Source organism: Streptomyces sp. AC550_RSS872 (assembly GCF_019049285.1).
In the GTDB taxonomy this organism is placed as follows: domain Bacteria; phylum Actinomycetota; class Actinomycetes; order Streptomycetales; family Streptomycetaceae; genus Streptomyces.
Genome location: NZ_JAGMUL010000196.1, coordinates 58,906 through 157,348, shown reverse-complemented (window position 1 = coordinate 157,348; position 98,443 = coordinate 58,906). Strand labels below are relative to the sequence as shown.

Annotated in this window: 81 protein-coding genes and 20 pseudogenes; 47 read left to right on the top strand and 54 right to left on the bottom strand. The window is 69.2% G+C overall.

What is annotated here, in order from left to right; translation table 11 throughout:
* The 10 genes and pseudogenes from KUM44_RS41715 to KUM44_RS41675 all read left to right on the top strand — a co-directional run.
* On the top strand, positions 1-4,092 hold a 4,092-nt coding region (locus KUM44_RS41715; protein ID WP_217214966.1), incomplete at its 5' end, for an amino acid adenylation domain-containing protein.
* Positions 4,093-4,168: 76 nt separating this feature from the next.
* A complete protein-coding gene (locus tag KUM44_RS41710; protein WP_217214965.1) occupies positions 4,169-4,894 on the top strand; it encodes a tryptophan 2,3-dioxygenase family protein in 726 nt (241 codons plus the stop codon).
* 48 nt (positions 4,895-4,942) lie between these two features.
* Positions 4,943-5,899, top strand: coding sequence for a TauD/TfdA family dioxygenase (locus KUM44_RS41705; protein WP_217214964.1), 957 nt, complete (start codon positions 4,943-4,945; stop codon positions 5,897-5,899).
* Positions 5,900-5,952: 53 nt separating this feature from the next.
* Positions 5,953-6,831: a prephenate dehydrogenase gene (locus tag KUM44_RS41700; protein ID WP_217214963.1), complete on the top strand. Its 879-nt coding sequence runs from the start codon at positions 5,953-5,955 to the stop codon at positions 6,829-6,831.
* A 64-nt stretch (positions 6,832-6,895) separates the two neighbouring features.
* Positions 6,896-7,066 (top strand): hypothetical protein, encoded by a 171-nt coding sequence (locus tag KUM44_RS41695; protein ID WP_217214962.1) that lies wholly within the window; start codon positions 6,896-6,898, stop codon positions 7,064-7,066.
* Positions 7,063-7,770 (top strand): annotated as a pseudogene (locus tag KUM44_RS46505) (cytochrome P450); the annotation flags it as partial. The gene KUM44_RS41695 and the pseudogene KUM44_RS46505, both read left to right, overlap by 4 nt.
* Positions 7,771-7,904: 134 nt before the next feature.
* Positions 7,905-7,955, top strand: a pseudogene (locus tag KUM44_RS47860) (hypothetical protein); the annotation flags it as partial.
* A gap of 186 nt (positions 7,956-8,141) precedes the next feature.
* Positions 8,142-8,432 (top strand): acyl carrier protein, encoded by a 291-nt coding sequence (locus tag KUM44_RS41685; protein ID WP_302186118.1) that lies wholly within the window; start codon positions 8,142-8,144, stop codon positions 8,430-8,432.
* Positions 8,433-8,609: 177 nt separating this feature from the next.
* Positions 8,610-8,879: pseudogene (locus tag KUM44_RS41680) on the top strand (ArsR/SmtB family transcription factor); the annotation flags it as partial.
* Positions 8,880-9,419: 540 nt separating this feature from the next.
* Positions 9,420-10,145: a DUF4241 domain-containing protein gene (locus tag KUM44_RS41675; RefSeq protein WP_217214959.1), complete on the top strand. Its 726-nt coding sequence runs from the start codon at positions 9,420-9,422 to the stop codon at positions 10,143-10,145.
* Positions 10,146-10,266: 121 nt separating this feature from the next.
* On the opposite strand, the pseudogene KUM44_RS41670 reads toward KUM44_RS41675, so the two are convergent.
* The 9 genes and pseudogenes from KUM44_RS41670 to KUM44_RS41630 all read right to left on the bottom strand — a co-directional run.
* Positions 10,267-10,882: pseudogene (locus tag KUM44_RS41670) on the bottom strand (IS110 family transposase); the annotation flags it as partial.
* A gap of 13 nt (positions 10,883-10,895) precedes the next feature.
* Positions 10,896-11,435, bottom strand: a pseudogene (locus KUM44_RS41665) (transposase).
* Positions 11,432-11,971 (bottom strand): winged helix-turn-helix domain-containing protein, encoded by a 540-nt coding sequence (locus tag KUM44_RS41660; RefSeq protein ID WP_217214958.1) that lies wholly within the window; start codon positions 11,969-11,971, stop codon positions 11,432-11,434. The pseudogene KUM44_RS41665 and the gene KUM44_RS41660 overlap by 4 nt, the downstream one beginning before the upstream one ends.
* A 21-nt stretch (positions 11,972-11,992) precedes the next feature.
* Positions 11,993-12,834: pseudogene (locus tag KUM44_RS46500) on the bottom strand (TSUP family transporter).
* Positions 12,835-12,910: 76 nt separating this feature from the next.
* Positions 12,911-13,612, bottom strand: coding sequence for a cation transporter (locus tag KUM44_RS41650; RefSeq protein WP_217214957.1), 702 nt, complete (start codon positions 13,610-13,612; stop codon positions 12,911-12,913).
* Entirely contained in the window at positions 13,612-13,947 is a 336-nt protein-coding gene (locus tag KUM44_RS41645; RefSeq protein ID WP_217214980.1) for a helix-turn-helix transcriptional regulator, read from the bottom strand. Before KUM44_RS41645 ends, KUM44_RS41650 begins: the two co-directional genes overlap by 1 nt.
* A gap of 111 nt (positions 13,948-14,058) precedes the next feature.
* A complete protein-coding gene (locus KUM44_RS41640) occupies positions 14,059-14,520 on the bottom strand; it encodes a GNAT family N-acetyltransferase (RefSeq protein WP_217214956.1) in 462 nt (153 codons plus the stop codon).
* Between the two features lie 52 nt (positions 14,521-14,572).
* Positions 14,573-15,100 carry an aspartate carbamoyltransferase gene (locus KUM44_RS41635; protein ID WP_217214955.1) on the bottom strand — a complete coding sequence of 176 codons (528 nt, stop codon included), beginning with the start codon at positions 15,098-15,100 and terminating at the stop codon, positions 14,573-14,575.
* 135 nt (positions 15,101-15,235) lie between these two features.
* Entirely contained in the window at positions 15,236-16,633 is a 1,398-nt protein-coding gene (locus tag KUM44_RS41630; RefSeq protein ID WP_217214954.1) for an MFS transporter, read from the bottom strand.
* 105 nt (positions 16,634-16,738) lie between these two features.
* On the opposite strand from KUM44_RS41630, the gene KUM44_RS41625 reads away from it, so the two are divergent.
* From KUM44_RS41625 to KUM44_RS41610, 4 genes are all read left to right on the top strand, one after another.
* Positions 16,739-17,353, top strand: a complete 615-nt coding sequence (locus tag KUM44_RS41625; protein WP_217214953.1) for a TetR/AcrR family transcriptional regulator — start codon at positions 16,739-16,741, stop codon at positions 17,351-17,353.
* A gap of 190 nt (positions 17,354-17,543) precedes the next feature.
* Positions 17,544-17,930, top strand: coding sequence for a DUF6153 family protein (locus KUM44_RS41620; protein WP_217214952.1), 387 nt, complete (start codon positions 17,544-17,546; stop codon positions 17,928-17,930).
* A gap of 117 nt (positions 17,931-18,047) precedes the next feature.
* On the top strand, positions 18,048-18,674 hold the full coding sequence (locus KUM44_RS41615) for a DUF305 domain-containing protein (RefSeq protein WP_217214951.1): 627 nt from the start codon (positions 18,048-18,050) through the stop codon (positions 18,672-18,674).
* Positions 18,675-18,833: 159 nt separating this feature from the next.
* A complete protein-coding gene (locus KUM44_RS41610) occupies positions 18,834-19,337 on the top strand; it encodes a DUF4396 domain-containing protein (protein ID WP_217214950.1) in 504 nt (167 codons plus the stop codon).
* Positions 19,338-19,437: 100 nt separating this feature from the next.
* On the opposite strand, the gene KUM44_RS41605 is transcribed toward KUM44_RS41610, so the two are convergent.
* Together KUM44_RS41605 and KUM44_RS41600 are read right to left on the bottom strand one after the other, a co-directional pair.
* Positions 19,438-19,965, bottom strand: a complete 528-nt coding sequence (locus tag KUM44_RS41605) for a hypothetical protein (protein WP_217214949.1) — start codon at positions 19,963-19,965, stop codon at positions 19,438-19,440.
* Entirely contained in the window at positions 19,962-20,111 is a 150-nt protein-coding gene (locus KUM44_RS41600; protein WP_217214948.1) for a hypothetical protein, read from the bottom strand. The genes KUM44_RS41605 and KUM44_RS41600 overlap by 4 nt, the downstream gene beginning before the upstream one ends.
* Positions 20,112-20,232: 121 nt before the next feature.
* Here KUM44_RS41600 and KUM44_RS41595 point away from each other — a divergent pair, with 121 nt between their 5' ends.
* A complete protein-coding gene (locus KUM44_RS41595) occupies positions 20,233-20,802 on the top strand; it encodes a TetR/AcrR family transcriptional regulator (RefSeq protein ID WP_217214947.1) in 570 nt (189 codons plus the stop codon).
* A 289-nt stretch (positions 20,803-21,091) separates the two neighbouring features.
* The gene (locus KUM44_RS41590; RefSeq protein WP_217214946.1) at positions 21,092-21,526 is read left to right on the top strand and encodes a hypothetical protein; all 435 of its coding nucleotides are present in this window, start codon (positions 21,092-21,094) and stop codon (positions 21,524-21,526) included.
* Positions 21,527-21,634: 108 nt separating this feature from the next.
* On the opposite strand, the gene KUM44_RS47415 is transcribed toward KUM44_RS41590, so the two are convergent.
* Both KUM44_RS47415 and KUM44_RS41580 read right to left on the bottom strand, forming a co-directional pair.
* Positions 21,635-22,342 carry a hypothetical protein gene (locus KUM44_RS47415; protein WP_308402846.1) on the bottom strand — a complete coding sequence of 236 codons (708 nt, stop codon included), beginning with the start codon at positions 22,340-22,342 and terminating at the stop codon, positions 21,635-21,637.
* Between the two features lie 59 nt (positions 22,343-22,401).
* Positions 22,402-22,650 (bottom strand): annotated as a pseudogene (locus KUM44_RS41580) (hypothetical protein); the annotation flags it as partial.
* A gap of 152 nt (positions 22,651-22,802) precedes the next feature.
* On the opposite strand from KUM44_RS41580, the gene KUM44_RS46490 reads away from it, so the two are divergent.
* Positions 22,803-23,096, top strand: a complete 294-nt coding sequence (locus KUM44_RS46490) for a hypothetical protein (RefSeq protein WP_254390864.1) — start codon at positions 22,803-22,805, stop codon at positions 23,094-23,096.
* Between the two features lie 197 nt (positions 23,097-23,293).
* Entirely contained in the window at positions 23,294-23,596 is a 303-nt protein-coding gene (locus KUM44_RS46485) for a hypothetical protein (RefSeq protein ID WP_254390863.1), read from the top strand.
* A 133-nt stretch (positions 23,597-23,729) separates the two neighbouring features.
* Here KUM44_RS46485 and KUM44_RS41570 read toward each other — a convergent pair whose 3' ends face one another.
* Together KUM44_RS41570 and KUM44_RS47855 are read right to left on the bottom strand one after the other, a co-directional pair.
* Positions 23,730-24,392, bottom strand: coding sequence for a hypothetical protein (locus KUM44_RS41570; protein ID WP_217214945.1), 663 nt, complete (start codon positions 24,390-24,392; stop codon positions 23,730-23,732).
* Between the two features lie 17 nt (positions 24,393-24,409).
* Positions 24,410-24,544 carry a sigma factor-like helix-turn-helix DNA-binding protein gene (locus KUM44_RS47855; protein WP_217214944.1) on the bottom strand — a complete coding sequence of 45 codons (135 nt, stop codon included), beginning with the start codon at positions 24,542-24,544 and terminating at the stop codon, positions 24,410-24,412.
* On the opposite strand from KUM44_RS47855, the gene KUM44_RS41560 reads away from it, so the two are divergent.
* Together KUM44_RS41560 and KUM44_RS41555 are read left to right on the top strand one after the other, a co-directional pair.
* Positions 24,534-24,674: a hypothetical protein gene (locus KUM44_RS41560; protein WP_217214943.1), complete on the top strand. Its 141-nt coding sequence runs from the start codon at positions 24,534-24,536 to the stop codon at positions 24,672-24,674. The two genes, KUM44_RS47855 and KUM44_RS41560, sit on opposite strands and share 11 nt — an antisense overlap.
* 9 nt (positions 24,675-24,683) lie before the next feature.
* The gene (locus tag KUM44_RS41555; protein ID WP_217214942.1) at positions 24,684-25,178 is read left to right on the top strand and encodes an NUDIX hydrolase; all 495 of its coding nucleotides are present in this window, start codon (positions 24,684-24,686) and stop codon (positions 25,176-25,178) included.
* A 13-nt stretch (positions 25,179-25,191) separates the two neighbouring features.
* Here KUM44_RS41555 and KUM44_RS46480 read toward each other — a convergent pair whose 3' ends face one another.
* The 4 genes from KUM44_RS46480 to KUM44_RS41540 form a co-directional block, all read right to left on the bottom strand.
* The gene (locus KUM44_RS46480) at positions 25,192-25,539 is read right to left on the bottom strand and encodes a transposase (protein ID WP_254390885.1); all 348 of its coding nucleotides are present in this window, start codon (positions 25,537-25,539) and stop codon (positions 25,192-25,194) included.
* Complete coding sequence (locus KUM44_RS46475; RefSeq protein ID WP_308402845.1) at positions 25,536-26,567, bottom strand: ISL3 family transposase; 1,032 nt, start codon at positions 26,565-26,567, stop codon at positions 25,536-25,538. The genes KUM44_RS46480 and KUM44_RS46475 overlap by 4 nt, the downstream gene beginning before the upstream one ends.
* Before the next feature lie 528 nt (positions 26,568-27,095).
* On the bottom strand, positions 27,096-28,922 hold the full coding sequence (locus KUM44_RS41545; RefSeq protein ID WP_308402843.1) for a HAMP domain-containing sensor histidine kinase: 1,827 nt from the start codon (positions 28,920-28,922) through the stop codon (positions 27,096-27,098).
* Entirely contained in the window at positions 28,919-29,596 is a 678-nt protein-coding gene (locus tag KUM44_RS41540; protein ID WP_217214977.1) for a response regulator transcription factor, read from the bottom strand. The genes KUM44_RS41545 and KUM44_RS41540 overlap by 4 nt, the downstream gene beginning before the upstream one ends.
* Positions 29,597-29,765: 169 nt before the next feature.
* Between KUM44_RS41540 and KUM44_RS41535 the strand changes: the two genes are divergently transcribed.
* Positions 29,766-30,566: a hypothetical protein gene (locus KUM44_RS41535; protein WP_217214941.1), complete on the top strand. Its 801-nt coding sequence runs from the start codon at positions 29,766-29,768 to the stop codon at positions 30,564-30,566.
* 78 nt (positions 30,567-30,644) lie between these two features.
* Complete coding sequence (locus KUM44_RS41530; RefSeq protein WP_217214940.1) at positions 30,645-33,416, top strand: S9 family peptidase; 2,772 nt, start codon at positions 30,645-30,647, stop codon at positions 33,414-33,416.
* A gap of 361 nt (positions 33,417-33,777) precedes the next feature.
* Here KUM44_RS41530 and KUM44_RS41525 read toward each other — a convergent pair whose 3' ends face one another.
* From KUM44_RS41525 to KUM44_RS41470, 11 genes and pseudogenes are all read right to left on the bottom strand, one after another.
* Positions 33,778-34,773, bottom strand: coding sequence for a hypothetical protein (locus tag KUM44_RS41525; RefSeq protein WP_217214939.1), 996 nt, complete (start codon positions 34,771-34,773; stop codon positions 33,778-33,780).
* Between the two features lie 220 nt (positions 34,774-34,993).
* Positions 34,994-35,826, bottom strand: a pseudogene (locus tag KUM44_RS46470) (protein-arginine deiminase family protein).
* Positions 35,827-36,125: 299 nt separating this feature from the next.
* Positions 36,126-38,183 carry an alpha-L-fucosidase gene (locus KUM44_RS41510; RefSeq protein ID WP_217214936.1) on the bottom strand — a complete coding sequence of 686 codons (2,058 nt, stop codon included), beginning with the start codon at positions 38,181-38,183 and terminating at the stop codon, positions 36,126-36,128.
* 525 nt (positions 38,184-38,708) lie between these two features.
* Positions 38,709-39,935, bottom strand: a pseudogene (locus KUM44_RS41505) (family 43 glycosylhydrolase); the annotation flags it as partial.
* A gap of 358 nt (positions 39,936-40,293) precedes the next feature.
* Entirely contained in the window at positions 40,294-40,542 is a 249-nt protein-coding gene (locus tag KUM44_RS41500; protein ID WP_217214935.1) for an alpha/beta fold hydrolase, read from the bottom strand.
* 36 nt (positions 40,543-40,578) lie between these two features.
* Entirely contained in the window at positions 40,579-41,292 is a 714-nt protein-coding gene (locus KUM44_RS41495; protein WP_217214934.1) for a maleylpyruvate isomerase family mycothiol-dependent enzyme, read from the bottom strand.
* On the bottom strand, positions 41,289-42,122 hold the full coding sequence (locus KUM44_RS41490; RefSeq protein ID WP_217214933.1) for a fumarylacetoacetate hydrolase family protein: 834 nt from the start codon (positions 42,120-42,122) through the stop codon (positions 41,289-41,291). The genes KUM44_RS41495 and KUM44_RS41490 overlap by 4 nt, the downstream gene beginning before the upstream one ends.
* Before the next feature lie 31 nt (positions 42,123-42,153).
* Positions 42,154-43,236 (bottom strand): cupin domain-containing protein, encoded by a 1,083-nt coding sequence (locus tag KUM44_RS41485; RefSeq protein WP_217214932.1) that lies wholly within the window; start codon positions 43,234-43,236, stop codon positions 42,154-42,156.
* Complete coding sequence (locus KUM44_RS41480; protein WP_217214931.1) at positions 43,233-44,906, bottom strand: (2,3-dihydroxybenzoyl)adenylate synthase; 1,674 nt, start codon at positions 44,904-44,906, stop codon at positions 43,233-43,235. The genes KUM44_RS41485 and KUM44_RS41480 overlap by 4 nt, the downstream gene beginning before the upstream one ends.
* A complete protein-coding gene (locus tag KUM44_RS41475; protein ID WP_217214930.1) occupies positions 44,893-46,956 on the bottom strand; it encodes an acetate--CoA ligase family protein in 2,064 nt (687 codons plus the stop codon). Before KUM44_RS41475 ends, KUM44_RS41480 begins: the two co-directional genes overlap by 14 nt.
* The gene (locus KUM44_RS41470; protein WP_217214929.1) at positions 46,953-48,485 is read right to left on the bottom strand and encodes an FAD-dependent monooxygenase; all 1,533 of its coding nucleotides are present in this window, start codon (positions 48,483-48,485) and stop codon (positions 46,953-46,955) included. The genes KUM44_RS41475 and KUM44_RS41470 overlap by 4 nt, the downstream gene beginning before the upstream one ends.
* Before the next feature lie 203 nt (positions 48,486-48,688).
* Here KUM44_RS41470 and KUM44_RS47410 point away from each other — a divergent pair, with 203 nt between their 5' ends.
* A complete protein-coding gene (locus KUM44_RS47410; RefSeq protein WP_217214928.1) occupies positions 48,689-49,504 on the top strand; it encodes a PaaX family transcriptional regulator C-terminal domain-containing protein in 816 nt (271 codons plus the stop codon).
* 163 nt (positions 49,505-49,667) lie between these two features.
* Here the strand turns inward: KUM44_RS47410 and KUM44_RS41460 are convergent, their stop codons facing one another.
* The 11 genes and pseudogenes from KUM44_RS41460 to KUM44_RS41410 form a co-directional block, all read right to left on the bottom strand.
* The gene (locus KUM44_RS41460; RefSeq protein WP_217214927.1) at positions 49,668-50,051 is read right to left on the bottom strand and encodes a hypothetical protein; all 384 of its coding nucleotides are present in this window, start codon (positions 50,049-50,051) and stop codon (positions 49,668-49,670) included.
* A 258-nt stretch (positions 50,052-50,309) separates the two neighbouring features.
* Positions 50,310-50,747: a hypothetical protein gene (locus KUM44_RS41455; protein WP_217214926.1), complete on the bottom strand. Its 438-nt coding sequence runs from the start codon at positions 50,745-50,747 to the stop codon at positions 50,310-50,312.
* Between the two features lie 132 nt (positions 50,748-50,879).
* Entirely contained in the window at positions 50,880-52,193 is a 1,314-nt protein-coding gene (locus KUM44_RS41450; protein WP_217214925.1) for an aromatic acid/H+ symport family MFS transporter, read from the bottom strand.
* A gap of 337 nt (positions 52,194-52,530) precedes the next feature.
* Positions 52,531-53,574, bottom strand: a pseudogene (locus tag KUM44_RS41445) (IS110 family transposase); the annotation flags it as partial.
* A gap of 202 nt (positions 53,575-53,776) precedes the next feature.
* On the bottom strand, positions 53,777-54,322 hold the full coding sequence (locus KUM44_RS41440) for a hypothetical protein (RefSeq protein ID WP_217214924.1): 546 nt from the start codon (positions 54,320-54,322) through the stop codon (positions 53,777-53,779).
* A 590-nt stretch (positions 54,323-54,912) separates the two neighbouring features.
* On the bottom strand, positions 54,913-57,705 hold the full coding sequence (locus KUM44_RS41435; protein WP_217214923.1) for a ricin-type beta-trefoil lectin domain protein: 2,793 nt from the start codon (positions 57,703-57,705) through the stop codon (positions 54,913-54,915).
* A gap of 354 nt (positions 57,706-58,059) precedes the next feature.
* The gene (locus KUM44_RS41430; protein ID WP_254390879.1) at positions 58,060-60,276 is read right to left on the bottom strand and encodes a glycoside hydrolase family 3 N-terminal domain-containing protein; all 2,217 of its coding nucleotides are present in this window, start codon (positions 60,274-60,276) and stop codon (positions 58,060-58,062) included.
* A gap of 356 nt (positions 60,277-60,632) precedes the next feature.
* Positions 60,633-62,942 carry a glycosyl hydrolase family 65 protein gene (locus KUM44_RS41425; RefSeq protein WP_217214921.1) on the bottom strand — a complete coding sequence of 770 codons (2,310 nt, stop codon included), beginning with the start codon at positions 62,940-62,942 and terminating at the stop codon, positions 60,633-60,635.
* A 114-nt stretch (positions 62,943-63,056) separates the two neighbouring features.
* Complete coding sequence (locus KUM44_RS41420; RefSeq protein ID WP_217214920.1) at positions 63,057-63,944, bottom strand: carbohydrate ABC transporter permease; 888 nt, start codon at positions 63,942-63,944, stop codon at positions 63,057-63,059.
* Positions 63,941-64,900: a carbohydrate ABC transporter permease gene (locus KUM44_RS41415; RefSeq protein ID WP_217214919.1), complete on the bottom strand. Its 960-nt coding sequence runs from the start codon at positions 64,898-64,900 to the stop codon at positions 63,941-63,943. Before KUM44_RS41415 ends, KUM44_RS41420 begins: the two co-directional genes overlap by 4 nt.
* Entirely contained in the window at positions 64,900-66,240 is a 1,341-nt protein-coding gene (locus KUM44_RS41410) for an extracellular solute-binding protein (RefSeq protein WP_217214918.1), read from the bottom strand. The genes KUM44_RS41415 and KUM44_RS41410 overlap by 1 nt, the downstream gene beginning before the upstream one ends.
* A gap of 408 nt (positions 66,241-66,648) precedes the next feature.
* On the opposite strand from KUM44_RS41410, the gene KUM44_RS41405 reads away from it, so the two are divergent.
* From KUM44_RS41405 to KUM44_RS41390, 4 genes are all read left to right on the top strand, one after another.
* On the top strand, positions 66,649-67,767 hold the full coding sequence (locus KUM44_RS41405) for a LacI family DNA-binding transcriptional regulator (protein ID WP_308402844.1): 1,119 nt from the start codon (positions 66,649-66,651) through the stop codon (positions 67,765-67,767).
* A gap of 103 nt (positions 67,768-67,870) precedes the next feature.
* A complete protein-coding gene (locus KUM44_RS46455; protein WP_254390862.1) occupies positions 67,871-68,011 on the top strand; it encodes a transposase in 141 nt (46 codons plus the stop codon).
* Positions 68,012-68,092: 81 nt separating this feature from the next.
* A complete protein-coding gene (locus tag KUM44_RS41395) occupies positions 68,093-69,013 on the top strand; it encodes an aminoglycoside phosphotransferase family protein (protein WP_217214916.1) in 921 nt (306 codons plus the stop codon).
* Positions 69,014-69,616: 603 nt separating this feature from the next.
* The gene (locus tag KUM44_RS41390; RefSeq protein WP_302186117.1) at positions 69,617-69,949 is read left to right on the top strand and encodes a transposase; all 333 of its coding nucleotides are present in this window, start codon (positions 69,617-69,619) and stop codon (positions 69,947-69,949) included.
* Here the strand turns inward: KUM44_RS41390 and KUM44_RS41385 are convergent.
* The 3 genes and pseudogenes from KUM44_RS41385 to KUM44_RS41375 form a co-directional block, all read right to left on the bottom strand.
* Positions 69,934-70,716 carry a PIG-L deacetylase family protein gene (locus KUM44_RS41385; RefSeq protein ID WP_217214915.1) on the bottom strand — a complete coding sequence of 261 codons (783 nt, stop codon included), beginning with the start codon at positions 70,714-70,716 and terminating at the stop codon, positions 69,934-69,936. The two genes, KUM44_RS41390 and KUM44_RS41385, sit on opposite strands and share 16 nt — an antisense overlap.
* Before the next feature lie 994 nt (positions 70,717-71,710).
* Positions 71,711-72,664, bottom strand: a pseudogene (locus KUM44_RS41380) (IS481 family transposase); the annotation flags it as partial.
* 470 nt (positions 72,665-73,134) lie between these two features.
* Positions 73,135-74,015, bottom strand: a protein-coding gene (locus KUM44_RS41375; RefSeq protein WP_217214914.1) for an IS5 family transposase whose coding sequence is annotated in 2 segments (ribosomal slippage) — positions 73,135-73,310 and positions 73,310-74,015 — 882 coding nt in all. Because the reading frame shifts where the segments join, the coding sequence is not laid out codon by codon here.
* An 813-nt stretch (positions 74,016-74,828) separates the two neighbouring features.
* Between KUM44_RS41375 and KUM44_RS47030 the strand changes: the two genes are divergently transcribed.
* The 9 genes and pseudogenes from KUM44_RS47030 to KUM44_RS41340 all read left to right on the top strand — a co-directional run bounded on the left by KUM44_RS47030 (position 74,829) and on the right by KUM44_RS41340 (position 83,629).
* Positions 74,829-78,416, top strand: a complete 3,588-nt coding sequence (locus tag KUM44_RS47030; RefSeq protein WP_217214913.1) for a SpoIIE family protein phosphatase — start codon at positions 74,829-74,831, stop codon at positions 78,414-78,416.
* 748 nt (positions 78,417-79,164) lie between these two features.
* Entirely contained in the window at positions 79,165-79,749 is a 585-nt protein-coding gene (locus tag KUM44_RS46435) for a transposase (protein WP_308402841.1), read from the top strand.
* A complete protein-coding gene (locus tag KUM44_RS46430; protein WP_308402840.1) occupies positions 79,680-79,910 on the top strand; it encodes a transposase in 231 nt (76 codons plus the stop codon). The genes KUM44_RS46435 and KUM44_RS46430 overlap by 70 nt, the downstream gene beginning before the upstream one ends.
* Positions 79,907-80,548 carry a hypothetical protein gene (locus KUM44_RS41360; RefSeq protein ID WP_217214912.1) on the top strand — a complete coding sequence of 214 codons (642 nt, stop codon included), beginning with the start codon at positions 79,907-79,909 and terminating at the stop codon, positions 80,546-80,548. The genes KUM44_RS46430 and KUM44_RS41360 overlap by 4 nt, the downstream gene beginning before the upstream one ends.
* Before the next feature lie 154 nt (positions 80,549-80,702).
* Positions 80,703-80,908 (top strand): annotated as a pseudogene (locus KUM44_RS46425) (HNH endonuclease); the annotation flags it as partial.
* Positions 80,909-81,219: 311 nt separating this feature from the next.
* On the top strand, positions 81,220-81,951 hold the full coding sequence (locus KUM44_RS41355; RefSeq protein ID WP_217214911.1) for an HAD family hydrolase: 732 nt from the start codon (positions 81,220-81,222) through the stop codon (positions 81,949-81,951).
* Positions 81,948-82,430 (top strand): GNAT family N-acetyltransferase, encoded by a 483-nt coding sequence (locus KUM44_RS41350; protein ID WP_217214910.1) that lies wholly within the window; start codon positions 81,948-81,950, stop codon positions 82,428-82,430. The genes KUM44_RS41355 and KUM44_RS41350 overlap by 4 nt, the downstream gene beginning before the upstream one ends.
* A 534-nt stretch (positions 82,431-82,964) precedes the next feature.
* On the top strand, positions 82,965-83,396 hold the full coding sequence (locus KUM44_RS41345; RefSeq protein ID WP_217214909.1) for a GNAT family N-acetyltransferase: 432 nt from the start codon (positions 82,965-82,967) through the stop codon (positions 83,394-83,396).
* Between the two features lie 83 nt (positions 83,397-83,479).
* A complete protein-coding gene (locus KUM44_RS41340) occupies positions 83,480-83,629 on the top strand; it encodes a hypothetical protein (RefSeq protein ID WP_217214908.1) in 150 nt (49 codons plus the stop codon).
* Between the two features lie 61 nt (positions 83,630-83,690).
* Here the strand turns inward: KUM44_RS41340 and KUM44_RS41335 are convergent, their stop codons facing one another.
* Positions 83,691-83,999, bottom strand: coding sequence for a hypothetical protein (locus tag KUM44_RS41335; protein ID WP_308402839.1), 309 nt, complete (start codon positions 83,997-83,999; stop codon positions 83,691-83,693).
* A gap of 171 nt (positions 84,000-84,170) precedes the next feature.
* Here KUM44_RS41335 and KUM44_RS41330 point away from each other — a divergent pair.
* From KUM44_RS41330 to KUM44_RS47840, 4 genes and pseudogenes are all read left to right on the top strand, one after another.
* Positions 84,171-85,605: pseudogene (locus tag KUM44_RS41330) on the top strand (NF041680 family putative transposase).
* A gap of 71 nt (positions 85,606-85,676) precedes the next feature.
* Positions 85,677-86,030: pseudogene (locus tag KUM44_RS47850) on the top strand (transposase); the annotation flags it as partial.
* 16 nt (positions 86,031-86,046) lie between these two features.
* Entirely contained in the window at positions 86,047-86,223 is a 177-nt protein-coding gene (locus tag KUM44_RS47845; protein ID WP_374202124.1) for a hypothetical protein, read from the top strand.
* On the top strand, positions 86,193-86,795 hold the full coding sequence (locus KUM44_RS47840) for a transposase (protein WP_374202125.1): 603 nt from the start codon (positions 86,193-86,195) through the stop codon (positions 86,793-86,795). Before KUM44_RS47845 ends, KUM44_RS47840 begins: the two co-directional genes overlap by 31 nt.
* On the opposite strand, the gene KUM44_RS41320 is transcribed toward KUM44_RS47840, so the two are convergent.
* The 4 genes and pseudogenes from KUM44_RS41320 to KUM44_RS47835 form a co-directional block, all read right to left on the bottom strand.
* A complete protein-coding gene (locus KUM44_RS41320; RefSeq protein ID WP_217214906.1) occupies positions 86,677-87,555 on the bottom strand; it encodes a metallophosphoesterase in 879 nt (292 codons plus the stop codon). The two genes, KUM44_RS47840 and KUM44_RS41320, sit on opposite strands and share 119 nt — an antisense overlap.
* A gap of 288 nt (positions 87,556-87,843) precedes the next feature.
* Entirely contained in the window at positions 87,844-88,944 is a 1,101-nt protein-coding gene (locus KUM44_RS46420) for an alanine racemase (RefSeq protein WP_254390860.1), read from the bottom strand.
* A 77-nt stretch (positions 88,945-89,021) separates the two neighbouring features.
* A complete protein-coding gene (locus tag KUM44_RS46415; RefSeq protein WP_308402838.1) occupies positions 89,022-89,531 on the bottom strand; it encodes a pyridoxal-dependent decarboxylase in 510 nt (169 codons plus the stop codon).
* Between the two features lie 37 nt (positions 89,532-89,568).
* Positions 89,569-90,258 (bottom strand): annotated as a pseudogene (locus KUM44_RS47835) (aspartate aminotransferase family protein); the annotation flags it as partial.
* Here KUM44_RS47835 and KUM44_RS46405 point away from each other — a divergent pair.
* Positions 90,229-90,414: a hypothetical protein gene (locus tag KUM44_RS46405; protein WP_254390858.1), complete on the top strand. Its 186-nt coding sequence runs from the start codon at positions 90,229-90,231 to the stop codon at positions 90,412-90,414. The pseudogene KUM44_RS47835 and the gene KUM44_RS46405 overlap by 30 nt on opposite strands.
* Positions 90,415-90,433: 19 nt before the next feature.
* Here KUM44_RS46405 and KUM44_RS41310 read toward each other — a convergent pair whose 3' ends face one another.
* Complete coding sequence (locus tag KUM44_RS41310) at positions 90,434-91,060, bottom strand: helix-turn-helix domain-containing protein (RefSeq protein WP_217214904.1); 627 nt, start codon at positions 91,058-91,060, stop codon at positions 90,434-90,436.
* Between the two features lie 238 nt (positions 91,061-91,298).
* Between KUM44_RS41310 and KUM44_RS41305 the strand changes: the two are divergent.
* Both KUM44_RS41305 and KUM44_RS41300 read left to right on the top strand, forming a co-directional pair.
* Positions 91,299-91,769 (top strand): annotated as a pseudogene (locus KUM44_RS41305) (transposase family protein); the annotation flags it as partial.
* Between the two features lie 287 nt (positions 91,770-92,056).
* A complete protein-coding gene (locus tag KUM44_RS41300) occupies positions 92,057-93,028 on the top strand; it encodes an aldo/keto reductase (protein ID WP_217214903.1) in 972 nt (323 codons plus the stop codon).
* 36 nt (positions 93,029-93,064) lie between these two features.
* Here the strand turns inward: KUM44_RS41300 and KUM44_RS41295 are convergent, their stop codons facing one another.
* Positions 93,065-94,147 (bottom strand): IS110 family transposase, encoded by a 1,083-nt coding sequence (locus KUM44_RS41295; protein WP_217214902.1) that lies wholly within the window; start codon positions 94,145-94,147, stop codon positions 93,065-93,067.
* Positions 94,148-94,666: 519 nt separating this feature from the next.
* Between KUM44_RS41295 and KUM44_RS41290 the strand changes: the two are divergent.
* The 4 genes and pseudogenes from KUM44_RS41290 to KUM44_RS41275 all read left to right on the top strand — a co-directional run.
* Positions 94,667-94,922: pseudogene (locus KUM44_RS41290) on the top strand (transposase); the annotation flags it as partial.
* 34 nt (positions 94,923-94,956) lie between these two features.
* Positions 94,957-95,397: a hypothetical protein gene (locus tag KUM44_RS41285; RefSeq protein WP_254390856.1), complete on the top strand. Its 441-nt coding sequence runs from the start codon at positions 94,957-94,959 to the stop codon at positions 95,395-95,397.
* A 66-nt stretch (positions 95,398-95,463) separates the two neighbouring features.
* Positions 95,464-96,269 (top strand): annotated as a pseudogene (locus KUM44_RS41280) (IS5 family transposase).
* Positions 96,270-96,358: 89 nt separating this feature from the next.
* Positions 96,359-96,832, top strand: coding sequence for a hypothetical protein (locus tag KUM44_RS41275; protein ID WP_217214900.1), 474 nt, complete (start codon positions 96,359-96,361; stop codon positions 96,830-96,832).
* Positions 96,833-96,847: 15 nt separating this feature from the next.
* On the opposite strand, the pseudogene KUM44_RS41270 reads toward KUM44_RS41275, so the two are convergent.
* From KUM44_RS41270 to KUM44_RS41260, 3 genes and pseudogenes are all read right to left on the bottom strand, one after another.
* Positions 96,848-96,994 (bottom strand): annotated as a pseudogene (locus KUM44_RS41270) (ATP-binding protein); the annotation flags it as partial.
* Positions 96,995-97,698: 704 nt separating this feature from the next.
* Positions 97,699-98,226: a transposase gene (locus KUM44_RS41265; protein ID WP_254390871.1), complete on the bottom strand. Its 528-nt coding sequence runs from the start codon at positions 98,224-98,226 to the stop codon at positions 97,699-97,701.
* Positions 98,223-98,443: pseudogene (locus KUM44_RS41260) on the bottom strand (winged helix-turn-helix domain-containing protein); the annotation flags it as partial. The pseudogene KUM44_RS41260 and the gene KUM44_RS41265, both read right to left, overlap by 4 nt.

Below are 98,443 nucleotides of genomic sequence, written 5' to 3'. Positions count from 1 at the left end.
CAGACCCCCACCATCGCCGCCCTCACCACCGCCCTGGACAGCGCCCAGAGCGCTCGTGCGCCCCTCACCCCCCGTAAGCGGCCCGAGCGCATCCCCCTCTCCTACGCCCAACAACGCCTGTGGTTCCTCCACCAACTCGAAGGACCCACCCCCACCTACAACATCCCCACCGCACTCCGCCTCACCGGCACCCTCAACCACCACGCCCTCACCCACGCACTCCACGACCTCACCACCCGCCACGAAACCCTCCGCACCCTCTACACCGAGGACGAAAACGGACCCCACCAGATTGTGCTCAGCCCGCAGGACGCGGTCCTGGAGTTGGTCACTGTTCCGTGCACGGCCGAAGAGCTCCCGGACCACCTCGCGCAGGCGGCCCGGCACGCGTTCGACCTGACCACCGAAATCCCCATCCGCGCTTGGCTGTTCCAGACCGCGCCGGACGAATACGTACTCCTCACCGTCATCCACCACATCGCCACCGACGGCTGGTCGACGATCCCGCTCAGCCGGGATCTGTCCACCGCGTACCGCCAGCGGGCCGAGGGCGTGGACACCGGACTTCCGGCGCCTGACGTGCAGTACGCCGACTACACCCTCTGGCAGCGGGAGGTCATGGGCTCGGAAGGGGACCCGGACAGTGTGGTCTCGGCGCAGTTGGACTACTGGAAGTCGACTCTCGCGGGTCTTCCGGACGAGCTGGAGCTGCCGACCGATCGCCCCCGTTCGGCGGTGGACACCAGGCGGGGCGACGAGGTGCGGTTCGACGTGCCGCCAGAGCTGCACGAGCAGGTGATTGCGCTGGCTCGGGAAGCCGGAGCCACGCCCTTCATGGTGGTACAGGCGGCGGTTGCCGCGTTGTTGACGCGGATCGGGGCGGGTACGGACATCCCCATCGGCGCGCCCGTTGCGGGCCGCACGGACGCCGCCACCGAGGACCTGGTCGGCTTCTTCGTCAACACGCTCGTGCTGCGCACTGACACCGACGGTGACCCGTCGTTCCGGGAACTCGTCCGGCGGGTGCGGAAGGCGGATCTGGCGGCCTACGCGCACCAGGACATACCGTTCGAGCGCCTTGTGGAGGTCGTCAATCCGCCCCGTTCGCTCTCCCGGCATCCCCTCTTCCAGGTTCTGCTGGCGTTCCAGAACGCCGAGGACCGGGCAGATGACGCGCTGACCGGTGCGTTGCCCGGGCTGCGGGTTGCCCGGGAACACGTGACGACATCGGTCGCCAAGTTCGATCTCGCGTTCCGGTTCGCCGAGTGGTACGACGACGATGGCCGTGCGGCGGGAATGAGCGGCTCCCTCCACTACTGCGCTGACCTGTTCGACGCGGATACGGTGCGCACCCTCGCAGAGTCTCTCCAGCAGCTCCTTCGGTCTGCCGCCGCTTCCCCGGAGCTGCACCTGAGCCGCCTGGAACTGCTCGGCGAGGAGAAGTACCGAGGTACTGTCGCTCGGGCCTACGGGGAACCCTGCGTTCTGCCCGAGCTGTCGCTGCCGGAGATGTTCGAGCGGCAGGCCGCTCGTACCCCGCAGGCAACGGCGGTCATCGCTGACGGTGGGCGGGGGAAGGCACATACCTACGCTGAGATCAATGCCGCAGCCAATCGGCTCGCGCGGTTACTCATACGTCGCGGTATCGGCCCTGAGCAGCGGGTGGCGCTGGCGATTCCCAACTCCGAACAGTCGGTCGTGGCCTGGCTCGCCGTCCTCAAGGCCGGTGCGGCATATGTGCCGATCGATCCGGAGTATCCCTCGGACCGCATCTCGTTCATGCTGCGGGACGCCGCGCCGCGGCTGATCCTGACGACTCTTGCAACCGGTGCGCGGCTGTCGGTCGGCGAGGACGGACCCGAACTTCTGCGCGTCGACGACGACGCCACCCGGACGGCTCTGGAGGGGCTGCCGGACACGGACTGCACGGTTACCGACCGGATCGCGCCACTGCTGGTCGGTCACGCCGCGTACGTCGTCTACACCTCCGGCTCCACCGGCCGCCCCAAGGGCGTGGTCGTGCCGCACCAGGGCATCGCGAGCCTGGTGGCGTGTGAGCAGTCCGAGCTGCGGGCGGGGCCCGGCGACCGGGTGCTGCAGGTCGTGTCCGCCAGCTTCGACGCCGCCGTGTGGGATCTGACCACCGCCCTGCTGTCCGGAGCCGCGCTGGTCTTCGCGCCCGAAGAGCGGGTGCTGGGACAGGAGTTGGCGGAGCTGGTGACGGAGTGCGGTATCACGCATGTGACCATGCCGCCCGCGGCGCTGGCCACCATTCCGGAGGGGAGTATCCCGGCTCACGTGACCCTGACGGTCACCGGGGAGGTGTGCCCGCCGGATCTGTTGGCCCGCTGGTTGCCTGGCGGGCGGCGGATGTTCAACGGCTACGGCCCGACCGAGGCGACGGTGGGCGCCACGCTCTCGCTGTGCCGTCAGGACAGCGGCCCGGGGCCGGTGCCGATCGGCAGGCCCATGCCGGGCAAGCGCATCCACGTGCTGGACGACCGGCTGCGGCCGGTGCCGCAGGGTGTCACCGGGGAGATCTATGTGGCCGGTGCCGGCGTGACGCGTGGCTACCTGGACCGTCCGGACATCACGGCCGGACGTTTCGTCGCCGAACCCTTCGGCGGCACCGGCGACCGCATGTACCGCACGGGAGACCTGGCCCGCTGGCGGGCCGACGGGCAGCTGCAGTTCGTCGGCCGTACGGACGACCAGGTGAAGATCCGCGGTTTCCGTATCGAGCCGGGCGAGGTCGAGGCGGTGCTCGGCACCCATCCGGCGGTGGCCCAGGGAGTGGTGACCGTGCGGGAGGAGGAGCCGGGCGGCAAGTTCCTCGCGGCCTATGCCACCGCGCTGGCTGGCGCCACGCTGGATCCCGCCTCACTGCGTGAGCATGTCGCCGACCGACTGCCGCACTACATGCTGCCGTCCTCGTTCACCGTGCTGGACAGCCTGCCGGTCAGTGCCAACGGGAAGGTCGACCACAAGGCGCTGCCCGCGCCCGTGCGGCAGTCGCGAACGGGCGGCCGTCCGCCGCGTACGCCCCGGGAACGGATGCTGTGCGAGCTCTTCGCCGAGGTGCTCGGGCTGGACGAAGTGCCGGTCGACGACGGCTTCTTCGACCTCGGCGGGTACTCGCTGCTGGCCAGTCGGCTGATCACCCGAATCCGTGCCGTGCTGGGCGCGGAGGTGTCCATCCGCGACCTGTTCGAGGCACCCTCACCGGCCGCGCTGGCACGGCGGCTGGACGCCGGAGGTGGCGGTGGCAGCCCGTATGACGTGCTCCTGCCGCTGCGGCCGCACGGCGCCGGGACGCCGCTGTTCTGCGTGCACGCCGGTGGTGGGCTCAGCTGGGCGTACGCAGGTCTGATGAAGCACGTCGACACGCAGATCCCGGTGTACGGCATCCAGGCGCGCGGGATCGCTGAGCGGGTCCCGCTGCCCGGCAGCATGGCCGAGATGGCCGAGGACTACCTCGCCGAGCTGCGCAAGGTCCAGCCGAACGGCCCGTACCGGCTGCTGGGCTGGTCGTTCGGAGGACGCGTGGCGCAGGCCATGGCGGTCCGGCTCCGCGAGGAGGACGAGGACGTCGAACTCCTCGCGCTGCTCGACGCCTCCCCGAGCACGGGTGCGGACCAGGGTGAGGAGGTGGACGAACAGTCGGTGATCGCCCACCAGCTGAAGGGCATCGACCTGGAAGCCCCCACGGGACCGCTCACCGAGGGCCCCTGGCTGGACCGGCTGCGGGAACTGCTGCGGGAGCGGGGGGCTCCGATCGCGAACCTCGACCCCCAGTCGCTGCTCGCGGTCAAGGACATCTTCGTCAACAACGTGCGGCTCACCCGCTCCTCCGTCTCCGGACGTTTCGACGGGGACATGGTCTTCTTCGCCTCCACCCCGCGGTCGCCACAGGAGACCCCGGGTGCCCGGAGCGCGCTGTGGCAGCCGTATGTGACGGGCCGCATCGACACCCACGTCCTGCCGTGCGCGCACCAGGACCTGACACGTCCCGACATGCTCGTCGAGATCGGCCGTGTGCTCTGCGAGCACTTCCGGCCGGAGTCGGCTCCGCCGCGAGCTGATGCGGACTGAGGCGGCCGGGACCGCCGTACACCGAGTACTGGCCGGATCGGTCTGCCCAACCAGCATGACGCGGAAAGCGAGAGACATGGAAGACATGGAGCCCTCGGGCGATGGCCAGCCCGCATACGGAGACCTTCTACGGCTGCGTGAGCTGCTGGACGCGGCCTGCGTCCACGACGAGAACGTGGACCAAGTGCTGTTCCTGACCACACATCAGGTATGTGAGCTGTGGTTCGCCGTGCTGCTGCGGCACCTGGACGCGGCGCGAGCCGCGCTGGGCTCCGGAGACGGGGAGACGGCGGCACGGCGGTTGGAGCAGCTGCCGCCGGTGATCAGGGTGCTGATCGACCAGTTCGACGTACTGGCCACCCTGGAGCCCCAGGCGTTCGAGGAGATCCGCGTGGAGGTGGGAGACGCCAGCGGTTTCCAGTCGGTGCAATACCGCGAGCTGGAGTTTCTGTGCGGACAGAAGGACACCAGGCTGCTCGCCACCAAAGGTTTCACCGAGGAGGACCGCGCCCGGCTGCGCCGGCGGCTCGAAGAGCCCTCAGTGGCCGACGCCTTCGCCGAGTTCGCGCGGGGCGGTGCTGAGGAGCCCGCCACACCGCGGCGGTCACCGGCGGTGGCCGAGCGGGTCCGACGCGCGCTGCTCGCTCTCGACGAAGCCGTCGTCATCTGGCGCGCGCGGCATGCCGTGCTGGCCGAGCGGTTCCTCGGCGGCAGACCCGGAACGGCGGGGTCCGCGGGGGCTCGCTACCTGTGGCGGGTGACGGAGCGACGGCTGTTTCCCGACGCATGGCCACAGAGCTGACGCACCCAAGAGCACGACACACCCACACCACAGAGAGGCACGGGCAACATGGCTACGCACGGCGACAGCGGCGCGCACTGGACCCCCTTGGAGATCACCGCGGAGAACGGCGGCGGCACGGCGGCGCTGCTGGCCACGCTGGAAGAACTCGGCGACGGACTGGCGCCACTGCTCTGCCACGCGAAGGCGATCGTCTTCCGGAACTTCCGGATCACCGCCGACCGGCTGGACCCGGCGCTCGACCGACTGCTCCCCAACCGCCTGGCGTACGTCCACGGCAACTCGCCCAGGACCAAGGTGAGCGGCGTCGGGGACAACGTGTACACCTCCACCGAGTACCCGCCGGAATACACCATCTCCATGCACAACGAGCTGAGTTACGCCCACACCTGGCCGTCCCGGTTGGCGTTCTTCTGCGAGGTCCAGCCGGGTGGCGGCGGGGCGACACCGGTCCTGGACGGCGCCCTGTGGCTGCGGAACCTGGACTCCGAGATCCGCGACGCCTTCGCCGACGGCGTGTGCTACGTGCAGAACCTGCACGACGGCATGGGGTTCGGCAAGAGCTGGCAGGACACCTTCGAGACGGACGACCGGGCGGCGGTCGAGGAGTTCCTGGACGCCAGCGGAGCCGAGTGGACCTGGAAGGCGGACGGCGGCATCCGGGTCACATCACGCCGCCCGGCCATCGCACAGCACCCGGTGACCGGCACCGAGGTGTGGTTCAACCAGGCCGACCAGTGGCACCCCGCCGGTCTGGGCGACGAGACCGCGGCCGAACTCGCCACGCTCCTGCCCGAGGACGAGATCCCGCAGAACGTGACCTTTCCCGACGGCAGCCCCATTCGCGCGGAGTACGTGCGGCACATCCAGGAGGTGGGCCTTGCGGGCGCCGTGGACGTCGACTGGCGCCGCGGTGACCTGCTGCTCATCGACAACATGCTTGTGGCCCACGGCCGACGGCCCTTCACCGGCAGCCGCCGGGTGCTGGTCGCGATGTCCGGCTGACCGGCTTCCGACTGACCGACCGAAGCGACCCAGCCACGTCAGGAGTGTGACGCATGCGCACAGCGGCCATCGTCGGAACCGGCCGCATCGGCCGCTCCATCGGTACCGCGCTGCGGGCGCGGGGAGTGGCCACCTATCTGCTGGACACCGACGCGGACGCGGTACGCCTCGCCCAGGAACTGGGCGCCGGGACCGCCCAGCCGCCCCCGCGGCCGGTGGACATAGCCGTGCTCGCGGTGCCGCCGGAGCAGGTCGCCCCCGTGCTCGCCGAACAGCAGAAGCAGGGCCTGGCCCGCTGCTATACCGACACCGCGGGTGTCAAAGTACGTCCGCAGCGGCAGATCGAGGCCAGTGGCTGCGACCTCACCAGCCTGGTCGGTGGCCATCCGCTGGTCACCGACGACCACGACGGGCCGCCCGCCGCCCGTGCCGAGCTCTTCGAGGGCCGCCCGTGGGTGCTCACGCCGACGGGCCTCACTAGCGGTGCGGCACTCAACGCGAGTCTGGAACTGGTCTCGCTGTGCGGCGCGGTGCCGGTCCTGGCGGACCACGCGGCACACGACCGCGCGATGGCGCTGGTCTCGCACACGCCTCGGCTGATCGCGACGCTCCTGGCCTCCCGGCTGCGGCACGCCGACAACGCCACCCTGCGGCTCGCCGGGCAGGGAGTACGGGACATGACCCGTGCGGCCGGGGGCAACCCCGCGCTGTGGACGGACATCCTGACGGCCAACGCGCATCCAGTGGCGGAGGTCCTCGACGCCCTGGCCGCCGACATCTCCTCGGCAGCCGCGGTTCTGCGCCGCCGGGCTGCTCACGCCTCGGGGCCTTCGGAGGATGGCGAAGCGGCCGGGGAACAGCCCGGCGAGGCCCTGGCCCGGCTGCTGGAGCTGGGGATCAAGGGGCGGAACCGGCTGCCGAGCGGCACATGAACCGGATAGCGAAGGGGCAACGCATGCATAGCAAGGCACCGCAGAGTTTCGCGGGGGTGACCAGATGACAGCCGATAACCCGGACATCACCCGGCTCGTCGACCCGGCGAGCCGCTTCGATCCCTATCCGATGCTCGCCCAGTTCAGGGCGGCTTCCCCGTACGTGGTCTCCGACGGGCTGCTGGTGGCCGCCGGCACGCCGACTGCTCCGCGGTGCTGCGTGATCCGCGGATGAGCAGTGAGCGGGACCGCTCCCGGCTGTCCCCCGGAGTGAAGGGGCCGCGTACCCGCAACTTCCTGCATTTGGACCCGCCGGACCACACGAGGCCGCGCCGCCTGGTGGTCAAGGCGTTCACCCCGAGGGTCGTCGCGAAGCTCGAACCGCGGATCCGGGAACTGACCGAAGGTCTCTTCCAGGAAGCGGCGCGGTGGGACCGCTTCGAGATCGTCTCCGAGCTCGCCCACCCGCTGCCGTGGCGGGTGATCTGCGAGCTGCTTGGCGTGCCGTTCGGGGATCGTGACCTGCTCGAATACTGGTCGGGAAGGCTTTCGGAGGCCCTGGAACCTCCGTTCCCCGGGCTGGTCGCCCCCCGTGCGAGCACCGACGCCGCCCGTGCCCGGGCGGAGATCATCACCTACTTCCGTGAGCTGATCGCCGAGCGTCGGCGCTCGCCGCGAGACGATCTCGTCTCCCATCTGGTCAAGGCCGAGGAGAGCGGGGACCGGCTCAGCGAGAACGAAACCCTCGCCACTTGCGTTCTCCTCATCAACGCCGGTCACGAGACCACCGTCAACCTCATCAGCAACGGGATTCTCGCTCTGTTGAACCACCCCGACCAGCTCAAACTGCTGCGCGAGAGCCCCGCACTGGCCGCCGCCGCGGTCGAGGAGGTGCTGCGCTACGACGCGCCGGTCCAGATGACGTCACGAGTGGCCCGCGGAGACGGGCACATCGGGTCCCTTCCGGTCCGGGACGGCGACAGCGTGGTGCTGGTGCTGGTGCTGGTGCTGGTGCTGATGCTGGCGCGGGCAACCGCGACCCCGATGTCTTCGACACGCCCGACACGTTCGACATCACGCGCCCGCAGGGAGCCCAGCATCTCTCCTTCTCAGCCGGGCCGCACTTCTGCCTCGGCGCAGGCCTGGCCCGGCTGGAGGCGCGCATCGCCTTCGAGCTGTTCGTGACCCGGGTGGCCGCGCCGTCCCTGGCCAAGGACGGGCTCACGTACAAGCCGAACCTGACCCTGCGCGGCCCCGACCGCCTGACCGTACTTTTCGACGACATCCAAGGCCCGTTCTAAGGAGCTGTTTTGCCCTCCTCCAGCACCACACCCACCCCGGACACTCTCACGGCATGGCTGACTGAGCGGCTGGCGGTCCATGCCCGAATGAACCCGGAAGACATCCAGCCGGATGTCCCCATGGCCTCCTACGGTCTGGACTCCGTGACCACGGTGACCATGCTGGTGGAGATCGAGGACCAACTGGGTTTCCCCCTCGACCCGAACGTGCCTTGGGAGTACCCGACCGTCGATGCGCTCACCGGCTATCTGACGGGTGAAGCCCGGCGGCGGGACAAGTCCGATGCCCAGGACGGCTGATATGGGCGTCGCAGGCAAGCTCAGGGGTGAAGGCCATGAGCATCTCGCGCGGATCGTCGACCATGTGACCGATGTCTGGCCTCAGCACGCGGATTTTCTCGCTCGAGTTGCGCGGCGACAGTCGTCATCCGGCGCCAGCGGCGCTCTGGCCCACCACGACTTCATATCTATGTGGGCATGCGACCGAAGCGCGAGCCTGAGGCAGATCACCGGCCTGTCACGGTTGAGGGCGTTCATGAACCCTCTGCGGATGCAGCTGTACCGGCTTCTGTATGCCACCGGGCACCGCGAACCGCCTCTCAGCTCGCCGAGCATGTCGACGAGACGCCGTCGTTGGTCAGCTACCACCTGCGCAAGCTGGCTGAGCACGGCTTCGTGACGCAGGCGAGCGGCCAGGGCGCCGACGGCCGCGAGCGGTGGTGGCAGGTGGCGTCCGAGGAGGGCTGGGCTTCCACGACCCAGAATGCGATCGGCCGGAGCCATATCGAGGATGTCCCGAGATCGGGAACTGAGCATGCTCAGTATTTCTGGATGGGGAAGCTGTGACGGGCGGAAGGATGGGCGCGTGCTGTCCCGGGTCCTGGGGTCTGACTCCTGATTTCTCTGACCGAAGTGTCCTGGTGTCACAGTGTCGGCCTTTGGCCGGGGATGGTGCGGTGCCGGTGCCGGGCTGGCGCGGTGTGTCCCGATAGACATCTCGGGATCTGAAGGAGTCAAGCAGTGATGGGGACATTTGGATCTCCCCACTCTCTGCTCGGTGGCCTCAGAGCCGCTCAGCTTGATTCCCCAGGCCGACTCACGCTGACCTGCGGTCTGGCTGCCTACCTCCCCGACCTGCCAGGCGGCATCCGACGCACTAGCGGCACCACGGCGAGCTGACCTGATCACGGTCACCTTCCGTGGTCCGATGTGCGAACTGCCGATGTCACTGGGCCCACGTACCTTTTCGGTTGACCGCCCGGCCGGGTGGCGACGGAAGGATGAGACATGGAGTGGATCGGGGACGCTCGGCTGGCGGCCGGGCCGGAGGCCACTTGGTACCTCGAGACGGCGTTCACGCCCGGGAAGCACCTGGGGACGGTGTACGACGATCCGACAACGCCCGTCGTGGTCACGGGGATTGAAGAGGTGACCACCATTCGCATACCCAGCGGCCGCCTTGTCGTGGACGCACCGTGGCATGACGACGAAACTTGGGAGTACGAGCGAGGACTGCCGACGAGGCCCCCACGGGAGCTGGCGGTGCGAATTCCCCCGGGCACCTACCGGGTGGAGATCGCGTGGACGGCGGGGCCGTACGAATTCTTCGGGGAGCACTTCGACGGCGTTGCGTGCGCCGCGACCCGCTTGTCCATCAGTGACGACCCCGTGGTCGGGTGGGAGATGGGCCTGGGTGTCGACGACAACATCGACCGGCTTCAGCCGGGCGAGCAGATCCGCTTTTACTCCGACGCCAATGTGGGCTGCTTCGCCGACGCTGGCGCGTGGACGGCCTTGGCCGCGCCGTTTCGCGCGTATGTGGACGGCGGGCCGGTGCCGCGCGACTCCGAACAGCTGCCCGGCTGGTGTGAGCGGGTAACCGACGAGTCGCAACAAGCCGATCTGGTCACGTTCACCGCAGAGTCGGGCGGCGTCGTCTGGCTGGGCCGCACCAAGACCGGCGACGTGGCCGCGATCGTCGTAACCAGCGGCATGCCTGGTGCCAAGGCCTGACGCGGCGCCACCGAATCCGCCGGTCGCCGAACTTCCCCAGGCGCTTGAGGACTTGATCAAGTGGGGCGAGAAGTATTCCCGATCGTTTTCAAGAACCCCGGTCAGCAGCCGCCATTGGCAGGCGATTGAACAGGTGCCGCTGAGCTTGTGCGTGCCAGTCACCGACATCGCGCCGGTGGCGGTAGTGAGCCTGCACCCCGGGCGATGAGCGCAAGGAGGAGAAGGCCCAGAGATAGCCGGCGTGGTGGAGCCGGTTGTTCTTGGCCATGCGGCGTCCGACGTAGTGTTTCTTGCCGGAGGCGCGGGTGATCGGTGCGGATCCGGCATAGGCCTTCAGCCCGCGGGCGTCGGAGAAGCGGTTGCGGTCGTCGCCTGTCTCGGCGAGAACACGTGCCGCGAGCTGGACGCCGAGGCCCGGGAAGCTCAGGAGTATCTCGGCATCGGGATGGTTGCGAAAGCTCACATCAACCGCTTCGGCGAGATCTTCACTGGCCTGGCAGGCTGCTTCGAACTGCTTCAGCAAAGCAAGAAGTTGTTTGCCGAAGGCGTCCTCCACAGCCGCGGGCTGGTGAGCGTACTCGGCGCGCAGGACGCCGCGCAGGCGGTCAGCCTCCTCCTCAATGCCGGACACGGCCGGCGCGCTTGAGTGCGGAACGCAGCTGGCTCAGCGACAGTCGTGCCGCCTCGGTCGGCGTCGGCGCCTTGGCCAGGATGATGCGGGCTTCCTCGCGGGTTACTGACCTTGTCGGTTTAGCTTCGGGTGCCGGGGTTGAGGGTCAGGCCGGTTTCGGTGAGGCAGCCGTCGATTGAGTTCCGGGTGGCGCTGGATGTGAGTGAGGCCGCGGCGGAGGGTGCGGGTGAGGTGGTCAGGGTCGGTGAATGCGGTGTTGGCCATCGGGCCTCGCCGTAACAGGGACCAGACTCCTTCCACCGGGTTCAAGTCCGGGCTGTAGGAGGGGAGCTGGACGATCGTGAGCCAGTCGTGGTCTGCGGCGTAGTCACGCAGGCCAGCGGTGCGATGGGTGTTGAGATTGTCCCAGACGACGATGATCGGGGCGCCGAGCTGCACGTGCGCGCGGCCAGGAGGTCGCGGTAGTCCTGCCAGGCGAAGCTCTTGCGTGCACCCTTCAGTAAGGAGTGGAAACGGGGCCGGTAGATCATCCGGGACCTCTCGCCGGGCCGGTAGCAGCACATCACGGCGACCGAGATCCGCCGCCGGGACCGGCCCCTCACTCTCACCACGGGACTCTGTCCGACCCGGCCCCAGGTGCGGGCACGTGGCGGCGTCATCGCGAATCCGGCCTCGTCCTCGAAGACGATCCATGCCCCGAGCGCCGCCGCGGTGCTTCCACCTGCGGCCACACGCCCTTCTTCCAGAGCTCGACCGCGTGCTCGTCACGTTCCAGCGCACGGCGGGCCGGGCTCTGCCAGGACCAGCCGTGGCGGTGCAGGAGCCGCCACACTCCCGCGATCGAGCAACTGACCTCGAACTGGCGGCCGATCAGCGTTCTGACACGTTCCAGAGTCCACCGCTGGTCTTCCCAGCCATGCGCGGCCGGGCCTTTGGCCAGCTCCATTTCCAGCACGGCGAACCGCTCGTCCGACAGCTTCGGCAGTTTCGCGGGCCCCTTCGACTTCAGACCCTCCATGCCGCCTTCACGCCAGTTGCGGCGCCATTGCTCCACCGAACGCTCGCTCACCCGCAGGTCCTTGGCGATGACCGTATTCCTGTCACCTCGAGCGGACCTCCGCCCGGCCTCCAGCCGGATCCCTTCACGCGCAGCCCGCCGCTCAGCAGTCAGGCCCCCACCATCCGCGTACCGCATAACACCGGCATACCGCAGCAATCACCCAACGTCACCACCCGAAGGCAACCCGAAAAGGTCAGTAACCGGAGTGGCTCTGTGTAGGGTCTGGGCCGCGTACAGGGCCCCAAGTGCTGAGGCGAGGACGCTGAGCAGCAGGCGTAGGGCTCGTTCGGGCAGGTGGGGTTGGAGACGGGCGCCGAGGTAGCCGCCGATGAGTCCGCCGGTGCCGCAGGCGAGTCCGAGCGACCAGTCGGGGGCGACGTCTGCGGAGCTGGCGAGCGACAGCGGTGCGTAGGCGGCGGCGCCGACGACGGAGGTGGTGAACGTGGCGGCGAGTGCGGCTGGGGCGACGCGTGCGACGGGCAGGCCGCGTCCGGCGAGGATCGGGCCGAGGAGGGAGCCGCCGCCGATGCCGTAGATGCCGCCGATCACACCGACCGCGAGGGCGAGACCGGTCAGCGTGCGCGGTGGCAACTCGCCCGATGTAGGCGGCCGGTGGTGTGACGGGGCGAGGGTGCGCAGGCACAGCCACAGCCCGAGCGGCAGCAGCAGGACGGCGATCAGGAGCCGGAAGACGTCGAGTCCGGGGAGGGCGAAGACACGGATGACGGCGCTGCCCCAGCGCCCTGTGGCGCTACCGCCACCACCGCGCCCAGCACGGTGACCTCACCCGGCGCCTGGTGCTGGGCACGCTGCCCGGCGTCGTACTCGCCGGCCACGACGTTGAACAGCAGGTTGGTCGGCGTGATGGCTGGGTTAGGCACGCCGAAGGCGCTCAGCTGAACCGGCAGGAGGAACACCGCGCCGGACACACCAACGGGGGCGGTTACGGTCGCGATCAGCAGGCCGGCGGCCAGTCCTGCCGCCAATATCCAGTCCACCCTTGCCCCTGCCCGTCGACCGTCCAGCCAGTATCAGCGGGTCAGGCGGCGGTGGAGGCATCCTGCAACGAGATGTTCACGAGCAGCAGGCGCAGCCGGGTCGACAGCCGCACGCAGCCTCGGCAGAGGCTGCCGGGGCGGCCACGGGGGCACAACAGCCCTTGCCCTGCCAGGCGTCGCGACCTTCCTTGACCGCGATCGCGGCGATGGCCAGGGCGGCGATGGGGTCGGCCCAGGACCAGCCGAGCGTGGCGTTGAGGACCAGGCCGACAAGGAGGGCCGCGGAGAGGTAGGTGCACAGGAGGGTCTGTTTGGAGTCGGCTACGGCGCTTGCCGAGCCGAGTTCGCGTCCGGCGCGGCGCTGGGCGGCGGACAGGAATGGCATCACCGCGAGGGAGAGGGCGGCGAGCACGATGCCCGGGAGGGAGCGGTCTGCTTCGCCGGTGCCGGCCAGGGCGCGGACGGCGTCGGTGCTCACGTACGCGGCGAGCGCGAAGAACGAGACCGAGATGATCCGTAGTGTCCTGCGCTCCCGTGCTTCGCGGACCGCGTGGTCGCGTGCGGAGAACTGCCAGGCGACCGCGGTGGCGGAGGAGACTTCGATGACGGAGTCCAGGCCGAAGCCGATCAGTGCGGTGGACGAGGCGAGCGTGCCCGCGGTCAGGGCCGCGGCGGCCTCGATGGCGTTGTAGGAGATGGTCGCGATGATCAGCAGCCGTATCCGTCGGGCGAGGGCCTCGCGGCGGGCCGGGGAGGGACCGAGGGATATCGCGGTCATCAGCAGCAGCCCTTCGTGTCCGCGTCGGGGCAGGTCTTGTCGGCCTCCACCGCGACCACCGCGGCGCGCAGGTCGTCGAGGGCGTGGCCAAGGCGTTCGTCGGCCAGTTCGTAGCGGGTACGGCGTCCGTCGGGCACGGTGATGACCAGGCCGCAGTCGCGCAGGCAGGCCAGATGGTTGGACAGTCGGGTGCGGGAGATGCCGAGTTGGTCGGCGAGGTCGGCCGGGTAGGCGGGGGCCTGGCGCAGGGCGAGCAGGATCCGGCAGCGGATGGGATCGGCGAGCGCGCGGCCGAAGCGGGCCAGCACGTCGATGTCAGAGGCGACAGTCGTCAACACACCCCTGACAGTACAGAGAATCCTGAATTCAGGAAAGTGTGGACTATGGGCGCACTGGTTCTGCCGGACGCCTCGGTGGGCGCGGTGTTCGCCCACATCGCGTCCCGCCTATCGGCCCCCTCGTGATCCGCCGAGCCCAGATCTTGCGCCCAGCACGCGGTACATGCCGATCGAGTCGTGCTCGGCGGTGTCGGCGAAGCCGTACTTCTCGTAGAGGGAGCGGGCGGGGCCGTCGGCGATCAGGGAGACGTAGGCGGTGGCGGGTGCCCGGCGCTCCAGTTCCTCGGTGAGGGCGGCCATGATGCGCTTGCCGAGGCCGCGTCCTTGGTGTGCGGGGTGGACGCAGATGTCGACGATCTGGAACGCCGTACCGCCGTCCCCGATGACCCGCCCCATGCCGACGGGCTCGCCCCCGTGGTGGACGACCACCGCGTGCCAGGTGTTGGGCAGGGCGAGCGCGACCGCTTCCGGGCTTTTGTCCGAGAGGCCGGCATCGGTGCGCAGGCGGCGGAAGACCTCGGCGGAGGGTACGCCCACGCTCAGTTCGTACGGGTCGTTCAAGTCATCCACTCCGATCGAGAGATGTGCGCCTGATGGTCTTCCGCGGTGCTCGTACCGTTGGTCAGTGGCCGGATTCGGCGTGGTCGCCGTGGTCGCTGAGCTGTGCTTCGAACCAGGCGTGCAGGGCGTCGACCAGGGCGGGTTCTTCGGTGGCGTAGGTGAGGGTGGCGCCGTCGGCACGTTCCCGGTAGCGCACCTCGATGCGTTTGTAGCCGGCTTCCAGTTCCGCCAGGCCCGGCATGCTGTCGCCGTGTATCTGGGTGGGGTCGCCGAAGTCTCCCTGGCTGAACGCCTTGGCCTCCTGCTGGAGGTGGGTGCGTATGAGGTTGACCTGCGTGGCGTCGTCGGGCTGGTCGGCGACCACGTCCTGGACGCCGCCCGCCTTGGTCGGGGTGAAGTGATGGGTGGTCTCTTCGAGGTCGAAGGGCATCACGGTCCGGCCGCGCTCGGCGACCGCTTCCTGCCGACCGGTCTTCCCGTTGCCACCCTCTTGCTGCGTGCTGCTGATCAGGAGGGCTATGCCCAGTGCCGCGCCGACGCTTGCCGCGGCGATTCCGGCTGTCAGCAGTCGGCGCTTGCCTTGCTTCATCGAGTGCCTCCGTGAGCACTTTGAGGGCGTGCGGTACGCCCGTTCCGTTGTGGGTGGGATCGCTGCGGTGCCGTGGCCGGCAGGGGTGCATGGGGCGGGTCTTCGGCTGCGGCTGTGCCGGCCTTGGGCGTGGGCTTACTGCTGCTTGGCGGGGATCAGCCACAGGACGATGACGGCGGAGACCGCGGCTATGCCGGTGGCGACGAGGAATGCGTCGTCGAAGCCGGAGGCACTCTGTGCACTGGTGTGGGCGGCGATGCTCGTGGCGGCGGCGCTGGAGACGGCCGCGGCGCCGGCCGAGGCGCCGAACTCGTGGAAGGTGCTGACGATGCCCGACGTCACCCCGGCCTCGTGGGGAGCGACGCTGGCGAGTGCGGTGGCGGAGGCGACGACGAACAAGGCGCCCAGTCCCGCCGCGGCGACGCTCACACCGGTTACCATCGCGGTCGTTCCGGACCACAGGACCGGAACCAGGAACCCGGCGGCCGCGATCGCCAGGGAGACCACAGCCAGCAGCTGTGCTCCCAGCTGGCCGATCACCCGGCCGGCGGCTGCGGCGGCGGCCATGGTCAGCAGCGCCACCGGCAGGAACAGCACACCAGTCATCAGGGCGCCATGGCCCTGGAGGTTCTGAAGGTAGAAGGAACCGAGGAAGAAGGCCCCCACCATCAGCGCCGTCGTCACAGCGATCACGAAGATGCCCGCCACCACCGGGCGCCTGCCCAGCAGACGCAGATCCATCAGCGGTGCCGCCGCCCGGCGCTGCCAGAGGGCGAAAGCCGCGTAGCCGACTGCCGACGCGGCGACCAGAGCCACGGTGACGATGTTCAACCAGCCGTGGTCGCCTGCACGGATCAGAGCGTAGATGAGGGCGCCCGTCGCGGCGGCGACCAGGGCGGCGCCGGGTACGTCGAGGGAACCGCCGGCCGCGCGGGGCAGGCCCGGCAGGATCCGGGCGAGCGAGACGAGGACGACCAGGCCGACGGGGACGTTGACGAAGAACACCCATGCCCAGCCCGGACCTGCCGTGATCAGTCCGCCCAGCAGTACGCCGAGTGCGGCGCCCCCGCCGCCGAGCGCCGACCAGATGCCCAGCGCGCGGTTGCGCTCGTCGCCCTCGAACAGCCGCACCACCACGGACAGAGCGGCGGGTGAGAGCAGTGCGGCGCCCACCCCCTGGGCGATGCGTGCGGTGAGCAGCAGCGGGGCGCCGGTGGCGAGTCCGGCGGCCAGGGACGCGGCGGTGAACACGGCGAGCCCGGCCAGGACGACTCGCTTCGGGCCGAAAAGGTCTGCGGCCCGGCCGCCGAGCAGCATCAGGCTTCCGAACGTGAGGGCGTATCCGCTAATCACCCAGGTCAAGGCCGCGCGGCCCAGGTTCAGTTCCACGCCCATGTCAGGCAGGGCGATCGCGACGACGGTGATGTCGAGGATCAGCATCAGCTGGGCCAGCCCCAGCAGCCCCAAGGCTGTCCAGCGCAGCGGATGTGGTGCATCCGGTGCGCGGGTGGTGGTGGTTTCCGTGTCGCTCATGACGCTCACCCCTCGCTCGCTAAGTCGTACAACGGTGTTCACGTTATACGGCCGGGGGGTATAAGCCAAACAGGGTTGTACGATTTGCTGGGGTACTGTGGGCGCATGGGCAGCAAGAACTCCACGGCGACCAAGCGCGCTGACGCACTGCGCAGCATTGACGCGATCGTGCAGGCAGCGGTCGAATGCCTCGGACGTAACCCGGAGGCGAGCCTGAGCGAGATCGCGCGGGCCGCGGGCGTGGGCCGGGTGACGCTGTACGCGCACTTCTCCTCCCGGGCGGAGGTCGTCGACGCGGCGATGAGCCGCGCCATCGACCGGGGCAACGAAGTACTGGAGGCGGTCGACCTGACCGGTGATCCGCTGCTCGCCCTGGCCCGGTACATCGAGGCCGGCTGGCACCTGGTGGACCAGGCACGCGCCCTGCTCGCCGCCGCTCAACGCGAACTTCCCGCAGGGCGCATTCGTGAGCTGCATGCCGGGCCCGCCGCCCGGGTCGAGACGCTGGTCGCCCGAGGCCGCGCTGAGGGAGCCTTTCGTACGGACCTGCCGATCGCGTGGATGGTCAATGTCCTGCACACGGTCATGCACAGCGCGGCGGAGGAGATCCGCGCCGGCCGCCTCACCTCCGAGCGTGCCGCCGGCCACATCACCGCCACGGTGCTCGCCGCCTTCACCCCCCCGGGCACACCGGTACCCGAGGCCGGCGGCGGGGCGTAACACCGACAGCCCACGATGAAGAGCCTCGCCACGGGAGGGGCCGCAGGCGGCCGAGGCAGGGCGGCGCGGGCGCGTGGGCCTGCTCAAGCACGGGATGCCTCACGCGATGAATCCGTGCCCGCCAGCAGCCAGGCGCGCAAGGGCCCCGTCAACGTCACGCCGTTGCATGTGTATCCGTACGATGGCGAGCATGACCAGCAGCCGATCGAGCCGCCGCCCCGCTGGGGCGCTGTTCGCGCTGCTGGTGCTCACGGTGCTGGCCGGGATCCTGGGCATGCACGCACTGGCTCCCGGCGGAGCGCCGGCACCCGAACACACCATGACCATGGCCCATGCTCCTGCCACGGAGCAGGCCGGCGCGGCATGCTCGCACACCGACGGCAACTCCGGGCACCTCGCACACGCCGACGGTACGTGCGCGGCGACCGGTATCGGCTCCGCATACACGCCGCCCGCGCTGGCCAGCGCCCTGCCCGACGCCCCGGCCGCTGCCGGTGTCCCGATCAGCGCGCCGACGTCGGCCGTGCAGAGCCGGGCGCCGCCTGACCTTTCCGAACTGCAACTCCTGCGGATCTAGAACGGCCCGCACGGCGCCCCCGCACGCCCTGTCCGGGGCGGGCGCCGTGTTTTCGCCCTGTCTCATCCCCTGATTCCGCGCGCCCGAGACGGGCGCGCGTCAAGGAGTTGCACCACCATGATCCGCAAGCGTTCCCTGATCCGCCGCGGCACCGCCGTGGCCACCGCCGGCGCGGCCGCTCTCGTCCTGGCCGCATGCGGCGGCAGCGGCGACAGCGCGGCCGGGCACAACAGCCACACCGCGACCTCGGCATCCGCTTCGGTCTCCGCCTCGCAGGGCCGGCACAACGCCGCCGACACCGTCTTCGCCCAGGGGATGATCCCCCACCACCGCCAGGCCGTTCAGATGGCCGACCTCGCCCCGTCCCGCGCCGAGTCGGCCGAGGTGAAGAAGCTCGCCGAACAGATCAAGAAGGCCCAGGACCCGGAGATCAAAACCCTCTCCGGGTGGCTGACCTCATGGGACGAGGAAGTGCCCGCCGAGGGCGCCATGGGCCACTCCGCTCACGGCACGGGCGGAATGATGACGGCCAAGGAGATGGACCAGCTGGAGAAGGCATCCGGCAAGGCGTTCGACACCGCCTTCATGGAAATGATGATCAAGCATCACGAAGGCGCGGTGGCGATGGCCAAGTCCGAAAAGACCGACGGCTCCTTCCCCGACGCCAAGAAGATGGCCGACGCCATCATCACCTCGCAGACCGCTGAGATCACCCAGATGAACGACCTCCTCGGCAAGAGCTGACCCACTCCAGCAGTGGGGGTGTCGACCGCCGACGCGGGCCCGCACACCCCCACTGCTCGTCACGTCCCACCACTTCACAGGAATACCCCCTAGGGGTATATCGTTGAGGGGGTGGGACAAGGGGACGGGCCACACTGGACGTGAATGGGGATGACGGTCATGGATCACACCGCACACCACACCAGCACCGCTCACGACCACGCCGCACACCAGGCGCACGATGGGCATGGCGGCGCGTCCTGGGGAACGGCGGCGAAGGCGACGCTGCACTGCCTGACCGGATGCGCGATCGGCGAGATCCTCGGCATGGTCATCGGCACGGCCCTGCTGTGGGGCAACGTGCCCACCATGGTCCTGGCGATCACCCTGGCGTTCGTCTTCGGCTACTCCTTCACCCTGTTCGCCCTCCGCAGGGCGGGCCTGGACTTCAAGAGCGCCGTCAAGGTGGCGCTGGCCGCGGACACCGTCTCCATCGCGATCATGGAACTCGTCGACAACGGCGTCATCGCCCTCAGTGGCGCGATGGACGCCCACCTGTCCGACACCCTGTTCTGGACCGCGCTGCTCGGAGGCTTCGCCGTCGCCTTCGTGATCACGACCCCGGTCAACAAGTGGATGATCAGCCGCGGCAAGGGCCACGCCGTCGTCCACGCCTACCACTGACCTCTCACGCTCAAGCGCGCGCCCGGGTGTACCCGGGCGCCTTTGCGCTGCACCGGTTCATCTGGCAATGTCCAGCGACCGACCGGCTCGGGAGAGAGGTTCAGTGCGGCAGGAGGTTCTGCTCGCGCTGGCGGCGGCGACCGTAGCGGGTCACGCCTCGCGGCTTGAAGACCGACAGGGCGGCCGCGGCGAGCAGTACCAGCAGGGCGGCGGCCGCGTCGGCGACCAGCTGGATGCGCATGCCTTCCAGCTCGCCGCCCGCCAGTGTGGCCCGAGCCGCCGCGTCGGCGAGGTGTCCGACCGGCTGCATGTGCACCAGCAGAAGCAGCGTGGCCAGCACCGTGATCAGCAGTTTCGCGATGACCCAGTAGTAGCGCAGCAGCCCCCAGACGGTTCCCAGCGACTGGAGAACGCCAGTCAGCAGCGAGGCGATGCTGAGGGGAACGATCACGGACCACCCCACCAGTTCCATCGCCACATAGGAGCTCTGCACCGTCTGGGGCGAGCTGCTGGACAGCCCGGCGACGGCCAGCGCCAGGAAGGCGGCGACCGCCCCCAGCCAGCCGACCGAGGAGGCGACATGGAGGGTGAGTGTCAGCTTGCGCAGCCGCGGCGGGAACGGTCTCACGGCGTGTGCCCGTGCATCCCGCCGCCGGCCACGTGCACGATCACGAACACCACGACCAGGACGACCGCGACCGCCGCGGACACCTTCACCCACCGCGGTGCCCCGTTGTCGTCATCGGCATCCGAACGAGGCGGTGAGCCGGCCATGGCGTCCTCCACACAATTCAATCCGGAGCGTCACCCGCCCCAGCCCGTAACCAGTTTGCGAGACACGGTGTCTCTCTCGCGGCGGAGTGTATCCACTCCTGGACATCCGTATCCTTGGGGGGTGCCCAAGCTGTGGAACGAGACGATCGACGCCCACCGTCACGCCGTGCGCGAGGCCATCCTGGACGCCACCGCCCAGCTGGTAGAGGCGGGCGGCCTGCGATCGGTGACCATGTCACAGGTCGCCGAACGGACCGGCATCGGGCGCGCGACGCTCTACAAGTACTTCTCCGACCTCGACGCGGTCCTCCTCGCCTGGCACGAACGCCAGATCACCGGACACCTCCAGCACCTGGCGCAAGTCCGCGACCGCGCAGGGACAGCCGTCGAGCGCCTCGAAGCCGTCCTGCGCTCGTACGCGGCCATCGCCCGGCAACGCCACGGCGGCGAACTCGCCGCCCTTCTCCACCAGGGCGAGCACATCACCCACGCCGAACGGCACCTGACGGGCATCGTGGAAGACCTCATCGCCGAGGGCGCACAAGCAGGCGACCTACGGGCCGACGTGCCACCCGCCGAGCTCGCGCCATACTGCCTCCACGCACTGACCGCCGCCGCCGGCCTGACCTCCAAAGCCGCCGTGACCCGCCTCGTCGGCGTCACCCTGGACGCACTGCGCCCAATGCCCTGACCCACGCAAGACGCTGCGGGGTACGTGGCGGTGTCCGCGGTGCAGCGCCTGGGCGAGGAAGTCCTCGCCCAGGCAGGCCGCGATGGACACATTCGTCATCGCGTCGGGTCCCCGATCGGTCAGCTGTTGCCGTCGCTCTTGCCGGTGCACCGCCGTCCGAGGGGATGGCGGTGCGGCCCCGGGCGGCGACGATCGCCCGGCGGGACCGGACCACGCCCTGGCGCGCACGCTGAGCCTTGCCCTCGCATGCCGGTTCAGGAGGGGGCTGCGAGGTGCGCCGGTTCCGGGCTTGGAGTGGGATGACGGTGGCGCCGGCGCGCAGGGCCTCGTTTTCCAGGGCGAGTTGACGGATGGCTTCCTCGTAGAGGGTGAGGGCGCGGCGCAGCTCGGTGTTCTCCTTTCGCAGCCGGGCCAGATTCGCCTCCCGCCGCTCGTCGGCCTCGGAGGGCTCTGCTTGGGCCATAGTTGGGGCGGTCTCAGGGATGTGGGGCCGGAAGTGGGTGTCGATCAGGTCGGCGTAGTGGCGGTGGAAGGTGGCGTGGGGGATGCCGAGGCGCCGCTCGATGGCGGTGACGGTGGGGCGGTGTCCTTTGGTGGCTGCCTCTTCGAGGACGGTGTCGATGGCGGCCTTGACGGTGTCGGCGTCGGGCAGGGCACGTTTCACTCGGCGGGCTCCGGGGCGTGGCGAGCGAGGAACGCGGCCGTTTCACGGTGCTGTTCCTGAAGGCGATGGCGGACATAGGGGGCGAGGCGGTCGCGGTTGGTCAGGGCCTCGTCCAGCTTGGTCAGGTGGCCGTTCAGTGCCTGGCGGTTGGCAGGTGTGAGGGCGGTGTTACGGCAGGCCAGGGGCTGGCAGTCGGTCAGGACGGGCTGGCCGTTGCCGGGGTCGTTGGGCGTGCGACCAGCGGATGGTGCACGTCAAGCCGCTTGCGATCTGGCCGGCGCTGCGCAGGCGGGCGCCGAGTTCGTCAGCGAGGGCGAGCAGGGCGCGCCGGTGCTGGGCCGGGTCGAGTTCGTTGCGGGCGAAGTTGTGGTCGGTGCTGATACTCGCCGGGGTCTGCGTGGAGTCGGCGACCTGGGTGTCACGGCCCTGGGCATGCCCGTGTAGGGCGCGCCCGGCCCGGGCACCGAGCAGGCGTTGTAGCGTGAGTTGGGGGACATCGACGACGTCGCCGATGGTGTGCAGACCGTACTCGCCGAGCGTCGTGGCCATCTTCGCGCCGACGCCGGGCAACTCCCGGACCGGGCGAGGGCGCAGGAAGCTGGCGATCGCCTCGGGGGAGTCGTCGACGACGGTGCGCTGCCCGGGCGGGGGCAGGGCGCAGGGCATCGCGGCGAGCATCCGGTTGGGCGCGCAACCCGCCGAGCTGCGCAGGCCGAAGTGTGCGAGTACCCGCAACTGGACCAACTCGGTAATCCCGCGAGCGTCCCGCTTCCAGTAGGGAATCGCCCCGGTGAGGTCAAGGGCAGCCGAATCCGGTTCGATCATCTGTACGCGCGGCGTGATGTCCTTCAGCAGGCGGCGTAGCCGCGCGGGGATTTCGGCGTCACGGTCGGCCGGAGCGTCGAAGCGGAGGTGGAGGATGTGGCGAGGGTGATCTACCCTGCGCTTCCCTGGCTGCGGTGGCCGAGCCGACGCAGGTCTGCCGAACGGGTGCCGGCAGGCTGGAGGTCGGCGTACGGGTGGAGGCGGGCGCCGGCCGTGCCGTCAGCGAGAGTGCGCTGCGGTGCGTGCGGCTGGGCCGGAGTGGGGGAGGGGATGGCTCGGCCGAGGAGGTCGAGTGCGGCCTGGGGGCCGTGGTCGCGGCGGGCGGCCGCGATCTCGTCCAGGTCCCAGGCGAGACCACCCCGAATACCGCCGAACCGTCGACAACGCCGACCGTGACGACGAGCCACAGACCTGAGTCACGACGGAACACGATGGCCCAGCGGATCGCCCGAGCCGCTGGGGAGCGTCTCCCGCGTCGACGCGTCACCAGGAGGAAGGCAGCACGGTCACCGTGGACCTGGACGACGTGACGGAATGGGATCACTGGCTCGAGTACCTGGTCGACGACACACCCGTACAACTCGTACGCCCCGGTGACACCGACCGGCCGACCTGGGCCGCCTACGAAGAAGATCGATACCTGGGCACCGTCCACAATCGGTTCGACCTCGACGGACGCTGGCACGTCCAGTCTCTGAACGAGCGACACCTCAGCGCCTCGACGATGCCCTCCGCGCCCTGCGCCGCCCTCACGGCTGGGCAGCCGACCGAGAACATGTCCGCCGGTGGGCTCGCGGCATCCTGAGTGACCCGCACCTGCGCGTCCTCGACGTCCAGACCACCGGGCTCGACACGGCCTGGGCCGTACAGGTCGGCGTCACCGACCGCGACGGCAACGCCCTCTTCGACGAACTCGTCAACCCGCTCGCCGACATCACGCCCCAGGCCACAGCCCTCCACGGCCTCGCACCGAACCAACAATCCGCCGCACCCACCTTCACCATGCTCCTGCCCGACCTCGCTCACCTCTTGGCGGACCGCTCCTGCCTGGCCTACAACGCGGCCTTCGCCCGAGCGGTCTTGGAACGCGAAATCCACCGCCTGCCGCAACCCGCCCGCTCCGCTTGGGCGACGTTGCGACCTCGCAGGTGGGTGGACGCCATGGCCCCCTACGCGGCCTGGAAGGGATTGTGGTCTGCCCGCTATCGCTCCTACCGCTACCAGCCTCTCGGCGGCACCTACGACGCCGTCACCAACTGCCAACTCCTGCTGATCACCATGCATCGCATGTGCCAAACCGGCTGACGGCGCTCGATGTGGTGAAGATCAGCTGAGGACGACGGGCGATAGTCCAGCCGTCGCGCTTGGGGAAACGGCCACGACGGTTATGCGGCTGGTGCTGGCGGGCCGCCTCCGCTGCCCGGGCGAGACTTGCCGGTCACGGTCGTCCCCAGGCACCACTGGTGGGGATCTGCACGCTCACGGCGGGGTGTGCAGTTGAGGTGCGTTGCCCTGGTGCTGTCGGCTGGGAGCTGATCAGGACAGGGTTCTGCCGGGCCTCGGCGGTAAGGATGCCGCGGGCGACTGCTGCCCGCCAGATCACGCCGGGGGTGATGATGTCGGAGGCGAGCTTGGCGTACTCTGCGAGGGCCTCGGCGCTGCACCCTGGGCGTGTGGGGCAGTGGGGCAGTGGGGCCGGGCTGCGGGGTAGCGCTCTTGCCACTTGTACAGCTGATTGATGCTGTTCTTGGACGTGTTCCAGCATGCGGCGCGGACGGTAGGACGAGTCGGCCGGCAGGTCGACGGTCAGCTTCTCGGGCCATGCGCGCTCCGCGATTTCCCTGACGAGGCCGCCGGTGACCAAGGCGATGAGGGTGTCGGTGAGCTCGTCGGCGCGGCGCAGTCGCTGCTTCTCCTGCTTCCAGCGCGACCGGCGGGAGGAGGCCACCTGCCGGTTCGTGCCCTTGATGGGGGCAAGGGCATTGGCTCGTGCGGCTTCGGCCGTGAAAAACGGGCGCAGTTGCTCCAGTTGGACCTTGGTCCCGTAGGGCAGGCACGCGGTGATCCTGCCGGTGCCGATGATCTTGGGGCTTGTGACCATGACTTCTTCACCCGAGATCAGAGACAACGCTGGGCGTCGTACATCGCGCGCAGCCTTTTCACGGCCCGGCGTCGGGTCTGCTCGACGGCTTTGGATGTCATTCCCAGGGCTTGGGCGATCCCGCTGGTCGGGACACCCTCGATGGAGGACATCACCAGCACGGTCCGCATCCGCGGGGGAAGGCTCCTGATCTTCAGCCAGAGCGCACATCTCGGCCCGGCGATCGCGCAGCGCGCCGAGTTCCTCTCCAGCGCCTGGGGCAGGGGTATCGTGGGCCGCTAGCGTGTCCGGATGCCGTCTGTGAACCTGCGTCATTCCGTCCGCGCGATCATCCTCGACGAGGACGACTGCATCCTGCTCTGCCGGTTCGCCATTCCAAAGCCAGCGGGAACCGTGGTGTGGGCAGCTCCAGGCGGAGGAATCGAGCACGGCGAGACGCCACTTGCCGCCCTCCGCCGTGAACTGCGTGAAGAGGTTGGTCTTGTCGTCAATGCCGATCCGCCGCACGTCTGGCACCAGGAAGTCGTGGCGCCCGATCATGCCGAAGGCTACGACGGTGTCATCAACGACTACTTCCTCGTACGCACTGCCAATTTCAGTCCGCGCGGGACTCTGAACGACGACCAGCTTGCCGCGGAGAACATCAGCGGTCTGAAGTGGTGGCACCCGAACGAGGTCGATTCTTATGGCGGTCCCGACCTGTTCTCCCCGCGGGACCTTGCAACTCCTTTGACGGCATTGATCACTTCTGGTGTTCCAGCCAGACCAGTGCAGCTCGGCCTATGAACAGACAGCCCCGTCACGGTGCGAGCAGGACTCGCTTTCGCAGGAGGGCGAAGCCTGCGCGACCAAGTATCTGACGCTTGAGCATCTTGATGCGATTGACATGGCCCTCGACGACGCCGGAGTTCCAGGGCGTTGAGAGGCCGGCGATGACGGCGTCGAGGTCGCGTTCGAGGTGCTGGGCGAACCTGCTGAGACTGGGCAGGTCGGTGGCGGCCGTGGCAGATTCGATCCACGCCGGTAGCTGGTCGCCTTGCAGGCGAGTGAGCATGTGGGCAAAGGCCCGCACGAGTCTGGCGAGGGTTTCCAGCTCGGGGCAGTTGGCCAGTGCGGCCTTGAGTTGGAGCTGGTCGCTCTCGGTCAGAGCATCCGGGTGCGTGAGGATCCAGCGGGTGACGTTATGGGCCGATGGCGGCCGGGGCCCGACCCGCTGCGGCTTGAAGGCATCGAGCTTGGTCGCACGGCTCTGCCACTGGCCGGTGAACAACTCCTCCGGAGTGGTGGCGCGGGAGAAGCGCAGGATGGTGTTGAGGCCCATGCCGAGTTGCCGGGCAACGGACCGCTTGCTGTGCCCGGCAGCCAGGAGCGCGTGGATGGTCGCGTGCTTTGCCCGGGTGCGTTCGGCGAACCGGTGACCCGTCGGCCAGGGCGATAACCCAGCCGGCTCCACTTCCTCTTGCGGTTCGTCCGACGGCGCCGGAATGGGACGCAGGCGGCCGCGGTGCCGGTAGCGCACTTCTCGGCGGCTTCGCCCAGGTTGTGCCACAGGTGCCACCGATCGGCGACCTGGAGGGCCTGCGGGGACCCGCGGGTGGCACCTTCGGCGAAGAAGGGAGCGCGGTCGCGGCAGACGACCTCGATGCCGGGCCGCTCGGCGAGCCAGGCCGCCAGCGTGTCCGCCTCCCGGTCAGGCAGAAGGTCCACCGGGCGACGTGTTTCGACGTCGACGAGCACAGTTCCGTAGATCCGACCCTTGCGCTGGGCGTATTCGTCCACGCCGACCACGCGGGGTGTCGCGACCAGAGGATCCGGCAGCGAGGCGATCAGCCTCAGCAGGGTGTTCCGGCTGACCGGTGCCCCGAAGATGTCCGCCATCCGGGCACCGGCGCGGCCCGCGAGCGCGCGACCGACCGCGACCAGAGCCGATCGCAGGCGCTCGGTCCGCCGGCCGAACCGGCGGGTAAGCCCGGACACTTGCTCGGCAAAGGTCTTCCGCAGGCAGGACGTCTCCGCACAGACGAACCGACGCACCCGCAACGACACCACGACGAACTTGCCGACCGCTGGCAGATCACGGGGAAACCGCAGGTAGGAGCCGTGTATTCGGCTCGACCAGCCCCCGCATCCCGGGCACGCTGCCCGGCTGGCGGTGGTCCGGGCCTCGACCCGCACGTGGGTATCGGTCACCTCTACCGATTCCACGGACACGCCCTCACCGAGGAGAACAGCAGTTCACCGAGCTGCGGCCGTACATCGTTCACGGCGCAGCACCGTCGACCGCACCTCGATCCGGGTGAGCGATTTTCGGGCGACCTCCACCTTTATCGCACGAAGATCGGCAGTCACGCTGCGTACGCGACCACAGGAAGTGGACCAGAGCCGAAACTCACCGGCACACCCACCACGTGGCTCGCCGCCGCAGATCGTGAGGGACTGTGAGACGGCGCTCGGCGCACACGCCCGCACGGGGCGTTGACCGGCCTCGGGAAAACTCTCGGAAGCAGTCTCGTGGGCCCGTACCGCCGCTGAACGCGGCGTTTCCGCACGGAAGGGCACGTCGAGGGCACGCGGCCTCGGACCGGCGAGGGCCTCCGGCGAGGGCCTCCGGCGGGGGCCGGTACAGACCGCGTCGGTATCTCCGGCATCTCGGTCGTAGATCCGTTGCGCGCGCACGACGGCCGTGCCTCACACGGCAGCAATTCACGGGATCCGGCGGTTTGTGTGCCGGACCTGCGGGAGCCTGATCGTGAACACGCAGCCCTTGCCGGGCTCGCTGTCGACGGTGACAGTTCCCCCGTGCGCCTCGACGAACTGGCGGACGATGGACAGGCCCAGGCCGCTGCCGCCGGTACGTCTGCTGCGGGACTTCTCGGCCCGCCAGAAGCGCTCGAAGACGTGCGGGAGGTCCTCGGCAGCGATGCCACTGCCCGTGTCCTGGACGGACAGGACCGCCGCGTCTCCGGCTCGACGGGCAGTGAGGGTGACCGTGCCGCCCGCCGGGGTGTGCCGGAGCGCGTTGGACGTCAGGTTGCCCAGGACCTGCCGCATCCTCACCGGGTCCGCGTCCAGGACGATCCCGGGGTCGGTGCGGGCGCACAGCCGGACGCCCGAGGACTCGGCCTGGGTGCCGTGGGCCGACACCGTCCGGTTGACGAGGTCTTCCGCCGGTACGGGTTCGCGGTGCAGTGCCAGGGTGCCCGCGTCGGCGGCGGCGAGGTCCCGCAGATCGTCGACGATGTGCTGGAGGAGCAGCGCCTCGTCGTGCAGAGAGGCGATGAGGTCCGGATCCGGTTCGAGCAGCCCGTCGCGGGTGACCTCCAGCCACCCGCGGATATTGGTCAGCGGGGTCCGCAGCTCGTGGGCGATGTCGCTGACCATGGCCTTGCGCTGGGCCTCCATCTGCTCGCGGCGTGCGGTGAGTTCGTTGAAGGCGGCCGCCAGGTACCCGGTCTCGTCCTTGGTGGTGACCGCGACGCGGGTGTGCCGCTGCGGCGGCTGCCGGGCCGCGGCCGTCAGGGCCTGCAGCGGACGGACGAGGCGGATTGCGACCACCGTGGTCATGGCGACCGTGATCGCGAGAACCAGCCCCGCCACGCCGACGATCTTGGCCTTGTTGGCCGGGGAGAGGTCGAAGCCCACCGGATGTTGGCCGAGGGCGCCCAGATAGAGGCTCGCTCTGGGGGCGACGTACGGGTCGAGTTGGGTACGGCGCGCGTCGTCGACACAACTCCGCGCCTGCCGACTGCCACCGAGCCGGCGTCCGGGGTCCTGAGCCGCGGCGGTGAAGCCGGGTGTGACATCGACTCCCACCCCGGCCAGTGGGCTGGCTGCCTGTCTCTCCTCGTCATCGAGGGCCAGACAGGGAGCGATCAGAGCGGTGAGCTCGTCCAGTGCTGCTTGCTCGGTGCGGGTGGGGGTGTTGAGCGCTCCGTCCGCGCATTGCAGGGGCACGGATGCCTCTCCGTCCTCGGCGATGACCATGGTGCGTCCGCTGGGAAGCTGCCGGATGCTGCCGCCGCCCAGGTGGGTGCGCACGCACGCCAGACGCTTCTCGGCGAGCATTTTCACCTGTGCCCGTTCTGCCGCTGGAAGCCGATACGGTCCCGCCGCCCGGGGGTCGATTCCGGCGAGCTGGGCCCCCGGTTCGGAGTAGGTGTCGGTGTTCAGCGGGTCGATGGTGGCCGAGGCGCGGGCGGGCAAGGCGGTGCCGGGGGCGGCGGAGTCGGCGATGACGCGTCCGGCCTCCGTCGTCAGGGCGATGCGCCGTCCCATGGTGCGGGAGAGGTCGCGCACCATGGGCCGTACGCCGTCCCACTCGGCATGGGTCGCGGCGAAGCCACTGAGCTGCCGCAGGATGTCGGTGTCGTCGGAGAGCACCTGACCGCGCTCTTCCTGGATGGCCCGCTTGGTGGTCTGCACGGCCAGCCACGCGGTGGCGCCCACGGAAACCACGGCGATGGCGATGGAAGTGAGCAGCAGCCGCACCAGCAGGCTCTTCCGCCAGGGTATGCGGGGACCAGGCGTCACGGCTGCTGCCCGCTGAGCTTGTAGCCGACGCCGAAGACGGTCAGCAGCCGGGCCGGTCTGCGTGGGTCGGCCTCGATCTTCTTGCGCAGGTTCATGATGTGTACGTCGATGGCGCGCTCGGTGGAGGCACGGTCGTGGCCCCGGGTGTGTTGCAGCAACTGGCGGCGTGAAAAGACCCGGTCAGGTGCTTCGGTCATGGCGTGGAGGATGGCGAATTCGCCGGGAGTGCAGGGCACGGGGACGCCGTCGCAGGTGACCTCGTGCCGTTCGGGATCGACGGTGATGCCGCCGGCGTTCAACACGGGTGACTCGTCCGCAGGTCGCTGGGTGCGGCGCAGCACCGTGCGGATGCGGGCCAGCAACTCCCGTGGGCTGTACGGCTTGGTCATGTAGTCGTCAGCGCCGATCTCCAGGCCCAGCAGTACGTCGTCCTCGGTGGAGCGGGCGGTGAGCATCAGAACGGGTATGTCCCCGTTCTGTCGCAGCACACGGCACACGCCGAGACCGTCGATCCTGGGCAGCATCAGGTCCAGGACGACCAGGTCGGGCCGACGGCTGGCGGCCTCGTCGATCGCGGCTCGCCCGTCGGAGACCACAACGGGGGTGTGGCCCTCCCGAAGCAGTAGCCGCCGTAGGAGCTCGGCCTGCATGGGGTCGTCTTCAGCGACCAGAATATGTGCGCCCACGCGCCCGACTCTATGCGCGTGTGATCGGTGTCCAGGACCCGATGAGGGGCTTCCCACAACCTCACGACTTCCTGACAACCGTGCCGTCCGGCCGACGCTCCCAATACCAGGTCCGAAGCTGACGAGTTCCTCACATGTCTCCTCCAGCCTGACGATCATGGCTTCATCAACGCGTCGTCTCGGAATACCGGCCGCCGGTCTGGCCCTGCTCCTCATGCTCGTCGGATGTGGCGGAGCGAAGACGGGTGGCGGGACAGCCGACGACGAGCGGTCGGAGGCCGTCAGTGCGCGGGACGGATCGGTCAACGAGTCCGCCGCCTCCGGCACGACCCGGGCCAGGCCCGGGCAGGCGCCCTCGAACAGCGCCGGCCCCGCACGGCTGCCGGGCCTCGGGCCCCGGACGCTGGCCGAGATCCCCGACAATGCACGCCAGGTCGTCCTGGTCACCGGACGGGACAAGAACTCCTCGGCCTCGCAGGTGGTGCTGTACCGGCACACCGAGGCGGGCTGGGAGCCGGGAGCCACCTGGCCCGCCCACAACGCCCTCAAAGGCTGGACCGACGACCACCGTGTCGGTGATCTCCGCTCGCCCATCGGCGTGTTCGCCCTCACCGACGCCGGCGGGCTGCTCGCCGACCCCGGCACCAGGCTGCCGTACGACCAAGGGCGCGGATTCACCATCAACGGCACGGGGTTCGAAGGCGAGCCGCTCGCGGGCTCCTTCGACTACGTCGTCGCGATCAACTACAACCGCAGGCCCGGCACCTCACCCCTCGACTGGACCCGCCCGCTCGGCGCGGGCAAGGGCGGCGGCATCTGGCTGCACGTCGACCACGGCGGGCCCACGCAAGCCTGCGTGAGCGTGGCGAAGCAGCACATGAAGGAGCTGCTTCGCACCCTCGATCCCGCCCGGCACCCGGTGGTCGTCATGGGGGATGCCGCGTCTCTCGCCCGCTGAATGCGGACACCGAGGGACGACGAGAAGGGCGCCCGGAGACCCGAGGCGCTCGCCAAGTACCAAGTAGGAGCGGAAACATTGAGACGTACCCGGCGAATAACGGCTGCCGCCGTGACGGTCCTCGCCGCAGCGGTGGCACTGCCTTGGCCGACCGCCGCTCAGCAGGCCGCCGGCCCCCGACTGCCCGCCTCGCAGGCCGGCCGCGACGGACAGCTCCCGTCCGGCTGGCGTATCACCAGTGACGACGCCGGGAAACGGCAGCTGGTCTGGCGCTCGGCGAAACCGGTGCCCCTGACCGACGCCGGCGTCGAGTTCTACGCCAGGGATGCCTTCCTCGGCCGGCCGGTGCCAGCGAAGGACCGGCGCACGTTCCGGCTCGACCTCCACCTCGTGCGGCTGGGGCAGGCCACGGACCTCCAGGCACGGGCGGGGGGACGCCGCCTGGACGCGGCCGGAGTCGCCGTCGGCGAGCAGAGCCGGCGCACCGCACCGGCGGCGAAGCAACTTCCCGCGCTGCGGGCGGGCTCCGTCGACCCCGGCAAGGCGGGCCGGTACGGGACGGTCACCGGCGAATACGACTTGCCGTCCGTCCGGTTGCCGGGCCTGTCCGCCCCCGTGGAGATGAGCGCGATCGTGGTGGCACCGACCGGGGCCACGGGCCGCCGGCCGCTGGCGCTGTTCCTGCACGGCCGTCACGACACCTGCTACACGGCCGACGGCGAACGCTCGGGCGTATGGCCCTGCCCGGCCGGTTCGAAGCCGGTGCCGAGCTACCGGGGTTATCTGCGCGACCAGAAACTCCTGGCGTCCCAGGGGTATGTGACCGTGTCCGTCTCCGCCAACGGCATCAACGCGCAGGACGCCCTGGAGGACGGCGGAGCTCAGGCCCGCTCCTCCCTGGTGCGACGGCACCTCGCCCACTGGGCGGACTGGGCCGCCGACCGGACAGCGGCACCGGCGATCGTGCGCACCGCACCGACGGCCGACCTGTCCCGGGTCCTGCTGGTCGGCCACTCGCGCGGCGGGGAGGGCGTCAACCAGGCCGCCACGGACAGCATCACACCGCCGCCCGCCGATCAGGACGGCTACCGGGGCGCGGTGCGCTGGCGGATCCGCGGGACCGCGCTCATCGGCCCCACCGCCTTCGGACAGAACCCGGCCCCCGACGTGCCGTCGATGACCATCCTGCCTGGCTGCGACGGCGACGTCGCCGACCTGCAGGGTGAGACGTACGTGGACGGCACGCGCGGGGTCGGCCGGGGCGATGCCCTGCACAGTGCGGTCTACATGGTCGGCGCCAACCACAACTTCTTCAACAGCGAGTGGACGCCGGGTCAGGCGAAGGCTCCGGCCGAGGACGACTTCGCGGACGACGGCCGATCGGACCCGGTCTGTTCGCCGGGCAGGGTGACCCGGCTGACGGCGGTTCAGCAACAAACCGCGGGCGCCACGTACATCGCCGCGGCGGCCCGGCTGTTCGTCGCGGGCGACGACCGCGTACGACCGCTGCTGGACGGCTCCAACCTGCGAGCGCCCTCCGCGGATCCCGCGCGCGTGCTCACCCACGCCGTCGGCGCGCACCGCACCGCCGCCTTCGTACCGGACGGTGCGGTCACCGTGAGCGGGGGACGGCTGTGTTCGGCGGTGGACGCCGACCCGGCGGTCGCCTGCCTGGCCCCTGATGAGGGTGGGATCTCGCCGCACTTCGCGGAATGGGAGCCGGGGCCCGAACCGGGCCGCCACGCGGTGGCCCTGAGCTGGTCGGCGCCGGGCTCCGCGGCGCGGGTGCGCGCCGCGAAGCCGGTCTCCCTCTCCGGCGCGAAGGCGCTGGCCCTGCGGGTGATCGTGCCGCCGGGCAGCACCGGAACCCGGCTGGACGTGTCGCTCGCCGACGCTTCCGGCCGCCGGGCGACACTCGGCGGGATCCGTGTCGACGGATTGCCGGGCAGCGACCGGACCGCCTCCCACTGGGGACAGGAGGTCCGCGTTCCGCTGACCGCCGCGGCCCGGGCGGGGCTGGACCTGAAGAGCGTGGAAAGCCTGCAACTGACCCCGCGCAGCGGCTCCGGACGGGCCTGGCTGATGGACGCCTGGGGCTGGCGGCCCGGTACACCGCCCGTCCTGCCCGCCGTACTGCCCCGCGTCGACATCGGGCGGCTGAAGGTCGAGGAAGGGGACTCAGGTACGCGGACCTACCAGGTCCCGGTGCGGGTCTCAGGCCAGGGCAGCGGTCAGGTCCGGCTGTTCGTCATGGACAACGCCACCGGACGCGCCACAACCCGTCTGGTCACCGTGCGACCCGGACGCCATGTCGTCGACCTGCCGGTGGAAGTGGAGGGCAACACGCGCTATTCCTACGACGTTTCGCACGACGTCCTCGTGAAGGCGGTACGGAGCGCGGTGGTCGGCTCCTATCACGGCGGCGTGACCGTCCGGAACGATGACCCGATGCCCGAGGTGACCGTGACTCCGGTCGCGGACCGGGTCACCGAGGGGCGGAGCCTGACCTGGCGGGTGTCCCTGTCCGAGGCGGCCGACACCGAGATGTTCGCCCCCTTCAGAGTCCTGCCGACGAACGACGGCACCGAGCTGTCCAGCACGGACGTGGACCCGCAGTGGCTCATGGAGAACTACGGCGAATCGCCGCTTCCGGAGCGTCCGCTGTCCACGGTGGCGGGGATGTCCCTGCTGCCCGCCGTCCCCGCTGGTCGGCTCAGTACCGAAGTAGCCATACCCACGGTCGCCGACGGGACGTCCGAACCGGAGGAAGCGGTGCGGATCCAGCTCTTCGGCTTTGAAGATCCGCCGGTCGGACCGATCTTCACCGGCAGGGTCGAGGACGGCTCCTGAGGCGCAACGGCCTCCGCGCAGTCGGGAGGGACGGGTCAGGCCGTCCCTCCCGGTCGACGACACGCGATGCGACGAGAGGGACACCAGCGTGGGCTGCGGCCGGGCCATCGGTGATCGCGTCGGTGTCGGCAGGCCGTCGTCGCGGCGGCGATCGACGTAGCCGCCGACGCTCGCCTCGCACGTTGTCGGCACCACGTCGCGACTACGCCCGCCCGGTCACACCGAAGTCAGCGTGACCGCGGTCGCCGTGCCCTGCGAGCCGTCCGTGGGGATGGTCCGCACGGTGGTGTCGCGATCACCGATGAGGCGGCCAGGGCGGTGTCGTCCGGTTGCAGGCGGCCGTGTTCGAAGAGGACCAGCGTCACCTGGGTGCCCGGAGGCGGGGGATGCGGCGGTACTGGGCGTAGGTGACCGCGTCGCAGCCCGAATACCAGCCCATCTCCGGTTCGTAACCCGTGACCAGGAGGCACGGGCCGTCCGCCGCGAGCCGCTCGGCGACCGGGACGGTGGAGCGGCCCGAGGCCGTCGGGGCCTGGCATCGCTTGGTGGCCACCACCTGGGCTGTGCCGACGGTGGTCAGACCGGCCAGTCCGGCGACGGTGGTGAGCAGGCCCCTGTTCCGGCGGCCGGTCAGTTCCGCCAGGGCTTCGACTCCCAGGACGGTGAGCGGGATGACCGCGAGGTAGACGAAACGCGGTTCCCCGTCTGTCACCAGGCCGAGGACCACGAACACGAGGACGGACGTCGAGCCCAGGAACATACGGCGGGCGGCATGCGCCCCGCGGTCCTGGCCGCGCAGGGCCCGTACCGCCAGCAGCAGCCCGCCGGTCATCACCACCGCTCCGAGGTCTCCGGCCAGGCGGTAGGGGAAGATCGCGAGGTAGTAGACGAGTCCGTCGCCCACGTATGCGCGGTTGGCCTGGGAACCGGCCGAGAGACTCAGGCCCAGCGGTGATCCGGTGACCAGCGTGGCGTGCACGAAGTGCGGCAGCAGGCCGAGGGCGAGGACGGCCAGCGCGGTGGCGAGGCGGCGGCCCTGGGCGAGCCAGGCGCGCGGGCCGTAGGCGAACAGGGCGGCGAGGGCTATCGCCAGAAGGGTGCCCGCGCTGCCGTAGCGGAGGTAGAAGGCGCGCACTGCCATGGCAGCGGCGACGGGCAGGGCGTACGAGCGCCGTACCTCATGGGCGCGTGTGACGAGGAGGACGACGATCAGCAACAGGCCGGTGGCGCCGATGTCGTTGAGGAACTCCGGGACGCGGCGCAGGAATCCGAGGCCGGAGAGCAGCAGAAGGACGACGACCGCGCGGCGGGGCGTGGTCCAGCGGCGGAGCTGCACGTCTATCCCGGCGCCTATCACGCCGCGGAGCATTACGCGCCCGACGCGCAAGCGGCACGCCACATGTGGACGGTCAGGTTCCGGGCGCTGCGCAGGGCTCTCGGCCTCCAGCCCGTTCCCGCTGACGCCGACAGCAACGGGCGGCATGACGCGTGACCCCGCTGTCGGTCCGACCTGGAGGCCGTGTCGTGGCACGGAGCTGAGGCGCGCAAGGCGACCTGCGCAACCTCAGAGTCCGTTCCTACTGAGGAGAACTCCACCACGCCGTGTCCGCCGCGCGGATTGTGTTGGTGCCGCAGTGCACCTCGCCGGCGGAGACGTGGTGGATGCGCCAGTCGTCCAGGTAACGCACTCGCATGCCGGTCTTGGCGTACGCCTTCGTCACCGCCTCCGCGAGGAGGCCCTTGCCGCCGACCACCGGGCCCCACTGCTCGGGGGCCAGGTACGTCTTCGGGCTCAGTGCGACGCCATTGACAGCATCGGGGTAGTAGGCGATGACCGGCCGGTTCCGCGCCTGCCCGGACGGCGCGGAACCCGCCCATGGGAAGCCGCCGTCGAACATTGCCGGGATGCTCACGATCTCTGCGTCAGTGACGCCGGTCTCCCGCTTCAGCAGCGCCACATTCTTCCTAGCATCCGGGCCGCATACGCGTTGTCTTTCAGCAACCGCCGGTCAGACAGCGCCTGGTCGATGGTCGGAATGCGGCCGTCGTCGTAGGAACGGGGAATGGAGAACACCTTCTTGCTGCCGTGTCCGTCGCGCTGTGCCTTGCGCAGCACCGCGAGCGCGCCCTCCGGGTCGGCGATGCCGATCTTCCACCCACGCGGGGTATCGGCGGGCAGGAACTGCACGAACTCGTCCACATGAGCGACGCCGAGCCAGCTGGCGTCCGGTACCAGCGGGTCCTGGGCCTGCTGCGCCCTGAGGAAACCAGTGTGCGAGGGCAGCCGGGAGCCGTGCCGGCCGGTGATGATCCGGCTCGCCGGGTAGGACGTGCCGTTGCGGGTGTACGCCGGTGCGATCGCGCACCGCGCGGCGAGCAACTCCTGGACCGCGAGAGCGGTTTCATTCATCGGCTGCCGCGACTTCCACCACAGCCTGGCCCGGCTCTGGCACGTGCGCGCGGCACCCACCGCCTGTCCCAGGTGTTCGCCCTGGGCGCGTCCGACTCCGGGGCGCAAAGGCTTCGAGGTGGTTTACGCCGCCTACCCGGGCGAGAAGCCCGTCGTGAGTGGGGCGCCCAAGGACAGCGGGTTCACCGTTTTCCACAGTCGCAAGACGGACACCGGCTTGCCGTCCTGCAACGCTTCCCACTCGGTCGTGTGCCGCAGCCCCGACCGGGTGGGAAGGTGGGTCACCGGGATGGCGCCGGTCAGGCGACGGGGCTGAACGTCCACAGCAGGTTGGCGCTCTGCTGCCATGTCCACTGCTTGGTCACAGCCCCTGAGGCGACTCTTCCACCGCTGTCGAGGACCAGTCCCGTGCTGCGGTTGGCGATCGAGTACTGGCCCTGGCCGCGGTGGGTGATCTGCCACTGCTGCGTTTCGCTGCCGTCCCAGGCCTTCTGCCGGGCCGGGTCACCGTTGGAGGTGGAGCCCCAGCCGTCGGCGACCATGCCGTTGGTGCGGTTGACGAGCCTGTAGTAGCCGTTCCCGAGTTCGATCGCCTGCCACTGGAGATTGGTGTGGTCTATCGGCTGCCACTGCTTCAGGTTCGAGCCGCTGGCGACATTGCCGCCACTGTCCAGCGCCAAGCGGCTCGTGACATTGGTCAGGCGGTAGTACTTGTCGGGCCTGAACGTCACCTTGAGTGATCTGATCGCGTCATTGTTGCCGGTCGCCACGAGGTCGGGGGTGTTGGAGGTGAACGCCCAGGCGGTGCCGGTGAAGTTGTCGCCGGAGTAGCCCGTCACCTGGTAGCCGTCGGGTACCAGGAGGGAGGAGGCCATGGCGGGCCCCAGGCCGGCGGCGGACAGCTGGGAGGAGGTGTAGTTGCCCAGCGGCAGAGCGGCGCCGCTGCCTTGGTAGTTGACGTTCGGGAACACCGCTGCGGAAACCCTGATGGGCATGCCCTGGACCTCGACGCACACCACGGAGACGTTGGCGTCCGGCGCGGTGGCCGGCACGGTGACGTTGATGGTGCCGCCGCTGACGGTGTACGGGAGCGCGACCGAGGGGTTGTTCAGCAGATAGACGCGGCGGATCGTGTTGTCGAGCGCCGGGATCCTGAGCTGGCCGTTCGTGGGCCAGGTGAAGACATGGGCGAAGAGCTTGCCGTTCTTCTTGGTGACCTTCCCCCACGTCGGTTCGGTGGCGAACGGGCTGCCGCTGGTGCCGTGAATGCTGTCGCTGTACGTCGACATCCATGAGGCCAGGCCGTTCAGGACGGTCTCCGTTCCGGCGGTGACCAAGCCCTCACCCGTGGGGCCGATGTTCAGGAGATAGTTGCCGTCCCGGGAGACCACCGTGACCAGTTCTCGGACGATGTCCTTCAAGGATCTGTAGCGGGTCTCGAACCCCGCGTTGTAACCCCAGGAGCCGTTCATGGTGGCGCACTTCTCCCACTGCCGGTCCATCGGCTTGGCGGGTATCTCGAACTCCGCGACCGCGTAGTCGCCGAGACCGAGGTCCCGCTTGACCCGTTCGTTGACGATGAGGCCGGGCTTGCGGGCGATCAGCCAGTTGTAAAGGCCGACGCCGTCCGATTCCAGCCACCAGTCCTGAAGGGTGGGGCTGGAAGGCTCGCCGGACCAGTCGCCGTCGAACCACAGCAGCGCCGGGTCGTAGCGGTCCAGCAGTTCCTGAAGCTGCGCCTTCATGTCAGCGATGTAGGCGGTGCGCGCGGCCTGCGAGGACATCGTGGTGAAGCCGCCCTGGTAGCGGTCGACCTGTGAAGGATGGTTCCAGTCGAGGATCGAGTAGTACAGGCAGAACTTGATCCCGCGGCTCTCGCACTCCCTCTTGAGGTCCCCGAGCAGGTCGGTCTGGAAGCCGCTGTAGTCGCGCAGGTTGTACAGCTTGCTGCCGGTGGTGTCGGTGAAGCTCGCCACGTCGGAGTCCCACATCGCGTAACCCTCGTGGTGCTTGGCGGTGATCACGAGGTACTTCATGCCGGCGTTCTTGGCCAGTTCGGCGACGGCGGCGGCGTTGAACTGGCTCGGGTTGAACTTCTGGCTGACCTGGGTCTGGTAGCTCGCCTTGCTCCACCGCTGCTGGTTCATTGCCCACTCGCCCCTGGCGAGATACGAGTAGGACCCGAAGTGGATGAACATCCCGAACCTGGCCTGGTACCACCAGTCCATCTTCGAGGGGACGGTGTATGCCTCGGCGGTGGCAGGCCAAACGGCCTGCGGCAGCCCGAAGGCCGCCACTCCTCCGGCAAGGGCGGCGGCCTTCATCAAGGAACGTCTGCTGAGGGAGGCAGAGGACATGGTGCGGCTCCATGTGTCGGGGGAGGGAGAGCAGGGTGTGAGGAGCGGAACACCGGCGCGGCGGCCGGGTTCCGCTTCACTTCCAGTAGACGTCCGATGGATTTATAGATGAACCACGATGGCCACGTCTACAGCTGAGGGGATACCAATCCAAAGATCGGTGTTGATAGGGGCTTTTCCGGCGATACGCCAGCCCCTGAAAGTTCACCCACTCGAGGAGTGGGGCCGCTATACATCGGATCTATTGCGGGGGGAGTTGTCCAGCCTGGTGGGGCCTAGGGGCGGCGGTTCCGTGGGGAGTGATGGCGTGCTGTGGCCCGCAGGACGGGGTCCAGGCAGACGTCCACCAGTCCTTGGTCAAGATGGTCAGGTCCCTGCTGGTGCGGTCTGCGCTCATCGGGGCCGACGCGGACGCTGGGAGTCAGACCGAGCGGGTACGGGGCCCGAGCCCGCGATCACTCGCAGGAGCAAGCAGAGCCTGCCTCACGGCCTTAAGCGACGCGGGAATGGCCCCGTACTTGTGGCTCACTGGGTGTAGAAGGTGGCGTCCGCCCGGGCGGTCGTCGTGCTCGCAGCCTGGATGTACAGCAGGTAGTTGTAGTGGCGGATGTAGCGGCCCGGGTGGTTGTGCGATTCGTACGAGACTCCGGCGGAGTCCGCGAGGCCGGCCCGGGCGGTGAAGGAGGCGTCACCGGCGAACAGCGACGTCCCGTCGTTCTTCTGCACCCACACCTCGTTGTTCTTGTGGCGCAGGAAGTAGCCGGGGAAGTTCGCCGACTCCAGGGAGACGGTGCCGCTGCCGGCGAGACCGGTGACGACACGGAACTGCGAGTCGGCCAGTGGCGAGACGTTCGCCTCGATCCTGGCGCGGTACTCCCAGTGCCGGACGAACCGGTCGGGGAAGTTGTACGAGGAGAGCCGGATCGGAGTGAGACCGTCGGCGACCGGGATGCCGAAGTCGGGCGTGCCGTCGGCCTTCCAGTAGATCTTCTGGACGCGGGTGCGGCGGTTGGGGTCGTTGAGCGGGGCACCGCTGATGTCCCTGTAGCTGCGGTCGTGGTAGACGAGGATGTCCCACTTGCCGTCCTCGGAGACCGTGAACTGGTTGTGCCCGGGGCCGTACTGGCTGGTGGCGGCGAAGCTGGCGAAGACCGGGTTCGCGGGTTTGGCCCAGGAGGAGGCGTTCAGCAGGTCGGCGGAGGCGGAGGCGGTCAGCAGGCCCATGCAGTAGTTGGCGTCGGTGGCGGCGGCCGAGAAGGTCATGAAGACCTTGCCGCCCCGCTGGATCACGGCCGGGCCCTCGTTGACCGTCGCACCTCCGGCGAGTTCCCATGCGGCGGTCGGCCGGCTGATCATGACCGGAGTGCCGGTGATCGTCCATGGGCTGGACATCTGCGCTATGTAGATGTTGGTGCCGCGGCCGACGGCCGGGTCGTTCTGCGCCCAGGAGAGATAGCGGGTGCCGTTCACGGCGAAGGTCGTCGCGTCGAGCGAGAAGGTGTCCAGCGGCAGTACGATGCGCCCCTTCTCCGTCCAGGTCCCCGTGATCGAGTTCGCGGCCGTGCACTCCAGCACGTAGGGCCGGATCCTCCAGACGTCCCACGAGGCGCCGGCGGCGAAGTAGATGTACCACTTGCCGTCGATGAAGTGGATCTCTGGGGCCCAGATGTAGCCGCCCATCTCGCCGCTGGCGTGCTTCGTCCAGATGGTCGTCTCGGCGGCAGCCGTGAGCCCTTGGATCGCGGTTGCCCGGTCCCCATCCGCTGATACGACTTCAGCGCCAACAGCAGGGCGAGCTGATGGCCATCGGCGTCCATCCGCTCAGCGGCCCATGCTGCCTCCTCCCGCGTCGGCGAGAAGAACAGATGCAGCTCATGTGCCGAGGACTAGCTAGCGCCGGGCCGGGCAGTAGAAGTCCCGGCCTCCTACCTCGCCTCTGCCCGGGGCGTGAAAATCCACTACCTGGGGACCGTACTTACCGCGGCGAACAGCGGCTTACGGCTGGCCCGCGCCATCCGCATGCCCTGGTCGGCCTTCTCGCGGGCGCAGCGCCCCGCTTGCGACCTGGACGCGGAGGGCGGGGGGGAGCGCCCGTCAGCACCTAGCCGCCTCAGCTGTGGCCGACCAGCGTCACGTCGCTGAGGTCGGCGCGCTCGACGTAGTCCATGAGGCTGTGCACACAGTCGGTGAGGGTCACGTCGCGCGGCTGGTCGTCCTCGCCCAGTCCGGCCAGGGTCGGGCTGTACACCTGGTGTCCAGCGGCTCGCAGTTCGTTGGCGACGGGGCGCCACGCCCAACCGCCGTGGCAGGCTCCGGTGACGAGCACGAAGGTCTCGCCGGTCTCTCTGGTCTCGCTCATGTCGATCTCCTTTGATCGGGTCACAGCTGATCGGGATCAGAGCCAGCACGGGATCTTCGGGAACTCGCCCGTGCAGCGCAGGTCGTCGGTGCCGCTTCGGCCGGTGAGCCAGGCGGCGAGGGCGTACGGCGGTCCGGAGACCGTCGTACGGGGTGCGGCGGAGCCGAGTACGACGGTGCCGTGGCCCCGGTCCGCCGACAGTTCGGCGCCGGTGTCGGGGCCCACCCTGGACGACATCCAGCCGGCGACGTCCTCGACCAGGGCCCAGGCCAGTTCGGGAGGCAGCGCCTCCATGCCGACGCCCACGTCGAGGTCGACCAGGTGGAGCCAGACCTCGCGGACCCTCAGCCAGGGCACCTCGGAGGCCGGGATCTCGCGGCCCTGGCCGCTGGTGACCGTGGTCCGCCAGGCGTCGTCGGACAGCATCCGGGCGGCCTTGGCGAAGCGTTCGCCGGACGCCCGCAGATCGGCCCGCTGCTCGGCGAGCGCACGGCCGGCGCCCGCCTCGATGTCTGCTCCCCGCTGGTCCGGCGAGTCGTACATGGGCGTACGGACGCCGGTCGCGGCCCAGGTCAGCAGGTTGACCAGGGCGTCGGCGTTGCGGGCCAGGTGGGTGAGGAGGTGGCCCCGGGTCCAGCCGGGCAGGGCGGAGGGCTCGGCGACGGCGTGGGCGGGCAGCACATCGACCGCTTCCTCCAGGCGCCGTTGGCCCTCCTCGGCCCAGCCGAGAAGGGTCCCCACAAGGATCACGGCTTCTCCTCGACGATCGTGTTCACGCACTCGCCGACGCCCTCGACCACGGTCCGTACGACCTGCCCCGGCTTCAGGAAGACCTTCGGGTCACGGGCCGCACCGACCCCGCCAGGGGTGCCGGTGAGGACGAGGTCGCCCGGCTCCAGCGTCGTGAACGTGCTGAGGTAGGCGGCGATGTCGGCCGGCGTGAAGAGCAGGTCGGAGGTGCGCGAGCGCTGCATGACCTCACCGTCCACCTCCAGGCGGATCTCCACGTCGGCAGCGTCGTCGATCTCGTCGCCGGTGACCAGCCAGGGGCCCGCCGGGGTGCTGGCCTCCCAGGCCTTGCCCTGGAGCCACTGAGGGGTGCGCCACTGCCAGTCCCGCATGGAGATGTCGTTGACGACCGTGTAGCCGGCGATCGCGGCCGCCGCCTCCTCCTGGGTGGCCCGGCGGCGCAGCCGGGAGCCGATGACGAAGCCGAGTTCGGCCTCCCAGTCCAGCTGCTGCGTCTCGCCGGGGTGGGCGATGTCGTCGCGGGCGCCCAGCAGGACGTTGGCGAACTTGCCGAAGAGGGCGGGGTAGGACGGCATTTCGCGGCCCATCTCCGCTATGTGGGTGCGGTAGTTGTGGCCCACACAGAAGATCTTGGCCGGGGTGGTGACGACCGGGGCGAGGTCGAGGGCCGCGGTGTCGTGGGCCGGGCCGTCGGCGCCGGCCGCGTGCGTGCGCCAGTCGGGGCGGCGCAGCAGGGCGGCGACATCGGAGGCGCCGGTCTCGACGGCCTGGTCGCCGTCGATACGGACGGCCGCGGTGCCGTCGGCGGTACGGATGGTGGCGAGCTTCATGAGACGGAACTCCGGGTGATCTGGGTACGGGCTACGGGGTACGGGTCTGCGTACGGGCCAGGTTGAGCGCCTCGTAGAGCGGCGCGTCGTTGAAGGTGAAGAGGTCGAGGCCGCTGCCGGCCGCCGCGATGGTCAGCTCGCACCAGGACGGTACGGCGACCAGGTCACCCTGGGTGACCTCGGTGACCCGGTCGTCGAGCGTGACGGTGCCGCTGCCGCGGAACACCTGCCAGACCGACGAACCCACCGTGCGGCGGGCGGCGGTCGCGGCGCCCGGGCGCAGCCGGTGCATCTCCGTGCGCAGGCTGGCGAGGGCGTCGCGGCCGGTGGCGGGGTTGGTGAAGCGGATGCCGGCGTGGCCGGGTTCGATGACGCCGGGGTGTCCCGCCTCCTCCAGGTCCAGCTGGGCGGTGAGGGCGTCGTCGGTATCGGCCCAGCGGTAGGCCATGAGCGGGGAGTCGGGGGTCTCCTCGGCGGCGATCGGGCGCAGCCCGGGGTGGCCCCACAACCGCTCGTTGCGCGACCGGGTCGGCGTCGACCGGTCGGACACCCCGTCCTCGCCGAACTCGAAGAAACCGGCGTCGAGTCGGTGCACGAGCGGGATGTCGAGGCCATCCAGCCAGACCATCGGCGCGTCGCCGACGTGGTGGTGGCCGTGCCAGTGCATGGACGGGGTGAGCAGCAGGTCACCGGGGCGCATCTCGACCGCGTCGCCGTTGACGACCGTCCACACGCCCTCGCCCTCCAGGATGAACCGGAACGCGCCCTGCGAGTGGCGGTGCGCGGGGGCGACCTCGCGCGGGCCGAGGTACTGAACGGCCGCCCAGAGATTGGGAGTTGCGTACGGCCGTCCCGGCAGACCCGGGTTGGCGAGCGCGATCGCCCTGCGCTCACCGCCCCGCCCGACCGGCACCAAGTCACCGGAGCGGCGGGCGAGCGGGAGGAGGGTGTCCCACTGCCAGATGTGCGGGACCGCTTCCGGCTGCGGGGTGAGCGGCATCAGATTGCCGATCTCGGTCCACAGCGGGATGAGCCCGGCCGCCGCGAATCCGTCATACAGCTTGCGGAGTTCGGGGTCGGTCTCCTCCGGAGCTATGACTGAGTCGATGGTCATCGGGCGTCTCCTTCGGCTTCGGCGTCGAGCCGACGTGCGATGTCGGCGCGCAGTGCCTTCTTGTCGATCTTTCCGACCTTGGTTGCGGTGAGTTCGGGGACCATGACCACACGGTCCGGGAGCTTGAAGTGCGCGGTGCCGGCCCGCTCCATGACCTGGTGGACATCGGCGAGGGTCACCGTGCGGCCAGGCTCGGGGACGACGTACAGACAGACGCGCTCGCCGAGCTCGGCGTCGGGCATCGCCACCGCGGCGGCGCGGGCCACGCCGGGGGTCTGGTAGGCGAAGTTCTCGATCTCCTCGGCGGAGATGTTCTCCCCACCCCGGATGATCATGTCCTTGTCGCGGCCCTCGACAACGAGGTTGCCCTCGGGCAGCAGCCGCACGATGTCGCCGGTGCGATACCAGCCGTCCTCGGTGAAGGCGCGGGCGTTCTGTTCCTCGGCGCGGTAGTAGCCGCGCGGGGTGTACGGGCCGCGGGTGAGCAGCACGCCGGGCGTCCCGTCGGGCACCGGCTCGCCCAGTTCGTCGACGACGATGAGTTCGTCGTCCTCGCACATGGGGCGTCCCTGGGTTGTACAGATGACGTCCTCGGAGTCGTCGAGGCGGGTGTAGTTGAGCAGGCCCTCGGCCATCCCGAACACCTGCTGGAGGGTGCAGCCGAGCTCCGGGCGGACGCGGCGGGCGACGTGGTCGGCCAGGCGGGAGCCGCCGACCTGGAGCACCCGCAGCGAACCCAAGTCCGCTTCCGGGTGGTCCTTTCGGTACTCCAGCCAGCGCTGGGCGATGGCCGGGACCACGGCGGTCGCGGTGACACCCTCGCGCTCGATCAGCGTGAACGCCTTCTCGGGACTGGGCGAGCCCAGGACCACGCATCCGCCGACCAGCAGCGTGCCGAGCAGGCCCGGGCAGGCGAGCGGGAAGTTGTGCGCGAGGGGCAGGGCCGCGAAGTAGACCGTGTCGGGGCCGAATGCGCAGACCTCGGCGCTGCGGCGGGCGTTGTAGAGGTAGTCGTCGTGGGTGCGGGCGATGAGCTTGGGCAGTCCGGTGGTGCCGCCGGAGAGCAGGAAGACGGCGATGGAGCGGCTGTCGGGCCGGTACGCGTCCACGGCGGCCCGGTCCTGCGGTGTGCCGGGCGCGGCGCACAGCTCCCGCAGGTCGACGGCCCCGTCGCCGATCTTGTCGCCGAGGACGAGGAGGTGCCGCAGGGTCTCGGAACGCTCCGCGATCTCGGCCGCCATGGCCTGGTGGTCGTGCTCCTTCAGGACGTCCGGGACCGCGATGGCCACCGCCTCGCTGTGCTCGACGAGATAGCCGATCTCGTGCGAGCGGTGGCCGGGCAGGGCCATCACCGGGATGGCACCGAGCCGCAGACAGGCGTACGTCAGGATGACGAACTCGACGGAGTTGGGCAGCTGCACCACGAGCCGGTCGTCCGGGCCGAGGCCCAGCGCGGCCAGCCGCAGCGCGGCGGCGTCCGCCCGCTCGGCGAGCTGCCGATGTGTCAGCCGCTGGATGCCGTCGACGACCGCGACCGCCTCGGGGTTCGCGTCGGCGACGGCCAGGAGCCGGTCGCCGATGGCGTAGCCCTCCCAGTAGCCCTTCGCCGTGTAGCGCTCGGCGTACTCCGCGGGCCAGGGCACAGCGCCGTTGCTGCTAGACCTGGGCATGGTCGTCCTCCCTACCGGTGGTGCTGTCGACGATGACGGCGTCGAGCGCGATCAGCCCGTCGGCGGTGAGCCGCAGCGGGTTGATCTCGATCTCGGCGGTGTCCGGGCTTGCGGCCAGGGCAGCGGCGAGCGTGGCGGCGACCCGGCCGAACTCGGCGCGGTCGAGCACCGGCCCGCCGCGCCAGCCGTCGAGCAGCGCACGGGCGGTCAGCTCGTCCGGCATGGCCGCGGCCTCGGCCTCGGACAGCGGGGCGAGCCGGATCGCCACGTCGGCGAGCGCCTCGGCGGCCGTGCCGCCCAGCCCGACCAGCACGACCGGCCCGAAGACCGGGTCCCGCCGCGCCCCGAGGACGAGGTCGACGCCGGACGGGGCCATCGACTCGACGAGGTAGCGGCGGTCGGAGCCGATGGCGTCCAGTGCCACGTCGAGCTCCGCGGGGGTGCGGACGCCAAGGTGCACCCCGCCGATCTCCGTCTTGTGCAGAATCTCGGCGTCGAGGACCTTCACCGCCACCGGCCCGCCCAGCATGCGCAGCGCGTAGTGCGCCTCGGCGCGGTCACGGCAGGCGACCCGGTCGGGGGTGCGGATCCCGAGGTCGGCCAGGAAGGTCTTGGCGGCATCCTCGTCGAGGGGGCCTTCGGGCACACGATGGCCCGCGCGGAGCTCCTCCTCGGGGGCCGACAGGGCTCCCTGCCGCGCATGCGTCACCAGCGCCCGTACGGCGTTGGCGGCGGAGGAAGGCCCCGTGAGCGCCGGGATGCCCGCCTTGTGCAGCCGCGCCCGCTGCTCGGCGACGTCCTCGTGGAGGCCGCCGACGACCACCACGGCCGGGAAGCCCGCGCCGAGGCCGGCGTCCTGCGCGGCCGAGGCGAGGTCGACGCTGTCGGGCTCGGTCAGGGCGTAGACGGCCAGCAGGTCCACGGCCGGATCGTCGGCGGTGGTACCGAGCACGCGGGCGAAGGTCTCGCCGGGCCGGCCGGTGTCGACCGGGTTGCGCTGGTAGGTCAGTGGGGGCAGAAGCCCGCCCAGGGTCTCCTGCGTGGACTCGGCGAGTGTCGGGGTGCGTACGCCGTCGGCGCCCGCCCGGTCCGCCAGCAGGAGACCCGGACCCGCCTGGGCGGTCACGATGCCGAGCCCCGGGTCCTGGTTCGGGCGGAGCTGCACCCGGGAGAGCGCGGTGAGCGCGTCCACCAGTTCCCGTTCGTCGTCCACGATCACCGCCCCGGCCTGCCGCAGCGCGGCCCGCGTCGTACGCCAGCTGGTGGCCAGGGCGCCAGTGTGCGACCGGGCGAAGTCGCCGATGTCGCTGCGGCCGACGACCAGCGCCACGACCGGCTTGACGGCGGCGACCCGGCGTACGGCGGCCACCAGACGCGGCCCGTCGGGCACCGTCTCCACATGCAGGGCCACAGCCGTCGTACGGCCGTCCTCGGCGAGGTGCTCCAGCACGTCCGCGGCACTCACGTCGAGGCCCGCTCCGATGCCCACGCCGAGGCTGATCCCGTTGCCCGCGTCGGCCAGGTCGAAGGCGAGCGCGTGGTTGACGCCGCCGCTGGCCGCGACCACCGCGATCTCCCCGGCCGGGAGCTGCCCCGCCGCGGGGACGAAGCTGGCCGTCAGCCCCAGGTGGGGCGCGAAGAAGCCGGAGGTGTTGGGGCCGAGCAGCCGGATCCCGGTCTCCGCGGCGGCCCGGCGCAGCGCGTCGGCGTACTGTTCGCCCTCCGGGCCCGCCTCGCCGAAACCGCCGGCGCAGACCAGCGCCGTACGGCAGCCCGCGGCGGCCGCCTCGGCCAGCGCGTCCGCGCAGCCGGAGGCCGGCACGCACAGAACGGCCAGGTCGAGCCGTGCATCGGTGTGCGCGGCGGCTTCGGTGACCGAGGCGTACACGCCCTCGCCGGGTTCCGGGCGGCGCGCGTTGACGAGCGCGAGAGCGCCGGGGAAGGCGGCCAGCGAACGGGCCATGGAGGCGCCCAGCTTGCCGCTCTGCCGCGAGGCGCCGATCACGACGACGCCCTCGGGAGCGAAGAGTGGGGTCAGGTCAGTGGTCATGCGCCGGCCTCCAGGTCCGTAGAGCCCACCAGGTCGGCCCGCCCCGACAGCAGCAGCGTCTCGGCGCGGTCGTCGTCCATGCCGTCCTCCACGATCAGCGCGGGCACTCCGTGCACCAGCCGGGCCTGCTCCGCGACCAGCGACCGGGTGAGCGGGCTTCCGCCGTGGACGGCGACCAGCTCCACGGGCGCCTCGTCGGCCAGGCGGCCGTACACCTCGGGCAGTCCCGCCTCCGTGTCCGGCGCGGTAAGCCACAGGCAGCCCTCGTCTTTCCGCAGGCCCTCGATCTCCTGCGCACTCACGCGGCGTCCGGCGAAACTCCGCCCACCGACCGTCAGCGGCGTGTCCAGGGGCGCCCGCCCCTCATGCCCCGCACGCCAGTCGTCTTGCACCCGCGCGACGAACTCCGGATCACGCCGTGCGATCCGCTCCTTGCCGATACTGCGCGACATGAAGTGGAAGGCGAACGGCGTCGGCTCGAACGCGTCGTGATAGCGCCCGAACTGCTCCCACCAGGACAGGCTCGGCCGCGCGGAGTCCTGGATCTTCGCCACCGAAGGCTGCCGCGCCGCCTCGTACGCCTCCAGTGCGGCCGGCAGGTCGTCCCGGTGCGCGATCAGGCTATCGGCGAGCGCGATGGCGTCCTCCAGGGCCATCTTGGTGCCGGAGCCCACGGAGAAGTGCGCGGTGTGCGCGGCGTCGCCGAGCAGGACCACGTTGCCGCTGTGCCAGCGCCGGGTGCGCCGGGTACGGAAGTTGCCCCAGCGGGAGTTGTTGACGAGGAGTTCGTGTCCGTCGATCTGCTCGGCGAAGAGCTTCTCCAGGTACTGCTTGCTCTTCTCGTCGCTCGGGCCGGGCGGCTGCGCGGTGTCGAACTCGTCTAGGCCCGCCCGCCGCCAGGACTCCTCGTCCGTCTCCACGATGAAGGTGCTGACCTCGTCGCTGATCGGGTAGCCGTGCACGGCGAAGGTGCCGTGCGGGCCGTGCTCATGCACGAAGGTGAGCCCGTCGAAGAGGTAACTGGTCCCGAACCAGATGAACTTGGCGGTCGCGACCTCCGCCTCCGGCGCGAGTACGTCCGCGAACCGGTCGCGGAAGCGGGAATTCGCTCCGTCGGCGGCGACGATCAGGTCGTAGTCGGCGAGCTGTGCGGGGTCGGCCGGGATCTCGGTGCTGAACCGCAGCTCGACGCCGACCTCCATGGCCCGCTGGTGCAGCAGCTGGAGCAGGGTCTTGCGGGTGATCGCGGCCATGCCGTTGCCGCCGCAGTGGACGCGCTGCCCCTTCAGCCGTACCTCGATGTCGTCCCAGTGCCGGCCGTGCTCGGCGAGACCGGTACGCAGGACCGGGTCGGCCGCGTGGATGGCGGCCAGCGTCGCGTCCGAAAACACCACCCCGAAACCGAAGGTGTCCTCCGGGCGATTCCGCTCGAAGACCGTCACCTCGACCGACGGATCGGCCTGCTTGATCAGCGCCGCGAAGAACAGCCCACCGGGGCCGCCTCCCACGCAAGCGATCCGAGAAACCATGGCTCCTGCCTCCACATCGAGAACGGGCACGGGCTCACGCCCGCCAACAGTATGTGTCACTAAGCATACGGACGTCAACGATTTGAAACACAAAGGCATGCGCCCTAACCGCTCTCCCACCTGCAAAGAAGCGGGGAGGCAGAATCAGCCAGAACCGGAAAACGCATCTTCCGCACGGCCGCCCGTGTGACATAGTCGGTTCCGTGAAGCCTCGTTCAATCGTCTTCGACCTCTACGGCGACTACGTCCGCTACCGCGGCGGCGCCGCCCGGCTGCGCACCCTCAGCACGCTGATGGGGAGCTTCGGCGTGGGCGACAGCACCGTGCGGGTGGTGCTGGCGCGGCTGCGCAAGGAGGGCTGGTTCGACGTCCGGCGCGAGGGCAGGGAGACGCTCTACGCGCTCAACACACGCAGCCTCCAAATGCTGGACGAGGGCCGCTTGCGTATCTTCGACCGGGCACCGGGCGACTGGGACCGGCACTGGCACATGGTGATCTACTCGGTGCCCGAGACCGAGCGCGGCGTACGCGACCGCATCCGCAAGGAGCTGGCATGGCTGGGCTTCGGCCCGCTCGCCCCCTCCACGTACGTCGCGCCGCACGACCGGGTCAGGCAGGTGCGCGAGAAGTTCGCCGACGAGCCGGCGGTGCGACTCGACACCCTGCGCTGCGAGTCGCCCGGACTGCCGGTCGACCGCGCCATGGCTGCGCGGTGCTGGGATCTGGACGCGCTGAACGAGGACTACCGGGAGCTGCTGCGCACCTACCGCGTCCGGATGCCGTCGTATCGGAACGGGCACCTCAGCCCTGAGGAAGCGCTGGTCGAGCGCATGAAACTCACGTACGACTACCGCAAGTTCCCCTTCCGCGACCCCGACCTGCCGACCGAACTCCTCCCAGCGGGCTGGGTGGGCCACGAGGCGCACGAGATGTTCCTGGAGGCCCACGAACTCCTCGGGCCCGCGGCCGAGCGGTTCTATGACGAAGTGGCCGACTCGCGCCCGGCCGGCCGCACCTGACGCACACACCGAGGCCCCGCCACCGTGTCACACGGCGGCGGGCCTGAAGCATGTGCGCGCTACAGCAGCGGCAGGCCCACCAGGTCCAGGACGGTCGTCCCGGCCCCGAACTCCCGTGCCGCACCGCACCCGATGAGCGTGACCTTCACCGGGCCGTCGCTCGTCACCCGCAGCTTGGCCTTTCAGTCGACCTGGCCTGCTTCGGGTCGATGGTCACGGCGCCGATGTTCTTCGCGTCGATGACGAGTTCGTTCGCCTTCGTCGCGCTCGGCGGAGCCGGCAGGTGCCGGTACTCCCGCAGGTACGGGTTGACCGGACAGACGGTGCCGTCCGTGGTGCCGACGGTCGTCTTCTGTGCCTGCGCGGTCGGATCGGTCACCCCGAAGCCCTTCGAGAACACGTCGATCGTGCCCAGCGAACCGTCCGTGCCACGGGTGTTGATACCGGAGAGCCAGTAGGAGCGGTCGCCGACCAGACCGAACCGGGCATCGTCCATCAGCGGGTTGCGCACGTACGTCACTCCCGGCGTAGGCGTCGGCCCGTTCACGGGTGATGACGTACGGAATGAAGTCGTCGTTGGCGCCGGCCCACTCCATGACCGGCTGGTCGCGTCGGGACGGCAGCAGCGGGGTGAGCTTGGAGCCGGGCTCGTGCTGGGTGATGGAGTCCACCGGCGGGGCGCCCGGTCGAGGTCGTCGCAGACGAACGCCTTGCTGAAGACCTCCGGGAACTGCAGGGCCAGCTTGTTCGCGCTGTAGCCGCCGCTGGAGAAGCCGCTGATGACACGGCGCGTGGCGTCGAGCTTTTAGTGGCGGGCCGCGTCGGCCATCGTCTCGAACGTGCTCGCCCCGGACTGCCCGTAGGACCAGCCGTCGTTGCCGCGCCCGTCGATGGCGATCACCGCCGTTTGCGCGTCCGGGCGGTCGCCCACCGCGTGGAACAGGTCCTTCTTACCGGCCACTTGTTCGTTCGGGGTCAGCGCGTAGCCGGGCAGCCAGGTGAGTGAGGCGTAGCCCCCGTCGGCGCGGGGGCGTCCGGCACATGGATCAGGTACCGCTGGAGCCGCCCCCAGGTCCGGCACGCAGTCCTCGCGGCACGCCCAGCCGAACTGGCTGCTGAGCTCCGAGGAGTCGGTCAGGTTCAGGTTCAGTCCGCCCTGCTGGGTGAACGTGCCGGTCGGCGGCGCGCCCGGGTCGCCCGGCTGCCTGCGTCCCTGCGCCAGTTCGAAGTGGCGGATGCGCAATCTCCGAGCCGGGCCAGGCCCGTACTGACGACGTGTCCTCCGCGGCCGTGGCGGCCGGCACTCCGGCCGCCGCCGTGGACAGAGCCACGGCGGCGAGGGTCAGGCAGCACAGCGTCCACCTCGATCAGTTCCTCATGTGGTACTGACCTCCATCTGGGCGGGGACGGGCGCAGCGGCCCGCCCCGGCAGCAGCAGTACGACGGCGGTGGCGAGCGCGGCGGGGAGGGCGAAGGCGTAGAAGTTCCAGTCCGTGCTGACGCCGGAGGACAGCAGGAAGCCGCCGAACAGCGGGCCCGCGACGGCGCCGAAGCGGCCGATGCCGAGCGTCCAGCCGAGCGCGGTGGCCCGGATCTCCACCGGGAAGTGCATGGCGACATACCCGAGGACCATGATCTGGGCGCCAATGGTGCCGAAGCCGGCCACGGCGACGAGCAGGTACATCAGCGGCGCGGCGGTGGCCACGCTGAGCAGGGCCATCGAGACGGCGGCGGCCAGGAAGGAGAGCAGGGTGACCGGCTTCATGCCGTACCGGTCGCCCAGCGGCCCGAAGAGCACCGATCCGATGACCGCGCCAAGGTTCATCACCAGCAGGAAGAGCAGCGAACTCGACAGGGGGTAACCCGCGCTCCGCATGATCTGCGGGAGCCAGGTGTTGAGCCCGTAGACCAGCAGCAGACCGAAGAAGCTGGTCAGCGCGAACAGCAGGGCCGGCACCAGGTGGCGCCCGGCGAGCAGGGCGGTGGGGCCGCTCTTCCGACGCGGGGCGCCGTCGGCGGCGGGAGCGGCCTCGGGGACGGGGACGCCCAGACGGGCCGCGGTCCGCGCGGCCTGCTCATGGCGCCCCTTGGCTACCAGGAACACCAGCGATTCCGGCACGTACCGCAGGAGGAGGGGCAGCATCAGCAGAGGAACGGCGCCGATCGCGTACATGAACCGGAAGCCGAGTTCGGGCAGCAGTGCCATGGCCAGGACGGCGGCGAGGATGCCGCCCACCGCGTAGCCGGAGAACATGAGCGCGTTGTTGCGGCTGCGGCGGTCCGGGTCCGAGTACTCGGCGGTCAGGGCCACGGCCGTGGGCATGACGCCGCCGAGCCCAATCCCGGCGAGCAGCCGGAAGGCGCCGAACCAGGTGGCGTCGGGCGCGAGCGCGCACCCCATCATGGCGGCCGAGAACCAGCCGACACCGGTCAGCATGACCTTGCGGCGGCCGACCACGTCGGTCACAGCACCGGCGATCAGCGCACCGACCAGCATGCCGATCAGGGCGTAGCTCCCGATGACGCCGGCCTGTACCGGGGTCAGCCCCCAGTCCTTGTACTGCAGCAGCGCCGGCACTGTGGCGCCGTAGACGATCAGGTCGTATCCGTCGAAAACGATCACTGCGAAGCACAGGCCGGTCACCAAGAACTCTGGGCGCCGAGCGATGCGCGTGGATGTGGATCTCATCGTGCTGCCTCCTTCGCGTATGCCATGCATCGGCTGTGAGATGTGAGGCAGTGTGTTTCATGTGCAACACGACCGTCAATCGATCGACACATAAAGAATCGGACTCGATAGGGAACCCGCAAGTAGCGATCCGAATCTGCAACGACCGTTGGGAGAATGCGCCAACCGCGCGGCCGTCCTCCAGCAGGATCCGGTACATGCGGGCGCCCGCGAGCCGGCGTGGAGTACGCCGCCAACGGCGCCCTGCGGGCGTTCGTCGCCGAGATCGGGGCGCCGCTGCCGGCTCGGGCACAGGAAGGGGCGGGGGTGCCTCTATGTCCTTCGTCAAGCGAGTCGGGGGGCTCCTCGGTTCGTGGAAGGTTCCGTCGCGGAGCATGGCGAACAGGACGCTGATGCGGTGGCGGGCGAGGCGGAGGAGGGTCTGGGTGTGGGTTTTGCCGCGGGCTCGGCAGCGGTCGTGGTAGGTCCGGGAGGCGGGATCGTGAGGGCTGCGAATGCGGAGAGGAACATCGCTCGTTTCAGCTGCCGGTTGCCGCCTCTGGGGGCGTGCTCGCCATGGATTGTCGTGCCGGACTGCCGGGTTGCCGGGGCGAGGCCGGCGTAGGAGGCCAGGTGGGCGGCGGTGGGAAAGCTGCCGTCGCCGACGGTGGCCAGGAGGACTGCGGCGGTCCTGACTCCGATGCCGGGCATCGAGGTCAGGACCTGGGAAAGAGGGTGGGCCTCCAGCAGTGCCTCGGCCATGCGCGGCGCTCGGGGCCGGAGGACCTCGACCAGCTTGCGGCGGCCCGCTTTGCGGAGTGCTTGCGGGGATCCGTAGCGCTCGAGGAGCCAGGTCACTGCCGGATGGTCCAGGCGCGGGCCGAGGACGCGCTCCAGACTGGGGTGGAACTGGGTGAGCAGGCCGCGGGTGCGGTTGGAGGTGCGGTTGGCCTCGCCGGCGAGGTCCTGGTCGAAGCCGGCCAGCATGGTCAGCTCCGCTGTGACCTCGTCGGTCAGGTCGAGGGTGCGCAGGGTGTGGGGCGTGGTGCGGGCAGCATCCGCAATGACCACGGCGTCCTTCGCGTCGGTCTTGGCCTCGCCGGGGTAGAGGTCGGCGATCCGTCGCATCGCCAGGCCGGGCAGGTAGGCGACCTGGCAGCCGGCGTCCCGGGCGACGGTCAGTGGGAGGGCGCCGATGGAGGCGGGCTGGTCCACGACCACCAGGACGGTGCCGAACTTGGCGGTGAGCTTGTCAAAGACGGCTCGCAGCTTCAGTTCGCTGTTCGGCAGCGGCTTGTCGAACACCGTCTTCCCGGCCGGGCTCAGGCCGTGGCCGTGATGCGTCCGGCTTGCCGACGTCCAAGCCCAGGAAGACGCCCACCTCGTCGATGCTGATCACCATGCCCCCACATGCGTCGATACGTGCCGTCCCCGGCGGTCGGGGCCGTTCTCGCGCATCCACGTTATGCAGACCTACCACCCGCGAACGGCCAGGCACTGCGCCCGGCCAGGCGGCGGTCGGACCTCTGATCAGCGTCTCCGACGGCACCCCTCGGACCCGGTGACACCACCCCCCAGGTCATCCCGCCGACAGGGGGCAAGAGTCATGCCGGGCCCGGAGGCCAGCGGCCCTCTTGCAGGACCGCGAAGAAGATAACGGGGCTCCCGCCCAGCACGGTGTGGCTGGGCGGGAGTTGGTGCGGTCCCCTCCGGTGGTTCTTCAGCACGAGGGGATCGCGCGGCCTTCCAGACGGGAAGGTCCGACGCCCAAGGCGTGGCGTCCGTTTCGGGGTCTGGTCGACGTCGGTCCGGGCGGCAGTGAGCGCGGCGAGTGCCGGGGCGGTGAGGCCGGCGGGGAGCGCGCCACGCAGCATGTTGCGGCGCTTCATCGAGTCATCTCCATGGTCGGACTCCGTGCCGAGGGCGGCGGTGTCCTCCCAGGGTTGCGCAGCGAGCCCCAGGAGGGCACCGGGAATGCGCAGACCGCCGGAGATTCGCTCGACAGTTGCCAGCGCGGTGACAGCCGCAGCGCCCCGGGCGATCTGGCTGACTCGCTCGGACTTGAGCGCGCACGCCTCCGCGATCCGGTTGTAGGAGATCCCCTCGTCGTGCGCCATGGCGGACACCGTGGTGAAGTCGCGCTCGCGCACAGGGCGCCGCAGAAGCGTACGAGTGCCACCGGGCCGAAGCGCGCTGTGAGCCGGTCGCCGAGCAGTCGTCCGACCGTCATCATCACGGAGAACGCGGCGAAGGCGGCGGCCGCGAAGTCGGCGGCGGTGCCCTCGCCGACCAGGGTGCACGTAGCCAGCAACCCAAGGAACCACAGGGTCGAAGGAGCGCATGACACTGCTCACTGGTGCACCGGCTGGCTCGGAGCGTTCGGTTGCTGGCGGCGGTCGGTCCGGAAGCGCCCATTTCGCCGCTCAGACTGCCATAACGACGGCGGTGCCGCCCACCGCGGCGAACGTCGTTTGAGGCTCACGCCCTGACGCGCGAACAGTCCGCCGTCCGCCGCTCCGAGGAAGCTGCCGAACGCTGTACACGGCGTGGAACGACGACATGATCGGCGGGCCCCAGGCCCGCTGCACCACGAGCGCGTTGGCGTTCGTGGCGATGTTCAGGCAAGGGTGAACGCATGGCGTCACGGATGTCACGGATGGTGCCCCTGTACGACTGACCGGAGCGCGCCCCGGGGCTGTGCGGCACCTGATCGGGGTGCCACACAGCCGCGGTTGGAGCGTCAGGATGGCAGGTTCCACTGTTGGCTGGTGCTGCCGTTACAGGTGTCGATCACGAGCCGGGTGCCGTTGCTCGTGCCGCCGCCCGAGGGGGTGAGGCACTTGCCGAAGGCTTTCAGCTCATAGGTGTCCTGGTCGTACGTCCACTGCTGTGTAGGGCTGCCGTTGCAGGTGTAGATCTGCACGGGTGTCCCGTCGGCGCTGGAGTCGCCGCGCACGTCCATGCACTTGCCCGCGGCCATCACGGTGCCGTTGCCGGGACGCGTCCAGTCCTGGGCGGCGGTGCTGTTGCAGTCCCAGATTTGGAGCGGTGTCCCGTCGCTGTTGTCGCCCCACTGGATGTCCACGCAGCGGCTGGTGTCGGCGGTCGGGGTGATCGGCCCAGTGCAGCTGAAGGGCTTGGGTGTCGGAGCCGGGTGCCGGGTCGGGGTCTTCAGCGGCGCGGCGGCGGTGACCCGATGCAGGGTGCCGGCGCCGTCGCGAACCGCCAGCGGGGGGCCGGAGCGCAGGGTCAGCGTCGTGCTCTGCTGTCCGACGGAGATGTCGAAGGTGCTGCCGTGCCACTTCACCCCGGTGATGTCGACGCCCGGTAGTTGGGTTGGCAGGAACGGATCGACGGTGACGGCGTCGGTTCCCCAGCGCAACCCGGTGAACCCGTAGAGGAATTCCTGGAGGTAGCCGCCCTGGCCGGTGGTGAAGTTGAACGCTCCGCCCCTGCGGGTCTCGTACCACTGGTTGAACGGGGCGGCCTGGTACGGATCCGCGCTGTAGCGGAGGTAGTCGTAGACCTGGCAGCCCGGCGATCCGAGGGCCGCGCTGTTGATGGCGGCGATCGCGTCCGTCATGGACGGGCCGTTGGGGTCGGTGCGCCCCGTGTAGTAGTCGAGGTCGTTCTGGGCCAGGCTGGGTGACATCGGCACGGCCCAGGGGTATTGCAGCAGGGTGACGTCGGCCTGCTTGACAGTCTGCCCGTTGTAGCCGTCGAACTCGGGGTGGATGTTGTTCTTGGTGTCGACCGGGACCTTCAGGCCGTCGGCGAGCTTCTTCCACGCCGGCTCGGCGGTCCGGCCCACAAGGTGCGCGGTGCGGATCGCGATGCGCAGTGACGCCTGTGCGCCGGCGTTGGTGGTCACGCTGTTGTCGACCGGGTAGTGGTACTCGTCCGGCCCCATGACGTCGTTGATGTCGTATCCGCCGGAGGAGTTGGGTACGGCGCGGGTGGCCCAGTAGTCGGCGATGCCCTTCAGTACCGGCCACGCCTTGTCCCGCAGCCACGCCTTGTCGCCGGTCACCTGGTAGTACTGCCATTGCGCCAGGGCGATGTCGGAGTTGATGTGGATCTCGTACGTGCCCCAGGGGTCCGGGGCCGTCTCCTTGCCGGTCAGCGCGCTCTCCCAGGCGAATTTGGCGCCCTTGATCGGCTGGCTGGGCGTGGACAGCTTGGCGGCGTTTTCCCGCGCCGCGGACAGGGTCTTGTGCCGGTAGGAGTTCGCCCCTGCCGCTATGTCCGGGTACTGGGCCAGCAGCGCCGGGTACATCCAGGTCTCCATGTCCCAGAACACGTGACCGTTGTAACTGTCCGCGGACAGCCCGCTCGGACTGGTGCTCCAGTTGACGCCGGCGCGCATGCTGGCGAGCAGGTAGAACATGGACGCGTGGATCTGCGCGGTCATGGCGGTGTCACCGGGGATCGAGATGTTCGACTGCCACAGGTGCGCCCATGCCTGGTTGTTGCGGGCGAGCGCGCGCTGGTAGCCGCCCTTGGCGGCGCGGGCCGCGGTGGTCGCGGCGGCCTGCTGCGGGGTCGCGGCCGCGAGCTTCCGGTCGGTGTCGACACTGGAGGCGATGCCCACGAACTTGGTGATCTGGATCGGCCGGCCGGCCCGGACGGGGAAGACCGCGCTCTGCCCGGCACTGCCGTCGCTGGCCGCGGCGATCGCCCGGGTGGGCACGGTTTTGCCGTTGACGCGCAGGACGGAGTTCAGCCCGGCGGTGACCAGTTTCCCGTCGGTCACGACAGTTTGGGACAGCGTGCCAGTCCTGCCGTTCACGTGCGACTTGGTGGCGGAGGCGTGGTTGAGTCCCCGGCCGTCGAACTCGTCCACGGCGGTGGCTGACCCGCTCCAGTGCGGCACGACCCGCAGGCTCACCGTGGCCAGATGGCCGTCCGCGCGGTTGGCGTTGACCTCGTAGTCGAAGCTGGTGGTGTCACCTGCGGGTGAGGTCCAGTCGAACGACGTGGTCAGCACTCCGGTGCGCAGGTTCAACGACTGCCGGTAGTTGCTGGTGGTGCCGTCGGCGGCAGGGCCGATCGTCGTCGGCGGCTGTGCGCCGCCGCTGCGGCCGAAGCGGAGCGCGGTCCAGGTCGGCAGCCCGGCCCGTTGCTCGTTCTGCTCGGTGCCCTCGGAGTAGAAGCCGGCGAGCTGGGACTGGGTGACGATGGGCGTGCTGCTGTATCCCTGACCCGCCGCGGGCACCCGCGCGGCGACGTAGCCGTTGCCGACGAACGTCGGTGAGTAGTTCTTCGACGGGTCGTTCGTGCTCAGCACCCAGCTGCCGTCGCCTCTGCCCTTGCCCGGTTCGGCTGCGGGCGACGCCGGCACCGCGGCCGCGCCCAGGAGCAGGCAGCCGAGGGCCAGCCCGATGGACGTTCTCCTCCAGGGCTTCCGTGAGCGGGCGTGCGGATGGATGGTCGCCGAGGGCACCGTGGATTCCGCGGCCCGGTAGCGGCCTCGGGTGCCGGATCCGGCGTAGTCCCTCGGCCGGAACACCATCGGTACCGCGGCAGTCGCCACGGCCGATAAACGGCCCCAGGCCGACCTTCGACGTAAGGTACCGAGCCTCACGCCTACGTCGCCCAACGCCTCGCCGTACTCCTTCATGGGAACGCCACCTCCTCGTGGTGGGAACGCGTGGCTGTGTCACGACGGCCTGCCGATGCCGCTCGCGGAGCGACACGGCGGTGTATGACGCAGACCACAGGGGAGAGTTGTGGGATGGGGATTCTGGCCAACCGCGACGGGAAGATGCACTTGGCGAAGAAGTCGTAGCTGTAGCCCTCGCCCAGCTGGAGGATGTTGCGTGCCACGCCCCGCCCCCATCACAGCGACGAGGCACCGCAGCTCGCTGACCGTGCAGCGTGAAGGGTGTCATGGCTGGCTGAGGGTGAAACGGGCGCGAAGCAGGTCGGTGGCGCGTGAGCTGTGGCCGACGAGCAGGTCGAACGCTCCGGGCTCGACGATCCGGCGCCCTTCGGCGTCGACCAGGGAGCATGCCGCGGCGGGGATCGCCAGCCGGATCCGCACGCTGTCGCCGGGTGGGATCGTGACCTGCCGCCAGGCCTTGAGTTCCCGCTCTGCCCACGTGACGCTCGTGACCACGTCGCTGATGTAGACCTGCACGGTCTCCAGTACCGGCCGAGTGCCGGTGTTGGAGACGGTTACCTCGGCGCGAACCACGCCGTCCAAGGCGACGACTTCATCGAGGATGGCCAGGTCGGTGTACTCGATTGTGCTGTAGGACAGCCCCTCCCCGAAGACGAAGAGGGGTTCCTGGGTCAGGTCGGCGTAACGGTCACCATGCTGGCCGCGCACCTGGTTGTAGTAGACAGGCTGCTGCCCGACATGGCGTGGCACGGACAGGGGCAGGCGTCCCGACGGCTCGATGAGACCGAGGACGAGCTCGGCCACCGCCTGACCGCCTCGCATGCCCGGGTTGAACGCCTCGATCAGCGCTGCCGCCGCCAGCGCGGCATCGGGGAGTACCGAGGGCTTGCCGTGGAGCAGCACCACGACGACGGGTGTGCCGGTGGCGACGAGCGCCTCCAGGAGGGCGACCTGTCCGCCCTGCAGCTCCAGGGTCGCGGTCGAGCACGTTTCGCCCGTCAACGCGACGGTGTCGCCGACGACGGCGACGACGTAATCAGCCGCGCGCGCGAGGCTCACCGCCTCCGCGATCTGAGCCTCGTCCACGGGCGCGGGCGCAAGCAGGGGCGGACGTGGCTGCCCGTCGGGGTACACGGGTCCTTGCGGGTCCGGCACGAGGCGCTCGATGTCGGCGCCGCGGGTGTAGGTGACCGTCCACCCGTCGGGAACGGCTGTGCGGAACCCGTCGAGCACCGTCGTGACGGTCACGCGCGGGTGCCCGTCCGGCATCCAGCCCACCTGGCCGGATGCGCCGGCCCAGTCGCCGAGCATGGCTTGGGGGTCGTCGCCGTTGGGGCCGATCACGGCGATCGTGCGAGGGCCCCCGGCGGTGACGGTGTGGCCCTGACCGTCTACGGTCAGTCCGCCATCGAGCGGCAAGGTGCCGTCGTTGCGCAGCAGCACCAGGGACCTTCGGGCGAGTTCGAGGTTGAGGGCGGTGTGCTCGGCGCATCCGATCACGTCGGCCTGTCGTGCCCGGTCCGGCGCGCGGGGGTTCTCGAACAGGCCCAGTTCCAGTTTGAGTTTCAGGATCCGCCGGACCGCCTCGTCGATCTCCTCCTCTCGCAGCCGCCCCTGGGCGACTGCTTCCTGGGCGCCCTGGAAGAAGTCCGGCGTGGTCATCACCAGGTCGTTTCCGGCCTGCACCGCGACCGTTGCGGCCTCCACGGCGTCTGCGCAGACCTTCTGCTCCCACACCATCCGGCCCACGTTGTCCCAGTCGGTCACGAGCGTGCCGGTGAACTCCCATTCGCCCTTGAGGACGTCGTTCAGGAGCCACTTGTTCGCCGTGATCGGGACACCGTCCATCGCCTGGTAGCCGAGCATGAACGTGCGGCAGCCTTCGCGAGCGACCCTCTCGAACGGCGGCAGGAACCATGAGTGCAGCTTGCGCCGGCTCAGGTCCGCCTCGCTCGCGTCGCGTCCGCCCTGCGTCTCCGAGTAGCCCGCGAAGTGCTTGGCGCAGGCCAGAATCGCTGTCGTGTCGTCCAGTCCCGCTCCCTGATATCCGCGGACCATCGCAGCCCCCAGCTCCCCGATGAGCAGTGGGTCCTCCCCGAAGGTCTCGTTCACACGGCCCCATCGCAGGTCGCGGGTGATGCACAGCACCGGCGAGAAGGTCCAGTGGATGCCCGTCGCGGCGACTTCCACCGCGGTGGCCCGGGCCATGCGCTCAATGAGCTCGGTGTCCCAGGTGCAGGCCATCCCCAGCTGTGTGGGGAAGATCGTGGCACCTGGCCAGAACGAGTGGCCGTGGATGCAGTCGTCAGCGACAAGCAGCGGGATGCCCAGCCTGGTGGATGCCGCCAGCTCGACGGCAGCGAGCATGCGCTCGGGAGAGGCGTGCAGGATCGACCCGGCCAGTTTCGTGGCCACGGCGTCCTCCAAGTCGCCCCGGGCGTCCAGCTGCAGCATCTGTCCGACCTTTTCCGGCAGCGTCATGCGGGCGAGCAGATCCTCGAGGCGTTCCTCGAGCGGCCTCAAAGGGTCGCGATAGGCCGGCGAGGTCGTGGTGGCTGCGCCCGCGGGGCGGTCTGGGCGAGAGGAAGACTCCGCTCCTGCCCCCTGGCACGCGGTTGCCGGGTTCCGGTGTGCTTCTGAACTCATGAGTTCGATCTCCTGGGAAGCTGTCGAGACGGCGCATCCGGGTGTCGTCGCCTTCGGCCTGATGCGCCGCCACTACGACTTCGGCGATGACCGGCATGCGGCGAGCAGCAACCGCGACGTGACTGGGCACGCCGTGGCCGGATTGCCTGTCGCGGCGCTGATGGACGCGGAGACGGACCGCGAGCTTGCCGTCACGTTCTCCTCGACGCGCCGGCGAGGTCACTGGTGGGCAGCAGGTCAGGGCGGCGGGTTGGCAGGATCAGCGGTGCGCCCTGACGCAGTGGGTGTGCCGAACCCGCGACCTCGACTGTCGTCGGGGGGCCTCCGGTCAGCGTGATCGTGGTGTGCTCCGGGCCGATCGCGACGTCGAACTCGCGTCCCTGCCACAGCATCCGGCGCAGGGTGATGCCGTCCAGCTGAGGTGGCAGGGTCGGGTCGAGCCTGAGTCGGTCCTCACGCCAGCGCATCCCGCTGAAGCCGTAGAGGAACACCTGCAGGAAACCGCCCTGCCCGGTGGTGAACGTGAACGCGCCTCCGTGACGCTGCTCGGCGAACTGGTTGAACGGTCCGCGTATGAACGGGTCCACGCTGCGCCGCATGAAGTCGTAGGCCGCGGACCCGGGCGTCCCCAGTGCGGCGTGGGCGATGGAGTGGATGGAGTCGGTCATGGACGGCCCGTCCGGGTCGGTGCGCGGCACGTAGTAGTCGAGATCGTTCAGCGCGACCTCGGCGGGCATGGGGTGCTCCCAGGGGTACTGCAACATCACCACGTCGGCCTGCTTGATGGTGTCGCCGTCGTAGCCGTCGAACTGCGGATGGATGCCTAGATCCTCGTCGTACGGGACCCGCAGGCCGTCGGCGACCCGGTCCCACTCGGGGTCCGCGGTCACGCCCACGACCTTCGCCGCCCGGGTGGCGATCCGCAGGGTGTTAGCGGCCGCGACGTTGGTGTACACGCTGTTGTCGACCGGGAAGTGGTATTCATCCGGGCCCATCACCTGCTTGATGTCGTAGCCGTCGTCGTGGGGAACGGCGGAGCTCACCCAGAACTCGGCGGCACCCTGCAGCACCGGCCAGGCCTTCTCGGCGAGCCAGCCGCGATCGCCGGTGGCGAGGTAGTACTGCCAGTGGGCGAGTGCGACGTCGGCGGTGATGTGGTGCTCGAGGTCACCCATTTCCCAGCCGGGTGGGGTCTGTTCGTCTCCGTGCAGCGCGCTCTCCCATGGGAACCTCGCGCCCGCGAATCCTGTTCGGGTCGCGTACCCCTGGGCCGCGGCCAGACGCTGCTGTCGATAGGTGTTCATACCCGCCGCGATGTCCGGGTGCTGGGCCAGCAGCGCTGGATACATCCAGGTCTCGGTGTCCCAGAAGACGTGCCCGTTGTATCCGTCGCCGGACAGGCCGCACGGGGACAGGCTCCAGTTCACTCCGGCGCGTGTGCTCTCCAGCAGGTAGAACATGCTCGCGCGGACCTGCAGCTGCAGCACCGGATCCCCCAGGACCTCGATATCGGCCCGCCACAGGTCGTCCCACGCCGCCTCGTGCTCCACCAGCAGGTCACCGTACCCGGTGTTCGCCGCGACCGCCGCGGCGGCACGAGCAGCCGACAACGGGTCTTCGCAGTCCTGGGAACTGGCCACGCCGACGTACTTGGTGACCGTGTACGTGCTGCCGGCCTCCACATCGAAGGTCGCCTCCACACCAGCCGGCTGGACCTGGTCGGTTTCGAACTCGGCGATGTGTGCCGGCACCCCGGTGGGCGGTTCCAGTCGCGACGCGAGCGCTGCGGTGATACCCGTGCCGAGCGTCGTCACCGTCTCGTACGACTCGGCCGCCGTACCGTCGTAGCCCTTGTTCGACTGTTCGGTCAGCCTTGCGCTGGTCCCGTCGAAGACCCCGGACACGCGCGCGCTGCCACTCCAGTGCGGGGTGAAGGTGAGCTGGACCGCGGCCACCCGATGCCGGGCACGGTGGACCAGTACCTGGTAGGTGAGTTCGGTGCGGCGGCCCGCCGGTGAGGTCCACGTCGCTTGTGTGGTCAGCAACCCGGCCCGCAGGTCCAGTGTCTGCCGGTAGTCGCTGACCGCTCCCTGCTCCGGGTCGTCCTCTTCACATGCCCGTGCCGCCTGGGGCAGCCGGCCGTAGGTCCCCGACTCGTCGGAGAACGCCAGCGTGGACCAGGTCGGGATGTTGGCGTACTTCTCGATCGGGCCGTCCTGGGCGAAGAACCCGGCCAGGTGCGCCTGGGTTTCGATCGGCGTCGTCGCGTATCCCGTCCCCGCCGCGGGGATCCGGCCGCCGAAATAGCCGTTGCCGAGGAAGGTCGGCGCGTAGTCGTCGTCCGTTTCGGTGGCGCTGAGCGTCCATCCGGTGTCGGGCCGGGATTTAGCTGTGGCGGTGGTGGTGTGGTCGTCGTGACCGGGAGGGGCGTGCTGGGACCGCGCGGGCGCCGGGTCGTGGGTGGGGTTGTCCTGGTCGGAGGGACTTCCGTGGGGGGTCATGCGTGCCCTTCTCGGATGGGTGTTGTCGTGGGGTTCATGGGCTGGGAGCGCTGGTTGGCCTGGGCGTAACCCGGAGCTTCTTGAGGGGGGAACGGCCTTCTGAATGTGCGTGACTCAGGACTTGGAACCGGACAGGGCGATGCCTTCGACGATCTGGCGTTGCGCGAACGCGAACACGATCAGCATCGGCGCCGCCAGCAATGTCGTGGCGGCCATCAGAGCGGGCCAGTCAGAGACGTACTGGCCCTTGAACTGGTTGACCAGCAGCGGCAGCGTGAACTTCTCGGAGCTGTTGAGGAAGATCAGCGGGAAGAAGAAGTTGTTCCACTGGCCGAGGAAGGTGAAGATCCCCAACGCCGTGAGAGGGGTGCGCAGCAGCGGCAGGATGATCGTCACGAACCTGCGCACCCGCCCGGCGCCGTCGAGCTGGGCGGCTTCCTCCAACTCCACGGGGATGCCTTTGATGTACTGACGCAGCAGGAAGACGCCGAAGGCGTTGAACAGTGCGGGCGGCACGATGACCGCGGCATGGGTGTCCACCCAGCCCAGCCAGCCCATGATGATGTACAGGGGGATGATCGTGAGCTGGCCGGGGACCATCATGGTCGCGAGGAAGACCATGAACAGCGGGCGGCGGCCCCAGAAATCGATCCGCGCGAACGCGTAGGCGGCCATCGCCGAGGTGAGCAGGGAGACCGCGGTGACCGTCAGGGCGATGTAGGTGCTGTTCCAGAACCCGCGGACAAAGTCGGCCCCGCCCAGAGCGGTGCGGTAGCCCTGCTCGTTCCAGTCCTGGGGCAAGAGCTTGGGCGGCTGCATGAAGATCTCGCCCAAGGGTTTGAACGAGGAGAACAGCATCCAGGCGAACGGCAGCGCCATGCCGATGGCGCAGACGAGGAGGACCGCGTGCAGCAGCAGGTTGCGACGGGCGGGCCGGCCGGAGCCGGAAGCGCCCTTGCCGGTCGTGGCCGCGCGGCTGTGGGTGTCGGAGAAAGTACTCATTCTGTGTAGTGCACCCATTTCTTCTGGGCTGCGAGCTGGCAGCCGGTGACTACGAGCAGGGCCAGGAACAGGAGGAGGGCGAGAGCCGATGCCGCCCCGAAGTTGAACTCACCGAAGGCGATCCGGACCACCTCGTAGACGATGGTGCGGGCGGAGTCCGGAGCCCTGTCGTCGAAGAAGATGTAGATGTAGTCGAACACCTGGAAGGAGCCGATGATCGAGGTGATGGAGAGGAACAGGATGGTCGGGGACAGCAGCGGGATCGTGACGTGTCGCAGCTTCTGCCACTCCGAACAGCCGTCCAGCACGGCGGCCTCCAGGTACGAGCGGTCGATGCTCTGCAGCCCGGCCATGAACATCACCAGCTGGTAGCCCAGGCCCTGCCAGATCCCGACGATCGCGAAGGCCGGGATGACGAACCGGGCGTCCTGCAGCCAGTTCGGCGCGGGCAGCCCGATCCCGCGCAGCGCGTTGTTGACCGGGCTGATGTCGGGGTTGAAGAGCCACAGCCAGATCGCCGCGACCGCGACCGAAGAGGTGATCACCGGGGCGAAGAACGCCAGCCGGTACACCGGGGTCAGCTTGCCGGCACGCTGCATCAGCACGGCGAAGAACAATCCCGTGAGCATCAGTCCCGGCACCTGCAACACCGTGAACCAGACGGTGTTGACCGCCGAGCGCTGGATGCGCGGGGAGGACATGACCTCCGCGAAGTTGGACAGCCCGGCGAAGGATCGAGTGCCGAACCCGTCCCAGTGGTAGAACGCCAGCACCAGGGCGAACAGCAGCGGGCCGACCATGAACACCACCAGCCCCAGCAACTGGGGCGCCAGGAACAGGTATCCCGCGGCCGTGTCCCCGCCTCGCCGACGCCGGCTCCGGCGGTCCGGATGGACGTCCGGGTCCGCGGACGTCCGCCGCGCCCGGGCCTGGGAACCGGCGCTGCTGACGGCCATCAGGCGCCCCCGTTGATCAGCTTGACCACCTTGCCGCTGAACGAACGCGGCGTCTCGTTGCCCGCCTTGAGCATCTTGTCCACCAGCACCGGGAGCTCTTGGGCGACCTTCGCGTTGCCGGCGATCGCGCTGGGGACGGCGTAGCCCTTGGCCGCGACGTCGTTGAACAGCTTGCCGTGCGCGGGCACGTGGCCCTCGGTGACGACGTCGTCCAGGCCCTTGATCGACGGCACCGCGTTGCCGCCGCCGGACAGGCGGAACCTCTGCCCCTCGGCGTTCAGGAAGTTGCCGAGGAACTCCAGCGCCTTGGCCTGGTTCTTGGACTTGGCGTTGACCGACAGCGCCGCCGTTTGGACCGGTACCGGCATGACGTCCTTACCGGACAGGGAGGGCAAGGGGGCGATATCGAAGCCGAACTGGGCCTTCTTGACGTTCGGCAGGATGACGCGGGAATAGGTCAAGCAGGCCAGCTGGCCGGCGTAGAACAGCACGTCAGCGCCCTGTCCCTGCGGGAGGGCGCCGGAGTAGGTGATGTTTCCCGACTTCAACTGCTCGAACAGCCACGCCAGCGCCTCCTGGGACTTGGGGTCGGCGTCGAACACCGCCTTACCGGACTCGTCGAAGAGCGTCCCGCCGAAGGTGGACAACCAGCCGAACCAGTCGTGCCAGTTGCTGCCATTGAGCACCAGACCCCTCTTCTTGGTGGCGCGGATCTTGTCGAGCAGGTCGGTGAGCGTGTCCTGGGTCCAGGTGCCCGCCTCGAACTGGGCGGCCGGGTCGGTGCTGACGCCCGCCTCGGCCAGGAGATCCTTGTTGAACCAGAACACCAGCGGACTGCAGTCCACCGGCAGCCCGAACAGCCCGGGGCTGCCGTCCGCAGGCCTACACCACCGGTACAGCCCCTCGTGGAAGTCATCGAGCTTGACCGCGGCGTCACCACTGTCCAGGTAGTCGGTGAGGTCGAGCACCTGCTTGGTCTCGATCAGCTTGGCCATGTAGATGTCACCGACGTAGAAGGCGTCGGGAGCGGCGCCGGCCGACAGTTGCGGCAGCAGCTTGGAGAGGTAGTCACCCACGACCTGTTGGTAAGTGACCTTCACGCCCAGCTTCTCGGTCATCTTCTCGGAGAACCGACGGAACACTTCCGACTGGGGCGGCCCGTCCCAACCCGCCCACTTCAGTCCAGGTCCCCCCGAGGAGCCGCTGCCGCCGCCGCATGCCGCAAGCGCGGGCGCGGCGGCCAGACCGAGACCGGCCAACATGCCCGCCTTGAGGATGTTGCGGCGGTCAACAGTAGAGGCGGCAGCCGCCTCCTTGATCACATTCCTGCTTCTGAACACAGTCGTCCCTTCCGCTGACGGTACGTCGCCGTAGAGCAGCCCTTGATCGTTTCGCCGCGTCACGGCGCCTGGTCGAGCTTGTGGGCGCAGGTTCGCGGGCGCTCGGTGTCATCGATATAACTTCTGTGTTACCGATAAAACGGGGACCGTAGGGGCGTTTGCCGCAGCAAGTCAAGAGGTCTGCATGCACGTGATGGCGACCGGCGGAGTGCCGCCCGCGCTGGGGCGTCATCGGGAGGGGTCCGGCATGCCCGCTGACCCATTACTGGTTTTGCACCAGGTCACGGGGGTTCTTTGCGGCGCGAGGCATACCCGTTCATGCCCGGAGGACGCTCGACGACAGCTCGCCGCGATCCTGTGGCCTGATCGGCTCGGCGATACGGGCGGGCGGATCGAACATCCTTGACCGTGGCGCTTCCAGCCCACCAGAATGGGCGGATGGATTTTACCGATCAACCATCGGTTCCGCCGCGCGGCCGCAGGCCAGCCGCTGAGGGAACATCCGGGTCGCCAAGGCCGACCATGGCCATGGTGGCGGCGCGGGTGGGAGTCTCCAAGCAGACCGTTCACTACGCCTTGAACTCCCCGGACCGTCTCAGCCCAACGACCTTGCGTCGGGTCCTCAAAGCGGTCGACGAGTTGGGTTACCGACCCAACCAGGCTGCGCGTTCACTGCGAACGCAGTCTCCGCGGGCCGTGGGCTTTCGTCTGTTGCCGACCGTCGAAGGTCAGTCGGGCGGGGTATGGGCGAGCTATCTCTACGAACTCTCGGTAGCGGCACACCGAGCCGACCACGCGGTCTACTGCCACCCCGCTGCCACCGACGAGGAAGAGATCCAGGTCATCCAGGAGATCTTCAGCACAAACACCGTCGACTGCTTCGTGATCACTTCCACCCAAGACCACGACCCTCGTATCACCTTCCTGCGCGAACGCGGCATTCCCTTCGTCTCCTTCGGGCGCCCCTGGGGTCATCCCATGTCGGACACGTGGTGGGTCGACGTCGACGGCGCCGCCGGTACGGAGCAGGCCGTGGACCATCTCGCCGAACGCGGTCACCGGCGCATTGCCTACTTGGGCTGGGACGGGCGCAACGGGTTCGGGGACGACCGGGAGTCCGGCTGGCGCCGGGCTATGCGTTCACACGGCTTCTCGACCCGTGATCTCGCGGCCCGCGGGCCCGACGAGATCAGCACGGGCCGGGAACTCGCCGGCCGACTCCTCGACAGGAAGACGCCACCGACAGGCTTCGTGTGCGTCAGCGACACGATCGCGATCGGTGCGCTCCAGGCGTGCCGGGAGCGGGGACTGGCCGTCGGCCGTGACGTCGGCGTCGTGGGATTCGACGACAGCGTCGGCGCACACTTCGTCGACCCGGGATTGACCAGCCTCGCCCAGCCACTGGAACTGGTCGCACGACACACCATGCGCCTCCTCCTCGATCGGCTCAAGGACCCGGAGGCCAAGGCCGAACAGGTCCTTCTCCGGCCCACCCTCGTTGTCCGAGAAAGCACCGTGCCCCGGTGAGTCCCAGCCAGGCTTCGCGGCTGCAGCGCGCTCCCGTCTCGACGCGCACAGAGCGGGTGGAGGCGCTCAGGCCGGCCGGCCCGAGGGCTAATGCCACCGCGTCATGCTCGACGCCGTGTTCTATGTGGTCGACAACGGCGTCAAGTGGCGGGCGTTGCCGGTGGACTTCCCCGTCTGGGCCCATGACCTGCTGTCCTGTGTCACCGAACCTTGGTCTTTGCCATCGTCGGTTGATAATCAGTGAGTTCATGCCATCGAAGCTTGAGGGGCACGGAGTGTTGAGCGTCACAAACGGCGGATCACCGTCCGGCGACCGTTGCTCCGCATGACCCACACCGGGATCGAGATCACTGCTGAGTTGGTCCGGGACCTGCTGCGTGACCAGCACTCTGACCTGGCCGAGCACCCCCTGAAGCTCGGCGCGCGTGGTTGGGCCAACCAGCTGTGGCGGCTCGGCGACGACCTCGCCGTCCGGTTGCCCTGGGCGACACAGTCCGCGGACGCGCTACTACGCAAGGAGCACGCCTGGCTGCCCACTCTCGCCCCGCACCTTCCGCTGCCGATCCCCGTCCCGCAGCGCCTCGGTGAGCCATCCGAACGGTTTCCGCGGCCCTGGATCGTCACCACCTGGGTACCGGGCGAGCCCGCCGACCGCGCCCCCGCCACCCACGTTGCGGAGGCGGCCGATACCTTGGCCACATTCCTGACAGCTCTGCACCAACCCGCCCCCGAGCGGGCACCCGCCGACGACGAGTACGGCCGCGGAGGGCCGCTGGCCGACCGCGCCGAGCAGTTCGAGAGGCAACTCGCCTCGGCCACCGAGCTGGGGCTGATCCCCGACTCGGACGCCGTCCGCGCAGTCTGGGAAGACGCCGTCGCCGCGCCCGCCTGGGAGGGCCCCGCGCTGTGGCTCCACGGCGACCTGCATCCGGCCAATGTCCTCACCGAAGGCGGCGCCTTCTGCGGCGTGATCGATTTCGGAGACCTCTGCACGGGCGATCCGGCCATCGACCTCGCTGCTCCTTGGATACTGCTGCCGGACGGCGCCGCCGACCGCTTTCACAAGGCCTACCGCCCAGCTGCGGACGCCGCAACCCTGCGCCGCGCCCGCGGCTGGGCGGTGCTGCGCGCCCTCAGCGGCATCTGCATCGGAGAGGCCGGCGTCCACGGCCGCCCTGGGGGCAAGGCCACCTGGGGCCCACCTGCTCACACCTCACTGCGACGCCTGATCGCAGCGTCCCGCTGAAGGACCGGGCCGAGCAGGCTCCCGAAGCGAAGCGGCGCGCAGGTCGTCGTCACCTTCCCAGCTTCGTGCTTCCCGGCCAAATCGCGGGATGTCGCACAGCTCAGCTCAATACGCTGAACCCTCCAGCAGCCGGCCATTCGACGGTGCGCTGGACATCTTGAAGGATGCTGACGGAGCCCGCGAGCGACGGCATGATGACGACTGCGTGGCCTACGTCGAACCCCCGGCGACCGTCCCCAGTACGGTCTCCCATCGGAGGCAAAGAAACCAGCGTCTCAGGTCGTTGTTGCAGCCCGATCGCCTCGGGCGAGGTTGCTGGGAGCCATCGCTCAAGGCGTGGAAGGCCGCGATGACAGCCCGTAGGAACGTCAAGCGCCAGGTGCGTGCCTGCGCCGCCAAGGCCGGCGAGTCCTACACGTCCGCCCAGCGGTGAAGTACTACTTCTACCTCTGGCGCGACGAGGGCACCGACCAGGACTTCACGACCTGCTGCGCTGGCATCTGCGGGAGAAGCGGAAGCGATTGGCCGACCCGAGCCTGGTGGTCCTGGACACGCAGAGCATGCACGTGGCCGTCGGAGTCCCGGCCACGACGACGGGCCGGGATGCCGCGAAACAGGGTGCCGGGCAGGAAGAGATGCCTGGCCGTGGACGTGTTGGGGCTCGTCGTCGCGGTCGTTGTGCTCGCGGCCTCCGCGCACGAGAACACCGCCGGCATCGCCCTGCTGGACCAGGTCGCCGGGCAGAGGGGCAGCGTGAAGAAGGCCCTGGTCGACCAGGGCTTCAAGAAGAAGGTCGTCGAGCACAGCGAGAACGTGGGCATCGACGTCGAGATCGTCGAGCGCACCCCGGACGACAAGGGCTTCGTTCCGCAAGCCAAGCGGTGGATCGTGGAGCAGACGAACGGGATACTGATGAGTGGTCAGGCCGTCAGCTGATGCGGATCGCCAGGGACCGGCGTGGGCTCGAGGCGCGTGAAGTACTCGGTGGAGATGATTTCGAGGCGGGTGTCCTCGGGCAGGCGGGCCAGGAGGCCGGGCAGGGGGCGTTCGCGGGCGACTTCGCCACGGTGCGCGGTGATCGCGCGCCATTTCTGCTCCACCCAGGGCGTCACGTTGACCGTTGCGGTCACGTACTCGTCCGGGACGGACAGGATGGATTTGCCGACGTCGGTCAGCAGCGGTCCCAGGTCGCCGACCCCGGAGTGCGGGTGGGTGGCGGCGTAGAGGGCACGGGTCTGCCAGGGCTCACCGGCCTCCGGGTAGAGGTGCGCGAGCCCGGCGGCCTCCACCGCGAGCAGGGTCACCCGGTGGGTGTGGCGGTGGTCGGGGTGGCCGGTCAGCTGGCCGACGGCGTCATGGGTGACCACGATGTCGGGACGGAACTCCCGCACCTGCGCGACCAGCTGGGCGATCGCCTCATCGAGGGACACGTCGCAGAACCGGGGGCGTCCAGGTGCTGACGAGTCGTTGCGGGCGTCGCCGTAGCCGAGCATCCGAGGTGGGCCAGCGCCGAGGACTTCCAGGGCTTCAGCGAGCTCCGCCGCCCGGTGACTGTCCGGAGCCCAGGTAGCGGTGACGACCGCGGTGCGTGCGCCGTGGGCGGCATGTTGGGCGAGGACTCCGCCCGCGAGAAGACTTTCGTCGTCCGGGTGTGCGAAGACGCCGAGCAGGGACGGCACGGACGGGCGAGCGGATGTCGTCACGGGGTGATGGACCTTTCTCAGGACGGGGTGGGTGCGCAGCTGGCCAATGCCGGTCTGGGCGTCCTGTCGGGGGCGGAAGCCATTAGTTCTATCGATCTTGGTGCGGCTGGATCGAAAGTGGCCGGGGGGCGGGTGATTTCACGGTGGCCGGGCATGGATACAGGGCCTCAGTTGCAGTTCGGAGTTGCTGAGACCACGAACGCGCCCGGAGGCCCTGTTGTCCTTGTTGTACGCGGTCGAGAGTGACGACTTCAACTCGGCGGGCACGGTGTGCGAAAGGGTTCGGGAATGCGGCCGACCACCCGACCGGGCCCGGGTCTACGACACTGACATGACCGGTGAGCAGTGGCAGGCGGTCCGTCCGCTGCTGCTAGCCGGCCTGGCCGGTGGTGAAGTTGAAGGCTCCGCCGTTGCGGGTCTCGTACCACTGTTGAACAGTGCGGCCTGGTAGGGGTCCACGCTACTGACCCTGCATTGGAGCTCTGGCGGCACCGAGGGCGCCGTGACACGCGTGAAAAAGATCAAGAGGCAGCTCCATGGCCGAGCCGGATACGAACTACTCCGCAAGATGATCCTTCTCCAGTGACCCTCCGCGACCGCTCCCCAAGATCTGCGCCAGAGCCCGCTGAACGACGTCACGGCCAGCCGAGTGCCGCCAGGCGTTGATCAACAAGTCTGAGCACCAGGGCGGCCAACTGAAGCACTCAATGGCCAACTGAAGCACTCAGTCACACTGGTGCAGACGCAAGCCGCCTGGAACGCCGCCTACCAAGCACTCGCCGCACCTCGCCCCCGCGACACCACCGCCCTGCGCCGCCGCCTGCTGCTCCTGTCCGTACGGCTGTGGTGGCACCCCTACTGGGAAACCGTCCCCTCGGTACCGGGCGGCACGCTCCGAGCTGCGCCACCTCGCCCGCGCCCACGGAGCTGTCCGGGCCGCGTGACCGCACGGCCCGGTCGACCAGGAGCACGAGGTTGCGCCAAGGGTTGCGCTGGTGTATTGCCCCGGAGCGTTGTTGACGCGGGTGATGGGTGGCTGGCCGCCGAGTGCGGTGTGGCAGCGATGGTAGTTGTAGGCGTGGAGGAAGCTGTCGAGGGCCGCGGTGCGTTCTGTGTTGCTGGTGTAGGGCCGTAGGTAGGCCCACTCTTCGAGCAGGGTGCGGTTGAAGCGCTCGACTTTGCCGTTTGTCTGGGGCCGGTAGGCACGGGTCAGTTTGCCTGTGGCGCCGAGCTCGACGAGGGCTTGCTTCCAGGCCAGGCCCTTGCGGTAGGCCCAGGCATTGTCGGTCAGCACGCGCTCGATGCGGGTGATGCCGTGGGCATGGAAGAACGCGGCCGCGCGGGTGAGGAAGCCTGCGCAGGTTGCGACCTTTTCATCGCTGTGGATCTCGCTGTAGGCGAGGCGGGAGTGGTCGTCGACGGCGGAATGGACGTAGTCGAAGCCCATCTCGCCGCGGGTGGTCCGGCCGGCCTGGCGGCCCAGTGTCCTGTGGCCGCCGCCGTCCGGTATCCGGCCGAGTTTCTTGACGTCGATGTGGACCAGCTCGCCCGGCCGGGCGCGTTCGTAGCGGCGGATGACCTGTCCGGTGGGCCGGTCCATGAATGCCAGCCGGTTCAGGCCGTGCCGGGTCAGAACCCGGTGCACGGTCGAGGCAGGCAGCCCCAGGATGGGGCCGATCCGGGCGGGTCCCAGCTTGCGGTCCTGCCGCAGTCGGCACACCCGGGCCTCCACGGTTGCCGGGGTGCGGTGCGGGGTGGTCCGTGGGTTGCTTGAGCGGTCGAAGAGTCCGGCCTCGCCCTGACAACGCCAGCGGCGGATCCATTTGTGGGCCGTGGTTCGCGAGATACCCATCTCCGCCGCGACATGTGCGACGGGGCGGCCCGATCGGACACGCTCAACCAACAGCCGCCTGCCGTGAACGGTGAGCCGGGCATTACGGTGGGACACGAAGACCTCCGTGCGGTGCAGTCCTAGACAGCTCCACCACACCGGAGGTCTTCGCCATGATCAAGCACCACCCGTGTCAACAACGCTCGTGATCAATACAGGCGCGTCGACGCAGGCTCGCGGTGGTTCTCATGCGCTCCCTGGGGGCTTTCCTGCGCCTCTTATGTGCCGCGTGTACGGGCTATGGGCGGGGAATGTTGCCAGTCGGCTAGTCCACGTGCCAACGCACACGTCTTTGGGAGGCATGTCATGACCCGTGTTCGCAGGTTGGTCGCCGCTACTGCGGCAAGTGTCCTTGTTGCGCTGGCCAGCATTGTGCTGGCCACTCCCGCCGAGGCCGCCGCACCCCCCCGACGGCGGCCTCCTCGGCGGCCTCGGCGGCACCCTCGACGGCCTCCTCGGCCCCTTCCTCGGCGGCTTTGCCCCCTGATCCCGACCGTGGTGACCTGAACGGCTGCACGCCGGGCAGGTCACGGGCGTAGCCAGAGCCGGATCGCGGCGAGTGTGACCGTGCCCTGGAAGACGTAGGCGCGCTTGTCGAAGCGCGTCGCTACGGCCCGGAAGCCTTTGAGGGCGTTCACGGTGCGTTCGACTTCGTTCCGGCGTGCGTACTGGTCCCGGTTAAAGCCGGTGGGTCTGCCTCCCGCGCTCCTCGGTTGCGGCGATGGGCCCGCTGGTCGCGGCGCTCGGGAATAACGTGCCGGATCCGGCGTCGGCGCAGGTGGCGGCGGTTGCGGCGGGACGAATACGCTTTGTCGGCGCTCGAGGATCCGGGCCGGGTACGGGGGTGTCCGCCGCCTGGGCGGGGAACGCGGATGCGGTCGAGGACTTCGATCATCTGCGGCCCGTCACCCCACTGCCCCGGGGTGAGCAGCAGGGCGAGCGGGCGCCTGCCGCCCTCACTGGCCAGGTGGACCTTGGTCGTCAGGCCGCCACGGGAGCGCCCCAGGGCCTCGTCCGGCCGGTGCCAAGCAGGGCGGGTCCGCTTGCCCGGGACTGTCGGGGTGCGCTTGCGGGCGCCGGCCGCGTGCTGGTGGACACGCAGGACGGTCGAGTCCACACCGACCATGGACCAGTCGATCCGCCCCTCTGCATCGGCAACGACCTGAAGCCCCTGCAAGACCCGCGCCCAGGTGCCGTCCGCCGACCATCGGCGATGACGGCCATGCACCGTCTGCCACTTGCCGAACCGGGGCGGTAAGTCCCGCCAGGGAATCCCTGTACGCAACCGGAACAGAATCCCGTTGATCACCCTGCGGTGACACTTCCACCGACCGCCCCGACCTACGTTCACGGGCAGGTGCGGTTCCAGCCGGGCCCACTCCGCCTCGCTCAAATCGCTGCGCCCCACTCGGCCGAGAACGACCTATGTCCCAGGCGGTCACCGACTCATCAGACACGCCCTAGTTGGGTTGCTTGGCCGTGCGCATTCTTCCCTAGGTGGCGTGTGCTGTGGTCACGGTGCGTTGTCGCCAGGGGCGGTGCGGATAGCAGTGGCCCGGCCCACTGGCGAGTTGAGTGCGTCTGGATCGACGCGGCCGAAGACCGCGCGTCGTCAGAGCTCGTTCTTCTCCCTTGTTCCGTCCCGCGGATGTTGTTTGGTTCCACGGGGTCGGGTCGCGTCGGCTTGGGGGCGGCTTGGCCGGTGAGGCGGCGAGGGCGAGGAACTCCGTGGCATCATCGGTGCGTTTGGCGATGGTGAGCGCGAGGCGGAGTCGAGGGCGCAGTACGAGTCGGCGTATCCGTCGTCGCCTCACGCCAGAGTGATCCTGCGGTGGAGTTCACGCAGTTGCTGTAGCAGCGGTCCGTTCATGGACGCTCGCGGGTGACCAGCACCACCAGCACCAATCCCAGGCAGTCCACGACCTGCCCTTTGCGGCCGTCACCTGCATCCCCTCGCCCTGGTCGACAGCGTCGGCGCCGACGCTGTCGACCGCCCACAGGAACTGCGAGTCGATGATCGCTGCCGTCGGCGGACGCCTGAAAGTTTACGCTTCCTAGAAAATCAGAGTTTAGACTGATTTAACCTTGCAATTCTGGCAGGAGTGTAGCCAGAGCCGTCGGATCCGGCGTCCGTTCTGCCCGAAGGTCCGCAGTGAGTGGCCGTCGGCAGCCTTCGGAGGGTGCGGGCGGATCACATGGGCGCCAGGAGGAAGATTTCTCGATGACCCGGCCCGATGACCCGCGCACTGCGGCGGCCCGGATGTTCGCCGAGGCCGGTGCGTTCGGCGAGCTTCTGGCCGGGATCGAGTGGGCGGCGACGCCGCTCGGGCCCCCCGAGTGCTGGCCGGGGCCCCTGGTGGACACTCTGCGCCTCATGCTCACCTCTGAGCACGGGATGGCTCTGTACTGGGGCGCCGAATTCGCCACGCTGTACAACCTAGGCGCCGCACCCATTCCCGGCGCCAAGCATCCCTGGGCGCTCGGCAAGCCGTATAAGGAGGTGTTCCCCGAGGTCTGGGACCCCGTGAGCTCCCACTTCCACCATGTGACCGACAGCCGTAAGTCCCTGCTGATCTCCGATGAGCCGCTCATCATGGAGCGCCATGGTTTTTTGGAGCAGTGCTACTTCGACTCGTCTTTCCAGCCCGTGCTGCTGGACGACGGCACCGCTGGCGGCGTGCTGCAGATCCTCACCGAGACCACCGGCCGGGTGCTGGGCGAGCGTCGGCTGCGCCTGCTGAGCGAGGCCGGCGCCCGCACCGCCGGGCTGCCCACGCCGGGCGAGGTAGCCCGCGTCGTCGCGGAGGTGCTGGGCTCCTATCCCGAGGAGATTCCGTTCCTCGGCCTGTACCTGGCCTCCGAGTCGGGGATGCTGCGGCCGGCGGCCTCCGCCGGGCTCCAGCAGGCGGAGGCCGAGTCAGTCTCGCAGAGTGCCGCCGACGGGTCGGAGGTCGCGGCCCGGCTGGCGCAGGTGGTCGCCGACGGTGCCCCTGCCACGCTGCCGGCCGCCGCGCTTACCGGCGGCAACACGGCCGGGCAGCACGCCGCGGCCTCCCGGCTCCCGGTCGAGGAGGCGCTGGCTCTGCCGCTGGACTGTGCGGGCCAGGTGGGAGGCGTCCTGGTGGTGGGCATCAACCCCTGCTTCCCGCCGGCCGGGACCTACCGGGACTTCTTGGAGGTGCTCGCCGCCGCAGTGGCCGGGGCGCTGACGGCCGCGCTCGCCCACGACGAACAGCGCCGGCGGGCGGAGGCACTGGCCGAACTGGACCGGGCCAAGACCACCTTCTTCGCCAACGTCAGCCATGAACTGCGTACCCCGCTCACCCTGCTCCTGGGTCCACTCCAGCAGGTCCTGGCCGACGAGGACCGGCCCGAGCGCCGCGAGCAGCTGGAGCTGGCCGAGCGCGGCGCCCTGCGCCTGCTGAAGCAGGTCAACACCCTTCTGGAGGTTGCCAGGGCCGATGCCGGGCAGATACACCCGCTCCTCGAGCCGGTCGACCTCGCCCGTGCCACGGCCGAGCTGGCCGGGGTGTTCCGCTCCGCCTTCGATGCGGCCGGGCTGACGTTGGAGGTGGACTGCCCTCCGCTGTCCAAGCCGGTGTCCCTGGACCGGGAGATGTGGGAGAAGATCATCCTCAACCTGCTCAGCAACGCCCTGAAGTTCACCTTCACCGGCGGCGCCCGGGTACAGGTGTCCGCGGCCGGCGACCGGGCCCGGCTGACCGTGACCGACACCGGCACCGGCATCCCCGCGGACGAGCTGCCGCGCCTGTTCGAGCGCTTCCACCGGGTCCGCGGCGCCCGCTCGCGCTCCCACGAGGGCAGCGGCCTCGGCCTGGTGCTGGTCAAGGACCTGGTGGAAGCGCACGGCGGCACCGTCGGTGTGGACAGCCGGCTCGGCGAGGGCACCTGCGTCACCGTGGACCTCCCGTTCGCCGCCGGCCACCGGCCCTGCCCGACCCCGGCCGCGGACAGCGTCGGATTCCCCGGGGAGAGACTCAGGGAAGGCGGAGGCGGCCGGTCCGGCCGCGCCGCGGTCTATGTGGACGAGGCGCTGGGCCGGCTGGCGGCCCACCCCGTCCCCGCTGCGGTCACCCCCGCGGCACGCACCCCGCACGCCCCCGCGACCCACGATGCCCCGCCCGCCCCCGCGACCGACGGCCCCGGCCCGCACGAAACCGACCGCCCCCGCCGGGTCCGCCTGCTGGTCGTCGACGACAACGCCGACATGCGCGCCTACCTCACCCAGCTCCTGGACCCCGACTACGACGTGCTGCTCGCCGCGGACGGCCGGGCCGCCCTGGAGACGGCCCTGGCGCAGCCGGTGGAGATGGTGCTCAGCGACGTGATGATGCCCCGCATGGACGGCTTCGAGCTGGTCCGGGCGCTGCGCGCCGACCCGCGCACCGCCCGCCTGCCCATTGTCTTGCTCACCGCCCGCGCCGGCGAGGAGGAATCCGTGCAGGGCCGTCAGGCCGGTGCCGACGACTACCTGGCCAAACCCTTCTCCGCGCGTCAGCTGTTGGCGCGCGTCCGCACCGGGTTGGAGCTGTCCCGGCTGCGCGAACAAGTCCTGACCGAGACCCGCGACCAGCTGGCCGTGCTGGGCTCCCTGGCCGAGGCGGGCCTGCGGCTGTCCGCCACCCTCGACCCGGACCAGATACTGCAGACTGCCGGCCAGATCCTGCTGCCCGACTTCGCCGACCAGATCAGCATCTACCTCACCGCCACAAGACCCGCCCCGGCCCAGTCGCCCCCGGCATACATCGCAGGCGCACCCCTTCTTGCCCGCGAGGCCCTGGCCAGCGCCGCCACCCACGCCATCAACGGCACCGCCCCGGCCCCAGCAGGCCCGCACCCGCCGCCCGCCTCCATGCTGGCCCTGCCGCTGCACGCCCACGACCAGACACTGGGCGCCCTGGTACTGGTCCGGCACACCGGCTACTCCGCGGTCGAGCGCAAGTATCTGGAGAACCTCGCCCACCGCCTGGCCCTGGCCTACGACAACGCCACCCGATACCACAACGAGCGCCGCCTCGCCCTGACCCTGCAGCGCGCCCTGCTGCCCCACCGCCTGCCCGAGGTGCCCGGGGTGCGCCTGGCCACCCACTACCGGGCCAGCAACCGCGGCGCCGAGGTCGGCGGCGACTGGTACGACGTGCTCGCACTGCCCGACGGCGCCGTGGGGCTGGCCATCGGCGACGTCATGGGCCACGACGTGGAAGCCGCCATCGTGATGGGCCAACTCCGCTCCGCCCTGCACAGCCTCGCGATGGAGGGCGCCGGCCCGGCCCAGGTGCTGGCCAGGCTGGACGCCTACCTGCAGTCGCTCGCCGCCGAACGCTTCGCCACCTGCCTGTACGCGGTCTACGACCCACACCGCCACCGTCTGCGCTACGCCGCCAGCGGGCACCTGCCGCCCCTGCTGATAGCCACCGACACCGCCTACCTGGAGCTGCCCCCGGCGCTGCCGCTGGGACTGGGCAGCACCCCAGCCGACCGCGAGGCGGCGTTCCCGCCCGGCACCAGCCTGCTGCTGTACACCGACGGCCTGGTGGAAAACCGGGCACTGTCCCTGGACGACTGTCTGGCGGCCCTATGCCAGACCTGCGGCGCGCTGCCCGCCGCCGCCCGCACCGACCCCCAGCAGATCACCGAACGGGCCCTGGAGCTGCTGAACACCCCCGACCGGGTCGACGACGACACCGCCCTGCTCGCCGTCACCGCCGAACCATCGTGTCGAACCGGCGACCCGCACGCTGACGCAAGTGCCATACGACCGACCGCTACTACTCGTAGTCACTGCTGACGAACTGTCTTCATGGCTAGCAGAGTTGCGGATCCTGGAATGGCCGACCGAGTGCTCGACGGGTTGGCTGGAGGGCCAGTCTGGCGGCAGGTGAGACCTGGTGGTAGGGATACACGCCAACGTGTCCGTCACTGAGAGGTGGACGGAGCCCTGCGCAATTCCGCTCACCACAGGCCGACTTGGACAGGCACCTGCCTCACTGAAGCGGACCGGCTTGCTGTCGGCGCTGGGCATTGGCTGTCGAATTGTCCCCACTGACGATCGGGTCTGAACACAGGGGCCAACGTGTTGAGTGGGGCGGAAGGATATGAGGGTGCTGTCCCGGGTCCGGGGTCTGACTCATGACATGCCTGACCGAAGTGTCCGAGTCACACGGTGTCGGCCGTTGGCCGGGGATGGTTGTCGGCGCCGGGCCGGCGAGGTGTGTCCCGATAGGGGCCTGCCGATCACTGTGGCGTCCTCACGATTCTGACCGCCTGACGCAGCCCGGCACCGGCAACGCGACACGTCATCGGACCGGAAGGAGAAGAAGGGCCATGTCCTGTTCGACCGTACCCAGTACGTCGCCTGCTCTGAAGACCCTCCGGCGCCGTCCTGCGGGGGAGGTGGTGCTGGGAGGGGACACGCACCGCGATAACCATGTGGCTGCGGCGCTCTCCCTGTCCGGGGCAGTCCTTGGCACCGAGGAGTTCTCGGCCCCACGGCGGGCTATCGAGATCTGCTGAAGTGGGCCACGAAGTCGGGAACCGTGAGGCGCGCCGGGGTTGAGGGGACCGGTTCCTATGGGGCCTCCTTGTCGCGGTATCTGCTGGCCCAAGGCGTGGACGTGTTCGACGTGAACCGAATCGACCGGGCAGAGCGCCGTCGCCGCGGCAAAACGGATCCGCTCGTTGCCCAGAGCGCGGCGCGAGCGGTGTTGAGCGGGCGTGCCCGTGCCCGGGCCAAAGCGGGCGACGGGCCGGTACAGATCGCCAGGATGTACAAGCTGACGAAAGTGTCGGCCGTCAAAGCCCGCACGCAGGCCATCAACCAGCTCACGGCCGTTCTGATTACTGCCGATCCCGCCTTGCGGGAAGAACTGGCCCAACTGGGCAACGCTGAACTTTTCCGTACCTGTGCGCAGTTCACCGATGTGTGCGGTCGTGAGGAGGCTGGCGTGGAGTCGGTGCTGCGGGCTACCCGGATCACGCTGGGCCTGTTGGCTCGCCGGATAGGTCAGCTTTCCGAGCAGATCCGGGACGTGGATGCTCGTCTGCCCGGCTGGTGGAACGTCATGCCCCGCAGCTGCGCGGGGTGGTGGGGATCGGTCCGGACACGGCTGTCGCTCTGCTGATTACGGTGGGGGACACCCCGGAACGGCTGGACAGCGAGGCGTCCTTCGCCGCTTTGTGCGGTGTGAGCCCCGTCGAGCGTTCGTCTGGACGCCGGCAGTTCCGTCGCCTCAACCGTGGTGGTGACCGTCAGGCTGCTCATCAGCTAGGGAGCGAGCCATGAGGAAGTACTCCACCTACGTGATACGGCCGACACGCTGGGTCCTGGCATGCAGCGCAGCTGTTGCTGTGCTCCTCGGCTGCGGTGGCAGTAGCGAGGAAGGAAGCAAGTGGCAGCGGGAACAGCAGGAACAATCACCAAAGGAGACCCCTCACGAATCCCCTTCTCCGCCCACCCTCAGTCCAGGCAAGACCATCTCCGTGGTGATGAGAGCCAGCGATCTGTTCGATGCCCCGCAGGGCTCCGCGGACGTCACGCTGACGAGCGTGAAGACCGCCACCTCTGTCACCGGCCCTGATAGGGGCGCCTCTACTACGGCCGACCCTGGCGAGCAGTTCGTCTGCCTGGAGTTCAAGATCAAGAACACGGGCTCCACAGAACTCGACACATACCCGTTCTCGGATCCTGACTGGATCGGCGAGGACGGCGAGGCAAAGAACCTCGGCATCAAGATCGGGATCGAATGCGAAGACCTCGGTCGGCAAGCCGACAGCCTCGTCAACGCACCGGATCCGCAGCCCGGCCAGTTCATACGCGGCACCACTGCCCTGAGCGTGCTCAACACCCAGCCCGGCAGGCTCGAGTTCTCCGACAGGGCAGGAATTCCCCTCGCCTACGTCAATACACACCCAGCGCGCTGACTTCACTCCCGCCGCCGCGCACGGGGGATGGTGGCCCTCGACGACGCTGACCATGCACGGGAGATTCGTTCCTCCGGTATGACCTTTCCACTCACATGGGCGGCGGCCCCGGGATACCGCTAATCACACCCGCCATCGGGGCTATCAACGGCACATGGTCAAAGCTGTCCTGCGCGGCCTCGCGGCCGCCGTCCTGCCCGCCACCGTCTCCACCCCCCCGCCCACGCCGCGGAAACCCTGCCCCTGACCGAGGCCGTCGCCAGCCTGCCCGTGGCCACCGAGTCCCGCGACGGCTACAGCCGCGACAAGTTCCGCCACTGGAACGCCGGCGACAACCCGGCCGACGGCTGCAACACCCGAGTTATCTGCACTACCGGACCGGGCTGGAGCACAACGTCCTTGGTGCGTGGCGATTCTACCGTGCTGACAGATTTGAGGTACATGAGGCACTGGGGCCGGCTACGTTCAAGCTGATCATTGTCCGGCGAGGCCATCGATGGCGCAGGTCCGGGTGGCAGTCGCGCCGAGGTGTCGGCGGTGGAGTAACGACCCCGGGGGAAATTGAGGTCCGGACGTGCTGGCCTGCCGCGATATCGAGCTCGCTCCATGTAGCCAGTGTTTAGAAAGTGGCCCTGGCGTCGAACGCGACGACGTAGGCAGGATCGTGAGTCATGCGTGCAGTTGTGTTCGACATGGATGGGACGCTCCTGGATAGCGTCCCCACGGTGTCCCGCGCGTACGCCGACGCGATTCGCTCGCTCGGCGGCCCGCCGGTCTCGCCGGATGAGGTGGTCGCCGGCTGGCATGTCGGCCACACAGAGCTGGTTCTCGCCCACTTCCTCGGCCGCACCTGCGACCCCGCCGAGGTCGAGCGCTTCCACGCTTACCTGGATCCGGCCGTCGCCGAGCTGCGGCCGTTCCCCGGCATACCGGCCCTGCTAGACGAAGTCGCCGATGCGGGCATGCGGCTGGGCGTATTCACGGCGGCCACCCGGCGAGTGGCTTCGAGCATGCTCGCTGCCGCCGGAATCGACGCGCTATTCGACGTGGTCATCGCAGGCGACGAAGTCGACAGGCCCAAACCGGCGCCGGACGGGCTGTTGCTGGCGCTGCGGCAGCTTGGGGTTCCGGCCGAGGCAACTGCCTATGTCGGTGACGCTGAAGTGGACCTCGACTGTGCCAACGCCGCGGGATCGCTGGGAGTGCACGCCAGGTGGGGTGCACGCGCCGGTGTCCGTGCCGGGGCCCACCCGGTCGCGGCGCGTCCGCACGACGTGCTCAGCCTGCTGGTGACGCCTCGCAGGCGTACGGGCGACGGCACGGCCCGCCAGGGCGGCTCCGGGACAGTGTCCCGCAGATCGGCAGATCAGTTGAAGCTTGCGAGTGAGGATGGGCAGTCGTGATCACCATTGGTTCGTTGCGCGAGGAGGATCGCGCCGCCTGGGAAGCGCTGGCGCGCGGTTACAAGGAGTTCTACCGCGCCATGGTGCCGGACGAGGGCTACGAGCAGACTTGGCAGCGGCTACGGGGCGACGCCGAGTTCCACGGCATCGGCGCCTGGTTGCACGGGGAGCTGGTCGGCATCGCGCACTATCTGTTCCACCCGACGTTCTGGATGGAAGACAGTTGCTACCTCCAGGACCTCTTCGTCGACGAGGCGGCACGCGGCCGAGGCGTGGCGCGGATGCTGATCGAGAAGGTGGCCGATGCATCGCGGGAGCAGGGGGCATCCCGCTTCTACTGGACCACTAAGGAGGACAACACCGCCGCCCGTGCCCTGTACGACAAGGTGGCGAGCTTCAAGGGGTTCATACGCTACGACCACCCCATGGGCTTGCGACCTGGGGGAAGTGCTGGCGGGGGTCGGTCGGCAATGACGTGAGAAGGGCCGTGCGGGTTAGGCGAGTTGTGAAGCTGACCTGGGCACGCACGGCGTGCTCCCATCCTGCTCTGTCCGGCGTTTCCCGCACACACTTCGGCGAGTTGTTCGCCGAACTCGCCGACCCAGGGGAGGCGGCCCGACAGTCCACGCTGCGCATGGCGCGGGGTGGTGAACGCAAGCGGGCGGCCGGGGCAGGACGCAAGTCGAAGCTGGTTCTGGTCGACAGGCTGCTTCTCACCTGGTACATCTGCGCCATCAGCTACCGCACGAGGTCCTGGCCGAACTCTTCGATATCGACCCGCGCCTCGGCGGCGATCCGGCAGGTCCGCCCGCTGCTCGCTGCTCGCGGCGCGCGGCTGCGCGGTGCCCGACCGGCCTGGGGTACGACTGCGGACGCTGTCCGACGTCTTCGCCTACGCCGAGAGCCTCTGGATTAACCGAGCGGGCGCCTCAAGTGGACCCGGGCGGCATCCTGGGCTGAAGCCTCAGACGACTACTTGGATTTTCCAAGTTGCCTGGTTATGCTGCCGCCTCGTGATCACTAGCAGGAGCGACGGATACGAGCTCTCCACAGACCCGGATCGCCTCGACGTGGGGCTGGTGCACGAATGGCTGTCGACCGACGCGTTCTGGGCTCTTGGACGCACTCGGGAAACGGTTGAGGAGTCAGTGCGCGGCTCATTGAACTTCGCTGTCTACGACGCCTCCGGTGACCAGGTCGCCTACGCGCGCGTGGTGACCGACCGCGCCACCTTCGCTTGGCTGTGCGACGTCTACGTTGTGCCTGCGCACCGCGGCAGGGGGCTCGGCACCTGGCTTGCGGGAGCGGTCCGCGACCACCTCGCCCCGTATCGGCTCAAGCGTGTGCTCCTGTCGACCCTCGACGCCCATGAGGTTTACGCGAAGGCTGGATTCATGCCGGTCCCGAACCCCGAGAACTTCATGATCTTGAGGGTGACGGGATGAACGAACCAGGGGCGGGCCGCTACGGGTAGATGGATAGGCGCTGAGACTTCTCCCCATTTGGGCAGATCGGTATCCTGACGATCATGGCGGGGATCGTTGAGCGGCTGGTGCCGGACGAGTTGTGGGAGATGTTTCAGCAAGTGCTACCGGTCGCGGACCCGATCGTGCTGGTGAACATCACGACTGCGTTGTTCGCCTCGCTCATGCCCTGCGCGGACAGCAGCACCATCTGAGCCCGCCGTCAGGTCACCACCGACCTGAGCTTGTGCCTTATGGTCGGCGGCTTCGTTGAGGTCAGCAGCGCACGCGGGCGGTGTCGCCGTCGATACGGACGATGCACTCTTTGAAGAGCGCCATGGGCCGAAGTTCGTCTTCGGCAACCAGCGTTAGTCCGAGGTCCATGATGGGCTTGATGACCTGTGCTGTTCGAGAGCCGTCGGGGTCCGGGCCGTGCAGGGCCGCCCAGCTCTCGAACAGTGCACGGACCCCTTCCCATCCGGGTCCCGGGATGAAGTGGCAGAGGAACGTTGGCTGATCAATTGCGTACTGCCGTAGCTCGCCGATCGGGGTGTCGCCCTGTGTGAGCCACCACGTGCCGTTCACTACCGCTCCCTTCAGCCACGACTTCAGGCGGGTTGCCCGAGCTCCCGAGTTCCGTGGTGTCGAATTGTCCGTCGAACTGGCTCCCTCACGCGGAAGTTCACCAGACGTGCGGGCGGCCTCCGTCCGATTCTGTGCTCCGACCAAGGAATGCACCGAACGAAGGCCGTGGGGATGAGCCCGCAGCACCTCGATGTCCCCGGGGAAGCGTTCGCCGAAGCGTCACGCTTCCGGGACGACTTCTTCGACTGCCTGACCGCCCGCGGGGACGAGCTGTTCGAGCTGGCCGACGCGCTGCTGTGTGCGGACGGGCCGGTGACTGCACCGGTGGACCTGACGTTGGTGGCCGAACATCGGCGCGGACACGGCGCGATGTACGACGCGTTGAACAACGGGAACGTCGACGTGCCGCGACTGCGACAAGTGCTGGCCGGGTTGTTCATGCCGCAGGCCGCCGACGGGCGCTTGGTCCCTGGCGGTGGACATCACCCACTGGCTCCGGCCGGACGCGCCGACCAGTGCGGACCGCTTGTTCTGCCACGTCTACGGTCGCGGTGGAAGGTCCTCGGACCAGTTCGTGCCGGGCTGGCCCTACTCGTTCGTCGCCGCCCTGGAATCGGGCCGGACCTCGTGGCGCCAGATCCTGGATGCCCTGCGGTTGGGGCCGGCCGACGACGTCGCCGAGGCCACCGCCGCCCAGGTCCGTCGCGTGTTCGAGGACCTCATCGACATGGGCCGATGGCACGTCGGAGACTCCGACATCCTGATCGTCTTCGACGCTCCACGCATGGCTCACCTGCTGGAAGGGCTGCCGGTGGAGGTCCTCGGGCGAATGCGCACGGACCGATTGATGCGCAAGCCGGTCCCGGTTCCCTGGATCTCCCCGCCGGAGGGTGGACGGCCTCCGAAGCACGGCAAGGAGTTTCGCTTTGCTCGCCCGGAGACATGGGGTGATCCGGATGCCGCGACGGTGCAGGTCACGGACCGCTAAGGGACTGTCCGCGCGCTGGCCTGGGACCGCATCCACCCCAGGCTGACCACTCGGTCCGCGTGGATCGACCACAGTGGCCCCCTGCCGGTCATCGAAGGCACCCAGATCCGCCTGGAAGCCGACCGCTTGCCCGCCGGCGGGGACCCGCTGCCACTCTGGCTCTGGTCGTCCGCCACCGGCCTGAGCGGCGAAGACGTCGATCTGCGATCGTAGGCGTTCCTCCGCCGGTTCGACCTGGAACACACCTTCAAAATGATCAAACAGACGCTCGGCTGGACCCGCCCGAAACTCCGCACGCCCGCGGCAGCGGACCGATGGACCTGGCTGATCATCGCCGCCCACATTCAACTCCGCCTCGCCCGGCTCCTCGCCGAGGACCTCCGCCGCCCCTGGGAACGTCGTGCGGAGCCCAGTCGGCTCACCCCCGCCCGCGTCCGCCGCGGGTTCAGGAACCTCCGCCTTCACATGCCATGCCCAGCCCGTGCACCCAAACCGAACCGGCCAGGCCCCGGCAGACCCCTCGGCTCCAAGAACCGACACCCCGCCACCCGCTACGACGTGGGCAAGACCGTCAAACGACCCGAGACGATCACCGAACGCAACCAGGCCAGACCATAGAGCACAAGCTAAGCGGTCTCGGTGAAGTCAACTCTCTGTGGGGGTAGGAGGTTTGGTGGGAAGTGGTGGTGATGCCGAAGATCCTGACGGTGGAGTTGACGTCCGGGCAGCAATTCGAGGTGCGTCGGCGGCTGGCAGGGCGTGATCTGTCGCGTAACGAGCGGCGGCGGTTGGAGTGCATCCGGTTACTGAGCCGGGGCCTGACCGCGCGGCAGGTCGCCGGCCTGGTGGAATGCAACCCGGTAATGGTGCGCGATGCGGTGCACCGTTTCACCGGCGGCGGGTTCGATGCCCTGGCCGATGCCCCGCGTCCGGGACGGCCCGCCTCCGTCACCGATGATGGCCTGAAGATGGTGGGTGCCTTGCTGGACGCCTCGGCCGAAGCGGGGGTGACCTGGACCGCGCCCGAGCTGTGCGACTGGCTGGAGAGCGAACGGGGGCGTGCGCGTGTCGGCGGCGTGGTTGACCGAGCTGCTGCACCGGGAGGAGTTTCGGTGGAAGCGGACCCGCGACAGCCTGCGCCACAGGGCCGACCCCGTCCTCCAGCAGGCCGCACGGGCCTGGCTGGAGGACTTGCGGACTTACGGATGGAGGCCGACGCGGGAACGCACGACCTGATCTTCCTCGACGAGTCCGGATTCGCGCCCACCATGCCCACCGGCTACACCTGGTCACGCATCGGGCAGCGCGCAGTGGTACCGCGCGAGTACAAGAGCGACCGGCGCATCAACGTGCTGGGCGCCCTGGTCGTGGGCACCGGTCCCGATCTGTTCTGGGAGTATACCCCCGGCAAGATCGACGCCAAGGTGCTGCTGGAGTTCGTCTGCTGTCGGCTGGCCGGCGGGCCGGCGCGCTGGCCCTGGCCGCGGACGGTGTCGGCGCCCAACTGCCCGTCTGGCGGCGCTCCCGGCCGTGCACGGTGGTGCTGGACAACGCCTCCGCGCACCTGGACAAGGCGTTCAAGGACCGCGGCGACCAGCTGGCGAGGATCGGAGTGGAGCTATTCTACCTGCCGCCCCGCAGCCACGAGCTCAACAGCCGGACGGCACGTCACACCCTGCACGACGCTTCTCAGCTCGGGCTCATCTTGGCCGGGCCGAGTTTCTCGATCACCTCACGCATCTCCTCCTCATCGGCCTCGTAAACCGTCTCGCCCACGCGGGGATCACGGGCATGAAGGGTGTGAATAAGCGGTCCGTGGGGCGTGCCGAGCCGGACCAGGGAGGCCGAAGGACCGTGCACGGCGCGCTCGGTGCCGGGCTGGGCAGTCAGGTCGATGCGGCTGACGATGCCGGGCGTGACCCAGACCGTCGCCTGTTCCAGGCGCCCCAGGATCTGAAGATGGAAGTGACCGCAGAGGATCAGCTGCACGTCGGTCCCGCGGATCACCGCACCCAGCTCATCGGCATCCTGCAGACCGAGTGCCCGTTGCACCTCGACCTCCAGTGCGACCGGCGGGTGGTGGAAGGCCAGGAGCGTGCCATGCGCCGCGGGCATGGCCAAGACCTCACGAAGCCAGTCCAGCTGGGCCCGGCCGATCCTCCCGTAGCCCCTGCCCGGCACGAGAGAGTCAAGAGTGACCACCCGCCAGCCATCGACCGTGCTCGCGGCGGCCCGCTCGCCCTCGGGCCCGTCATACACCGCGTCGGGGCGTGCATGGCCACAGCCGAGCACCTCGCCGAACGCCGCCCGCTCATCGTGGTTCCCGGTCGCGTAGAACACCGATGCGCCCCGCTCCTGGGCGTAGCCGCCCACGAGCTCATGCGCCCGCCCGTAACCCTCGCGCGATCCATCGTCCGCCACGTCTCCCGTGACGACGAGTGCATCGAGGTCGCGTAAATGGACCAGGTCGGCGAGCATCCGGCGAAGCGCCGCCGTGCCATCGGCCCCATCGGCGTCCGGGCCGCCGGCGCGGTCGAGGTGTGTATCGGACAGATGCAGAATCTTCATCCCGTCAACCTAACCGCACATCAGCTGCTGCCAGCCTCGCGGAGCGAACGAAGATCCGGGCTCACACCACAAGCCGTCAGCCGCAGGCCCACGAGCAACCGATCGCGAGACGCGTTGTCAGTTCTCATCGACTTTTCCGGGCCGTCTGATCGCTAAGTGCTGCCCGAAACCGTCGACAAACGTTGCCAGCTCCTGTTTACGAAACCACCGTGTTGGTGTGCCCCCGGGCCAGGGCCGAGGACACTGCGTTCGCAGGGGTGAGACACACGGGGCTTCTGCATAGGACCGTCATGTGTTGGCGCCACGGGCTGCTACCGGCCAGCGGTCGACGACGTTGCCCTGTCGGGTGACGACCAGTTCGTCGGCAAGATTGACCGCCGTGCAGACGTGGTTGGGGGCGACGGCTACGAGCGCGCCCAGGGGCGGGGCCTCGCTGCCCTCTGGGAGGACAACCGTGGCGTGGTGCTCGGAGAGCGCGGTGACCGACGCCTCAGGGAAGTCTGGTAGGTGCCCGTGGCCGGCCACCCACGGGGTGGTGTCGGTGCCGAGGACCTTGCTGCCCGCGTCCAGTACGAAGCGCTCCTTGGTCGAGGCGCTGACCACCGTCGCGGCGGCGACGAGGGCCACGTCGTCCGGCGTACAGGAGCCGAGGGCCAGCTGGGTGGCGTCATTGAAGACGTAGACGCCGGGCCGGAGTTCGTTGACGATGCCCGGCTGCCAGCGGCCGGCGGTCGGCGTCGAGCCGCCGCTGATCACCCGTGCCGGGAGCCCGACGGAAGAGAGTGCTTCGGCGGCCTCGCCGAGTTCCCGCTCCTCGTCGCGAGCCGCTCGCTCGCGGGCCTGGGCGTCGTGACCGTAGCCGTGCCCGGGGAAGGTGAAGACGCCGACGACGTTCAGTCCGGTATCGGCCGCAGCCTTGCCGACGGCAACGGCATCTTTGGGAGGGACGCCGGTACGGTGGTGCCCGCTGTCGATCTCGACCAGCAACTCGACCGACCGGGCCGAGCCCCGCACGGCTTCCCCCAGGCGCCGTGCGCCCTCCGGGGAGTCAGCGGCCAGGCGCAAGGCCACTGTCTCCGCGAGCCGCCGCAGCCGCCGGGCCTTGTCGTTGTCGATCCACAGCGGGTAGGCGATGAACAGGTCGGTGACGCCGTGGCGGGCGAACGCCTCGGCTTCGGCGATGGTGGCGACCGTGAGGCCGACGGCGCCGGCCGCGAGCTGGCGGTCGGCTATCGGCAGGCTCTTGTGGGTCTTGGCGTGCGGGCGCAGCGCGAAGCCCCCAGCACGGGCGTGCTCGGCCATCCGCGTGATGTTGCGCTCCAGTACATCGACATCGATCACCAGCGCGGGCGTGGTCAGGCCAGCGGAAAGACTCGTGAACACGGGCATGCCTCCGGTGTCGGAACGTCTCCAGGGGATCACGGCGGGCTCCTGGCCACTCTCACAGACGACCCGGTGAGGGTGACTCATGCGGTGATCTCCCTCGCTGCGGTCCGGATTTCGTCCAGCAGGACGGTGAGGTCGGCCTCGGTGGTGTCCGGGTGGAGGACGCAGGCGCGCAGGGCTGCCGTGCCCGAGAGCCGAGTGCCGGTCAGAAAGGCCCGCCCGCGCCGCTGTACGGCGGTCGGGATGGCCTGGTTCAGTGCCTCTGTCGTGCCGGGGCCGAGGGCCGTGGGCCGATGGCGGAAGGCGACGACGGAGGTGACGGCCGGGGCGAGCAGGTCGAAGTCGTGGGAGGCTTCGATCATGTCGGCGAGGGCACGGGCGAGTTGGGCGGTTCGCTGCACCAGGTGGGCGATGCCGTCGCGGCCGAGGTGCGCGATCGTGGCCCAGACTCGCAGTGCGCGGAACGGACGGGTCTGTTCGGGGCCGTACTCGGAGAACCAGCCCAGGTCGTCGGCCTCGTCGTCGCGGAGGTAGGGCGGTACGAGGCTGAAGGTGTCGCGCGGGCCGACGGGGGTCGCGGAAGAGGACACAACCGGCGTCGACGGGTACACCGAGCCATTTGTGCGGGTCCAGCGCGAGGGAGTCCGCCCGTTCCAGGCCGACATAGACGGGGCGGGTTCCTTCATCGAGGACCCCGAGCACGCCGTAGGCGCCGTCGACGTGGAACCACAGATCGTGTTCACGGGCGATCTCCGCGATTTCCTCCAGAGGGTCGACGGCGCCGGTGTTGACCGTTCCGGCGCTGGCCGCGACGAGCATCGGACGCACGCCCGCCTCCCGGTCCGAAGCGATCAGGCGACGCAGTGCGCCGGTGTCCATGCGGCATGCGCCGTCGACCGGGACCGTGCGGAGGTAATGGCTGCCCAGGCCAAGGAGTTCCGCTGCCTTGCGCAGACAGCTGTGCCCCTCGGCTGACAGGTAGACCGCCAGCGGAGGCTGTCCGTACAGGCCTGTCTCGCGCACGTTGTGGCCCTGTTGACGGATCGCCCGCTGCCGGGCAGTGGCCAGCGCGATGACGGTTGCCATGGAGGCGCCGCTGGTCAGCAGTCCGGCACCGGGTGGGTGCGGGAAGCCGACCAACTCCGCCAGCCACCGCACGGCGGTGCGCTCCAGCAGGACTCCGGCGTGGTCTCCTCCAGCGCAGCTGGGGTTCATGGCTGCGGCCAGCGGGGCGACCAGGACTCCGGCCGGCGAGGGCGGGGAGTTGACCCAGCCGAAGAACCTGGGGTGCCCGTTGCCCATCGGATAGGGCAGCATCCGGTCCCGTACGTCGTGCAGCAGTTCCGCCACTGGGCGCCCCGCCCTGGGCAGCGGCTGCTGGGCGAGCCAAGAGCGGTCCGCGTCGGCCACCGGTCGCCACACCGGCCCGCCGGCTACGGCGGCCAGGTGACCGACTGCCATGTCCGCGGCTGATCGGCCCGCTTGTCGCAGGTCATTCATCGGGGCCTCCGGACACATGATGGTGGTGTGGGTCGGCTGACTGGCCCAGCGCCATGGCCAGGTAGTACACGCACACGGCAGCGGAGTCGTTGGCGAAGGCATGCCGACGGTTGCCGGGGAAATAGGCGGCGTCCCCGGAGGCCAGACGGTGCGGGACACCGTCGACGGTCAGGCGCAGTTCCCCCGTCTCCACCGCCACGTACTCGTGCGAGCCCGGGGCGTGCGGGGAGAACTCCCCGGCGTCCACGCCCGGTTCCAGGGTGGTGCGCATGAACTCGAACTCGACGCCCGGGAGGACGGGAGACAGGATCCGCCGCTCCCACCCGGAGGGATCCCGCACCACTTGCTGCCGCGCGTGGTGCAGGACCACCACACCGGGGCGTACGGGTTCGTCGAGAAGCCGAGCGATCGAGGTGCCCAGCGCGGTCGCCAGCCGGTCGAGGACCAGCACGCTCGGCGTCTTGGCACCGCGCTCCACCTCGGACACCATGCTCCGGCTCACCCCGCTCAGCTCGGCGAGCCGCTCCACAGCCATGTCCCGGGCCCGCCGCTCGGCTCGGATCCTGGCCCCCAGCTCGGCCATGGACAGACCACTGGACAGGGCGTTTCTATCACTCATGATTCCACTATAGCGATTCCTCTCCCCCATAGAGGAGTCCCGTTGGGTCGGGCTGCCGACGCCCGCGAGAAGGACGCTCTCGCCCGCCCTGCCTCCCCCGACGCCAAGGAGCCGATCACGGTCGACTCGCCCTGAAATGAGGCGTGGTGGCTCTGCCCTGCGGAGCCACCACTTCTGAGTCGGATCAGGATCTCAAGGGACTGCCCGCATGGCCTTTTGACGCAAGGACCGGGACAAGTTCATCTCGGGGAAGAACAAGCAGAACGCCGTCAGGTCCATGGTCTTCACGGACGCTTGCGGCCGCCTCCTGTACTGCAGCCCGGCTGAACCCGCGAGCTGTGCGGACGTCACACATGCCCGCAAGTTGGGGCTGGTCAGGCTCCTGGCCGATGGCCCCGCGGTGGAGATTCTCGCGGATGCCGGCTACCAGGGCCTGGGTGCTCAGACCGGCGGACGCGTGGTGACCCCGCCGCACCGCAAGTTCAAGAAGAACGCCCCGGACTGGTACGAGGAGATCCATGAACAGCGGCGCAAGGCCCACTCCTCACGCCGGATCCGCGTCGAGCACGGGATCGCTCACCTGAAGAACTGGCGAGCCCTCGCCCGCCACCACGGTCGTCGTGAGCACATGAGTGACGTCATCCAAGCGGTCGCTGCGCTGCTCTCTCACCAGCAGACCGCCGCCCTCGAGATCGATGAACAAGGGTGAACACCGCACCAGTTCGCACGCCGCGACGTGCCAGCGCCAACCATGCACGAGCTCGCTAGACTCAGGTCCGTCCCCTGTTTCGTTGGATACCGGCAGGCCGGACGGGTCGTCGAGGGCCTCATCTCCATCGGCGCGCTGGGGATGAGGGCCCGCTCGAGCCAAGTGCCCTCCCCCCGCCCGGATCGTCGACGGCAGGCTGCACTGCGACCGCGACGAGCCCGTCCGACTCGATCTGGGCCCTGTGCCCGGTGCCACTGCCTGACAATGCGAAGGAGTCTGAACAGCACATGCGTTATCGCGAACTCGGCCGTACCGGACTGACCGTCTCCGAAATCGGCTTCGGGGCTTGGGGGTTGGGTCAGGGGGCGTGGGTCGGCGCCGACGACGACTCCGCCGTGCGCGCCCTGCACCGTGCCCTCGACCTGGGCGTCAACTTCATCGACACCGCCAGGGCCTACGACCGCAGCGAGGGTGTCGTGGGCCGTGCCCTCAGGGAACTCCCCAGCGGCGGTGACGGTGTGTACGTGGCGACGAAGGTCGGGTCCAAGATCCCGGTCTCCCTGGCGCCCAGCGGACTCGACGTCATGGAGGTGTTTCCCGGTGCGCATCTGCGCGAGAGCCTGGAGACCAGTCTGCGGGAACTGGGCCGCGACCACGTCGACCTGCTCCAGCTGCACACCTGGGAGGACGAGTGGACCGGCCGCGGCGACTGGCTGGAGACGGTGGACGCCCTCAAAGAGGAAGGCAAGATCAGGTTCTTCGGGATCTCCGTCAAGGACCACCAGCCCGAGAACGTGCTCACGGTACTGCGCACCGGAGTGCTGGACACCGTCCAGGTCATCTACAACATCTTCGAACAGGCCCCGTCCGAGGCCCTGTTGCCGGCCTGCGCGGAGTACGGGGTCGGTGTGATCGGCCGGGTCGCACTCGACGAAGGCGCCCTCACGGGCTCGATCCGTACGGGCGTCACCTTCCCCGAGGGCGACTGGCGCAACTGGTACTTCAGGGACGACCGGGCCGCCCTGGTCGAGAGGCGCGTGGACGCCCTTCTGGCCGACCTGGGGATCGGTGTCGACGAGCTGCCGTCCGTCGCCCTGCGGTTCGCGCTCGCCGGGCAGGCGGTCTCCACGGTCATCGTCGGGATGCGGTCACTGGCGAACGTGGAACGCAACGTGGCGGTCGCCGAGGCACCGCCACTGACCGACGGGCAACTCACGCTTCTGGCCAAGCACCGCTGGCCGAAGAACTTCTACAACTGATCCGTTACCGCGGCCCCCCGAGGCTGCTATGCCGTGTCAAGCTGCTTGAGCGAGTTCTTCAACGCTGCCGAGTCGGTTCCGGTCGGAGCGTTCAAGAATCTTGAAGATCTGGCGGCAGACCACCCGCTGGAGGCATCGCTGCGCGTCACGGGAGGTCTTCCCTTCGGCGACCTTGCGTGCGACGTACGTCTTCGTAGAGGGATCGAGTCGCATCCGGATCAGGGTGATCGTGTGCATGGCCCGGTTGAGCTGACGGTCGCCGCTGCGGTTGAGACGGTGTCGGTTGGTCAGCCCGGACGAGGCAGGGATCGGCGAGACGCCGGCAAAGGAGGCGAAGGCGGCTTCCGAGCGGAATCGTCCCTGGTGAGACCAGCTGACCAAGATCTGAGCGGAGGTGATCGGTCCGACTCCGAGCAAGCTGAGAAGCTCGGGGGCTTGCTGCCGCACCAGGCCATGGATCTCGTTCTCGAGCTCCTTGGCCTCGGCCTGCAGGGCCTGGACGCGCTGGGCCGTGGACCGCATGGCCCGCACCGTCATCGGGTGCTCGAGGTCCTGGGCCGGGCGGTCGCGGAGCTGAGCGCAGTAGGCGATCTGGGTGGGGCGCTTGAGTTTCCGCAGCTCGGCTCGGAGCTCGTCCGGCGCGGAGACGATCAGGGCCTTGAGCTGGTTGATCGCGGCGGTGGAAGCGAGGACCGCACCGTGACGGGTGGCAAGCAGCACCCGCAGCGCCTCACGTTCGCCACGGCGGCGGGGCTGAATCAGATGCTCCGTGGCCAGAACCTCCTTGGCGGCCCGGATGGCGTCGAGCATGTCGGTCTTGCGGCCGCCGCGGTTGGCCACTCGTTTCGGGCGGCAGACCTCGACGACCTGCTCACCGGCCTGGTCCAGGAAGCCCGCGAGGCCGGCGCCGTAGCTGCCGATGCCTTCCAGAGCCCAGCAGCGGCGGCCGGGAACCTGCTGGCGGGCGAAGTCCAGCAGGCGCCGGTAGCCGCGGGCGTTGGCCGGGGAATCGGTGCTGGCCAGGACGGCGCCGATGGGGCTGACGGCGGCTGCGGCGAGGGTGTCGCGGTGGGTGTCGACGCCGATGACGCCATCGACGCGTTCTGCGAGCATGGTCATGCGGTTGTTCTCCTCCGGGCGGACGACCGTAACGGCGTCGGCCTGGGTGGAGTCACCACGTGGCGGAACTGTGATGAGTCACGCCGCGAGGCGGACAAGCTGCTGATCAAGCCAACGGGTGGGCCGGGCCGACGCCTGTGTCCGGCAGACATCTCGGGGGAACGGCAGTCCCTGACGGGACGCCAGTTATGTTTCGAGTCATGCTGGATCACGAGCGCCGAGCCTGGCAGCAACCCATCCCGGGCCGCAGAAGAACTCTCACAGTTATCTTTTTCGCGGTCCTGCAAGAGGGCCGCTGGCCTCCGGGCCCGGCATGACTCTTGCCCCCTGTCGGCGGGATGACCTGGGGGGTGGTGTCACCGGGTCCGAGGGGTGCCGTCGGAGACGCTGATCAGAGGTCCGACCGCCGCCTGGCCGGGCGCAGTGCCTGGCCGTTCGCGGGTGGTAGGTCTGCATAACGTGGATGCGCGAGAACGGCCCCGACCGCCGGGGACGGCACGTATCGACGCATGTGGGGGCATGGTGATCAGCATCGACGAGGTGGGCGTCTTCCTGGGCTTGGACGTCGGCAAGCCGGACGCATCACGGCCACGGCCTGAGCCCGGCCGGGAAGACGGTGTTCGACAAGCCGCTGCCGAACAGCGAACTGAAGCTGCGAGCCGTCTTTGACAAGCTCACCGCCAAGTTCGGCACCGTCCTGGTGGTCGTGGACCAGCCCGCCTCCATCGGCACCCTCCCACTGACCGTCGCCCGGGACGCCGGACTGGGAGTTGCTGCCCGGAGCCGGGCTGGGGCCACTGCGGTTCCGGATGAGCCCGGCCGAGGTCGCCGACGCGCTCCAAGTCTCTGAGCCGCAGGAACTGGTGGGCGGTCCCTACGGGCAGGAAGACTTCGCCGACGGGGTGAAGGTGTTCTCCGACGAGGGCGAGTTGGCGTGCATTGCCCTGGACGCGGTCACGGGTCCGCAGGTCCTGCTGGCGAGCTTTGCACTGGCCGGCCGCGATCCCGAGCAGGCACACCAATTCCTCCTTGACTACGCCGCCGAGCACGGGAGTTGCTTGTTGTACACACCCGATGACTCCCTCGCCCTGACCGATCTGGGGGTTCTTCTGCGCACACAGGAGGTCGGCGGCGTGCGGATGTCGCGACCGGTCTTCGTGAAGGAGGACTGGTTGGAGTCGGAGTACCAACGCGATCACCTTCCTCTGGAAGGCATCCCGGCCATCGATGCATCGCCCTGGTCGTCGTAGATGCGCATGCCGCTACCGCAGCGGGACGGGCGTGACCGGTGTGATGATTCGGCCGTTTGAAAGAGCGTGAGTGTTCGACCGTGGATTGTGGACGATGGCCTCTGGGCGTTGATCGAGCCGTTGCTGCCAGCCTGGCCGCAGAAGGCACCCGGTCCCAAGCCGGTGGATGACCGGTTGTGTCTGCAGGGCATCCTGTACGTGCTCTACAACGATATGGGCTGGCAACTGCTGCCTCTGGAACTAGGGTTCGACTCCGAACAAACCTGCCGACGCCGACTGGGCCGCTGGCGCGAGGCCGACGTCTTCGAGAAGCTGCAGCACATCCTGCTCGCTGAGCTGCACGCGGCCGACACCCTGGACTGGACCCGGGCCCGCGTGGACGCCTCCCACATCCGCGCGAAAAAGGGGGCGAGGCCACCGGCCCGTCGCCGGTCGACCGCGGGAAGACGGGCAGTAAACACCACCTGATCTGCGACGGGAAGGGCACCCCGCTCAAGGTCATCACCACTGCGGCCCACATCAACGACTACCCAGACCCTCGCCCTGGTCGAGGGCATTCCGCCCGTCGCTGGGAAGGCGGGTCGTCCACGCAGGCGCCCGGACGCACTTCTGGGCGGCAAGGGCTACGACAGCAACCCCAACCGGCACGAGCTGCGCAGACGACGGACCTGCCGGTGATCTCCCGCAAGGGCGCCCCCAACATCAAGGGCCTGGGAAGGCTCCGCTACGTCGTCGAGCAGACCTTCGCGCTCCTGCACCACTTCAAGCGCCTGGCCGTGCGCTGGGAAAGACGCCTCGACCTGCACGACGCCCTCGTCTCACTCGCCTGCGGCCTCATCTGCTGGAGACGTCTCAAAAAGGTCCGCCCATGATCGTGTTACGAGCTCTTACGAGTGCTCGTGCTGGCGTGGGGACTGAGCCGTAGAGTGGACTCCTCGACAAGGCGGTAGGGGCAACGGCTGTGGAGATCACCGTCCAGTGGATCCGGACGACCTGGACGAAGGAATCCCGGGGCGGGGATGCTGCGGCTCGAAGGAACGCGGCCCCGGTCGGCTTCGCTCTCCCGCATGAGGCGGCTCCCCTCGCGCATGTGATCCGGATGCATGAGCGCAACGGCTTCGAGCCGTATGACAGCCGGGAAGTCCTGAGCAAGGTCGATGTCCAGCTCCGTGAAGCAGATGATCGACTGCGGGTATTTCCGCGAGTGCAGCCGCTGTTTGCCCTGCCGCCTCGGAAGCGGCGGCCACCGGCTGTCCGGCTCGTCCCTGGTCAATGGGTCCGCTGGCAGCTCAACTACCGTTTCAGCAGTGCACTGGGTATTCGGGGCTGGACATACTGGCTGGACACGTTCAACATCGCATACGGCGCGGTGAATGCCGATGTGTTCTTGTCCGCACCCACCGTGTTCGTCGATGAGCGCGGACCACTCCGGTAGCTCCAGTGGACATGGTCATCCGATGGATCGTTCGGCCTGGGCTTTGGTCTGGGCGAGGCGGTAGGAGTCGGTGCCGGTCTCGATGATGTTGCCGCCGAAGGTGATGCGGTCGACGATGGCCGCGCAGAGCCTGGGATCGGTGAACGTCTTCGTCCACCGTGAGACCGGAGGGCGGGTGACGGAGCTCTGGTGGTGGCCGGCTCTCCCGGCTGACGTTGCCGGGGACGTTCTCAGACTCCGTCAAGGCGCCCCCCTCTACGACTCGGATGCTCAGCATCACGTTGCTGCCCGGGTCCCGACCTCAATCACGGTCGGGGCCCGGGCAGTTGTCATGAGCGGTAGCGGAGCCTCGCGCCGCTGTTGCGGTTACCTCCGGGTGGTTGCGGTGAGAAGTGCCGCAGTCGCGGCGATCCACTCAGGGCTCACTCCGGCGCATTCGAGCACGATCACGGCGATCGTGACGGTGATGACGACGATGTGCCACTCCTTTGCGCCGTGTGCCTGGCTAGAGTCTGGGGCATTCACACAGTGAGGTACGGACACGTACTTCTCCTTCCAGTTGTGACTGGTGGGTCAGCCCTCGGTGCAGGCCGGTTGGGAAGCCGGAGTGCCTGCACCGAGGGCTGCGGTGTGTTCACCGTGTTCAGTCCATACCCCGCAGGGCGGTGATGCCCAGCAACGTCGCGCACGGTGCTGGTGCATGAGGGGGCGTACAAAGTCATGACGTCCACCATCTGGACATGGGCACGCGCCGCACTGTTGTTGTCCATAGCGGGGGATACCGGGCAAAACCCTAGATGTATCCGCACTGTTCGGCGTCGGATAGGCGCCCGCAGCCGCTTACTGACGTTGAAAGCGTGATGTCGTCATGGTGGGGCGAGCACGAGTCCGGTTCCGGTGAGGCAGCCGTTGAGGACGTCGTGGCGGTATTGGAGCTGGCGCAGGCCCCGCCGGACGGCGGTGATCAGGTCGCGTGGGTCGGCGAAGGCGCGGTTCGCCGTGGTGGTGCGCCGCAGTACCGACCAGATGCCTTCGACCGGGTTGAGGTCCGGTGCGTAGGGCGGAAGTTGGTAGACGGTGAGCCAGTCCCGTTCGGCGATGTAGCGGCGCATGCCAGCCGTCAGGTGGGTGTTGAGATTGTCCCAGACCACCACGATCGGGCCGCCGAGCTGCTGGTACGCGGTCTGGAACAGGTCGCGGTAGTCCTGCCAGGAGAAGCTCTTGCGTCCGTCAGGCCGGGCGTCCGGGCAGGGCCGGTAGATCAGCCGCGAGCGTGCGCCGGGTTTGTAGCAGGCCAGGGCGGCGACGGATAAGCGGCGGCGCGAGCGGCCCCGTACGCGCACGACGGGAGTGCGGCCGCGGCGGGACCAGGTGTGGCGGGTGGGCGGCGTCATCGAGAAGCCGGCCTCGTCCTCGAAAACGAGCCAGGCATCGAGCGCCGCCACGGTCCTTCCACCTGGGGCCAGGTCTCCTTCACCCAGCCGGCCACCGCCACCTCGTCGCGCGCTCCACCGCCCGGCGGGCCGGTATCTGGCAGCTCCAGCCATGCCGCTTGAGCAGCGCCGCAACGCCCTGCACGGTGTAGCTCTTGTGGAACCGACGGCCGATGAG

Bases quoted from the DNA above. Each gene is read 5' to 3' on its own strand.
- KUM44_RS41510 (WP_217214936.1), bottom strand. From the start codon at position 38,183: ATGTCCTCTGCCTCCCTCAGCAGACGTTCCTTGATGAAGGCCGCCGCC.
- KUM44_RS41490 (WP_217214933.1), bottom strand. From the start codon at position 42,122: ATGAAGCTCGCCACCATCCGTACCGCCGACGGCACCGCGGCCGTCCGT.
- KUM44_RS41660 (WP_217214958.1), bottom strand. From the start codon at position 11,971: ATGCGGTACGCGGATGGTGGGGGCCTGACTGCTGAGCGGCGGGCTGCG.
- KUM44_RS41650 (WP_217214957.1), bottom strand. From the start codon at position 13,612: ATGACCGCGATATCCCTCGGTCCCTCCCCGGCCCGCCGCGAGGCCCTC.
- KUM44_RS41390 (WP_302186117.1), top strand. From the start codon at position 69,617: ATGCCGCGAAACAGGGTGCCGGGCAGGAAGAGATGCCTGGCCGTGGAC.
- KUM44_RS41475 (WP_217214930.1), bottom strand. From the start codon at position 46,956: ATGACCACTGACCTGACCCCACTCTTCGCTCCCGAGGGCGTCGTCGTG.
- KUM44_RS41555 (WP_217214942.1), top strand. From the start codon at position 24,684: ATGCCGTCTGTGAACCTGCGTCATTCCGTCCGCGCGATCATCCTCGAC.
- KUM44_RS41710 (WP_217214965.1), top strand. From the start codon at position 4,169: ATGGAAGACATGGAGCCCTCGGGCGATGGCCAGCCCGCATACGGAGAC.
- KUM44_RS41340 (WP_217214908.1), top strand. From the start codon at position 83,480: ATGGCGGGGATCGTTGAGCGGCTGGTGCCGGACGAGTTGTGGGAGATG.
- KUM44_RS41480 (WP_217214931.1), bottom strand. From the start codon at position 44,906: ATGCCCAGGTCTAGCAGCAACGGCGCTGTGCCCTGGCCCGCGGAGTAC.
- KUM44_RS41470 (WP_217214929.1), bottom strand. From the start codon at position 48,485: ATGGTTTCTCGGATCGCTTGCGTGGGAGGCGGCCCCGGTGGGCTGTTC.
- KUM44_RS41570 (WP_217214945.1), bottom strand. From the start codon at position 24,392: ATGGTCACAAGCCCCAAGATCATCGGCACCGGCAGGATCACCGCGTGC.
- KUM44_RS47855 (WP_217214944.1), bottom strand. From the start codon at position 24,544: ATGTCCTCCATCGAGGGTGTCCCGACCAGCGGGATCGCCCAAGCCCTG.
- KUM44_RS46485 (WP_254390863.1), top strand. From the start codon at position 23,294: ATGCTCCTGCCCGACCTCGCTCACCTCTTGGCGGACCGCTCCTGCCTG.
- KUM44_RS41360 (WP_217214912.1), top strand. From the start codon at position 79,907: ATGAGGAAGTACTCCACCTACGTGATACGGCCGACACGCTGGGTCCTG.
- KUM44_RS41500 (WP_217214935.1), bottom strand. From the start codon at position 40,542: ATGAGCGAGACCAGAGAGACCGGCGAGACCTTCGTGCTCGTCACCGGA.
- KUM44_RS41450 (WP_217214925.1), bottom strand. From the start codon at position 52,193: ATGAGATCCACATCCACGCGCATCGCTCGGCGCCCAGAGTTCTTGGTG.
- KUM44_RS41310 (WP_217214904.1), bottom strand. From the start codon at position 91,060: ATGAGTGATAGAAACGCCCTGTCCAGTGGTCTGTCCATGGCCGAGCTG.
- KUM44_RS41600 (WP_217214948.1), bottom strand. From the start codon at position 20,111: ATGGCCGGCTCACCGCCTCGTTCGGATGCCGATGACGACAACGGGGCA.
- KUM44_RS41420 (WP_217214920.1), bottom strand. From the start codon at position 63,944: ATGAGTACTTTCTCCGACACCCACAGCCGCGCGGCCACGACCGGCAAG.
- KUM44_RS41705 (WP_217214964.1), top strand. From the start codon at position 4,943: ATGGCTACGCACGGCGACAGCGGCGCGCACTGGACCCCCTTGGAGATC.
- KUM44_RS41700 (WP_217214963.1), top strand. From the start codon at position 5,953: ATGCGCACAGCGGCCATCGTCGGAACCGGCCGCATCGGCCGCTCCATC.
- KUM44_RS41485 (WP_217214932.1), bottom strand. From the start codon at position 43,236: ATGACCATCGACTCAGTCATAGCTCCGGAGGAGACCGACCCCGAACTC.
- KUM44_RS41675 (WP_217214959.1), top strand. From the start codon at position 9,420: ATGGAGTGGATCGGGGACGCTCGGCTGGCGGCCGGGCCGGAGGCCACT.
- KUM44_RS41695 (WP_217214962.1), top strand. From the start codon at position 6,896: ATGACAGCCGATAACCCGGACATCACCCGGCTCGTCGACCCGGCGAGC.
- KUM44_RS41285 (WP_254390856.1), top strand. From the start codon at position 94,957: ATGAGCCCGGCCGAGGTCGCCGACGCGCTCCAAGTCTCTGAGCCGCAG.
- KUM44_RS41620 (WP_217214952.1), top strand. From the start codon at position 17,544: ATGACCAGCAGCCGATCGAGCCGCCGCCCCGCTGGGGCGCTGTTCGCG.
- KUM44_RS41615 (WP_217214951.1), top strand. From the start codon at position 18,048: ATGATCCGCAAGCGTTCCCTGATCCGCCGCGGCACCGCCGTGGCCACC.
- KUM44_RS41300 (WP_217214903.1), top strand. From the start codon at position 92,057: ATGCGTTATCGCGAACTCGGCCGTACCGGACTGACCGTCTCCGAAATC.
- KUM44_RS41610 (WP_217214950.1), top strand. From the start codon at position 18,834: ATGGATCACACCGCACACCACACCAGCACCGCTCACGACCACGCCGCA.
- KUM44_RS41355 (WP_217214911.1), top strand. From the start codon at position 81,220: ATGCGTGCAGTTGTGTTCGACATGGATGGGACGCTCCTGGATAGCGTC.
- KUM44_RS41415 (WP_217214919.1), bottom strand. From the start codon at position 64,900: ATGGCCGTCAGCAGCGCCGGTTCCCAGGCCCGGGCGCGGCGGACGTCC.
- KUM44_RS41630 (WP_217214954.1), bottom strand. From the start codon at position 16,633: ATGAGCGACACGGAAACCACCACCACCCGCGCACCGGATGCACCACAT.
- KUM44_RS47840 (WP_374202125.1), top strand. From the start codon at position 86,193: ATGGAGGCCGACGCGGGAACGCACGACCTGATCTTCCTCGACGAGTCC.
- KUM44_RS41395 (WP_217214916.1), top strand. From the start codon at position 68,093: ATGACCCACACCGGGATCGAGATCACTGCTGAGTTGGTCCGGGACCTG.
- KUM44_RS41535 (WP_217214941.1), top strand. From the start codon at position 29,766: ATGGCTTCATCAACGCGTCGTCTCGGAATACCGGCCGCCGGTCTGGCC.
- KUM44_RS47030 (WP_217214913.1), top strand. From the start codon at position 74,829: ATGACCCGGCCCGATGACCCGCGCACTGCGGCGGCCCGGATGTTCGCC.
- KUM44_RS46420 (WP_254390860.1), bottom strand. From the start codon at position 88,944: ATGCCCGTGTTCACGAGTCTTTCCGCTGGCCTGACCACGCCCGCGCTG.
- KUM44_RS41265 (WP_254390871.1), bottom strand. From the start codon at position 98,226: ATGACGCCGCCCACCCGCCACACCTGGTCCCGCCGCGGCCGCACTCCC.
- KUM44_RS46455 (WP_254390862.1), top strand. From the start codon at position 67,871: ATGCTCGACGCCGTGTTCTATGTGGTCGACAACGGCGTCAAGTGGCGG.
- KUM44_RS41425 (WP_217214921.1), bottom strand. From the start codon at position 62,942: ATGACCCCCCACGGAAGTCCCTCCGACCAGGACAACCCCACCCACGAC.
- KUM44_RS41560 (WP_217214943.1), top strand. From the start codon at position 24,534: ATGGAGGACATCACCAGCACGGTCCGCATCCGCGGGGGAAGGCTCCTG.
- KUM44_RS41430 (WP_254390879.1), bottom strand. From the start codon at position 60,276: ATGACGCTGCCGGAAAAGGTCGGACAGATGCTGCAGCTGGACGCCCGG.
- KUM44_RS41295 (WP_217214902.1), bottom strand. From the start codon at position 94,147: ATGACCATGCTCGCAGAACGCGTCGATGGCGTCATCGGCGTCGACACC.
- KUM44_RS41625 (WP_217214953.1), top strand. From the start codon at position 16,739: ATGGGCAGCAAGAACTCCACGGCGACCAAGCGCGCTGACGCACTGCGC.
- KUM44_RS41635 (WP_217214955.1), bottom strand. From the start codon at position 15,100: ATGAAGCAAGGCAAGCGCCGACTGCTGACAGCCGGAATCGCCGCGGCA.
- KUM44_RS41320 (WP_217214906.1), bottom strand. From the start codon at position 87,555: ATGAAGATTCTGCATCTGTCCGATACACACCTCGACCGCGCCGGCGGC.